Origin of the sequence: Solibacillus sp. R5-41 (assembly GCF_002736105.1) — a bacterium.
Taxonomy (GTDB): Bacteria; Bacillota; Bacilli; order Bacillales_A; family Planococcaceae; genus Solibacillus.
This window is the reverse complement of sequence record NZ_CP024123.1, coordinates 413,015-528,357: the sequence shown is the minus strand read 5'-3', so window position 1 is coordinate 528,357 and position 115,343 is coordinate 413,015. Positions and strand designations below refer to the sequence as shown.

The window sequence follows — 115,343 nt, the reverse complement described above, 5'->3', positions numbered from 1 at the left end:
CCGGCTTTTACTAAAATATCTGCCACAGAGCTATAACGCGTTTGCTTACCATCTGCATGATTCATAATAATTGTATTCCCTGTAAACGTGTCTAGCTTCACTTCTGCGACTTCCCCACTCATTGCAGCTACAACTTCAAACGGTTCACTATTAATCGCAATTGACACACCTGTGGACGTTGTGAATACTTGATTGAATACGAGCAATGCGTTTTCACGTGATGCTTCATCCGCATTCACATCGTAAAAATCTTGAAGGATTGCTACTTCATTCACAAATTCCTCTTTAAACGGATACTTTAATGTTTCTTCACGTGCAGCAGTTTCTACTAACCCAGGCTCTGGTGCCACGTTTTCTTCAACTAATGCCTTTTCCTGTTGACCATCATAAAGTTGGTTAAAGCCAAAAATTACTGCAACAATCATTAATGCCATTCCGCCATAGATAGCTGGCCAAAACCACGCCTGCTGCATAAGCGTCTTTTGAGAAGGCTTTTGTTTATCTTCTCTCATCATCATCACCTCTAGTGGAAGTGTAGACCGATTTTTGAGAATTTAAACATACTTATTCATTGTGATACTTCATAATTTTTTGTCACATGCGTAGAAGGTTTGACCCCCTACTGAAAAGAGTTGAGAAAGCTGGTGTTTCCAGCTTATTGTGTGCTTACTTCTTTACAATAATTCGCTTCTTCAATTTGTGCCCCCGGGTAGTAATTTTTTAAAATCCCCTCTACGGTCGTACCATTCTTCGCCATCGCATTTGCTCCGTGCTGACTCATACCTACACCGTGACCGTATCCTCGTGTTGTGATTTCAAGCCCTTTTTTTGACCACTTCACGGAGAAGTCAGTAGATTTTAGTTGAAGCAGCTCTCGAAATTCTCTACCAGACCAAACAACATTGTCTATCGTTACTTGCTGGATGCGGTTCGTATCATTTCTAGCAAAACTAATTTTGCGATACGCATCTGCGCTTAGCTTTTGTTTCAGCCGTTCATTCAACTCTGCAAATGAAAAGCTAACGGATTCACTTAAAGGCTTCTCAATCGACATAGCCGATCGTAAATAAGGGATTTCCTGTCCACTATAGTTTTTCGCTGATTCGGTTTGTTTGCTAGAAGACGCATGAAACATTGCTGTAATTAATTGGCCATCATACGTTAAAACTTGATTTCCCGTTGCTGCTATTGCTTGTTCTATTTTATTTTCGTATGTGGAAAATACTGCTTTCCATTTTTCCTTTCGTTTTTCTTCTGATTCAAATACTTGATGGGCTGTTGTTGCTTGAATTTCTTTTTTGCCATAATCTGTTTGCCTCAATGCATACGTTCTAGCAGCAATGGCTTGTGCCTTTAATGCCTCAGCATGAAAGCTTGCAGGCATCTCTCCTGCTAACACGCCAACTAAATACTGATTGAGCGCTATTTCTTCATCATTCACTTTCACGTAAATCACGCATTGATTTACTGGTGCTTCTGGTGCTTCTGGTGTTTCTAGCGTTTGTGGTGTGCTTTTTATACCTTTCACAAAATACAATGGAATGCAAAACAACAAGATACAGATTAGCAATTTTTTCATAACACAATGTATGTTCACTAGAGAAAAACATTCATTTGAATTTAATTTTTATAAGATTTGAGAGAACAAAAAAAAGAAACTAGTATTGTTAAACACTAGTTTCTTCTTAATCAGTTATTAGATATTAGTTACGCATTTACGATGTCTGATTCTTTTATTTGTTCGTTTTCGTTCACTTGTTCATCTGATTGTACACGCTCGATATCGGCTCCTAATGCCGCTAATTTTTTGTGGAAGTCGACATAGCCTCGATCTAAATGATGGAGCTTTGTTACGCGTGTAACACCCTCAGAAACTAAACCAGTCAATATTAGTGCTGCTGCTGCGCGTAAGTCGGTTGCAGATACTTCTGCACCTTGTAGTTCCTTGTCACCTTCAATGAAAACGGAACGCCCTTCGATTTTCGCTTCAGCATTCATTCGACGGAATTCTTCAACATGCATGAAACGATTTTCAAATACCGTTTCTGTAATGATGCTTGTTCCTTTCGCTGTTAGCATTAATGCCATCAGCTGAGACTGCATATCTGTTGGGAACCCTGGATGCGGCATCGTCTTAATATCCACTGCTTTTAGTGGATCCTTTGCACGGATGCGTAACCCTTCGCCCTCTTCTGCAATTTCTACACCCATTTCGCGCATTTTCGCAATTAATGCAACCATATGCTCTGGAACCGCATTTTCTATGAAAATATCACCACGTGTAATCGCAGCGGCCACCATAAATGTACCAGCTTCAATACGGTCTGGAATAATCGCATGCTCACAACCCTTTAATACTTTGACCCCTTCAATGCGGATAGTATCTGTACCGGCACCAATTACGCGGCCACCCATACCATTAATAAAATTCGCTAAATCCACAATTTCAGGTTCTTTTGCTGCGTTTTCGATAATTGTGATGCCTTCTGCAAGTGCTGCTGCAGTCATAATATTTTCTGTTGCGCCAACGCTTGGGAAATCTAAATAAATTTCAGCACCCTTTAATTTGTCCGTAACCTTTGCTTCTACATAACCGTGACCAAAGGAAATAGTAGCGCCCATTGCTTCAAAGCCTTTTAAATGCAGTTCAATTGGACGTGAGCCAATTGCACAACCGCCTGGCAAAGCGACACGTGCAAAACCATTACGCGCAAGTAAAGAACCCATTACTAAGATAGATGCGCGCATTTTACTTACAAATTCAAATTGTGCTTCACTTGAAAGCTCTGCGGAAGCATCAATAATCATTTCATTTTGTGCTACATTATATTCTACTTTTGCATTTACGCTTTTTAATACTTCACTGATTGTACTTACATCAGCTAAGTTCGGAACATCTGTAATTCTATTTATATCTTTAGAAGCTAAAAGAGATGCAGCCAGGATAGGTAATACAGAGTTTTTTGCCCCTTCTACTCTCACTGTCCCCTTTAATGTTTGGCCCCCTGTAACAATAATTCTCTCCACAATTCGTCCCTCCGAATTCAATTCTTAAATATTTATAAGCTCACAATTTATTTTAAAATTCATTTGACTTCTATTTTTACACACAAAAGATATGTTACAACTATTAGCGCCTTTATTCAAGCGTCCAAATCACTATTTTAAGCTAAAATTAAGCTATTTGCTATCTTTTATAGTACGCATCTTAAGTAAATATGGTGAATGTGTCGAAATCAACCAAATTTTATCCCTTGATTATGTCCCACGATTGAGCATTCATTATTTCCTAGGAAATCTTTATACCTTGTAGCGAATAATAATTCGTTACTCTTCCCTACAAGGTATAAATTGGTACGTACCTTTTAATTAAAAATATACGTAATCTTTTGGGACCAATTTGTAAAATTAATGAAAAAATCCGCGACTGTTGATCCAATTGTAATACTCATTACAATGTAAAATAGTTGAATTTGAAAGGTTTTGCCTTTTTTAAATAATTGTTCGATTCGAATACCTTGTAATGCATAAAAAGAAATACCAATGAATACAATATATGCTGCTACACTTACTAATGCCTGTTGACCAGCCTGCAAATAAAGATTTTCCATGTATTTCACTTCCTTTCTTACTCAATTACACCTTGACTAACTTTTGTCCAAATTTCGTTAGTACTTGCAAAATACTGCATTCATCTTACCAATATTGTAAGTAGGAACTCTCTGCTGAACAAAGATAAACTGCTTTTACATTCACAAAAAAGCGGACAGATTGCTCTGTCCACTTTAATTTTAATTAGATGTTACCCTGATGAACGTTGATACGATTCAACGCACGTTTTAATGATAAATCAGCACGTTTGAAATCAATGTTGTCTTTTTGCTTTTGAACGCGTTCCTCAGCACGAGCTAAAGATTCCTTAGCACGAGCTAAATCAATTGTTGAAGCCACTTCAGCAGAAGGTGCTAAAATTGAAATTTTGTCAGGACGAACTTCAATAAAACCACCGCTTACAGCAGCTAGTTCAGTAGAACCATCTGCCTTTTTTAACTTCACAGCGCCGATTGCTAAAGGAGCAACCATTGGAATGTGTCCAGCAAGAACACCAATTTCGCCTGAAGTTGTTTTAGCGACTACCATTGATACTTCTGAATCGTATACTGGGCCGTCGGGAGTGACAATGTTGACTGTTACTGTCTTCATATTTTTTCCTCCTCGCCGTTTTTATTAAACTTCAACGCCCATATCTTTAGCTTTTTGTACTACTTCTTCAATGCCACCAACTAAACGGAATGCATCTTCTGGTAAATGGTCATACTTGCCTTCAAGGATTTCCTTGAATGAGCTTACAGTATTTTTAACTGGTACGTATGAACCCTTTTGACCTGTAAATTGCTCCGCTACGTGGAAGTTTTGAGATAAGAAGAATTGAATACGACGAGCACGTTCTACTGTTTGTTTATCTTCGTCAGATAACTCATCCATACCTAAGATGGCGATGATATCTTGTAACTCACGGTAACGTTGGATTGTACGTTGAACTTTTGTTGCTACTTCGTAATGCTCTGGGCCTACGATTTCTGGTGATAAAGCACGAGAAGTCGAAGCTAATGGGTCAACCGCTGGGTAGATACCCATCTCAGATAATTTACGCTCAAGGTTTGTTGTTGCATCTAAGTGAGCGAAAGTTGTAGCCGGAGCCGGGTCAGTATAGTCATCGGCTGGTACATAGATCGCTTGGATAGAAGTTACAGAACCTTTTGTAGTAGATGTAATACGTTCTTGTAATTTACCCATTTCAGTAGCAAGTGTTGGTTGGTAACCTACCGCAGAAGGCATACGACCTAATAGCGCTGATACCTCAGAACCTGCTTGAGTGAAACGGAAAATGTTATCGATGAATAATAGTACGTCTGCACCATCTTCATCACGGAAATATTCTGCCATTGTTAAACCAGTTAAAGCTACACGCATACGTGCACCTGGTGGCTCGTTCATTTGACCGAATACCATCGCTGTTTGTTTGATAACGCCTGAATCAGTCATCTCGAAGAATAAGTCATTACCTTCACGAGTACGCTCACCTACACCTGCGAATACAGAGATACCTGAGTGTTCTTGTGCGATGTTATTGATTAATTCTTGGATTAATACTGTTTTACCTACGCCGGCACCACCGAATAGACCGATTTTACCACCTTTGATGTAAGGTGCTAATAAGTCTACTACTTTGATACCTGTTTCAAGGATTTCAACAGTAGTTGATAATTCAGCAAATGTTGGTGCTTCGCGGTGAATTGAATCACGACGAACATCAGTTGGAATTTCTTCACCTAAGTCAATTACTTCACCAAGTACGTTGAATACACGACCTAATGTTGCTTGACCTACTGGTACTGAAATTGGTTTTCCTGAGTCTGTTACTTCTGCTCCACGTTGTAAGCCATCAGTAGATGACATTGCAATCGTACGAACAGCATCATCGCCTAAGTGTAACGCAACTTCTAATGCAAGAGTTGTTGCAGCTTCGCCTGGACGTTCGATTGTAACTGTTAATGAGTTATTAATTTGTGGTAATTGGCCATTTGCAAACTTAACGTCTACTACTGGACCCATTACTTGAAGAACGTATCCTTTGTTCATTACTGTGTACCCTCCTATCGTATTCTTATACGACGTTGGTGCGGGCTGATCCTATTCTAAGGCTGCAGCTCCACCAACGATTTCTGTAATTTCTTGTGTAATCGCCGCTTGACGTGCACGGTTATATTGCAACGATAGATCCGAAATAAGGTCATTCGCATTGTCGGTTGCATTTTTCATAGCTGTCATACGCGCTGAATGTTCACTTGCTTTTCCGTCTAATATTGCACCATAAATTAGGCTTTCCGCATACTGTGGAAGTAATACTTCAAGAATTGCTTCACCAGATGGCTCGAATTCATAAGAAGCTGTACCTGCAACAGGTGTAATATCAGTTAATGGAAGAACTTTTTTTGCAGTCACTTCGTTAGCGATGGCGCTGACAAAGTGATTGTAGTACATATGAAGTTCATCATAAGTACCATCAATGAACATACCAACAGCATTACGAGCGATTTCTTTAATATCAGCAAAAGTTGGTTGGTCTGGTAGAGCAACAACATTTGCGATAACGTTATGATCACGTTTTACAAAGTAATCACGAACAAGACGACCAACTGCTAAAATAACGTATTCGTCTTTAGACTTATGACGTTGGTTAATTGTACTTTGAACTTCTCGAAGGATACTTGAGTTGTAAGCACCTGCAAGACCACGGTCCGAACCGATTACTAAGTAAGCTGTTTTCTTAACAGGACGAGAGATTAACATTGGATGTCCACTGTCTTTCGTACCTGATGCGATTGCGCCCACTACTTCTTGGATTTTTTCCATGTAAGGTACATATGACTTAGCATTTTGCTCTGCACGACGTAACTTTGAAGAAGAAACCATCTGCATTGCTTTCGTAATTTGTTTCGTTGACTTTGTCGAATTTATACGACCTTTGATTTCGCGTAAGTTTACCACTGGTATTTCACCACCTTATGTTTTTTATCAAGTGCTACTGTTTATTCATTCAAGCAAGGTCTACTAGCATAAACTAGTAGCACGCTTGCTTATTAATGAGTCTTACTCAGATTTTGCGAAAGTTTTTTTGAACTCAGTAAGAGCTGCTACGTACTCTGCGTCTGGAGCAAGTTCTTTTGTAGTACGAACATGATCTAAAACGTTATTGTGGTTTGTTTCTAACCAGCTTAAGAATTCACGCTCAAAGCGAACGATGTCTTGTACTGGAATATCATCTAAGTGACCTTTAGTTAATGCATAAAGGATCGCAACTTGTTTTTCAACTTTAAGTGGTTTGTTTAAGTCTTGTTTTAAAACCTCAACAGTACGTTTCCCACGCTCTAACTTACCTAAAGTAATTTTATCTAAGTCAGAACCGAATTGAGCGAATGACTCTAATTCACGGAATGCTGCTAAGTCAAGACGTAATGTACCAGCTACTTTTTTCATCGCTTTGATTTGAGCAGAACCACCTACACGTGATACTGATAAACCAGCGTTGATTGCTGGACGTACACCAGAGTTGAATAAGTCTGATTGTAAGAAGATTTGTCCATCAGTAATAGAGATAACGTTTGTTGGAATGTAAGCTGCGATATCGCCTGCTTGTGTTTCAACGAACGGTAACGCTGTGATAGAACCGTTTTGGTAAGTTTCATTTAACTTCGCTGCACGCTCTAATAAACGTGAGTGTAAGTAGAATACGTCACCAGGGTAAGCTTCACGACCTGGAGGACGACGTAATAATAATGAAAGTTCACGGTAAGCCGATGCTTGTTTAGATAAGTCATCATACACGATTAAAACGTGTTTACCTTGTAACATGAACTCTTCAGCCATTGATACACCTGCAAAAGGAGCAAGGTATAATAATGGAGCTGGTTGAGAAGCAGATGCTGTAACTACGATTGTGTAGTCTAATGCACCGTGTTTACGGAAAGTTTCAACTACACCACGTACAGTTGACTCTTTTTGACCGATAGCAACGTAGATACAAATCATGTTTTCACCTTGTTGGTTCAAGATTGTATCGATTGCTACAGAAGTTTTACCTACTTGACGGTCACCAATGATTAACTCACGTTGACCACGGCCGATTGGAACTAAAGCGTCAATTGCTTTAATACCTGTTTGTAATGGTTCATGTACTGATTTACGAGCCATTACACCGAAAGCTGGACTTTCGATTGGACGAGATTTTGTTGTGTTGATTGGACCTAAACCGTCAACTGGTTGTCCAAGTGGGTTAACAACACGACCAATTAGTTCTTCACCAACTGGTACTTGCATGATACGACCTGTACGACGAACTTCATCGCCTTCTTTGATGTCTGCGAATGGTCCTAGAATAACGATACCTACGTTACCTTCTTCTAAGTTTTGTGCCATACCCATAACACCAGTTGAGAACTCTAAAAGCTCTCCAGCCATGGCGTTGTCGAGGCCATGAGCACGAGCGATACCGTCACCAACTGTGATTACAGTACCAACTTCGCTTACTTTAAGCTCAGATTCGTAATTTTCGATCTGTTTTTTAATCAGACTGCTGATTTCTTCAGCTTTGATGCCCATGTATGTTCACCTCTCACATTTCATAAAATTAACCAACTAAAATACGTTTTAAACCCTCTAACTTAGATGTTACAGTGCTGTCGTAAATGTAGTTGCCGATTTGAACTCGTACACCACCGATTAGAGATGGGTCGATTTCGTTTGTAATGTTTAATTTCTCTTTGCCCACTAATTTGCCGAATGCTACAGAAATTTCTGCGCGTTCTGCATCAGTTAATGCACGTGTCGAGAATACTTTTGCGTCAGCTGCGCCTTGCGCTTCAGCCGCTAAAAATTGGAATGCTTCTGCTACATCCGTTGCTTCATCAATACGTTTTTTGTCGATTAAAACAGAAATCATATTAATAATAGCTGGTTGTGCACCAGATAAAAGTTCTGCAACAAGTTCTTTTTTGCGAACAACTGAGATTTTAGGTGCTTTTAATAATAGAACGAACTCTTCGTCCGTTTTAATTACTTTTACAAGTTCCTTTAAATCTGAGCTTACTTCTGCAACAGTGTTTTGTTGAGCAGCTAATTCAAATAAAGCTTGGGCATAACGCTTCGCTACAGTCGATTGACTCATTTCGCTTCGCCTGCCTTCGCAATCGTTTCTTTAATTAATGCGCTGTTGTCCTCTTCTGAAATTTCTTTTCCAAGAACTTTAGACGCAGCAAGTACTGATAGTGAAACTACTTCTTCACGTACAGCAGCGATTGCTTTTTCTTTTTCTGCTTCGATATCACGAACAGCAGCTTCTTTTAAACGGTTTGCTTCAGCGCGTGCAGTTGTTACGATCTCTTCGCGTGTTGCTTCGCCTTGCTTTTTAGCACCTTCAATAATTGATTGTGCTTCCGTACGAGCTTCTTTAAGAAGGCTCTTTTGTTGTTCTAATAGTGCTTGCGTTTCTTTTTTAGCTTTTTCAGCTGCATCAATTCCAGATGCAACTAATTCTTCACGTTCTTGCATGATGCCCATTAAAGGACCCCAAGCGAACTTTTTAAGAAGGATCATTAAACCTAAGAAAATTACTAGTGTTGCTAAAACATCACCTAAGTTGATGTTACCAGCACCTGCACCTAGTACAAGATAATCTAAAAACACGATTGTTTCACTCCCTTCAAGAGCTTTGAGTTCATAAATCTATATTGTATACATCTTTAAATTCGAGTTAAAAATTATAAAAAAAGGAAATACCTCTTTTTATACAAAAGGAATGGCGAAGGGTTGCTTAAAACTCTGCTTCGCCACTTGAAAATAATAATCTGTAAAGACTATTTGTTCATTACGATGAATGCTACTACTACTGCGATGATCGGTAATGCTTCTACTAATGCAACCCCGATGAACATTACAGTTTGAAGTGCGCCACGAGCTTCTGGTTGACGAGCGATACCTTCTACTGTTTTTGAAACGATTAAACCGTTACCAATACCTGCACCTAGTGCTGCTAAACCAATTGCGATTGCTGCTGCTAATAAACCTATTGAACCTGTCATTTTAAATATCCTCCTTGGATTATGTGTTTTTTTTGTGGTTCAAATCGCCGCACTACTTTAAATGCGGAAATTTATAATTAATGGTCTGTACTCACTTTGTGAGCCATGTATACCATCGTTAACATAGTGAAAATGAAAGCTTGGATTAACCCGATGAAGATAGAGAATCCTTGCCATGCCATCATCGGTAAAATTGCACCGACAAAGCCTGCCGCACTTGAAACGGCTAAACTTGTGATAAGACCGATTAAAATCTCACCAGCATAAATGTTACCGTAAAGACGTAAGCCGAGTGTAAGCGTATTTGCGAACTCCTCGATAATTTTTAACGGGAACATGAATGACATTGGTTGGAAGAATGTTTTAGCGTAACCACCTGTACCTTGCATTTTCACACCATAGTACTGAGATAAAACTAAAATCATTGCTGCTAATGTCATTGTAACAACTGGGTCAGCTGTTGGTGATTTCCACCATAAGTCATGTCCAACTGTGATACCACCTAATGGTAAACCAATTAAGTTTGAAACGGCTATGAACATGATTAGTGTAATACCCAGAATGTGGAAGCGACCACCTGTTTTCCAGTCCATGTTACTTTTAATAATGCCCTTCACGAAGTCCATTATCCATTCCATGACGTTTTGCATACCTGTTGGTTTTAACGCTAGTCTACGTGTTGAGATAAACGCGATTAAAAATACAATAGTAGCAGATATTAAAAGCATCATTACTGTAGATAAATTGAACGTAAGTGTCATAAAGCCTAATTCCAAATCAAACTCTGGAGCTGTATGATTCATTTCTGCATTCACCTCTCTTTCAAATGCACATTAATGGCTTCTTATATGATGTACAATTCTTTCTATTACTAAAAAGATGTACGGAATCATCAGCCCAATGACCGTGCTTATTAAGTGGAAATATTGTGGCAACGATATTGCGATTGCGACTGCGGCAACACCTGATCCGAAACGTAATGCCGTACCAATAGATGCTACTTTTGTCCCTTCACTAATGGAACGGTCAAATTTTTCCATACGTCGAACTAATATCCAAAAGTTATACGTACCAAAGAACGCACCCAGGGCTATACCGGCAAATATCGACTCATATGGTGAAAATCCCCAGCCTAAAGCACAAACAGCAAGCAAAAAAAAGAACGCTTTCTTCTGCATAGCAAAAACTTGATGCAAATCTAGCATTGGCAATTAATCTCCTGAAACATTTTTCGAGTAATGAAGTGTCCATCGACCATTAAGTGAATTTAAAACGTAGTGAATGTACTACATAAATCAGAGGCATTTATAAGTACTAAATAATTTCAACTATTGATTGCTTCATAGTTACGATTCATTTCATACTTCTAATTGACTCATAATTTCAGTGGACTTTAATCCAGACGCATAAAACGTTGTAAATCGACAAGTTGAGGATTCAACTGTCAATCTAGTAGAAACTTGATATAACAAGTGTTTCAGCGCCATTAGACTTGATGAAACCCTTATCATTCTTACCCTTTGTAAGCATACAATAGGGTGTTTTTGATGTCAATTAGTAATGGTGAAAAACTTAACACTGTTAGATACCTTGTCAAATTGTTGACAAATTTGTGTATGAATATTCACAAATCCCTTTCTTACTTTTCTAACTTCGTAAAAATCCGCTAGTTTATACGTTTTTTTTGTTTCTATTTGTCATTTCAAAGCAAATATTTTTTTTTACACTTGTAGCGAATTTTACGGTTGACTTTTAAAGAAAGTTAATATAAACCAATGTTTTTCTTTCATTTTCACTAATTTATACTTGTATTTCACCTATTCCATAAATTCTAACAATGCTTTTATGATTCGTTGTGAAGCAAATCCATCTCCATATGGATTGGAAGCATGTGCCATTGCCTCGTAAGCTTCTTTGTTCGTCAATAATTCTTTCGCCATTGTGTAAATTACTTCTTCATCTGTACCTGCTAGCTTTAACGTCCCTGCTGCAATTCCTTCTGGGCGCTCGGTCGTATCACGCAATACTAAAACTGGCTTCCCTAATGATGGTGCCTCTTCTTGCACGCCACCTGAATCTGTTAAGATCATAAATGAACGAGCTGCAAAGTTATGGAAGTCAAATACTTCAAGAGGTTCGATTAGATGTACACGTGGATTGTCCCCTAAAATTTCATTGGCAATTTCGCGAACAGCTGGATTCATATGGACTGGATACACAACTTGAATATCATCATGTTCAGCTAATAGGCGCATGATGGCACGGAACATATTGCGCATCGGCTCTCCTAAATTTTCACGACGGTGCGCCGTTAATAGAACCATGCGATCCGTACCCATTTGCTCTAATACGGGATGACTGTAGTTTTCCTGTACTGTTGTTTTTAATGCATCAATTGCTGTATTACCTGTCACGTAAATTGCTTCGGCTGGTTTATTTTCTTTCAGTAAATTGTCGCGTGACTGCTCTGTAGGTGAAAAGTGTAAATCTGCCATCACACCTGTCAGTTGGCGGTTCATCTCTTCTGGATATGGAGAATATTTTTGCCCCGTGCGTAATCCCGCCTCAACATGACCGATCGCAATTTGATTGTAAAAGGCTGCTAAACTGCCTACAAATGTCGTCGCAGTGTCACCATGTACTAATACAATATCCGGTTTTGCTTCTTTCATAACTTTATCTAAACCAATTAAAGCATTTGTCGCTACATCTACTAATGTTTGACGATCTTTCATAATATTTAAATCAAAATCTGGTGTAATTTTAAACGTTTCTAACACTTGGTCTAACATTTGGCGATGTTGCGCTGTGACCGTTACAATTGACTCGATTTTTTCAGGATGTTTTTGTAATTCCAATACAAGTGGTGCCATTTTAATAGCTTCTGGGCGCGTACCAAAAATAGTCATTACTTTTAATTTTTTTGTCATAATGAGTTCCTCCCTGTGATTAGGTTTACATAGTTAAAACGCCCGCTAAAAAAGCACGGACGTTTTTTAATCAATTATGCCTCGGCTAACTTTTGTCCAAATTTTTTTCGAGCTAGTCGAAAACTCATCTAAAAATCTGTGCCATCCGCCGGGGGATGAAGCAAGTTACATTATTTAGTTCCGAATAAACGGTCTCCAGCATCACCTAAGCCTGGAATGATATAACCGTGATCGTTTAATTTTTCATCTAATGCTGCAATATAAATATCTACATCATTATGATACTTTTGAATTTCTTCTACGCCTTCTGGAGCTGCAATTAAGCACATGAATTTAATGCTTTTCGCACCGCGCTTTTTCAGTGAATTGATTGCTTCTACTGCTGATCCACCCGTTGCAAGCATTGGGTCTACAATAATAAAGTCACGCTCTTCCACATCTGCCGGTAACTTTGCATAATACTCGATTGGTTTTAATGTTACTGGGTCACGGTAAAGACCGATATGACCTACTTTTGCAGCTGGGATTAGTTTTAATACACCATCTACCATCCCGATACCTGCGCGTAAAATCGGTACAATGGCCATCTTTTTACCTGATAAAACTTTTGCTTTTGCAGTTGTTACAGGTGTTTCGATTTCGATTTCTTCTAATGGTAACTCACGTGTAATTTCGAATGCCATTAATGTTGCTACTTCGTCAACTAATTCACGGAATTCTTTTGTACCTGTATTTTTATCTCGAATATAAGTTAACTTATGTTGAATTAATGGGTGGTCAAATACGAATACTTTGCTCACTTTGCCATCTCCTAACTGTTTTTAATCTAAATTAGTATAACAGAAAATAACGCTAGCGAAAACTAACACTACATTGTTTTTAAATTGTTCATTTATTGTGCAAATTACTCCCTAAAAAAATCGCCTTACTATCACGAATAATAGTAAGGCGATTTTTCTATGCTTGAATAGATTATGCGTATAATGGATATTTCGCAGTTAATGCATCTACACGTTTACGCGCAGCTGCTTTTACTGCTTCGTCCTCTGGGCTTTTTAGTACTAATGCAATAATTTTACCTACTTCAATTGCATCTTCTTCTGTAAATCCGCGAGAAGTAATTGCTGCTGTACCTACACGAACACCTGAAGTAACGAATGGTTTTTCTGTATCGTAAGGAATTGTGTTTTTGTTTGTCGTAATAGCAACTTCATCAAGTACATGCTCTGCCACTTTACCCGTTAAACCTAAAGATTTTACGTTTAATAATAGTAAGTGGTTATCTGTGCCACCTGATACGATTTCAACGCCTTCATTCATTAAGCTTTGTGCTAATGCTTTTGCGTTTGCTTTAATTTGTTTTGTATACTCTTTGAATTCAGGTTGTAACGCTTCACCAAATGCTACAGCTTTTGCAGCGATTACATGCATTAATGGACCACCTTGAATACCTGGGAATACAGATTTGTTTAATTCTTTTTCCCATTTCGCATCATTTGTTAAGATCATACCACCACGCGGGCCACGTAATGTTTTATGCGTCGTAGTTGTTACAAAATCCGCATATGGGATTGGGGACATATGCTCACCAGTAGCTACTAATCCTGCGATATGCGCCATATCTACCATGAAGTATGCATCCACTTCATCCGCGATTTCACGGAATTTAGCGAAGTCAATTTCACGTGGGTATGCAGAAGCACCTGCAACGATTAATTTTGGTTTAGAAGCTAATGCTTTTTCACGAACGTCGTTATAATCGATTGTTTGCGTGTCTTCAGAAACACCATACTCTACGAAGTTGTAAAGGATACCAGAGAAGTTTACTGGTGAACCGTGTGTTAAGTGACCACCGTGTGAAAGGTTCATCCCTAAAACTGTGTCACCTGGTTGTAAAATCGTGTGGTAAACAGCCATGTTCGCTTGAGCACCTGAGTGAGGTTGTACGTTTACATATGCCGCACCGAATAATTCTTTTGCACGGTCACGCGCGATATCTTCTACTACATCAACATGCTCACAGCCGCCATAATAGCGTTTACCTGGATAGCCTTCAGCATATTTGTTTGTTAAATAAGAACCTTGTGCTTCCATTACTGCTTCTGATACGAAGTTTTCTGAAGCGATTAACTCGATGTTTGTGTTTTGGCGTTTTTTCTCTAATAAGATTGCGTCCAAAATTACTTTGTCTTGTACTGCTAATTTTTCAAATGCCATGTGTATAAATCCCCCTAAATATTGTTCCGAATAATCGGTGTTTCCAATTCAAATAGATTAATCAATTACGCCTCGGCTAACTTTAGTCCAGATTTTTTTCGACCACGCTCGAAAAGCTTCCCTAAAAAATCTGTGACATCCGCAGGTGCTAACTTGATTCAGCCATAGTTTAGACTCTAACTGAAACCAGTACATCTTCAGCATGCATCTCCCATTATAGTAGTGAAGGACTTCTGCTGAAGCAAGTTAATATTGTGCACGTTCTCCGCCAATTAGCTTCGGACGTGTTGTAGCTAACGTAATGACTGCTTCACCCAACATTTTTTCAGATGTTCGAATGGGCACAGCAACTGCTTTCAAATGCATACCAATAAGTGTTTGACCAATATCAATTCCTGCATGTGCCTTTACAGCCTCCACGATAACTGGCTCTTGCATTTGTGTATAAGCATACGCAGACATAGAACCTCCCGCTGATCGTACAGGTACAACTGAAACAGGCTCTAATTGGTATTGCATCGCTGCTGCCGCTTCTATCGTGAGTGCACGATTGATATGCTCACAGCCTTGAAAAACTAAATAAAGATCATGCTTGTACGCAAAACGCGAAAATTCCTCATATAACACTTGCGCAACATCAAGTGCACCAGAAGTTCCAATTTTTTCTCCGATGATTTCAGAGGTAGAACAACCGATGACAAATAATTGCTTTTTATTAAACTTCACTTGTTGCTCGAATTCGTGTAAAACTAACGCTAAATCCTTTTGCAAATGGTGTAAGTTTGTCATGTGCAATTACCCTTCAATTTCAGAAATTTTTTCAACGCGACGAATGTGACGTCCGCCTTCAAACTCTGTATTTAACCAAGTTTCCACGATTTCACGTGCAAGGCCTGGTCCGATTACTCGTTCGCCCATCGCTAATACGTTAGAATCATTGTGGCATCGAGTTGCTTTTGCTGAAAATACATCATGTACTAAAGCACAGCGAATACCTTTAAACTTATTCGCCGCAATGGAAATACCAATTCCTGTTCCACAAATTAGAATGCCGCGATCAAATTCTCCAGCTGCTACTTTTTCTGCAACAGGACGTGCATAATCTGGGTAATCTACTGAATCATTTGTTTTTGGTCCAAAATCTTCATAGCTAATCGACAATTCGTCTAATAGTGCCATAATTTCTTTACGTAAATTATTGCCACCATGATCGGAAGAAATCGCAATTTTCAAGTGGGTTCCCTCTTTTCATTTATATTCAACAACAGTGTACCATTTCTTCTATAAGAATAACATGTTTTTCATTAATAAATTTTCTGATTTCTCCATAAAACACGAATGTTCCAGCTTATAAATACACAATCGTTAGTTTTTTACGGATATTTAACAATTAATCACCTTGAACATTCGTGATTCTCATGTAATTTACATTTTTTTGTAGATACCATTGATAACGCGAGTTCTAATTTGGGCACTAATTAAGTGCGAGCTAGTAGTTTAGGCTGGCTAGGCATATGAGCTACACAGACAATTTTAGCACAAATATGAACGACTCATTTTTGTGCTTTGTGCAAGACTGAGCCAACACGACGTTGGTCACTCAGACGTTGCCACAGGACGTGGCCATTTTAGCCTGAGTTCCTCTGCTTTAGTATGCCATTCTGAAACTTTCCGGATTTGGTACGCCGCTAAAGCGAGAGGCGGCGGATTCTTAGTCAGATTCCCACTTTAATAAATTTTAAACTTTATGGAATTTTGTTTCGACATAATTTTTATAGACAATTTGCATGATTTAATAGACATTCTGGTGTTGAACAAAAAACAACAATGAATCCGAAATGTTAACTTCGGTCATTGTTGTTTCGTTCATTTTTAACATTGAAAGCTTTATTAATTCACACGGTCAAACTTTTGAATGACTTTATATAACTCACTTGATTGATGCTTCAAATCACTAGCTAATGCCTCAACTTGTTCAATTGCATAGGCTTGCTCTGCAGATGCCGAATTTACTTCTTGGGCACTTGCAGATGTTTCTTCTGCAATAGCAGCAACTTCCTGCGATTGATGTGCTGTACGTCTAATATTTTGCATTTGTTGATCGATTAATTGCGAAATCGTCACAACTGCATCAGCCATTTCATAAATGCCTTTTGACATCCCTTCAACTGCAGCTGTTGTTTCAGATACGCGTGATGATTCATTCACTGCAAATGCTACTTGCTCATTCATTTGTTTTACGACGACTGTGACATTTTGCTGCATTGTTTGAATTAATGTTGTAATCCCTTGCACAGCCTTAGCACTTTCATCCGCTAATCCACGTACTTCTTCCGCTACGACAGCAAAGCCTTTTCCGTGCTCCCCTGCTCTTGCTGCTTCAATCGACGCATTCAGTGCAAGTAAGTTCGTCTGACCAGCAATATCTCCCACCAGACCAATAATTCGTTCTATTTGTTCCGCATTTTTTTCAAGCTCATGAATATTGCCTAACGCATTTTTATTATCTGTTGCAATTTTTTGTATACTATTTACAGTGCTTTGTATTGCATCGGTCGTGTTCGACAAGTTTGAAATAATTCGCTTCGAATGATCAGCAGAATGCACCGCTTTATTATTAATTTCCGTTGCCAACTCACGAACTTCCTCAAGCGCCTCTACCGTTTCTTGAATGGCAATTGCTGATGCCTCTGCACCACTTGAAATATGGCCAATATTATGTGTAATTTGCGCTGAGTTTCTAGCGACTGATGAAGTTTGGTCAGATAAATCAACAATAGTAGAATCTGTTTTTTTAAAATTTTCTTCAATACCTTCTACCATTTTACGCAAATTTGTAACCATTAATTGAAATGCTTCTGCTACATTACGGATTTCGTCATTTGTTTTTGGCATTTCAACATCTTTCCCAATCTTACCCTCTGCCACAGAATTTGCGCTCTTCTCTAATTGTTGCAATGGTCGAACAAGGATAATACTAAATACCGCCGCTAACGCACAAGACCAAAAAATTCCTAATGAATATGTAATGACTTGAAATAGACTACTGTTTACAGACTCAAAGAACATTGGTTGAATAAATTCAATAAATACATAGCTTGTTGAATATGTAATCAACGCTAATATCCCTACAAATAACACAAGTTTCCTACGCAAATTAAACACTTTCTTTTGTGAATTCATTCGATTTTTCCTCCCATTACTATTTTTTCTTCTAGCTCATCAATTGCTCGCTTTAATTCTTCAAATGTTTGTTTATATAATGCAATGTCTCCTCCAAATGGGTCAAAAACATCTTGGGTGCTATACGGTGTCGCATATTCTTTTAACGTATAGGTCTTTTCGAAAGCCTCTTCAAAAGTTCGGTTGATTACTTCCTTATGCGCCGCCGTCATTGTTAAAATTAAATCTGCCCACGCCACATCCTTGCTATTAATCTGCCGAGACAAATGTTGATGTTGGATATTTTCTTGATTTAATATAGCACTTGAGTTTTCTGACATTTGATCACCTTCAAGCGCATAAATTCCTGCCGAACGTACATTTACATTTTTTAAATCTTTATTTTTTAATATTGCCTCTGCCATCGGGCTGCGACAAGTGTTTCCTGTACAAATAAAATAAATATTCATTTCCATCGCTTCTTTCATGTTTTCTTACTATCCCAAAAACATAATACTTAGTACAATCAATAGCATTCCAGCAACCATTTTAAAAATATAGCTCTTTAATATGCTCGATTTTTGTGCGAAATGGAGCGCGGCATAAGAAAAGATAAAAGTAGCCACTCCCGCACTTATAACAAAAACTTCCTTCTGTAAGTTTAGCATACCAAAAGATAGACTAACTGAAAAGGTGTCAAAGCTTGCTAATATTGCTACAATAGATAAGGGTATTACTGGAACTTCATTGTTTTTCGCTGATAAAAGTAGTTGTAAACCAACGAAGAATAATAATATAGAAGAAATTCGACCTGTCCATTCAAGAAAAATGCCTGAAAGCAATTCACCGAAATGGAATCCGATTAGCGGAAAAATCGCGTGGAGAGCTCCTGTCCAAAGGGCTAATACTAATTTTGAACGTACTTTTGTCGTCAATAAATAGAGTGCAACGACATCAAAAGACATTATTACTCCTGTAATAATTTCTTGCACTCCCCTCCTCCTCTTACAAAAAAGTTTGTTGTATTTTATGCTAATCTTATCCGAATTATCCTTATTACTTCTCTAAACGAGCATTTTTCGACCCTAAACTCCCCCCGTATACCATATCACCTTAACTGTATGAATTTTTGTGGATATCCATTCAAATGGCTGTTCTATCCATCTGCCCCTTAAATATCACCCATTTTTGGTCGCTTCTAATTACCTGTAGTAAAGCTAATTCCCATTTCAATTAACACAAATTGACAAACGTCCCTCACCACAAAAAAAACACCCTGTAAAAGCTAGATTTTCCATCTAACTATTATAGAGTGTTTCCAAGTCATTATTGTTTTTGTAATTGAAACCAATTTCCACCTGCTGCTTTTTCAAGTCGGTTCATAATGGCTGTTCCGACACCTTCTCTAGTCGTGGACGTTGCTAAAATAATCGTTGCATCGGTTTTATCACATGCGCGTAATACATCATAAAGTGTTGCGCTCATTTTCTCGATGTCACCGGCATCTCCAAATGTAAAAAAATTATCGACTGTCATTTTATTAAAATTTTCTGGTGCGAGTAACGCAACTTGGTGACCTTGTTGTTTCAAATATGCTATTGCCTGCTGCACATTATTTTCATTCGGCTCGATTAAATAAACCGGTGCGTCTGGTGCATAGTGTGTATATTTCATGCCCGGTGCTTTCGGTGTAGCTTCGATTTGTTGCTGTTCAAAGTTCGGTTCTAAAACAGGGCCGATTACTTGTTCCAGCATTTCCTTTGTCACACCACCTGGACGCAAAATTACCGGTGAATCTAACGTGACATCCAGTACAGTTGATTCAACACCAATTCCTGTTAAACCACCATCTAAAATACACGGAATTAGCCCTACCAAATCCTCATACACATGACTCGCCTTTGTAGGGCTTGGTTTACCACTGCGGTTGGCACTAGGCGCAGCTAATGGTTTTTTCAATTGTTGAAGCAGCTTTAATGCGACAGGATGATCCGGCATGCGAATTCCTACCGTTTGCAATCCGGCTGTTACACTTGGTGCTAAAACATCCGGTTTTGCCTTCATTACAATCGTTAAAGGGCCTGGCCAAAAATGTTCCATGCATATTTTAGCAACTTCCGGAATATCATAAGTATAGTATGTCAACTCTTCGATTGTCCCAATGTGAACTATTAACGGATTATCAGATGGCCTTCCTTTTGCAGCGAATATTTTTTTCACTGCCTTCTCATCTGTTGCAACGGCACCTAAACCATAAACAGTTTCTGTCGGGAATGCGACAACTTCACTTTTATTTAATAAATCCACAGCTTGTGCATAATTTTCGGAATTATCCACATTTTCATCCACATGTAATTGTTTCGTCTCCAATTGGCATCCCCCTTTATCGCTCGAATTTTTCGACTTTATCCACATAATGTTGATAACTTTCTGAATTTTGTGGATAATATTAGACTAGTTGTTCACACTTGCAACGTTACTTTTCTTGAACCACTCGTAAATAAAAAATTTATGTTTTTCTTTTTCCACTTCTTTCGGTGGGCTACACACCGTTGGGAATGCTGAGCAAAACCAATTTTCCCCTCGACCACTTCCAATGACAAATGTGACAGAATTGTATACATTTTGTGGATAGAATCTATGAAATTGATATTTTGGTGGTATTAAGTTATCCCCAATATTCATTGCTATTTTCAAATCTGGGAATTCCTTCTGAATAACTGCATAAATTTCCTCATAATTGTGGATATCTTGTGAGTTCATTGTTTTACTTTCAATTAATTCTTGAATGTTTTCCACAATTAATTGCTTTTGCTGTTGATCTTGCACAGAAGAGCTATTCGCAACGACACGTATTTTCAATTGTTCTGCCTGTTCCGCTTGTGTCGTTTGGACATCATAAACGACTGTTGGAATTATCATAATCGCACCATACAGCACGAGTATACTAAAGCATAGTTTTAAGATTGCAATCATTATATGTTTATTCGAATTTGTTTGAATCTCGTAATCATTTAACATTTTAATTCCCCCTTGCTAGCAAGTGTTAGCAAGAAAGATAGATTTTATTCACTTATTTCACAAAAAACCATTCGATCTTTTCCATTTATATCTTTTACTACGGAAACATGCGCTTGTGGAAAACTCACCTTAAACATTTCCGCTACTGCCTGCCCTTGTGAATAACCGATTTCAACACCAATAAGCGCTGGTTTATTCATAAGCGGTGGTAATTGCTCAGCAAGTTTACGATATAAAATGAGTCCATCCTCCTCTGCAAATAAAGCAGAATGTGGCTCATGATCAACTACAACATCTGACATTTCTTCTATTTCACTAAAAGCAATGTATGGCGGATTAGATAGCACTACATCCCATTTTTCATCTGCAATAGGAGCTGTTAAATCCCCTAATTTAAACGTGATATTCACTTGTAACTGCTCAGCGTTTTTTTGAGCTGTTTGAAGGGCAATTTCTGAAAGGTCCGTTGCTGTTACAACCGCTTCTGACCATTCACTTTTCATTGTTATCGCAATAGCACCACTGCCTGTCCCGATATCCGCTAGCTTCAATTCGGTATGCTTTCCGAATAATTTTTCCATACGCGTAATGGCGCCAACAATTAATTCTTCCGTTTCAGGTCGGGGGATTAATACCGACTCATCCACAAAAAAGGTGCGACCATAAAATTCTTCCTCACCTGTAATATACTGAACCGGAACACCCTTTACATGCTGTTCAATAAAATGTGTAAAATTTTGCTGCTGTTCCTCGGTTAACGCATCATGCATTTTCATCATTAAACCTGAATAATTTGTTTGCAAGATGTGCTGTAAAAGTAATCTTGCGGCATTTCCTTCGCGACCATTTTCCATTAAAAAAGAAGAAGCCCCATTTAGGGCCTCTAAAATAGTTTTATGCATTTTCATTTAAGTTTGCAAGACGTGTTGCTTGCTCATCTAAAATAAGTGCATCAATAATTTCATCTAGTTTACCTTCCACAATTTGGTCCAACTTTTGAATTGTTAAACCAATACGGTGATCTGTCACACGATTTTGTGGATAGTTGTAAGTACGAATACGTTCAGAACGGTCGCCTGTTCCTACTGCTGACTTACGGGTAGAATCAATTTCTGCTTGTGCTTCTGCACGGTTCTTTTCAGCTACACGTGCAACTAAAATTTTCATTGCTTTTTCACGGTTTTTAATTTGAGAACGCTCATCTTGCATCGAAACAACAACACCTGTTGGTAAATGAACCATACGTACAGCGGACATCGTTGTATTTACGGATTGACCACCAGCACCGGATGATGCGAATGTGTCTACACGGATATCTTTTTCATGAATTTCAACATCTTCTACATGCATCTCTGGAAGACATGCTACTGTTGCAGTTGATGTGTGAATGCGACCTTGTGATTCAGTCGCTGGTATACGTTGTACGCGGTGCGCTCCATTTTCATATTTGAATTTAGAGTATGCCCCTTGACCATTAATCATTACGATTACTTCTTTGTAACCGCCAGATGGATTCGGTGTAGCTTCCATAATATCGACTTTCCAACCTTGCGTTTCAGCATAACGTGTATACATACGGAAAAGATCGCCCGCGAAAATATTCGCCTCGTCCCCACCAGCAGCTCCTCGTATTTCCATAATTACGTTTTTCGAGTCATTCGGGTCTTTCGGGATTAATAAAATACGTAAGCTTTCTTCCAATGCTGGAATTTGCTTATTTAAATCATTAAATTCCTCTTTCATCATTTCAAACATTTCTGGATCCTTTTCCATATCCATTAATTCACGCGTATCAGCCAATTGCTCTTTTACCAATTGATATTCGCGATATACTTCAACCATTTCTTGAATATCTGACTGCTCTTTTGAGTAATCACGTAACTTTTTTGAATCATTAACGATATCTGGGTCGCTTAATAATTCATTTAATCTTTCGTAACGGTCCTCAACCGCTTGTAAACGATCAAACATTTAGTTCACCTCTATTATTATTTTGCATTAAATTTCACACGTTAAAATCTACCTATATTAGTATAAAGAAATTAATTCACCGATGCTACATTTATACCAAAAGTTTCTTAAATTAATGATAACTTTTCTAATATAGATTCTAATTAAGGTGTGCTCGTTAGGCTAAAGCACATGAACCACACAGCTTTGTGCAATTCCAAATTTGGGTATTTAGCAATTGTTAAATATCTATTTTACTTTATAATGGCGGATTGCTATGGCATCTGCGACAAACCGGGTAATAGCTATCATTACCTCCGATTTGAATTTGATCGCCTGCTCGTACTGGTTTTTTATTTTCATCGACGCGTATATTCATCGTTGCTTTTTTATGACAGAACCAACAAATTGTTTTCATTTCCTCAATTTTATCCGCATAAATAAGCATGTAACGACTGCCTTCAAATAATTCATTTTGGAAATCATTTTTTAAGCCAAATCCCATGACCGGAATATTTAAATCATCGACAATTTGAGTTAACTGGAGAACATGTTCTTTTGATAAAAACTGCACTTCATCAACTAATACACAGTATAATTTTTCGTTGTGATTTTTTACAATTTCATAAATATTCGTTTCTTTAAAAATCGCTGTTGCAGGACGTCGAAGTCCAATTCTACTTGAGACAGTTCCTACTTCATCACGCGTATCAATGCCTGATGTAAAAATTAACACCGGTTTATTTTGTTCTTCATAGTTATGTGCTACTTTTAATATTTCAATCGATTTCCCACTATTCATTGCACCATGTTTATAAAATAGTTGTGCCATTCATAATCCTCATTTCTAACGCTAGTATTTAATAAGTTCCATCCTGATTAAACTAAATGAAGAGATTTTTATATTTTTTATTTAAAAAACCTACTTCCAAATAGGCTTGGAAGTAGGTTTCGATATTACTTGATACCGTATTTTTTGTTGAAACGATCAACACGTCCGTCAGCAGACGCGAATTTTTGACGTCCTGTGTAGAATGGGTGACATTCGTTACAGAACTCGATGCTGATTTTTTCTTTAACTGAACCAGTTTCGAAAGTGTTACCGCAAGAACATACTACAGATGCAGTTTTGTAATCTGGGTGGATACCTTGTTTCATATTCGTTACTCCTCTCGCCCTGAACCATCCGGAACAGAGTATTATTCGAACTGTGCCTTACATAACCCGAATATGTCGGTTACATATGCACACGTTTCATACTTAAGAAAGTATAGCAAGGAAGTTTTATCAATGCAACTGTTTTGTTTAATTTTTAACCTTTTATCTATAATAAGTTGAGCTAAAGAATCCCTTCCGCTAATGTAAGCTTTCTATTAAGGATTGTGATAAATTCTTCTGCGCTTGTTAGACTGACCAAGAACATGAACCACACAGCTTTGTTGCACAAAACTGTACGACTCATCTTTGTGCTTTGCGCAAGGCAAGCCCCTTTATACGTTTGTGCTTCTGAAACTTTTTGATTTAGGCCACCGCTACTGTGGAATGCGGCGAATTCTTAGCTAGAATTCCATTCCAATAATAAGACGGCTTTATATGTTCAATTCATATACTATCTTTTATAGTAACCCCTTACCATTCGTTGCTCTTTTCATATCTGTATCAAGCTTTTCGAAAAACTCTTCATTTGTTTTCGTTGTACGTAATTTACGTAAAAACTTCTCTGAAAAGTCGGTAGAATCACTAAATGTTTTACGAATTGCCCATAATTTCTCAAGCTGATCTTTTGGAATGAGTAATTCTTCTTTACGTGTACCCGAGCGACGAATATCAAGCGCTGGGAAAATACGGCGCTCTGCTAAATGACGGTCTAAATGTAGCTCTAGGTTACCTGTCCCTTTAAATTCCTCATAAATCACTTCATCCATACGGCTTCCTGTATCAACAAGTGCTGTCGCTAAAATCGTTAAGCTGCCCCCTTCTTCAATGTTACGGGCAGAACCGAAGAAACGCTTTGGACGGTGGAATGCAGCTGGGTCAATACCCCCTGAAAGTGTACGTCCACTTGGTGGAATAACTAAGTTATACGCACGGGCAAGTCGCGTAATTGAATCCATTAAAATAATAACATCACGTTTATGCTCTACTAAACGACGCGCGCGCTCTAAAACCATTTCCGCTACTTTTACGTGGTTTTCAGGTACTTCATCAAATGTAGATGACACAACATCTGCATTCACTGAACGTTCGATATCTGTTACCTCTTCCGGACGTTCATCGATTAGCAATACGATTAATTCTGCTTGTGGATGATTCGTCGTAATCGAATTGGCAATTTCTTTTAAAAGCGATGTTTTACCCGCTTTTGGTGGAGCAACGATTAATCCACGTTGTCCAAAGCCAACAGGTGCTACTAAATCCATAATGCGTGTTGATAACTGAGTTGGTGCCGTTTCAAGTTTAATATGGCGATCTGGATAAAGTGGTGTTAATGCTGGGAAATGCACACGTTCTTTTGCAACTTCAGGATCTTCTCCATTGACTGCATCCACTTGTAATAATCCATAGTAACGCTCATTTTCTTTTGGCGGGCGAACTTTACCCGATACTTTGTCACCATTACGTAAACCAAATCGGCGAATTTGAGATGCCGAAATATAAATATCCTCTTTTGATGGTGAATAGTTAATTGGTCGTAAAAAACCAAAGCCTTCTGTCGAAACAATTTCAAGAACGCCTTCCATGAAGAAAAATCCTTCTTGTTCAGAACGTGATTTTAATATGGCAAAAATCAGTTCCTTTTTCGTTAGCTTACTAGCATTCGTTAGCTTATATTGCTTTGCTAAAGCATAAAGTTCTTTTAATGTCATGCTTTCTAATTGCGCAATCGTTAATGCTGTCATGTGATGTCTCCAGTCTATATTTTTTTCAGTTCTCTTTTATTGGGTACTTATTTATCGGTGAATTCGATTGATTCGATTATGTAATCCAGGTGTGAGGGAATTATCGAATGAAGGATCAATTTTCAGTTTCAATTGATTTGAAAGATGCCCGGCAATTATAGCCGGGCATTAATTATATAACGAGATTAACGAAATGGGAATGCATTTTCAATTAATCTTCTGTTATAAAGAAGTTATTTAAAGTCATAATTTGGTTTTTTATCGATGCTGTGACGACCTTCGATAAAACGAACTGTACCTGTTTTTGCACGCATAACTACCGAATGTGTTAATGCATAAGAGCCTTTATATTGAACGCCGCGTAATAACTCTGAATCTGTAACTGCTGTTGCTGCGAAGATTGCATCATCACCTTTTACTAAATCGTTCATCATTAACACTTTATCCACGTCGATACCCATTTTTTTGCATCGCGCTAATTGTTCTTCGTCTTCTGGTACTAATTTCGCTTGGAAATCTCCACCTAAGCATTTTAATGCCACGGCTGAGATTACGCCTTCTGGAGCGCCACCCATACCGAACATAATATCAATACCTGTTTCATCGAATGCTGTATTGATTGCTGCACCAACGTCGCCATCTTGGATGAATTTAATACGTGCACCTGCTTCACGAATTTCATCAACAATATGCTGATGACGTGGACGGTCTAATAAAGTCGCGACTACGTCGGAAATATCTTTGTTTTTTGCTTTTGCTACTTGTAATAAGTTATATGTCACGGAAGCATTAATATCTACTTTGCCCGCTGCTTCTGGACCTACAGCGATTTTATCCATATACATGTCTGGTGCATTTAATAAGTTACCTCGATCTGCAATTGCAAGTACAGTCATTGCGCCATTTGTACCTTTAGCTACAATGTTTGTCCCTTCTAATGGATCAACTGCGATATCAACTTCTGGTCCGCCGTTACGAAGTCCTAGTTCTTCACCAATATAAAGCATTGGTGCTTCATCCATTTCTCCTTCACCAATTACAACTGTTGCATGCATTGGAATAGTGTCGAACATAACGCGCATTGCTGTTGTTGCTGCATCATCTGCCTCATTTTTAAGTCCGCGACCCATCCATTTTGCTGATGCGATAGCTGCTGCTTCCGTTACACGTACTACTTCCATTGATAAACTACGTTCCATTTCCTGTCTGCCTCCTGTGATCGGTTAACGCCGAACTTACTGCATTGAAAGATGTTATTTTTATTCTATATTCAATTATGCCTCGGCATAATTCCGTGACATCCACTGAATAGTAACTTCAAACACGAATTAATCTCAACACCTATTGAAGTGGGTGATGAATGCTGAAAGAAGTTAAATCTATTTGATGAAAATTGATTAGTCACCCGTAATATTGTAGCACATTATTCAGTTTTTTTGATTTATCCGTAATATATTATTATGCTTTTTTATTTGTCTTAATGACAATTGATTCTTTACGAATATCTGCTCCTAGCATGCACAGCTTGTCGATTAAACCACCGTAACCGCGCTCAATATGATAGATATCATGAATTTCTGTCTCACCTTTAGCGAGTAAACCCGCTAATACTAGTGCAGCACCTGCTCGTAAGTCGGTTGCTGTTACCGCTGAACTTTGTAAAACAGATGGGCCTTGAATAATCGCTGTATTCCCCTCTACGCGTGCCTTCGCATTCATTCTTCGAAGCTCGTCGATATGCTTAAAGCGAGCAGAATAAATTGTATCCGTCACGATAGATGTACCTTCTGCTTGTGTCATTAGAACAGATAAAGGCTGCTGTACATCTGTCGGGATCCCAGGATAAACGAGCGTCTTTACATCGACTGCTCGCAATTGACCTTGTTTTGGAATATAAATACTTTCTTCATCTATTTCTATTACGACACCCATTTCACGTAATTTAGCAGTTACAGCCTCTAAATGAAGTGGGATGACATTGTCAATTAACACTCCATCGCCAACTGCTGCCGCCATAATCATAAATGTTGATGCCTCAATACGATCTGGAATAATAGTATGGTTCGTGCCACTTAATTCATCAACGCCGTCAATACGAATAACACTTGTGCCGGCTCCTTTGATTTTAGCGCCCATATTCGTTAAGAGCGTTGCAACATCAATAATTTCAGGCTCTTTTGCAGCATTTTCAATAACCGTTCTTCCTTTTGCTCGAACAGCTGCTAACATAATATTGATCGTTGCCCCAACACTCGCCACGTCTAAATAAATTTTAGCCCCAATTAGTTCGTCAGCACGTAAATAAATCGCACCGTGCTCATTCGTTACCTTTGCACCTAGTGCCTCAAAACCTTTAATATGCTGATCAATTGGACGAGGTCCTAAAAAGCAGCCTCCTGGTAGTCCCACTACTGCTTGCTTAAAGCGACCAAGCATCGCACCCATTAAGTAATAGGAAGCTCTCATTTTTTTTACGTTGCCATTCGGTAATGGCATTGCGACCATCTTAGTTGGATCGATTATCATTTGACCGTTTTCAAATGTCACCTCTCCACCGATTTCCTCAAGCAATGCCTTTAATGCCCATGCATCTGAAATTTCAGGAATTCCTCCAATCGTTACGGAAGAACCCGCTAAAATTGATGCTGGAATTAGGGCGACTGCGCTATTCTTTGCACCATTAATTGTTACTTTTCCTTTAAGACGGCGTTCGCCTCTAATTTTATACACATCCATTTTACTTTCTCCCTCACGTTTGGAAAAATTTTTCCGTTCATTTTAGCATTGGGCAACTTTCCATAAAAAAGTTGCCTTTTACTGTGACTTTACGTTTATTATTTCCCTTCACGTGCCGCCCAATCCGCTAAAAATCCCTCAATTCCTTTGTCTGTTAATGGATGGTTAAACAGTTGTTGTAAAACTTTAAATGGCGTTGTTGCAATATGTGCTCCTGCTAATGCAGCTTGCGTAATATGTTGTGGATGGCGAATAGATGCTGCAATAATTTCTGTTGAGATTTCATGAATGGCAAACATTTCAGCAATTTCACGAATTAATTCAACACCATCTTGACCGATGTCATCTAAACGACCTAAAAACGGCGATACATAAGTTGCACCTGCACGGGCTGCTAATAATGCTTGATTTGTAGAGAAAATTAATGTGACATTTGTTTTAATGCCTTTATCCGAGAAGTGTTTACAAGCCTTTAAGCCTTCAGGAGTCATTGGAAGTTTTACTGTAATATTTGAGTGGATTGCAGCTAATTCTTCACCCTCACGAATCATTCCTTCTGCATCTAACGAAATAACTTCACCTGAAACAGAGCCATTTACTAATTCTGCGATTTCACGTAAACGATCGTGAAAATTAACACCTGATTCTTTCGCTACTAATGATGGATTTGTTGTGACACCTGAAAGAATGCCCCAAGAGTATGCTTCTTTAATGTCCTCAAAATTCGCTGTATCTATAAAAAATTTCATTTTTATTATCCTCCAAACACATGTTGTGATTAATTGTTAGAAAAACACATCTCGCTCATAATTGAACGAGATGTTACCCATTTTATTATGCTTTTTGTGAACTGCCAAACTCGCGCATTTTACCAATTACTGTTTGTTTAATCGCTTCACGAGCTGGGCCTAAGAATTTACGTGGGTCGTAAGTTGTTTTGTCATTATCTAAAAACTCACGGATTACTTTTGAAGCCGCAATTTGATTTTCAGTGTTAACGTTTATTTTTGCTGTTCCTAAAGAAATTGAACGTTGAATATCTTTTGTTGGGATACCTGTACCACCGTGTAATACTAATGGTAAATCAGTTAACTTTGAGATTTCTTCCATTTCAGTAAAGCCTAAGTTTGGCTCACCTTTATATGGTCCGTGAACTGAGCCTAATGCTGGTGCAAGACAATCAATACCCGTTGCTTCTACAAGGTTTTTACATTCTTGTGGGTTTGCATAGATGATACCGCCGATAACGCCATCTTCCTCGCCACCAACTGTACCAAGTTCTGCCTCTACTGAAACATCTTTTGCATGTGCGTAAGCTACTACTTCTTTTGTAATTGCTACGTTTTCATCGAATGAATGGTGAGATGCATCAATCATTACTGATGTAAAGCCAGCATCAATTGCTTCCTTACATTTATCAAAGCTAGAGCCGTGATCTAAATGAATCGCAACTGGAACTGAAATTTTATAGCTTTCCATTAAGCCTTCAACCATTTTCACAACTGTCACAAAGCTACCCATATATTTGCCGGCACCTTCAGAAACACCTAAAATAACAGGTGATTTTTCTTCTTCTGCTGCTTGTAAAATTGCTTGTGTCCACTCCAAGTTATTAATGTTGAATTGACCAACTGCATAACCTTCTGCTTTTGCTTTTGCTAACATTTCTTTCATTGATACTAATGCCATTATAAAAATCCTCCTCGAAGATATAATAATAAGTTACTTTTAGAAAAACACATTTCTGCTAAGAATTTTTGAAATGGTCTTTTTTCTAATACCAATCCAAATCTGTTCATCCATCTTGATTGGATTAAAAACATTCAGATTTATCATAACAAAAACAGACAGTGTTCGCTACTGCCTGCAAACGTGTTCAACTATATTTTTCTTCATAATTTGCTAAAATTTTTTTCACTTCATCACGAACTTCAAATATATTGAATGGTTTTGTGAAATATCGGATTGCGCCTAGTTCCATCGCCTTATCAATAATATCCTGTTCCCCATAAGCGGTCATCATGATTACAGGCAAATTTATTTTTTGTAATTTTAATCGTGTTAAAATTTCTAAACCATCCATGCCCGGGATTTTCATATCTAAAAGGACACAATCAATTCCTTTCGTTTGAACAATATTTAATGCATCGATTCCATTGGCTGCAAGATGTGTGATAAACCCTTCTTTTTTAAATACTTCATTTAACAATAGTCGGATTCCTTGCTGATCATCAACAATTAAAATTTCTTTTAGTTTCAATTTCATTCCCCTTAAGAATTTATAGTGAACTAACTTGTTCAGATTATTTCAGTCATAAACTTAATTCGATTAAATCCGTAAATTCCCTTCTTATTTTAATTATTTCCTATTTTGCTTTTTATTATTTACACTTTTATAATAGGCATGAGGTGGAATTATGTCGAAAATTTTAACAACACAACTTTCGGGACTTCTTCAGCGCATTCAGCAATCTGAAGAGGACATGATTGAAGAAACTGCTAGGCTGCTTGCACAGGCTGCGATTGGACAAGGTACGGTATATTTTGCATGCTTTGGCGAAATGGAAGGCGTTGCACTGAATGCACTTCATGGTGCTGATCCATTTGCCCATTTTGCACCGTATTCAAAGGATGTGAAGCTTTTATCTGCTGATCGTGTCATCATTTTTACGCGTAGTGGCAACGATGCCGATGCGGTTTTACTTGCACAACAATTAAACGAAGCTTTCATTCCTTTTGCAGCTGTTGCGAGTGAGGTAGCTAGCGAAAGTAATGAACTAAGCGAGTTAGCCTACACATATATTTGCTTAAAATTGCGCGGTGGAATTTTGCCACATCCGACAAATCTCGGTGAGCGTATTGTAATGCCCCATTTAATCGCTGCACTTTTCGTTTATGAAGCAATTAAAATGGAATTTGATGAAATGATTTCAGATGACGATGATTTCGATGAATAAAAAATAATCGACATCCTTATGTAAAAAGCAAATCTAATCCATTACGCCTTGGCGTAATTGCGTCCAGATTTTTTTCGAGCTTGCTCGAAAACTCCTCTAAAAATCTGTGACTCCCTCCAGGGGCTTTGGGCCAACACGACGTTGGTCACTTAGGCGTTGCCGCACGACGCGGCGTTCTTAGCCTGAGTTCACCTATTCAGCCTAGGGTTGGGCCCCCACCGAACAAAGGCTATACTTGGCTTCATCCCCCACTTCTGTAAGTGGAAGAATTATGCTGAAGCAAATTAAAAATTACAAAAGCTGGAAAGTTGACTCCACGTCAACTTGCCAGCTTTTCGCTTAAATGAAACTTATTTACGGTTATTAAATGCTGCACCAACAAATTCACGGAATAACGGCTGTGGACGTTGTGGACGTGAAATTAGCTCAGGGTGGAATTGCCCTGCTACGAAGAATTTCTTCTCTGGTAATTCGATAATTTCCACTAATTTATTGTCAGGAGATACACCTGAGAATACCATACCTGCCGCTTCCATTGCTTCACGGAACTCATTGTTGAACTCGTAACGGTGGCGGTGACGCTCGTATACTAACTCTTCACCATTGTAAGCATTGCGTGCTACTGAACCTTCTTTTAATTTACAAGGATATAAGCCTAAACGTAATGTACCACCTAAATCCGTGTCTTCAGATTGATCTGGTAAGAAGTCGATAATTGGATATTTTGTATCTTTATCTAATTCAGTTGAGTGTGCACCTTCTAAGTTCATAACATTGCGGGCAAATTCAACTGTCGCTAGCTGCATACCTAGGCAAATCCCAAAGAATGGCACATCATTTTCACGTGCATAACGGATTGCTTCGACTTTCCCTTCTACTCCGCGGTCACCGAAGCCACCAGGTACTAATATCCCGTCTGCTTGGCCAAGTAATTCAGCAGCATTTTCTGGATTGATTTGCTCAGCATTTACCCAATCAATTTCGATATCTGAATTGTATAAATAGCCTGCGTGTTTTAACGCCTCTACTACAGAAATGTATGCATCTTGTAATTCTACGTATTTCCCTACTAATGCAATACGTGTTTTGTTTTCTAAGTTTTTCACTAAGTGTACTAATTCTTTCCAATCTTCCATATCTGCTTTTGGAGCATTAATACCAAAGTGATCAAGAACGATTTGGTCGAAGCCTTGTGCATGTAGGTTTAGTGGTACTTCATATAGGTGCTCCGCATCACGAGATTCGATAATATCTGATGAGCGAACGTCACAGAATAAAGCGATTTTATCCTTCATATCTTGTGGTACAGGTTGTTCTGTACGTAACACGATAATATTTGGTTGAATTCCTAATGAACGTAATTCTTTAACTGAGTGCTGTGTTGGTTTTGTTTTCATTTCACCAGCAGCTTTAATATAAGGCATTAACGTACAGTGAATATACATTACGTTCTCATGTCCTAAATCACGACGCATTTGACGTATTGCTTCTAAAAATGAAAGTGATTCGAAGTCACCAACTGTACCGCCAATTTCTGTAATGACTACATCAGCTGAAGTTTCACGACCTGCACGTTGTACACGGTCTTTAATTTCATTTGTTACATGAGGAATTACTTGAACAGTGCCTCCGTTATAGTCACCACGACGCTCTTTATTTAATACAGATTGATACACTTTACCTGAAGTTACTGTTGAGTGTTTACCTAAGTTGATGTCGATGAAACGCTCATAGTGACCTAAATCTAAGTCTGCCTCTGCGCCGTCATCTGTTACGAAAACTTCACCGTGTTGGTATGGGCTCATTGTACCTGGATCAATATTTAAATACGGATCAAATTTTTGAATTGTTACTTCTAACCCGCGATTTTTTAATAATCGACCTAATGAAGCAGCTACAATCCCTTTTCCTAGCGAAGAAACTACCCCACCTGTTACGAAAATATATTTTGTCATTATAATTTCCTCCTCAATTGCTTAATTTAGATAAGTGAAATTTCCGTTTATCTTATCCATAAAAATTAGAAAAGCTTATACTTTCGCACTCAAAGCTAAAATACGTGTAGCTAATTTTTTTCTACTGACTCTACTTTGAAAAAATAAAAAACGCTCCTCCTGCATTTAGTGTGCAGGGGGAGCGTATAGCTTATACGGTCAATCTCCTTTTAAAAGGAGCCCAAGTAAAAGATTATACGGAACTGAAAAAGAAGTCAAGAACTTTCAACTCAAAAATGAGTTATTTTAAATCCTCTTCGTCTTCCTCTTCTTCGTCCTCTTCATCTTCGTCGTCATCTTCGCCTTCGATAATGAAGCTTTCTTCTTCATCGATTAATTCTTCATCAAGATCCGTGTCGATATCTTCAATCTCTTCTTCCACGAACTCAATGTCTTCTTCCTCTTCTTCAATGAACTCATCGAAATCTTCATCGAATACTACATCTTCTTCGTCAAGGTCAACTAAATCTTCATCTTCGTCGTCTGTAGCTTTTGATTTTTTCTTGCGTGCTTTAATTGTAGGAGCTGTTTCTTCTTCAATTGTTTCAACTTTATACCATTCACGTAATCCCCAACCATTTTCATTGTTCAAAAGGAAGCGACCTTCTACGTTTAGGTCTGTATAAAATTGTACTAAGCGCGCTTTTAAATCTCCATTAGAAATACCATTTAAAGCTTGGATTTCTTTTAATAAATCATTTAATGGCATCGCCTGTTTTTTATCTTCTAAAATTGCGTATGCTAAGTCGATTAACGACTCTTCTGCTATTTGTTCTTTTGTCATATCACGAAAGTTCAAATCGTGCACGTCCTTTCTTTTTATACATGTCATATTATAAATTACGCCTTGGCGTAATTGTGTCCAGATTTTAAATTGTGCTTACACAATTCAAAATCTGTGACATCCGCCGGAGGCATTATCTTCATTCAGTAGGTATTTGAATACCCTTTGAAAAAAAGACTAAAATCGTTCTCATCCCACCAACTAATGCAGTGGTAATTTCTACTGAATGAGGATAAGCATAATACCCATTATATACAAACATTCTATCACTATGCTAGTTTCATTTCTTGTTTTTTAATTTCGTCGCTTTTTTATACGCAACATAAAACAAAACTAATGATAAAAGAAGGAGCGGTATAGCAGCTAACTGCTTATTGTATAAAAAGAAAGTGCCGATTAAACAAGCTAAAACCAAAATATAATATATATATTGCCCCACTACATCGCCGCCTCCTTTACTAGACAATTTCAGAATTCCCAAAAAAATAATTAACGTAATTTATTTTGTCTAAGGCTAGTATAACGAAGTTTGTGGTCATTCGTCGCGAATTCGTGCGTGATTTCTTTAATTTTTGCAGAAATTACATTTAAAAAGAAAATTATCCCCTTAAAGTAGATACTTTTCGCAAAATCGTTTCGTATCTATATGTTACAAGCCACTGATTTTACATGTTTCTACGGTATTGGCCGCCTACTTCATAAAGGGCGTTTGTAATTTGGCCGAGGCTTGCTACTTTTACGGTTTCCATTAGTTGTTCAAAAATATTGCCACCTGCTTTGGCTACTTCTTTTAATTGCTCAATTGCTGCTTTACTTTCACCTGCATGCGTTTGTTTAAAACTTTCTAAATTGGCGATTTGCAGCTCTTTCTCTTCTTTAGAAGCACGTGCAATTTCCATATTGTTGATTTCATCATCTGATGGTGGATTTGGATTCAAGTAAGTGTTGACCCCAATAATCGGCAATTCACCTGAATGTTTTAAATGTTCATAGTGCATCGATTCTTCTTGGATTTTTCCACGCTGATATTGTGTCTCCATCGCACCGAGTACACCCCCACGATCATTCATGCGGTCAAATTCCTCTAGCACCGCGCGTTCTACAAGCTCTGTTAGTTCTTCAATAATGAATGCACCTTGTAATGGATTTTCATTTTTCGATAAGCCATGCTCTTTCGTAATAATCATTTGAATCGCCATCGCACGGCGAACCGATTCCTCTGTTGGTGTAGTAATTGCTTCATCATAAGCATTTGTATGAAGAGAGTTACAATTATCTTGCAATGCCATTAAAGCTTGAAGAGTCGTGCGAATATCATTGAAATCGATTTCCTGCGCATGCAAGCTACGACCAGATGTTTGAATATGATACTTCAGCTTTTGTGAACGCTCATTTGCCGCATACTTTTCACGCATAACAACTGCCCAAATACGACGCGCTACACGACCAATTACCGTATACTCTGGATCCAGACCATTTGAGAAGAAGAAGCTTAAGTTTGGCGCAAAATCATCAATATGCATGCCGCGACTTAAATAGTACTCCACATAGGTGAAGCCGTTTGCAAGTGTAAAGGCAAGTTGTGAAATCGGATTGGCACCGGCTTCTGCAATATGATAACCCGAAATGGATACCGAATAATAATTACGCACTTTTTGGTCAATGAAATATTGCTGGATATCCCCCATCATGCGAAGAGCGAATTCCGTACTAAATATACATGTATTTTGACCTTGATCTTCTTTTAAAATATCGGCCTGAACCGTCCCACGAACGACTTGCAATGTTTTTTCTCGCGTAGCTGTAAATTCCTCGATAGTCAATGTACGTCCAAGCTCTTGTTCGAGTAGTTTCACTTGTTGGTCGATTGCCGTGTTCATAAACATCGCTAAAATAATCGGTGCAGGGCCATTAATTGTCATCGAAACGGAAGTAGACGGAGCACATAAATCAAAGCCTGCATACAGTTTTTTCATGTCCTCTAATGTACAAATACTTACACCCGATTCCCCTACTTTCCCATAAATATCTGGGCGTACGTGTGGGTCCTCTCCGTACAAAGTTACAGAGTCAAAAGCTGTTGAAAGACGCTTTGCATCATCATCCTTCGATAAATAATGGAAACGTTTATTCGTTCGCTCAGGTGTGCCCTCTCCAGCAAACTGACGCTTCGGATCCTCACCTTCACGTTTGAACGGGAATACGCCTGCTGTGTAAGGGAATTCACCTGGCACATTTTCTGCATACACCCAACGTAATATTTCACCATAATCTTTAAATTTCGGTAAGGCCACTCTAGGGATTTTTAAACCTGATAACGATTGCGTTTTTAAAATTGTTCGGATTTCTTTATCTCGTATTTTTGTGACAAGCTCATCACCTGCATAATCTGCGTTTAGCTTTGCCCAATTGTTTAAAATGCGCTTTGATTCTGCCGACAATTCATTATTTACCGTTTCAATTAACGTTTGAAGGGAAGCAATTAATGCCGTTTCACTTTCTGGTAGCTGATTTCTCGCCCCTTCTAGCTGATACAGTTTCGTCGCGAATGCCGTCTGCTGTTCAGACGTTTTATGATATGTTCGAATTGTTTCTGTAATTTCACGTAAATAATGACGGCGATCATTCGGAATAATGACATTTTGCTTTTGCGTTTTAATAAATTGTTCATACGAAGTTTCCCAATTTGATCCAAACTTCTCGTTTATTTTTTGGATCAGTGCGGCAAATAAAGAATTCGTCCCTTTATCATTAAACTGTGAAGCAATTGTGCCATATACCGGCATTTCATCTAAAGGTGCATCCCATAATTCATGCGAGCGCTGGAACTGCTTTTGTACTTGGCGCATTGCATCCTCTGAACCTTTTCGTTCGAATTTATTAATGGCAATGAGGTCTGCATAGTCAATCATATCAATTTTCTCAAGCTGTGTTGGCGCACCGAATTCACTCGTCATAACATACATTGAAAGGTCGGTATAATTTGTAATTTCGGCATCCCCTTGCCCAATACCACTCGTTTCAACAAGAATTAAATCAAAGCCTGCTGTTTTCACAACATCCAGTACATCACCAATAGATGCCGACAATTCCGTGCGAGAGCCACGTGTTGCCAAACTGCGCATATAGACACGCTTATTAAATATCGCATTCATGCGGATACGGTCTCCAAGCAGTGCCCCACCCGTTTTTTGCTTTGTCGGGTCAACAGATAAAATGGCTAACTTTTTGTCCGGAAACTCTTGTAAAAAACGTCGAATTAATTCATCCGTTAATGATGATTTCCCCGCGCCACCTGTTCCTGTAATCCCAATAATCGGTGTGTTACAGCTTTTATTTCGGGCAAGCTCAAGCATAGCCTCAACATCTGAACTGCCCCCGTTTTCAGCAGCCGTTATTAAATTGGCTAACACTTCTGGACGCTCCGTCGATACTTGTTCAAGCTGCTCCTTATAATTTCCGTGCAACGTCGAAAAATCAGACCCCTCTAACTTTTTATTAATCATACCTTGGAGCCCTAACTGCCGCCCATCCTCTGGCGAGAAGATACCAGCTATTCCATATTCATGCAGTTCTTTAATTTCTCTAGGTAAAATAACACCGCCACCACCACCGAAAATTTTAATATGGGGCGCACCTTTTTCACGTAATAAATCATACATATATTTAAAATATTCCATATGACCGCCTTGATAAGAAGAAATGGCGATTCCTTGCGCATCTTCATGAATCGCGGCATTGACCACTTCTTCAACAGAACGGTTATGTCCTAAATGAATAACCTCTGCTCCGCTCGATTGTAAAATTCGTCGCATAATATTAATCGAGGCATCATGACCATCAAATAAACTAGATGCCGTAACGAATCTCACATGATTTTTTGGACGATACACAACTGCTTTTGTCATTTTGAAAACCCCTTTGTTATTGTGAATTAATAAAAAAATCCCCTATGGTTAAAAAAAATACCATATAAAGCAATCGTTCAAACATTTGCTCTACATGGCATCTCCCTACTTTTCCCCTTGCATAATACCTTGTAAAAACAGTGCTGTTTGCAATTCAATATAACGGTCAATTGTATAGTGTTTTTTTAAGGCCCATCTACGGAATGCCCAGCTTTGCCCTTGAACCACTACATGATTGGCCGCCAAATAAATGGCTTCATCCGGAAGAGAAATGGCGTTAGATTTTTTGCAATTTCGTAAAATCCGTCCAAAAATCGCAACCATCTCTATTTCCTTGTCTAGCACGTAATGCATTGCTTCTTTTGGCAATGATTTCGTCTCTTGATACATAATTGTAAATTCATCCAGCATGCTATCAATTAACATGAAATATTGGCGAATCGCTTCTTTCAAATCGTCAATCGTTCCCGCATTAGCCGGAAACTGTGACAAACGATTCATCACCTCGTCAAATATACTGTCACAAACTAAAAACAAAACATCTTCTTTTGTACGAATATATTCATATAAAGTGCCGATGCTAAATCCTGCTGCTTTTGCAAGTTCACGTGTTGTCGCGCGATGAAATCCTTTTTCTTTAAACAACTTTACCCCCGCATGGATAATTTGTTGTCTGCGCTCAATAATTTTATTTTCATCCTTGATTGATGTTCCGACACGCAATTTATCTACATTTGTCATACATTATTTCGTCAGCATACGCGAAATTACGAGGCGTTGAATTTCCTGTGTGCCCTCATAAATTTGCGTAATTTTCGCATCACGCATATAGCGCTCTACCGGATAGTCTTTCGTATAGCCGTAGCCACCAAAAACTTGCACAGCTTCTGTCGTTACTTTCATCGCTGTATCTCCAGCTAATAATTTTGCCATTGCAGACGCTTTTCCGTATGGTAAATCATTTGATTCCAACCAAGCCGCTTGATATGTCAGTAAACGAGATGCTTCGATTTCTGTTGCCATATCCGCTAATTTAAAGGATACCCCTTGATTCGCAGCAATTGGCTTACCAAATTGTACGCGTTCTTTCGCATAATCAACGGCTGCATCAAGTGCCCCTTGTGCGATACCAACTGCCTGTGCCGCAATGCCGTTACGACCGCCATCTAATGTTTTCATCGCAATGATAAAGCCTTGCCCTTCTTCACCAAGCATATTTTCCTTTGGTACACGGCAATTTTCAAAAATTATTTCTGTAGTTGGCGATGAACGAATGCCTAATTTACGTTCTTTTTTCCCTACTGAGAAGCCTGGGAAATCAGCTTCTACAATAAATGCCGTCGTTCCGTTTTTAGCCTCTGGATCTGTCACAGCAAACACGACATAAATATCCGCTACGCCACCATTAGTAATAAATATTTTCGAGCCATTTAACACATAATCGTCGCCATCTTTCACCGCATATGTTTTCATGCCGCCTGCATCAGAACCCGAGCCTGCCTCTGTTAAACCGTAAGCACCGATTTTTTTCCCTTCAGCCATTGGGCGCAAGAATTTTTGCTTTTGCTCCTCGTTGCCAAACTTGTAAATCGGCCAACCTGCAAGTGATGTATGAGCTGATAACGTTACCCCTGTTGATGCACAAACGCGTGACAGCTCCTCTACTGCGATACAATAAGCCAAATAGTCAAACCCTGCGCCGCCGTACTCTTCCGGCCATGGAATACCTGTTAAGCCTAACTCAGCCATTTTATCGAAAATGCCACGGTCAAATTCCTCATGCTCATCGCGGTGTTCTGCAGATGGTGCTACTTCATTCACTGCGAAATCACGAATCATTTCACGTAATTGTTGATGCTCTTCTGATAATTGAAAGTTCATTTTATATTTCCCCTTTGTTATGAAGTTTTTAATTCATTTCATCCCATTACATGTTTGCTAATAACAATCTTTTGAATTTCACTTGTACCTTCGTAAATTTGCGTAATTTTAGCGTCGCGGAAATAGCGTTCTACTGGGTAGTCCTCGGTGTAGCCGTAGCCACCTAAAATTTGTACCGCTTCAATCGCTGTATCCATCGCGGTTTGTGAGGCAAATAACTTAGCCATTGATGCTTCTTTTCCGCAAGGTAAATTTTGCGAACGTAAATGCGCCGCTCGATATACGAGTAATTTTGCTGCTTCCACGGCAGTTGCCATGTCCGCTAATTTAAAGCCTACCCCCTGCTGCTGTGCAATCGGTTTACCAAATTGCACACGTTCCTTTGCATAAGCTGTCGCTGCATCTAATGCGGCTTCAGCTATCCCCAAGCTTTGCGCGGCAATTCCAATCCGTCCCACATCTAAATTTGCAAGCGCAATTTTATAGCCTTCTCCCTCTTCCCCTAATAACTGAGTAGCCGAAATACGCATATTTTCAAATGTTAACTGAACCGTTCTCGAACCGTGTAAGCCCATTTTCCGTTCATCTTTACCGATAATGAACCCCGCTGTATTTTTCTCAACAATAAATGCCGAAATGCCGCGTGAGCCCGCCTCTGGATCCGTTGAGGCAAAGACGATATACACATCCGCCTCATTGCCATTTGTAATAAATACTTTTGACCCGTTTATTATATAATCATCGCCATCACGGACTGCACGCGTTTTTAATGCACCCGCATCACTTCCTGCATTCGTTTCCGTTAAGCAAAATGCTCCTAAATATTCACCACTTGCAAGCTTCGGTATGTAGTGTTGCTTTTGCTTTTCGTTACCAAAATATAAAATCGGATTCGTCCCAACTGACGTATGCACGGATAAAATAACGCCCATGACCGCACTTACTTTCGATAACTCATTAATCGCGATAATGTAAGAGGTGAAATCCATTGCAGCCCCACCATATTGTTCAGGTGCGGTAATGCCCATAAGGCCGAGCTCACCCATTTTTTGAACAATCTCCCGCGGGAATTCGCCCGCTTCCATTCGTTCAATAAAAGGTTCAATTTCCGTTTTTGCAAAATCACGAACCATATTGCGCATCATAAGCTGTTCATCTGTAAATTGTAGATTCATGATACTCTCCTCCTATTCGTATACGTAAAAGCCTCGACCAGATTTTTTACCGAGCCAACCTGCTGCTACGTATTTTCGAAGGAGTGGGCATGGGCGATATTTACTATCTCCAAGTCCTTCATGTAAGATTTCCATTATGGATAAACAAGTATCCAGTCCGATAAAGTCTGCCAATGTTAATGGCCCCATCGGATGATTCATTCCCATTTTCATGACATCATCAATTGCTTCTTTCGTTGCAACGCCTTCATATAGTGCATAAATAGCCTCATTAATCATTGGTAATAAAATACGATTTGAAATGAATCCTGGGAAATCATTTACTTCAACGCCTGTTTTACCTAACTGCTTTGTCATTGTCGCAACCGTTTCATAAACTTCATCTGCCGTTGCTAAGCCACGAATGATTTCAACGAGTTGCATAACAGGTACAGGATTCATAAAATGCATTCCAATCACTTTTTCAGGTCGATTCGTTACAGCTGCAATTTCTGTAATTGGAAGGCTTGATGTATTCGTCGCTAATATGGCGTGTTCTGGTGCAATGCGGTCCAGCTGTTGGAAAATCGACTGTTTCACTTCCATATTTTCAACAGCTGCCTCGATAATAATATCTACTTTACTTGCATCCTCAATTGATAAAGACATCGTAATTCGTGAAAGAATTTCCTCTTTTTGTTGCGCTGTTTTTCGTCCTTTTTCTACGTCACGCGTTAAGTTTTTCGTGATTGATGCGATCCCGCGCTCAAAAAACTCTTGTTTCATATCGTTTAATACAACGTGATAGCCCGCTTGTGCACAAACTTGCGCAATGCCAGATCCCATTTGCCCTGCACCGATGACCATAACCGTTTGAATATTCATCCTATTTCTCCCCCTTGCCTGGTACTTCAATTAATATCGCATCCCCTTGACCGCCACCTGAACAGATCGCTGCGATTCCAAGTCCACCACCTCGACGCTTTAATTCATAAGCAAGCGTCAAAATAATGCGTGCACCACTTGCGCCAATCGGATGTCCAAGTGCTACTGCACCACCATTGACATTTACTTTTTCTGCATCCAGCGTCGCTAGCTCATTACTTACAAGTGCTACTGCCGCAAACGCTTCATTAATTTCAACTAAATCAATTTCTTCTAGTGATTTCCCTGTTTTTTCAAGTAAAGCATTGATTACAAGTCCCGGTGTTTGAGGGAATTGTTCAGGTGCAACGCCTACTTCTGCATGTGCAAGAATTTTTGCTAATGGTTGACGATTTTCCTTTTGCGCACGTTCTTCACTCATTAATACGAGCGCACAGGCACCATCATTTACGCCTGGTGCATTTCCAGCGGTAATCGTACCATCTTGACTAAACGCTGACTTTAATTTCGAAAGCGCTTCCATTGAAGTCCCTTTACGTGGGGCTTCATCTTGTTCAATGCGGATCGGCTCACCCTTACGTTGCGCTAGCTCCACTACGGCGATCTCCTGCGCAAATTTCCCATCCTCTATTGCAGCAATTGCTCGTTCATGACTGCGTACAGCCCAAGCATCTTGTAACTCACGGCTAATTTGAAATTGCTGTGCTGTTTCATTTCCGTAAACACCCATATGTACTTGCTGTGGGTTAAATGCACATGTTAGTCCATCATGTAATAGCCCATCTACTAAGGTTGCGTCTCCCATTCGCAAGCCAAAGCGTCCTTTTGGCATATAGTACGGCGCATTGGACATCGATTCCATTCCACCCGCTACAATGATTTCCTCATCCCCTGAGCGAATCAATTGATCTGCAAGCGTCACGCTACGCATACCTGATGCACAAACTTTATTGATTGTTTCTGTTTTGACATGCCATGGAATCCCTGCTTTTGTAGCTGCTTGACGAGAAGGAATTTGTCCTTGACCTGCTTGTAAAACGTTCCCAATAATGACTTCCTGTACATCATCTACCGCAACATCGGCCTTTTTTAAAGCTTCTGCAATAGCAATGCCACCTAAATCACTTGCCGATAAAGATCCCAATACCCCACCGAATTTTCCAAAAGCCGTTCGTGCCCCATCTAAAATCACTGTTTTTGACAATCCATACACCCCTTTGTTTGATTGACTGGAAAACGTTTTATCCAAGTTTGCGCTCAATTCATCAGCTGACTGACTGAACGCTCGCTCAATATGATAGTGTAAAAAACGGGAGTAAATTCACTCCCATTTCCATTTTACAAAATCTGAAAATATTAATCAACCGAATTTTTAGAATTTAAAGTTTTTACGTAATATTATTCTTTATTCATCTTTCTTTTCAGATATAGTTGGTAATTCTTCAATTACAGATTCTACACCACTTACAGTTACCGCTTCTTTCACTTGGACTTCTTCTACAATTGGAGTACCTTCTTCAATTGTTTCTACAAGTACTTCTTCCACTGTAGGAGCTACCTTAGTACCAAATACAGCACGCTCTAGTAATTCTGCGATGTCGTAAGTGCTAACCTTGTCTTCCACTTCAATTGCTTTCGTACCATCTGATAGCATCGTTAAACAGTACGGGCAGCCGGATGAAATGACCGATGCCTCTGTTGCAAGCGCTTGTTCTGTACGAGCAACATTAATACGGTTTCCAACATGCTCTTCCATCCACATTAAACCACCACCGGCACCACAGCACATACCTTCTTCACGATTACGTGCCATTTCTACTAGCTTCACGCCTGGAATGCCTTTTAAAATTTCACGTGGTGGATCATACACGTCATTGTAACGACCTAAGTAGCAGGAATCATGGAATACAATCGTTTCATCTACACGGTAATCCATCGTCAAACGACCTTCCTGGATTAAATCGTAAAGTAATTCTGTATGGTGCAATACTTCACCTTTCCAGCCGAAATCTTGGTATTCATTTTTAAAAATATTATAGGCATGCGGGTCAATCGTAACGATTTTCTTCACATCATTTTTTTCAAATTCATCAATATTCGCTGTTGCAAGCTCTTGGAATAAAAACTCATTTCCTAAGCGGCGCGGTGTATCTCCAGAGTTCTTTTCCTTGTTACCTAAAATGGCGAATTTCACACCTGCTTGATTCATCAACTTTGCAAAGGCTAAAGCAATTTTTTGTGAGCGGTTATCAAATGCACCCATAGAACCTACCCAGAATAAATAGTCCATTTCTTCGCCTGATTTTTTCAGTTCTTTAACTGTTGGAATTGAAATCGATGGATCAAGGTCCCGCCAGTTTTCTTTTTCTTTACGGTTTAAGCCCCATGGATTACCTTGACGCTCGATATTTGTCATCGCGCGTTGTGCATCTGGATTAACTTTTCCTTCTGTCATCGTTAAATAACGACGTAGATCAATAATTTTATCCACATGCTCATTCATAACTGGACATTGGTCTTCACAGTTACGGCATGTTGTACAAGCCCAAATTTCTTCCTCTGTTATAACATCACCGATTAAAGATGGGCTATAAATGTTGTCGATGACTGCGCCTTCTGCACCTGCAGCCATAGCAAGCTGATTTCCTTGTGTGTTTTTAAAGAATGAAAATGGTACCCACGGCTTTTGCTTTGTTTCAACCGCGCCTGTAAATGTTAAATGATCGCGCAACTTTACGATTAAATCCATTGGAGATAACATTTTCCCTGTACCCGTTGCAGGACACATATTTGTACAGCGACCACATTCTACACAAGCATATAGATCCAGCATTTGTTTTTGTGTGAAATCATGAATTTTTCCAACACCTAATGGCGGCATATTTTCTTCATCTTCTGCTTCCTCTAATGCTGCAAAGTCAATCGGACGTAATGTGCCCATACGCTCTTGACGGTTGGCAAATACGTTCATAATCGACGTAATTAAGTGGAAGTGCTTTGATTGCGGAATATATACTAGGAACGTTAATAAAAATAGTAAGTGTGCCCACCACATCACATAAAAAATTGCGATTGCTGCTGTCTGTGGTAACCATTGGAACAGCCATGCGATGCCCGATGCAACTGGCTCGGCACCTGTTAAACCATGATCATGCCAAATTAAGCCCATTCCATTTGCTATTAATGTCGAAAGCATTAACCCACCGATGAAAATAAGGACAAGTCCATTTTTAAAGCCTCGTTTTAAACGGACAAGCTTTTCCACATAACGACGGTAAAACGCTGTAAATACGGCTACTAAAATAACAAGTGCCACGATTTCTTGGAAGAATGTAAATACAGGATATAATCCAGCGAGTGGCAAATGTGTACCTGGTATTAACCCTTTCAAAATTAAATCAATCGCACCGAGTTGAACGAGTAAAAATCCGTAGAAGAAGAAAACGTGCGTTAAGCCCATTTTCTTATCCTTCAATAATTTTGACTGTCCAAAAACTTTTTCGACGATATCGCCAATACGTGCCGATAATTTTTGATTGAATTCTTCTTTTCTACCTAATTGAATAAAGTCATAGCGTGTTTTTAATAAATAAACGAATAAACCGAGTGCGTAAAGTAACACCGCTCCAAACGCTATCCAATTGATAATTAATAATGTATTCATAATACTCCCCCTTTAAAACTAATTTCCGAGCCCCTTTTTGATCTGTTTTAATTAAACTGAATTTACATACAAATCTATATTTTCATTTTAATAATGAATGAGCATTCAGTCAACACTATTTTAAATAAATTCTGAAAATTAAATACTCATAAAAAAATGCTAGCTTAACGATTTTTATATCGTTAGCTAGCATTTTACGGTTATTTAAATACATTGGCACTGCGAATATATTCGACATCCGGGATAGATAATCGACTGTTTGCAATGCGCGCAGCGGCAAATAAATAATCTGATAGTCTATTTAAATACTTTTGAACAACGGGTGATACATCTTCTATTTCTTTCATGAGTGTCACGGTTTCGCGTTCTGCACGACGCGCCACTGTGCGTGCAATATGAAGGGTTGCGGCTGCTGGTGATCCACCTGGTAAAATAAATCGTTGCAGTGGTGGGGCTTCTTCTGATAAGGCGTCAATTCGTTGTTCTAAAATAACAATTGGCTCTTCTTTTAGCTTATAGTGACGTTCTTTCATGACATTGGCTAAATCTCCACCACCATCAAAAAGCTCATGCTGGATTGCCGTTAAGTCTGCAATAATATCTGCAAATTTGCCTTTTTCTAATTCGGAAATCGCCTTCCCAATAAAGGAATTCAGCTCATCCATTGTGCCATATGCCTGTACACGTAAATGGTCTTTGTCGACGCGACCTCCGATGATGCTTGTTTTCCCTTTATCTCCTTGCTTCGTATATAATTTCATCCTGTTCACCCTTTCGTGAATAATCCATAACTCAACAAATGGCTGCCTAATTTTTCGCTTGCTTATATTTTTCGATTGCCGCCATTGTCGTTTCGAAAACACCTCGACCAATTAACTTACCGACCTCGGTAATTGGCCCAGCATAGGGCATTTCCTCGCCTTGCTGTGTCGCCGCAATTAATAAGCTATCTGTTGCCGTACCGGTAGCAATCGTTTTCGTTTGTTGATCGACGACTTGCTGCTCTGTAAATGCTTTCGTTTTCGCCTCTGTCGCGGTAATCATCGCTTGGATAAACGCTTCATCGGACAGCTTGCCATTCACAAAAACCCATGTATTTACCGTACCAATATGAAACGGTTCATCACGCAAATAAGCTTTCGTAACATCAATTCCATTGCCAACACCCGCCGTAACCATGACGACAATTTCACAATTCCCTGATGAAAAAGATTGAATTTCCGCGCATTTCGTTGCAACTGCCGTAAGCATCACGACCGTATTTGTCGGAGCAAACTGGTGCTGTTGCAAAAAGGCAACCGTTTCTTCATTCACTTGATTTATATCATAGTATGGAGAAATGGCGCGATTTAAAAAACTTTCGTACCAGCCCATACCCGCATTATGCACCGCTGATGAAACCACTTTTAACGGGGCTTGTGCAGTGTATTCAATATAATCCTTTGTTATGCGAAAATCCCCCACTGCTACCTTCGCGAAATGACGTTGCATTTCCTTCGCAGGTAGCATCGTAATTTGTGGCTTCGGTAACTCAGGATGCGGATATGTAGCAATCCGCGCTTGGTAAACGTCCTCAATTTGCTCCTGTAAAACGACTTCATGAGGTAATCCAAACGAGCGCATTTCACCATTTTCTAATAGCAATAATTCATCACAATAGAGCGAGGCTAAGTTAATGTCATGAAAAATGGAAACGACCGTTAAGCCATTTTGTTCAACTTGTTGCCGAATCATATCTAAAATTTGCTTTTGATGCGCGATATCTAAATGGTTCGTTGGTTCATCTAATAATAGTAACTCCGAATTTTGAGCTAATGCCTGTGCAATAAACACACGCTGCTGCTCACCACCTGATAACAGCTCTAAATACTGCTCTTTATAGCGTGCTACACCCGTTTGTTCCATCGCGGTTTGTACCGCCTGTTCATCTTCTTTCGACCACGAAGAGAAAAAGCCATTTTGATGGGGATAACGCCCTAAAGAAACTGCAGCATAGACAGAATTTGAAAAACTGCTCGCGTGTAATTGAGGAAGAACCGCCATTTTTTTGGCTAGCTGTTTTACGGAATAGCTTTCAATGGCGTGCCCGTCTATAATGATTTGCCCGTCTTGCGGTTTGAGTACACCGCTAATGATCTTTAACAGTGTCGATTTCCCACTACCATTCGGCCCAAGTATTCCAAGGATTTTTCCCTTCCCTACTTGAAATGACACATTTTTGACAACTGGTTTTGCGTGATAGCCACCTGAAATATTTTGCACCGTTAGCATTATGCCCCACCCTTTCTACGTTGCTTAAAGAATATATAAGCAAACACTGGTGCACCGATAAAGGCTGTAATAACACCGATTGGTAGCTCAACTGGCGCAATAATTGTACGTGATACTAAATCACAAATGACAAGTAAACTTGCCCCGTTCAATAAGGAAATCGGTAGTAAATGGCGATGATCTGCTCCGATAATAATACGCACCATATGCGGTATAACAAGGCCGACAAAACCGATTGTTCCTGACACTGCAACGGATGCCCCAGTTAGTATCGAACCACCCGCCAAGATCATAAATTTACTACGCTTCACATTGACCCCTAAATATTGCGCACGCTCTTCGCCATAAATCATCGCATTCAGTTCACGGCGTTGTAACCAAATGATGACAGTTCCTATAATTGCGAAAGGTAAAATCATTTTCACATAAGGCCAGCCACGCATTGAAACGCTCCCTAAAAGCCAGCCAATAATTTCTCTTAGTTCTTCTCCTGTTAAGGCGACCATTAATGAAATACAAGAACCTAAAAAGGAACTAAAAATGACACCTGTTAAAATGAGCGTCTCCATTTTCATAGTACGGTCTACAATTCGGGCAAAGCTTAATACCGCAATCATTGTCAACAGTGCACCAATCATACTAAAAACGGGTAATGTAAAGCTTCCTAAAAACGGGATGGAAATACCTAAGAAAATCGTCATTACCGCACCAACCGAGGCACCTGAAGAAATTCCTAATGTATACGGGTCTGCCAATGGATTTTTGAGCAACCCTTGAAAGGCCGCCCCTGCAATTGCTAAGGAAGCACCGATTATAGCCGCTAAAATGACACGCGGCATTCGAATCTTCCACAAAATACTGTGGGCAACGGGATCGGTCGTACTATCCCATAATGTTGAAACGGGAATACTAACCGAACCTATTGACACACCAAACCATACGCTTAATAGCAGCAATACTATTGAAACTACATAAGCGAATACGTATTTTTTATTCACCGAAAACCTCTGGGTACATTGTTTGTGCAATCGATTGAATGCCATCTACAATACGAGGTCCTTGGCGACTTGTTGTATCAGCATCAATTAAATAAACATTTCCAGACTTTACTGCATCCATTTCTGCATATGCTGGATTCGATAAAATTGCGTCAATATCGTTTTCATACGTTACTAAAATCACATCAGGATTGTCACTTACAAATTGCTCTGCACTATATTGTGGCCAGTCTGGTTGTGTCACACTGTTCTTAATGCCAAGAGTATTAAGCATTTCATTAATAAACGTTCCTGTGCCAACCGCATATAAATCTGGGTTAGTACCTACGACAATAAATGCCGATTTCTCATCTAAACCAGTTGCCTTTGTTTTTATTTCTTCAATATCCTTTTGCATAGAAGCAACCATCTCTTCTGCTTGTGCTACTCGCCCTGTTAATTGGCCCATCTGCTTCATCGTTTCATATGTTTCTTCAAAATTCACTGCATTTTTTACGACAAATACAGGAATACCCATCGCTTCTAACTGTTCCATGCCCTTTTCAAAATTATACATGCCTGATCCATGTGCAAAAATAATGTCCGGTTTAAGTGATGCCATCAGCTCTATATTAAACTCTATGCCTCCTACTTTTTCCTTTGTAGCTGTTTGTTCTGGGAAATTATCATTATCCGAAACGCCAACAATTTCTTCATCTAAACCTAAGCCAAATAATATTTCAGTATTGGAAGGTACCATAGAAATAATGCGTTCTGGTTTCTTCTCTAATGTAATCTCTCTCCCCAATGCATCAGTTATCGTTACAGGGAACTGCGCCGCTGCACTTTCCTCTCCACTTGCTGCTTTATTTTGTTCCGATTCATTTGTTGCAGGCTTTGAATCTCCTGTGCTACAGCCTACTAGTAGTAGCATCGACATTAATAATAACGCTGCTAATTTTTGTATTTTCTTCATCTCTTTTTCCCCCTAGATTTTGTTATATGTAGCCTATTTGTGAGTACGAATGAACACTTCCTTCAACCAAAAGAAAAAAGCCTCCAACTCGGGAGACTTCATTGACGTATGCAAATAATTTCTAAATGATAATTATAAGCCACTCCCGTTCCACGCAGGTTTACTATTGGCAATGTAAAGGCAGGTCTCCTGGCTTATGCATTATAACACTTGTTGACACCTTCCCAAATTTCTTCAGTGGCTTTTTCCAACAAACTCGCATTTACAGTGGCGGGACCGCATCGGAATGTAACCGATTTCCCTTTTAATCCTTATTAGTCAATTTGATAAACCTTTTTTATTGAATACATAAAATATGTTTTTCTAACTCACATATAAGAACCTTCACATTTCTTATTTAATTAATAGGCAATTCTATTGTAGCGGAAAAATGATTGTTTGTATGTAGACAAGCGAGAGTTTTCAGATATATTAATTAAAATCCAGTATTTCTTTTATTTCCATTTCGGTTGGGTGCTATTTTTATGTAAGTTTTCGACTTATAGATTTTTAGAAGTGCTAAAATTTTTAGGTTGGCTAAGTATAAGCGACGCAAAGCTTTATTGGCACAAAACAGCACGACTCAGCTGTGTGCTTTGTGAAAGCCCAACTGCTTCCGAAATTGGTAGTACTAAAGCATTATATATATAGTGCCCCGTTATAATTATTCGGTCTGCCATTTTATTTATATTTAATTTAAACTTTTTAAGTTCCTAGCCCGTCAAATAGTTAGAACGTATTTGCGACATGTTGAAAATTAAAAAAGATGATTATTTAGCTCTATTAAAAATAAAGAAAATGCGTTCAATATTGTACAAAACTCCTTTTAGTTTCACAAGAGATTTGAATAGATTAAACACGATCAAAAACTGCTATATAACTTAGAATCATATGCTTGTGAATTTCATTCGACAAATATAAAGTGGCGCCAGATTACATGGGGGTATGAGGTTTGAAATACCTTTGGATATCCTAAGGTTTATTGGTAAATGGCACATATATTAACTAATCGCATTGCATTTCAAGTAGTAAACACATTCACATATCTACCAAAACTATACAATATATGGAAAAATAAACGTATCTAAACACTCAAAATAACAGTAGGAGGATTTATTAATCATGAAAGCACCACAAAATGAGTATGCCAAAAGAAGAAAAAAAAGAAGATTACGAATTGTATTGATTATACTAGTTATGCTAATCCCTATTTTTTTTACCGGTTTTGTTGTAGGGAAATCGTATGCTGTCAATGAAAAAAATAGCAAGCAAGAGTTGACTGAAAAAGTAGAAGCTTCAATTAGCCAAGGTAAAGAACAAACTAATCTAGAGGATGAATCTTTAAAACACTCTAATTCTGACGCTATCAACAGCACCCAACAAGATTCGACAAAGGAGGTAGAAGCCCCAATTACCCAAGATAATGGACAAACAAAAGAACAAGCAAGTACAGAAGAAAAACCTTTAGGTAAAGTGGTCTACCTAACATTTGATGATGGCCCTAGTAATCTAACAGACCAATTTCTAGATGTCTTGCACGAACAAGATGTCAAAGCAACCTTTTTTATGCAAGGAAGTAACCTGAAAAAAGAGCACCTCCAGGAAAGTGTGAAACGCGCAACAACAGAAGGACATTATATCGGTGCCCATAGCATGACGCATGAATTCAAAACATTATATAAGGAAAAACAGTTTGTGCCTGAGATGAATGAAACGTTAGCACTAATTCATGAGATTACAGGTACAAACCCCCATTTAGTTCGCCCTCCTTATGGTTCCGCACCAGGGTTGAAAAGTGAACAGATTCGCAACCAAATTGTAGACGCAGGCATTAAAGTTTGGGATTGGACAATTGATTCCAATGACTGGACGTTAAAGGATAATCCAGCCCAAATTATTGAAAATATTAAAAGTAGCACAAATTCTGACAGAGAAGTTGTGCTAATGCACGAGAAACCACAAACTTTGGAGGCACTTCCAGGTATAATTGCATTTTACAGAGAACAAGGATATAAGTTTGTCGTATACGATGAAGCTAATCATTTCTCCCTCAACTTTCAGAATGATGTACGTATGTAATTCCCTTAAGAAGACATCTGATTTACTGCTGCACAAGAAAGCTAGCTACGTGCATTGTTCCTAGGATGGGCGCTATTAATACATAGTTTGTATACATCAATAAAGAAGTGGCACTTTGCCCTAAAAATACTGTATGAAATTAAAATTTCTTACAGTATTTTTACAAGTGTACTAAGAGTATGATCCTTCAAGTATTTGATTGATTAATAAAGTGACGGATGTGTTATGAATGACATTGCAAAATACTTAGAGAGTCTCCTATTTGAAGGTTATTGTAATTCGGTTAATATATAACCCCTGTTTTAATAGACAATTTCATCTCGATTAATCAACAATCTAGCCACCTTACAGCAGTTACTGAAACCTGCGGATATTTATCACTACAATAGTAAGATGGGTATAGTTTTCAACATTCCATCTAAAATCTATTCATCGCGAGTGAAAAATCACCCATTATTTTCCTTTATATATGATACGTATAGTCATCCGGCAACACGCGCTGAAGGAAACGTTTTGTACGCTCTTGCTTTGGCTGGACAAAAATTTCATGTGGCGTGCCCTCCTCGACAACATTCCCACCATCCATAAAGATGACGCGGTTTGCTACATCACGTGCGAATGACATTTCATGCGTTACAACTAGCATCGTCGTTCCTTCCCTTGCAATATCCTTCATGACACTTAATACTTCTCCAACAAGCTCAGGATCTAATGCTGATGTAGGTTCATCAAATAATATAATATCTGGATTCAAAGCGAGCGCGCGAGCAATTCCGACCCGTTGCTGCTGCCCACCAGAAAGCTGACTAGGATATGCATCGTATTTTTCAGCTAAACCTACCCGATTCAGTGCTTCTCGGGAAATTTTAAACGCTTCCTCCTTTTTCAAGCCACGCCCGATATGGAGCCCTTCCGCCACATTTTCAAGCGCCGTTTTATTGTTAAATAAATTATAGTTTTGAAAAACAAAGGCTGTCTTTTTACGAATCGCTAAAATGTCCTTTTTCGATGCATTATGCAAATCCACTTGAATCGTATCAAAACTTGCCGTGCCTTCATCTGCACGCTCTAAAAAATTTATACAACGTAAAAGGGTCGTTTTCCCGGAGCCACTCGGGCCTAAAATAACAACAACATCCCCTTTATCAATTGTTAAATCAACACCTTTTAATATTTCATTATTTCCAAAGGTTTTATGCACATTTTTAATTTCTAACATATTGCATCCTCCTTAAATGACAGCCAACTTATACCGACTCAATCTCTTTTCATACCATTTAAATAAATACTCGACGGTGATACAAATAAGTAAATAGACAATGAAAATATCAAGATATGCCTCTAAATAGTTGTATCCGAAATTGGCCTCTACTTTTGCTTTTAGCGTAATTTCTTGTAATGAAATCGCATAACCTAATGACGTTGCCTTAATTAAATTAATTGTTGCCGTACATAAATTTGGCATCGCAGCAACTAGAGCCTGTGGGATGATGATGCGGCGATATGCCTGCTTCGTAGTTAACCCCACTGAATGCGCCGCCTCAATTTGCCCCTTAGGTACCGTTTGTAATGCCGAACGAAAAACTTCGATTAAAACTGCGGTCGTATTGAACGAAAAGATAAAAAACGCATACCATAGCGGATGAATTTCATAAATGGGGTAATCAATTTGATATTTCTCGAACAGCCCACTTAATAACAGCGGAATCGTTGCATACAGGACAAAAATTTGAATAATAATCGGTGTTCCTCGGACGAATGAAATATATAATTTCGCAAATGAATTGAGCACCGGTATTTCATAAATGCGTGACAATGCTAGTAAAAATCCAAACGGAACCGCAACTAGTAACGAAATAATCGTGACGAGAAGCGCCGCTGGAACACCACTTAATGCCACAAAAAATGTATTAATTAAAAATTGCCAATCAATGAATCCCATCAAGTGTGCCTCCTATGTCGCCCGAATTGGTTGCTTCCCTTTTTGAAAGTTTTTTTCAAGCCATGAAAAGAATTTTTCGATTGTAATTGCAAGTAACCAATAAATAACTGCGAGTGCGATGAATATTTCTAATGTATGCGTTCCGTAATTATTCGCAATAATTAAATTCGCCTTCCCAACAATGTCGATAAAACCAATTGTGTAGGCGAGTGCCCCCTCTTGTAAAACCGAGATGAAACCATTCCCGAAATTCGGTAGTGCAATCACAAATGCTTGCGGGAAAATAATTCGTCGATACGCTTGAAATGGAGTTAAACCGACACTTACAGCTGCCTCGTATTGACCTCGGTCAATGGCTAAATACGCTGACCGGATTACTTCGGACATCATCGCCGCAAATTGTAAGCTAAATGTGATAACGACAAAAACACCCGTAGAAACGTTTTGCAAATCAAGTCCGAAAAGATTTTCAGCAAATGCAGGAACACCATAATAAACTAAAAAAAGTAATACAATAGAAGGTGTACAGCGCATAATCGTTGTATACCCTTCCGCTAACACTCGCAGCCATTTCTTTCTACTTAATTTTGCTACCGCTAATCCAAGCCCCATGAGCGAACCACAAATGACTGAAAGCACGGCTATATATATCGTAATCCATAAATAAGGTGCTAATGCAGGTAGTGACGACCAAATATAGGACATATCAAAATACTTTTCCAACTGCTCTCCACCTCCAATCTATTTTTTCAGGAAATTTAGTCTATAGAGAGGAGCTGCAAAGCAAAATTCTCTAAGCAGCTCCACTATTTTAACGTTTAACAGTATCTAAAACTTCAAACAAATCCTTGCCGTAAAACTCAACGCTTAAATTGCGTAACGCATCGGTTTCCTTAATTTCAGCAATCGCTTGATCATAAGCATCTGCAAATTCCTGTTGTTTTTTGTTAAATAACGGCCATGTTTTAATAACGGCAAATTCGTTATAAACGACAGCATCTTTTAAATTGTTATAAGGTGCGCCCTCTTCTAACACTTTTCCTGCAAATGCGCCTTCGATAATGACACCACCATCGACGCGCCCTTCATTTACCCACTGGATGACATCTACGGAAAATTCTTCGCCAGCCTTCAAGTTTACTGGATTATCTGGATTTGCCTCATTGTATTCAGCTATTATTGTATACTGCGCGTTATTTGCAGCAATCGGCGCTAATTCCAAACCGGCAGATGCAAAATCACTTAAATTATTTATATGCTCATTTTCTTTTTTCAAAACAAGCCCGGCACTACTTAACCCTAAAAACTGTTGCGGGAAAATATATTTTTGTGTGCGTTCTTCCGTCCAAAAGGCATTTTTTACACCGACGTCGTATTTCCCTTGCTCCACACCAATTAATAAATCATCGCTCGTTGTGCCTACATATTGGAATTCATAATCTTCTAGTGCTTTATCCACCAGTTTCATAACTTCTACATCATAGCCCGTTGGATTGCCCTTTTCGTCAAGATAAGACATCGGTTTACTCGCCTGATCGTATGCTACTTTGATAACCGTTACGCCTTCTTTTTTCTCTCCTGATGAAGCTGAACCCGAATCTGGGTCATTCCCACAAGCCGCTAAAATGGCTACTGCCGCAAAACCAACAACTGCAAACTTCACTAACTTTTTCACGTTCATAAAATAACCTCTTTCTTTTTTTGATTTTCTTTTATCGCTGTTTCAGCCAATTTTTTAATCGTTATATCGTCCATAGGTGGATTATGGAGCCCTGCACGTACGTCTCGGTAATAACGTTGCAAGGGATTCGTGCGCTGTAAACTTTTCGCGCCAACTAAACGCATCGCTTTATCTACCACTTGCACGGCTGTATTCGTCACCACGTGCTTGGCGATATTCACCTCGTTTGTAATTTTCGATTTCGTCTGGGGGTTGCTGTATAATTGGGCAACCCCGTAAAGCGTGAATCGTGCATTTGCCAACTCTAAATCCATCTCCCCTATTAAATTTTGCACATTGGGCAATTGAGCAATTGTCCCTTGAATACTGTTCGGTGAGTGCTCATTTGCAAAGTTAACTGCATAATCACGAGCTGCCTGTGCAATGCCTAAATAAGTAGCGGGAATTAATAACAACCAACCATTCAATTTAAAACCTGTAGAATAACTCGGAATTTCAACCAAATTAGTCAGCTCCACACGTACATTTTCGAGTACAAGGTCATCACTCCCTGTACCTCGCATCGATATCACATCCCAAGTGTTATCGATGGATACGCCCGCAGCTGTTTTTGGTACGAGGAAAAATCCTAAATGATCACTTTCCTCTATCCATGCTGATACTAAAAAATAGTCTAAATCCGGTGCACCACTCGTATAATTTTTGCGCCCGTTTATAATATAAAACTCACCGTCTTTTTTGGCTGTCGTTGCTGGTTTTCCACCGCGGACTGGACTGCCCATCGCATATTCACTCACGGCCCGGTTAATCGTTGCACCTCGATTAACCTCCTGTGCAAATGCCTCGAGCTTTGTTTGCTCCCAATAACGATACTCAAAAAGTTCACCGACGTTTTGAATCGTCCAGGAAGCAGCTAAACCTGTACTTCCGCAATAGCTCGACAACGTTTCATGCACTAATACCGCGTCATAAACAGTAAAGCCTTCCCCGCCAAATTCTGCTGGTAACGTCGTTTTCATATAGCCTATATCGCGTAGTTTTTTAAATATTTCAAAAGGAAAAACGGATTCCTCATCTACTTGCTGTGCAGTTTGCTTAAATTCCTCTTCAAGCGTTGCAAGCTTCTCCAGCCAGAACCTTTGTTTTTCGGTCTGAATAAATAATTGTTTACTCAAATAAAACGCCACCTTTTTTAACTGATTTAAACTGTTGTACTCTATCATACTTTCAGAATATTCGGGAGTCAATAATTAATACCAAGTTTTTTTATCGGAATAGTAAATTGGTTATTTTGGCATCCCTTTCATATGCAAAAAAGACCAGTCACTTTCTTATTTAAAAGAAAGTGACTGGTCTTCATTTATTTAGGTCTTCAGCCCACTAGTAACTTACATCTTCTCCGGTGCGCTTACACCAATTAATTTTAATGCATTTGCTAATGTTGTTTTTACTGCAGTAATTAATGCTAAACGTGCCTCTGTTAACTCTTTGTTATCAGCATTTAACACTTTTTCTGCATTGTAGAAGCTGTGGAATGCAGCTGCTAATTCTTGAATGTAGTTGGCGATACGGTGCGGTGTGCGGTGCTTCGCAGCATCTGCCACCACTTGTGGGAATGCACCAACTTTTTTCAGAACGTCCTCTTCTTTTTCAGCTGTTAATAACGCTACGTTTTCTAAAGTCGCTGTAAAGTCTTGTTCTTTTGCTGAACGTAAAATTGATGCGATACGAGCATGTGCGTATTGTGCATAGTACACTGGGTTTTCATTCGACTGTGAAACCGCTAAATCTAAATCGAAATCCATATGTGAATCGCCCGCTGTTTTTACGAAGAAATAACGTACTGCATCTAGCCCTACTTCTTCAACAAGCTCACGCATTGTTACCGCATTACCTGTACGTTTAGACATTTTAAATTTCTCGCCGTTTTTGTAAAGTTGTACCATTTGAATCACTTCTACTTCTAACGTCTCACGGTCATAACCAAGTGCCTCGATTGCCGCTTTCATACGTGGAATATAGCCGTGATGATCCGCGCCCCAAATGTTAATTAACTTTTGGAAGCCACGCACAATTTTATCTTCATGGTACGCAATATCCGGTGTTAAATACGTGAATGAGCCGTCATTTTTAATTAATACACGGTCTTTGTCATCACCAAAAGTTGTCGAACGGAACCAAGTCGCGCCCTCTTCTTCAAATACGTGACCATTCGCTTTTAATTTATCTAATGCCACTTCGATTTTTCCGTTTTTATATAACGATGTTTCTGAATACCACACATCGAAATCAACACGGAAATCTTTTAAATCTTTTTTTAGCTTGTCCAATTCTAGCTTTAAGCCATGCTCACGGAAAAATTCGAAACGCTCTTCATCCGTTTTTTCTAAAATCGTTGCACCAAACTCTTTTGATAAGCTTCCTGCAATGTCGATTATGTCTTGACCATGGTATCCATCTTCTGGCATTTCAGCTGTCATGCCTAATGCTTGCTTATAACGCGCTTCTAAAGAGTACGCTAAATTGTTAATTTGATTACCCGCATCATTGATATAGTATTCACGTGACACATCATAGCCAGCAAAATCAAGCACGTTGCATAAAGAATCCCCTACCGAAGCACCACGCGCATGACCTAAATGTAAATCACCTGTTGGGTTGGCTGAAACGAATTCAACCTGTACTTTTTGTGCGCCACCCGCGTTCGAGCGACCATACACTTCACCTTGTTCAAATGCCGCTTTTACTACACCTGCAAGGAAATCTTTACGTACTGTAATATTCATAAAACCAGGACCTGCGATGTCGATTTTTTCGATATCTGTTCCCTCTATTTCAATGCTTTCTAAAATTGCCTCTGCAATTGCACGAGGAGGCTTTTTTGCTAATTTTGTTAATTGCATCGCGATGTTCGTTGCAAAATCGCCGTTTGCTTTATCTTTTGGTGTTTCTAAATGAATGTTTAATTCTGTACCAGCTTCCACTAAGCCTGCTTTTTCTACTGCTGCTACAAGTGCTGCTTTAATGGACTGCTGTAATTGTTCTACTGCGTTCATATTTATACCTCCGAATAATGTATTTCTAATGTATAGTGGCCGACTGAACTCCCGCCAATTATAAGATCATATTGCGTCAAAAAGCGCCCTGATACTTGACTACCTTTTTTAACTTCTAATGATAGTTGATGTGTATTCGTCGTGATAGGAAGTGAACCAATTGGGCTTTCATAATGGCCATCTTCGCGTCGTTCTGGATTCAATGGTAAGCGCATATTCACGCCACCTTTTCGCATAATAACGGAGCGATTTTCCGTTAATTTAACTGTCGTTTGAATTTCCAAATCTTCCTGTACTTCCTCATACCGTAAGTACGAACTTCCACCTTTTTCAATATGGTTACCTTCAAGACACATTTCATATTTTTCAAGCTCGCCATCGGTTGGATTGATGGAGGAAACAATCTTTATTTTAACTGTTTTACCTGTATCTTTCACCACAGTGGTCAGCTCCCTTACTTCGATTTCTATAACCTTTTTATTATAGGATAAATTAACGCCTATAAGCAAGACTCAACTCATCAATTACAATCCGCAGACAATTATGAAAGCCTAGTGAAAGCCTCATCATTGCACAACAAAATGCCAAAGCCTATTTCCCGCAGACGTATTTCCACGCAAATAATTTAAAGAAGAAATAGTAAAAACAGCTCGTGCCATTTTTTGGACGAGCTGTTTTTGATGGTTTTTTAGAGGGAATTTTTTGAATGTATCCTTCCATTGACAAAGTTGAACACTTCACGCCCCATTCAAAATGGAGTTACTTTACCCAACCAAGTATCATTTCACGCAATAATTTAGCCGCAGTATTTACTGTAATATCCGAATGATCATACACTGGTGCAACTTCGACTAAATCACAGCCGACAACATTTACTTCTGAACTTGCTATTTCGTGGATGGCAGCGAGCAATTCTTTTGGTGTAATACCTCCTGCATCAACTGTACCCGTACCCGGTGCATGTGCTGGATCAAGCACGTCAATATCAATCGTTACATAGACATTGCGCCCTTTTAATGTAGGTAATACTTTTTTTAATGGCTCAAAAACTTCAAATAGTGAAATGTGCATTCCGTTTTCCTTTGCCCACTGAAGCTCTTCCTTCAAGCCTGAACGGATGCCGAATGAATACACGTTTTCCGGACCGATTGTATCGGCAATTTTACGTATTGGCGTTGCGTGTGAATAAGGCTCTCCTTCATAATCCGTGCGTAAATCTGTATGTGCATCAAAATGGATTACCGCTAAATCTTGATGCTTTTCATACACTGCCTCCATCACAGGTAATGAAACAAGATGCTCCCCGCCCATACCAACAGGAATTTTGCCATCCGCGAGTACTTGGCGCACAAAATTCTTAATTTCAGCAAGCGATTTTTCTGGATTGCCAAACGGTAATGGAATGTCTCCTGCATCAAAAAATGGTACATCCCCTAGCTCACGATCTAAATAAAAGCTATATTCCTCTAATCCAATCGATACTTCTCGAATACGAGCAGGACCAAAGCGTTGACCAGGACGATAGCTTACTGTCCAGTCCATCGGCATTCCATAAAGTACCGCCTTGCTCTCCTCATAATTTTGATGACTTTTAATAAACATGTTCCCTGCATAAGTTTCATCAAATCGCATCAACAATCACCTACATCTTCCTATTTGTTTTTTTGTTCTATTTTCTTGCGTTTCTTAATTTTACCATACACAATATTTCCTGCTCATGCATATGTATCCTCGAAATTGCCCATACTAAAATCACGAAACGAAACTTTTATTCGCTATTTTCGTATAATTAAAGGAAACTTACATTTGTCGACATAAATCGAAGGACTACGACAAAAATTATAGTTGTTTTGACGAAAAGTGCAAGAATTTTTTAACTTTCTTCAGCAGAAGTCCCCCACTTCTATAAGTGGGGATCCAAACCCCGGCTAAATAAAGTTAAAGTTAATGCCCCGGCGGATGTCACAGATTTTTAGATGAGTTTTCGAGCAAGCACGAAAAAAATTTGGACGCAATTACGCCAAGGCGTAATTGATTAACTTGCCTATTACTTTTTAGAAAATGAGGTGGACTGAATTGAGAAGACAGCAATACTTCAAGCATAAAAAACGTAGAATATTTAGCAAAAAGCTAGGTTTATTTATGATTGGTCTTTTTTGTGCCGTCGCTGTCAGCCTTCTTTCAATACGAATATATGCACAAGTAGCTGGAGCACCTCCGCTCACTGTGCCAAAAGCGTCCATATTTTTAGATAGTCAAAACAATCCAATTGGCGATCGTTTCACGGAAGAACGTCGCTATTGGACGGAACTAAAAGATATTTCTCCATATTTAATAGATGCCACGGTAGCAGTTGAAGATAAAGACTTTTACGAACATGGTGGGTTTGATTATTCACGTATTGCAGGTGCTGTTCTTGCTGATATAAAGGCGGGTAGTAAGGTGCAAGGAGCGAGTACACTTACCCAGCAATATGCGCGAAATTTATATTTGACGCATGAAAAAAGTTGGAATCGAAAGATTAATGAAGCACTTTACGCATACCGTTTAGAGCTGTTTTATTCGAAGGACGAAATTTTAGAGGGCTATTTAAATACCGTTTATTACGGGCATGGTATGTATGGAGTGGAAGCCGCAAGTCGCTATTTTTATGGGAAGTCTGCAAAGGACTTAACTTTGGCTGAAGCTACGATGCTTGCAGGTGTGCCAAAAGGGCCAAGCTATTACTCCCCTTTAAACAATTTAGAAAAAGCAACAAATCGTCAGCAAGTCATTTTACGACTGATGAATGAGCAAGGGATCATTACAGAGGATGAAAAAACACGTGCGATTAAAGAGCCACTTGCTTTTAAAAGTGATGAATGGATCGCTACAAAATCAATTGCTCCTTACTTTTTAGATGTTGTTTGGAATGAGGCAAGTGATATTTTAGAATCGAAAAATTTGCCGATAAGCGGCGGTGGTTGGACAATTCAAACGACGCTCAACCAAGCCCATCAGCGCGCTGCGGAAGATGCTGTGAAAAAAAATATGCCAGATAATGAATTGCAAGTCGGATTTGTCAGTATGGATGCTCACACAGGATTTGTTACGGCACTTGTTGGCGGGCGTGATTATAGTGTGAGTAACTACAACCGTGTCACACTCGGTAAACGTCAGCCCGGTTCCGCGATTAAACCGATTCTTTATGCAGCAGCTCTAGAAAAAGGCTTTAATCCGATGTCGTTTTTAGACGTTAGCGAAACAACCTTTACTTATGATAGCGGTCGCGCAAACTATACACCACAAAATATTAACAAGAAATATGCGGATCATGAGCTATCAATGGCACAGGCGCTCGCGATTTCTGACAATGTTTATGCAGTTAAAACATTAGATAGCATTGGTTATAAGCCTTTCCGCGACATGCAAAAACGGCTTGGCTTAAACTATTCTGAAGACGAAAATCCTTCGATTGCGTTAGGAACGACGGAAAATTCACTATATGACTTAACAAATGCCTATAATATCATTGCCGCTGGCGGGGAAAAGCGAAATGCAACAACGATACTCTCGATTACCGATGCAAAGGGAAATGTCGTTTATAAATACGAAAAACCTAAAGCTGAGCAAGTTCTGAACGAGAAAGATGCGTTTGTTCTAACGCAAATGATGACGGGCATATTCGATCCTGTATACAGTGATTATTCTCCTGCAACAGGCCTTTCATTACGTTCACGTATGACACATACGTATGCCGCAAAATCCGGGACAACGAATAGCGATCAGTGGATGCTCGGCTTTACACCAAGCTTAACTGCTGGGGTTTGGAACGGCTATGATCAAGGCAAAACATTATCCGTTAAAGGCGATATGGCCGCATCTAAGCAGGTGTGGATTGACTTTATGGAGACCGCACTTGAAGGTAAGGCCAACGAAGAGTTTACAATTCCAAATGGAGTGCAGCCTGTTTCCGTTGATATTAACAGCGGCTACTTATCAACAAGCGCGTGCCCTAATCAACGTGTCGTTTATATGAAAAATGAAGATGTGCCGACTAAAAAATGTTCAACTTTTGATTTCTTTGAAAAGGATTCGTGGAGCAATGTGTGGGACATGATCCCTGGCGAAGCGTTTCGTTCATTTTGGGAGTAGTTTTTGAATGACTTGCTTTCTTCTCCAAACAAAAACCAGCACTTCCAACTAAAAAAGCTCTTTCGTCTCCGGTTCAAGTCCGTAAGACGAAAGAGCTTTTCTATTGATGGCTAATGAAGGGTTGAGAATCATGGGGCATTCAGCTTGGGAAAGTTCAAATGCCGCATTGTCCTCAACGCCATCCATTGTCCATGTGTCCTAGCCTACTATTCGCAAGCTTTAAATTCAGTTTACTTTCTTTTGTAAATAGTTTCAACCACGTATTCATGATGTTTTAGAAATGTCACATATTGTTCACTGAATAGAGGCATTTTTCTAAATAAACAATTGACGGAATCAAATTGTAAGGTTGGATTCTTACTGATTCCAGATTTTGTCCTGTAATTTCCGGGAGGCTTCCTTAAGCAAGATCCTCATGCAGTTTTTGCTCGCTTCGATTCCACATATCTTCATTATGTGATTGTAAAAATGTTGCAAGAATTCCTTTTGAACGGGCATCCATATGATCCACAAGAATATTGCGTTTCATCGATTTATCCATTTTATTTACATGATCGGCTAAAATTTTATAGCCACGGCGCTTCTCACGGTTTACGACCATTTCACAAGCTGCAACGCCCGCAAAATAAGCGCCATCTTCTTTATGATCAATTGTTACCCACACAAGCCAATAATCCTTACCGCCAGCTGAGTCCTCACGATTCATCGTAAATTTAATGCCACGTTCTACATCACTTTTCGCATGCATTGCTCCGATTTCGACTGTCGCTGTCTCCTCTGCCACATCAATGATGACTGGTGACACATTTTCAAGTGAAAGTGAACCTATGCCAAAGCCTTTATGCCCATCTGTCGGGTCATTTTTTATAATAGTAAATCCCATTTTTGGTTTTGGTTTTTCTTCATTTGTCATTGTATTTACCTCCAATTGCGCTATTATAAATACTATACACTATATTACTAAATGGAGGCGACTATATGCCAATCGTAACAATTAAAATGCTTGAAGGACGAACAGACGAACAAAAACGTGCCCTTGTCGATGAAGTAACACAAGCAGTTTCAAAAACAGTAAACGCTCCTGTTGAAAATGTATCTATTATTATTGAAGAAATGTCAAAAAGCCATTACGCAACTGCCGGTGTACGATATAGTGATAAATAGGATTCAACTTATATCAGATGGCGCCCAAACATCCGCTGAAATAATTTAATCCTCAGATTAATGTCAAAGAGAGTCTTGTAGATTCTCTTTTTTTGTGGAATCAATTAAACTGGAATAAGTAGATTTGACAGGAGTGATTGCATTGAGAAATAAACTAGTAAACGTTGTCATTGCGCTATGTTTCATCATTGGACTAACGCTCCTATTTATTAATCCAATCCAAAACTTTTTAATCGCACAGACGAGTAAACGCGTTGTCGAAAAACAGGTGACGGTCGCAATGCCTGCAGATGACGTAGCTGTCGAACAGCCCGTGGCAAGCTATGATTTTGAAGAGGTGCAGTCTTTAACGATTTGGGACATTTTAGAAGCTCAAGGAAAAGTAAACGATATCCCTGCAATCGGCAGTATCCATATCCCTACCGTAGACATGACGCTCCCTATTTTAAATGGCGTCGGTAAATATGCGCTGGCAGTAGGCGCTGGTACGATGAAACCAGCACAAAAAATGGGGCAAGGCAATTACGCACTCGCTTCTCATTATATTGAAGGAAAAGATGTGTTATTTGGTCCGCTCTATCATTTAAAAAAGGGTGATTCGATTTTTATATCTGATATGGAATTTGTTTATGAATACAAAACAACCTCGATTAAAGTCATTGAGGCGACTGATGTTCATGTCATTGAAGATCTAAAGGACGACACGCGCCTCACGCTAATTACGTGCGCAGAGGATGGTACACGTCGTTTGTCCGTCGTAGCTGAATTTGTTGGGAAAACAGCTGCAGAGGAAGCGAAACAGCTTGGGTTGAAGTGAATACAATAAGAAAGCCCCTATTCTAGGAAATGAATCCTAAAGATAGGGGCTTTTACGTTCACTATTTTTTAAATCATTCACTACTTGCTAGCGATGCCGAACATTTGAATATCCGGCACAGCGAGCAAGGTAGAATCATTACGCTTTACGGCGACGTGTTACAAATAACCATGCACCTGCAAGTAATAGTGCCGAACCTACTAACATCGTTCCAAATTGAGAAGCACCGTCTGTTTGAGGTAATTTCTTTTGTAAGCTTGCTACTTTTTCAAGCTCATCTAACAGCATTTTTAAACCATTTACATCATAAAGACGTTCAAATTCAGTTTTTTGCTCCGGTGTAAGTGAGTCGTAGTAATCTAATAAGTCTTTCAACCCTTTTACTACATCATCTAATTTTGATGGATCTTTACTATATTCCTCAATCAATTCCGCTAAATCTCCAGGGGTAAGTGGATCCTTTGGAGTCGGAATAATTGATGGTGGAATTGGTTTAATAACTTCCTCTAATCCTGGTAACGTTGGCGGTGGTGTTGTGCCTGGGTTCGTCGGATTAGATGGATCTTCCGGTTTTGGTTTGTTCGGATCTTCTGGTTTTGGTTTGTTTGGATCTTCTGGTTTTGGTTTGTTTGGTTCTTCCGGTTTTGGTTTGTTTGGTTCTTCCGGTTTTGGTTTGTTTGGTTCTTCCGGTTTTGGTTTGTTTGGTTCTTCCGGTTTTGGTTTGTTTGGTTCTTCCGGTTTTGGTTTGTTTGGATCTTCCGGATTTGGTTTGTTTGGATCTTCCGGATTTGGTTTGTTTGGATCTTCCGGATTTGGATCTGTCGGCTCACCTGGACCTGGATCTACTGGTGGGTTCGGTTGAACTTTTGCTTCACACGTATTCCCCACAGTAATTTTACCGATTGTCACACCATTTTCTTTTACCGTATATTTACCTTGTTTAATAAAATTATTTTCAATTAAAATTTGACCGTTCGCATCTGTTGTAAATTCTTTGTTTCCATCAACATCTTCAACAACTTTGCCAGCAGCATCTGTTAGTGTTACTTTCACATTCTGACGCGCCTGACCGTATGCGTTGTTGATAGTTAGAATGAATTGTGGGCAAGATGGACCATTAGCGTCTATATTTACTGTCGCTTCACAATTATTCTTGTCATACGAAATATCAATAGTACCTAAATAAAGTTTTCCATCATATACTTTGTATTTACCTGCTGGAATACGATTTACTTTAGGATCATATTCAAATTTTTCATTTGAACCTTGAGAAACTTCAAATGAAACACTTTCATCTGAATCTTTCTTTATAGCAAGTTTACCAGTAGACTTATTTGAATCAAAGCCTGGAACTTCAATTTCAAACTTCGGACAAGCAGGAAGTGGTTGAACTTCTGCTTTACAGTCTGATTTTGAAGTAAACTCACCTAATCTATTTCCATCGTTGTCATACACATAGTATCTTCCTGGTTCTAAATCAGTAAATTCTACTTCCCCAGCATTACTTGTTTTTCCAATTTTCACATCTGAGGCATCTGCTCTATCCTCAGATTTAATTTTTACATCAAAATTTTCCAGATGTTTTCCATCAACGTCTTTTACAGTTAATGTGAACTTAGGACATGTTGGTGCATAGTCAACTTCTAACTCTGTGCCACATACTACTTTATACGTTACTTTAACTGTTCCTAAGAATTGTTGATTGTCGTAAACGTCATAATTACCTGGCTTTAATCCATTTGCAGGATCCTTAACGTTAGAATCAAACTCGAATTTACCTGTTGCATTTACTGTTGTCTCAGCTACTACTAAATTGCCTTGTTTTAAAGTGATTTTTGAAATATCCGTACGGTTATCTCCGTTTTTATCCTTAATAACAACTGTGAACTGTTCACATGATGGATTTGGTTGGACTTTGGCATTACAGTCAACGTCGTCGTATTTCACATTAACACTATTTAACTCTCCTTCAGTTGAATGCGTTACTTTGTAATCACCTGCTGGGAAGTTTTCAGGTAACGTAACTATTCCTGAAGTGTCTACTGGATGTGAAGTTTTTTCACCTGTTATCGTATTTTTTAATGTAACAATACCATCTTTAATTAAATTGTCATCGATATCTTTTACTTCAATTTTAAAAATTGTACACTTTGGTGCAGGTACATCCGCTAGATTAATCACTTCGTGGTACTTTCCACCATTTTCATTAAAGTTTGTTGTATCTGCAATGCGAATTTCCTGTGCATCAATTTGCTTATAACCAGATACTGCAATCTCTTCTAATTTGTAATAACCGTAGCGAACTTGGTAAAACTCTACAATACCTTCTTTATTCGTTTTACCTCGCTGAAGCTCAACTGTTCCAGCACGGTTGTATAAAATAAACTCTACACCATCAAGATTTTTTCTTTCACCAGTTACTGGATTGTAACCGATTTTTTTGATTTTTAAATCTCCCTTTTTAGCAGAAATTGAACCTTCAGAGTCATTAAAGCTAAACTTGATATTCTCTTGTTTTGCATCACTGTCAACTCCAGTTGTAGCTCCTGCATAACTAATTGATGCTTCATTTGAAAATACATCATCCGGGCCACCTGTGAAGAAGGTCGTATAACGTACTTCCCAACCTTTTTGATTCAAATCTAAATCAATTGTGAAACTATTTTCCAAATCATTGAAGATAGGAGTGGCACCTGTCCAATTTCCATAAGAATGTTTACCATTAGCATCCATCTTAATTTCTCGCACTTCAAATGTATCTTTTAATATCATTTGGTTAGAAGACATTTTATCCGTTAATTTTATTGGGTTTCCTATTGTGGAATGAGATTCGTTCACCTTCACAGTCCAAGTAATCGTTTCTTCATTAGTATTTTGGATTGGTACATCCTTACTAATTAATTTATTCGCATGCTGAACCGTTGCTTTTGCCTCGAACTCAAATTCCTTATTATTAATTGTAACAAATTTAGCAGTGTTATCGTAAGTATCACCGCCACTATATCCAATAATATCGTCTACATCTTCTGTTTGATACTCTACAATATAAGCATCTGTTGTAGGTTTATTAAATGTGACTGTAAAACCTTTTTCAGTTTCATTAATATCACGACCAGTTTTGAGTTCGTCACCTTTTTTACCTTTTTCACCCTGAGTTAAGTCTAATTTATACACTTTGACACTGTCTAAGACTAATTTATGTCCGTCCCCAATCGTATCTGTTAAAACAGCACCTTCAATATCTTGTTTATTAATATTAACTGCCAGATACCAATTAAACTTTTGATTTACATGGTCAAATGTACCTTCTTTATAACCATTTCTTCCAGTTGGACTCGTACCCGGATCGTATTGTGCACTCTTTTCTAAAGAATATGATTTCATGTTCGATGGATCTGTACTCTTCCAATCTAGTTTGGCTGTATTTTTATATACACCATACGTGGCACCATTTGCATCAATATCAAAATTTGTTTTATACGTTATTATGTGTTTGCCTTCAGGAAGTTTATCTAGGTTTAACACAAAACTTTCGATATAGCCGTCAATATCTTTTACTATTTTAGGCGTTACTCCACTTGGTAGACCTGTAAAGCTGTTTTCAATAAGCTTTTGGCGTGTTTTACCATCAATTTCTTCAAAAGTATCCGTAATTACAACGTCTTTCATTGCTTTCTCTGCATTGATTGTTAACGTCCAAGTAATTTCCTTTTTATCATAGTCAATTGAAGTTGAATTTTCTCCACCTGTTTTATGGAAAATATTCTCGGTAATATTAAATCCTTCTTTATCGCTTTCATTGTCATAACTAACTTTATTTTCTACTCTACTTCCATCTTGACCTGTATAAAACTCATCATTAAGTTCTGTTTCATACTCAATAATATAAGCTTCACCGTTTGGAGATGGTAAATTTATTTTTAATGTTTTTTTATCAGTAGAAAGATAAGGCTTAGGCTGAGGAGTATATTCCACACCTTTTGTACCCTTCCCAGTGGCATCTACCGTTACATGATAAACCTTAACAGTTTCCTCTTTAATTATATGCGGGCCTGATACTGTATCTGTAATTTCTTTAGTGTCAAACTTCGACCCAAAGTAGTTGTATTTAATTTCCCACTTTACACCGTACTTATCTGTACCTAAAGCTTCTTTAGATAGCTTCGTACCGTATACATGATTTACCGAAATATCCTTTGTATCTACAGTAGAACCATTATTTTTAAATGTCACTTTATTTTCAAACAGTTCCTCTACCTCTGTAGCCACACGTGTTACTTTTGTTGAATATGTGAGTTTGTATGCATAATAACCATCATCTAATTCAATATTAGATAAATTCTTTGATGTTTCTGTCTTATCAAAAGTAGTTGACAGACCCGTAAAAGTAAATGGATAACGCTCAATCGTAACATCATTCACTAATTCGTGCCCTTTACCGAGAGCATCTTCAATAGTGGCATTATTTAGTAACTGACCACTCTCATTGACCCAAACAACCCAATCAATAAAACGCTCTCCGTTGGTAGTTCTAGCAGCTCCAGATTTCGCTAACGGCGTCTTACTACTGTCAACTTTCGGTTTGAATTTAAAAGGAAGCTTAACTGTGTCTCCTCCGATAACTGGAATGTCCAATTCTTGATCAAAGCCATCCTTTGCTCCTACTTCAGAAAACAAAGCACTGAATTTAAGTTTCCCATTCTCAAGAATATTTCCATCCTCGATTGTTCCCGTAGTTAATGTAAGTGTAACTGTACTCCCTATCGTTTTATAATCAAATTCAATACCCCCACCTTCAAGAGTTACTTTGCCATCTAGTCCACCCTGATTAAAATTTAACAAGGCATTTGGCAAATCAAAACTAAATGTTGAACCCACACCATAATCTTTTTTTGCATTAATCTCAAATTCATAATTTACGTCAACTTCCTGACCAATTGTTGGTGTAACACTAGCTGCCTCAGAAGCGTTTGTGATAGTTTGACCACCTGTAAATAAACTCACGAAATTTAGTATTACATCTTCCTGAATAGATTCTGCAGTACCTTCACTAGGCAATGCCTTATCTTCACCGCCACCAGTAAGTTCGTTATCAGGATTTTTTTCTACTGATTCTTTTCCATCTTCCATGGATTCATTATCATCAGTTGGTGGTAAAGTAGGTTTACTCTCACCTTCGTCTTCCATAGCGCCATCATTCCCTGGCTCTTCCACTACATCACCGCCACCTACATCATTCCCACCATCAGGTTGCTCACTTATTTCAGGTTTTGTTGCATCTGGTTCATTTGCATAAGTAGCGAGTGGTGATAGCAGTGTTTGGAAAACTAATAATACCGTTAACACAGCTATATTCAGCTTCTTCATTTTCCTTTTTCCTCCTTCTATATATTTTGGTTATCGTCCTTCACATTAGCTACAATGCAGCAGAAATTAATTGCTTGTTTCCGCCGTCCATTTAGCCAAATGCTTCGGATAAAATTGCTTCATGCAGTGTAAATCCCGAATTTCCCTTTCTATATAAAACTTCCCCCATAAACGTATCTCTAGTTCATGAAAAACTTACCGAGACTATCAATCTGATTCGAATTTAATAAACATTAACCGACTAAATTTTCCATTTATTTATTAATCAAATACATTTTATAGTTGGATTTCCATTTAGATAGAGAAATTCTGATGCGTGTTCCTCTCTTAACCATTTACCACAGTTTTCCAAGTTTTTTATCTGTAAGAAAAAACCGGCTATATACATAACCGGGTCTTTAAAACTATTTATTAACTTACAAGTAAGTAATTTCTAAAAGGAACACTCTATTTTATAAAGGTTCTCTAGTTATTTGTCAAGATTTTCTAGTAATTCCAGTACATAAATACCTATTTTAAGATTATAGGACTACAATTTTTCATATGAATTAAAAGTCTTTTATCACAATAAATGTATTTCTTTAGGGTAATATACCTTATAATCTGTCTTGATATTGTTGGCGATTGTGGAGACAATATGAGATTGCTCGGCTAACTCGCGAATTTCACCGCTTGGCATTTCCAAATAGATCGGACGCTTCGTCGATGCCACGCCTGGTCGATAAAAATCATACGGCGAATCAGATGTTGAATCTGCATTCACATAATAGTTTGGATCAAATCCAGCAGACTTCACTTGTTCAATAAGCCATGCATACCGCTCTGGCTCTTCCTCGGGATTTAAATCCATATGAACGAATAAATCGCGATTTACAAAGCGGCGGCATAAATCTTGTAAAATGGTATCTTCCTCATGCATCCAAAACTGAAAATAAGCGAGCATGATGCTTTCATCGAGCGCTAAATATTCCTCTAGCGTAACATTGCCTTTAAAAAACGAGTGGAAATGCGTTGGCTCCTGCTTAAACTGGTAATCTTGCTGGCATAGCTGCTTGACGCGCTTTAAAATGTTATGGAGTACGACTTCCGCGCTACGTGACACTGGATGGAAATATATTTGCAAATACATTTGATAGCGCGACATAATATAGTCCTCCACCGCATGCATACCGCTCGATTTTATGATGACACCATATTCTCGTGGGCGCATCACACGCAAAATACGTTCCATATCAAAATGTCCGTAGCTAACCCCAGTGTAATATGCATCCCGCTGTAAATAATCCATGCGATCAGCGTCAATTTGACTGGAAATCAAGCTCACAACTAGCTCATTCGGATACGTTTTTTCAATTACTTGCGCTACTTTTTCAGGGAAGTCTGCGGATACCTTACTTAGCACCTTATTGACTTCTGTATCGCCTAAAAGAATTCGGCGTGTAAAGTATTCATGGTCGGTTTCAAATACATTTTCAAATGCATGAGAAAATGGTCCATGTCCTAAATCATGCAGCAGTGCCGCACATAAAACTAGCAGGCGCTCATCTTCATTCCATTCCGGACGGCCTTTAAATACATCATCGATAATGCGGCGTACAATTTCGTACACACCTAACGAGTGGCTAAAGCGACTATGTTCGGCCCCATGAAACACAAGATACGTTGTTCCGAGCTGCTTAATGCGGCGCAAGCGTTGAAATTCCCTCGTTCCGACTAAATCCCATATGACTTGATCGCGTACGTGGACATATCGGTGAACGGGGTCTTTAAAAACCTTTTCTTCCTGCAATTTTTTTTGTGCATATACATCCATTCCTAACGACCTCCTCATTTGTTTTCTTTCTATTATAATTGACGCGCTTTCAGAACAAAACAAAAACTACCAGGCTGTCTGTGCTCCTAGTAGTTTACGTCGTTACTTTTTTAGTTTGTCTAGTACCTTTACCATTAACTCCTCTTCAGTTAATGCGGCAACTGGTCGGTTATTTACAAATGTAAATGTTTTTTTGCGGCCTGGACCACAATATGAATGACAGCCAATTTCAATCGTTGCTTCTGGATCAATTTCTTGTAGCTTAGGAATTAACGTCTTTAAATTAACGGCCTGACATTCATCGCAAACGTGAAATAAGTTTGCCATAGTGTCAACACCCTTTCTTATGAAATTTGTTCATTAAATTTTTTCTTATCTTATTATTGTAACGTAAATGGTGAACTTCATTCAAGCAATTTCCTATCAATTCCGCCAAAGGTCTGATAGAGCAGTAAAATATAGATTTTCCAATTTTATTGAATAAATATCCTCTCATCTGGACATGATAGATTATGAACAACAAATCTATCAACATGGCAGGAGGTCATTTAAATGACAAAAACTAGACAAGATGCTTGGATGCAAGATAATGACGAATTATTAGCGGAGGCTGTTTTACGTCACGTCAAAGAAGGAAGCACACAATTAAATGCATTTGAAGAAGCAGGAGATGCATTAAATCGTACGGCAGCGGCTTGTGGATTTCGCTGGAACGCGGTTGTACGCCGTATTTATGAAGAGGAATTATCACAGGCAAAAAAAGAGCGCAAAGAAAAAATGCGTGTGTTAAATGCCGCAACGAAACGACGAATCAACCCAATCTATTTATTACCAACTTCTGAGGAGGAGCCGAAATCTATCCCTCTTTCAGCACTATCACTAGATATCGTAATTGCTTATTTAGTAAGATTACAACATTCTCAAACATCTGATCAGGAAGTGTTAAAATGGCGCAAGCTGGCTGGTGTACTAACAGAACAAAAACAAGAGCTTCAACAAGAGCTTGCTATGATTCAAACGGAAAACAAAGCAATTAAGGAAGATTACGAACAGTTCGTTTCGATTATGAACCGCGCCCGTCGCCTTGTAACGTTAGAAACAGAGGATGCACGTGTCGCTCCGACGTTTAAAATGGAGAAGAACGGGAATCTAATTACCCATTTACCTACAAATGAATCGGGCGAAGTACATATGTAGTACTTCCCCCTTACTTAACAATCTATTTTTTTTAACGTAGCATCGATTCATTTCGTTTTAATATTCGTGCTAAATAATAGTTATACAGTTCCATCTCATCTAACTGAATCGGTGTTTCATATAGTTGTCCATTCCATGCCATTAACAGTTGACGCAGGCGTTCATTCACTTGCTGGACTGTGAGCGGTTGTCCGATTAACTGCTGTAAGGAAGCCATGACATGTGGCGTAATTATTGGATATTGGAACTTTGTTTGCTCCCCTTTTAAACTCGTTTCATAAAATTGTTTTATGCGCTCAGCACGTTCACTACCATCGCCCTCAACGCATAAATAAATTTGAATTGCGATACCATTTTTCATACGTCGCTGCGAAATACCAGCAAATTTTTGTCCGTCTATGCTCAAATCATAGGAGCCTGGGCAATACGAGCCTATAATTTCATAGGCTTTGATTTTATGAGCCACTTCTGGAAATAATGCGCGAATTAAGTCTACCATTAATTCAAATGCATCATTAATGCTTAGTGGCTTTTCTTCCCCTAAAATAATCGAAATATTAAGTACACCACTATCAAGTACAACGGCTAAACCACCCGAATTTCGAACAATCGGCTCATATCCATTTTGAATTAGCACATTCATGCCCTCTTCAATATAAGGTAAGCGGTGATCTTGAATGCCTAATACAACCGCATCATGATGCACCCAAGTGCGAATGGTTGCATAGCTTTTTTGCTGTCCAATTATATGACAAAGGGTATCATCCATCGCAAAGGATTCCAATGGTGAACGTTTATTTGCACTAATAGATTGGTCTATAAAACGCCATTTTTTTTTCGATAAAAAATTCATCATCTTTCGTACTCCTCACTTTTTTTCATGCCCTAAGCATACCGCAAATGAAAGTCATGTCAAATTGATGAAATTCACGCATTTTTCGGTTTCAGACGATTTTTCTCATTGCTTTTGTGCTACACTAACTGTGAATCATTTTCAATTATAAGGAGTGTAAAAAACATGAATGAAGCAGCAATTACATTAGATGGTTGGTACGCTTTACATGAATTCCGTTCAATTGATTGGGCGTCATGGAAATTAGTATCACAAGAAGAACGTGAAGCCGCTACAAAAGAATTTATCGAATACTTAGAACACTTAAATACAGCTACAGGATCGAATGCTTTTTACGCGATTATCGGTCAAAAAGCTGACTTTATGTTGATGACATTACGTGAAACACCAGAAGAATTACATGAGGTGGAGACAAAATTTGCGAAGCTAGCTATTGCTGACTTTACCATTCCAACGTATTCCTATGTTTCAGTAGTCGAGCTTTCTAACTACTTAGCTGGACAATCTACAGAAGATCCGTATCAAAACCCACATGTGCGTGCACGTCTGTATCCAGAATTACCAAAGTCGAAACATGTGTGCTTTTATCCAATGGACAAGCGTCGCGAAGGCAATGACAACTGGTATATGCTACCGATGGACGAGCGCCGTCAGTTAATGCATTCTCATGGATTAATCGGACGTAGCTATGCCGGAAAAATCAAGCAAATCATTACAGGATCTGTTGGTTTAGACGATCATGAATGGGGCGTTACATTATTCTCTGATGACATGCTACAATTCAAAAAAATCGTGTACGAAATGCGTTTTGATGAAGTATCAGCGCGTTACGGTGAATTCGGTGAGTTTTTAGTAGGGAATTTATTAGATAACGAAAAGTTAGAAAAATTATTGGCTGTGTGACATTCAATCCGTGGGTTTTATCCCCACGGATTTTTTGTTGTCTAACAATAAAACACGCAAAAAAAGGTGAGCTGCCATATGCACTCACCTTTTTCATGTATTCTCATCCTTCATCTTTAATATGAGGATTACGGTATTAATAAATAGTCCGATGAAAATAATAATAATAAATAAAAACCAATGCACAGGCTGTTCATAAAATATCGCTACGCCAAAAGCCAAAATTGCACTAAATATAATGCCCAGCCATATTTCTAATTGCACCATATTCACCCCTCGAGCTTTACTTCAACACGAGGCAACATTTCTTCATTTATTTATTCCCCATACCCCAAAAATTATCCCACTTTCCCAACTAATTATTATTAGTATATACGAATATTCCATTTTTATGCCGGGCTTTTGAAGCATCATTCTGGGCTTGTTGCATATACTGTACGAAAAGGAGGGTAAGTCATCGTCGACAATTCAGACGATCGATTAATTCACAGCCCTACTTGTACATTGGTACGGGCAATAAAATACTAGTCGCTTTGAGACACATTTCTTTTTTTGCAACTATAATGAATAGCCAGCCGACAGTTTAATTTTCTTTTGGAAAGGATGCGAGTTTGACTTATTATTGGACATCTCCAATGCAACAAATGAATCCATCAACTATTCCGATGCAACCAAGTTACCCAGGAACTACCCTCCCACGTGAGGAATCTTACATTGAAAATATTTTACGATTGAACCGAGGGAAGCCTGGGGTATTTCATTTTTCGTTTAATAATACCGGTGCAGCTGATAATAAAATATCGGTAAGAGGTGTTGTTGAAGCCGCAGGTCGAGATCATGTTATTTTACGCGATTTAAAATCGGATCATCGTTATTTATTCCCGATGATTTATTTTGACTATGCTGAATTTGATGAAGAACTTAATTATTTCCCGCAAACAACATAGGGATTGTGGGATGCGAATAGTTGAGAAAAACGCCACTTCCTGTAAAAGCGAAGTGACGTTTTTCGTTTATCGGACTTTAAACTGTTGAATTTCGTTTTGTAAGTGATGCGCACTTTCACTTAACGTCACTGCTACGCCATTCACTTGTTGCATCGTTGTAACCTGCTCTTCCGTTGCTGCTACAATCATTTCTAAGTTTCGACTTGCATTACCCGAGCCATCCGCAATTTCTGCGACAGAAGCAGTTACTTCCTCCGCGCTTGCAGATATTTGCTCAGAAGTTGCCGAAATTTCTTGAATTTGAGTCGTCATTTGAGTTACCGCCTGCTCAATCGATGCGAACGATTGACCAGCTTCACTAATAATTTTGACGCCATCCTTTACCGACATTAACGATTCTGAAACTGCTCGCTCTACATTTCCTGTATCCGCTTTAATTTCCAACGTTAAATTAACAATTGAATTTGCTGAGTTTTTTGATTCCTCGGCAAGCTTTCGAACTTCATCTGCTACAACCGCAAACCCTTTTCCATGCTCACCCGCACGTGCCGCTTCAATGGCAGCGTTCAATGCTAATAAATTCGTTTGATCTGTAATGTTTGTAATAACTTTAGAAATCGAATTAATTTCTTCTGTTTGCTGTGCTAATTTTTGAACTAATAAATTCACAGAGTTTGTCGTTTCATTAATCGTTTCCATTTGCTTTTTCGCTTCTTCAATAATCGTACCACCTTTATCGGCCGTATTAGATGCCTCGATAGAGTTGGAATGTAATACTTGCGTCGCTTCTGCAATTCGTTGGACACCCTTAGCTGTTTCTTCCATTGCATTTGCACTTTCTTTCGATGCATGGGCCGAAGCTTGTGACGTATCGAAAGTTTGGTTAATGCGTAATGTTACGTCTTCAGAAGTCGCGGACATTTCCTCCGTACTCGCTGACAGTTCTTGTGCAGAAGCCGTTAATTGTCCGGTATTCAGTTGAACATTTTTAATGAGTGAAGCTAAGTTATTTTTCATTAAATTAAATGACCGGCCAAGCTGTCCAATTTCATCTTTTGATTTCGTTTGAATATCTTCGTTCGATAAGTCTCCTGATGCAATAACATTCGCCTCTGATACAACAAATCTTAGTGGGGCAACAATTTTGAAACGGATAAAAATAACTGCAGCTACACTAATAAGGAGACTAACAAACAATGAAAACCAAGCTGTTATTTTAGAATTATTGATGGAAGTCTCTGTTTCTTTATTAATTTCCGCAAGTTTTTCCTCTTGATAGTCTACGATTTTATTCGAAACCTCTAAAATACCGTCGTTTGCTTTTTTTAATGTCGTATTAATATAACCATTCGCTAATCGCGCATCCTCCTTTTTGACCGCCTCTAGTAAACTGATTGTGCCAACATTAAATTGTTCGTTAAAGCTTTCCATTTCTTCAATATAATCAATCATCTCTTGACTTTTTACCATTTCTTTTAAGCCTAAAATTTCTTCATTTAAAGAATTCATATAAAAATCCAATTTTTCTATACTTTCCTCAGAATTATCTAACACCACCGCGCGTGCATATAAACTTTGCATCGCTAAGCCAAACCGAATTTGTTCAGCCGCTCGAATTTGCTCTACGCGATTATTCAATGCCTCCTCCGAGTTCTCCTCAATGTTACTTAAGTTTAAAAAAGTAAATCCAATTGTTAGAATTAACACTGTAACAATCGAGTAAATCGCAATATTTAATTTTGCTCCAACACCCATTTTATCTATACCTTCCTTCTATCACTTGTTGTTTTACAATGATGATTAATTATTTTTTGTTAAATAAGCTACTGTTGCTTCACCTAAAATTTGCGCTGCTATAAGCATGGCACGTTCATCGAAATTAAATCGTCCGTGATGATGTGGATACGCCTGGTCCCAACAAGGATCCTTGGCCCCTGTAAAGAAAAAAGTACCTGGGACATGCTGCATATAATAACCAAAATCCTCACCAATCATAAATGGCGGACATTTTTGGACATTTTTTACCACATCAATTTGCTCCGCTACTTGTGCCACAAATTGTGTATCTTCTGCATGATTAATTACTGGTGGATAGCCATCAAAATATTCGTATTTATAGGTCGCATGCATCCCCGTACATGTCGCTTGTAATAATTGTTCAATTTCCTGCTTGATTTGCTGGCGCACGTTTTCATCAAATGTACGTACAGTCCCTTTTAGCTTCACTGTATCCGCTATAACATTAAAAGGATTGATTGCCTCAAAATGTCCTACCGTTACAACAGCTGAATATAGTGGGGCAATGCGACGCGATACAAGTGTTTGGAGCTGTGTAACAAAATGGGATCCGATGACAATCGCATCAACCGAATGCTGCGGCTCTGCACCATGGCCACCTTTTCCTTGAATTGTAATCTCGAATCGATCAGCAGCAGCCATTATGGCACCTTCTCGAACTAATACATCTCCAAGTGGGGTTGGCGCCCATAAATGCGTGCCATAAATGACATCAACACCTTCTAAGCAGCCATCTTCAATCATTGCTTTTGCCCCACCTGGTGCGAGTTCCTCAGCATGTTGGTGAATGAAAACGACATTCCCTACTAACTCTTCTTGCATTTCTGTTAATACTTTTGCAAGAACTAGCAAAGTCGCGGTATGTCCATCATGACCACAAGCATGCATAATTCCGTCATTTTTTGATTTATACGGGATGTCATTTAATTCATTAATGGCTAAGCCGTCAAAGTCTGCACGTAACGCAACAGTCTTCCCAGGTTTTGCCCCTCTTAATGTCGCGACAACTCCTCTTCCCCCCACCTGTTCACGTACTTCTAGACCAAGCTCACGGTGAAAATTGGCAATATAAATCGGGGTATGTACTTCTTCATGCGATAATTCTGGATATTCATGTAAATAACGTCGAATAATAACCATTTCTTCAAAGCTTTCTTGCAACTTTGTTTTTAATTGATTCATGACATTCCCACCTTAACTATTCTTATTTCTAACTATACTATATTTTGTGATAATTTAGAAAAAAGCAAATTTATATCACACCTGAAATATCGGAACTATCAGAATTTATTGTTTATAGTTCTTTATTTTATTCCATTAAAAGACATATCTCAATCAAAATTATTCTTTTAATAAACATTCTCTGCTGGTGTGGTTCATCCATAAAAAAAATCCCCTTTCAATTTCAAGTCGAAAGGGGATTTTTCCGTATTCAATTAAGCGTTACTTTGTTTGTTTTAATGTTGCGCTTATAATCATAGCCCAGCCGATTAAAAATAGGACGCCGCCAATCGGTGTAATGGCCCCTAATACTTTAATACCTGTAAGAGCTAACACAATTAAACTACCTGTAAAGAAAATGATTCCTGCATTAAAACAAATAACGGCAATTTTTAATTGTTTTACTTCGCCAAAAATTGCTTTTGACATTAAAATACCCGCTAAAACAATCGCTACTGCATGCAGCATTTGATATTGAATCGCCGTATTCCAAATGTCTGTGCTATATGCATCTAATTTGTCTTCTAGTGCATGTGCAGCAAATGCACCTAATGCTACCGCTAAAAAGCCTTGAATGGCACCTGAAATAATAGAACCTTTCATTATAAAAACCCCTTTTTTAATTGATTACTCAATACAAACTTGTTTCTACTTAAAAATCAAAAAGCGATTCGCCATTTGCATCTTCTTCCTCTATTTTTTGAGATGAAGTGACAGGTAGCTGTGAAATCATCATAGAAGATGTTTGGATGTTATGTACGCTTAGTGCGGCTTCGGGTAACTTGGCAACAGACTTTCCTTCGTCTAAAACGACATCACATAGCGCACGAATCGCCGATAATTGCTCGCGTATTTGCTGTTCCCCACGCACCTGCTTTGCTTGACTAGCATGCTTTTCAATTTGTTGAACAATCATTTCGTAGGAAATCATCGCTGTCCCTCCTGTTTTTTAGCTACAAACTTTAGACAATCCATACCTGAAGACTGTTTTACAAGGACGGACGGCAGCTGTTTTGTTTTAAAGCCGTATGCCGAGCAGCCACGTGGGTTATTTTGATCCCATGTGACACGGAAGTATTGACATTTAAAGCAATCAATTTTCATCAGCTGCTCCCTCTCTTTCTATTACACTTTACCATAAAATCAATTACACCTCGGCTAATTTTTGTCCAGATTTTTTCAAGCATGCTCGAAAAAATCCTCTAAAAATTTGTGACATCCGCCGGGGTCTTTGGGTCAAATGATGTTGGTCAATTAGGCGTTGTCACTGGACGTGACGGATTTAGCCTTTTTCCCTACCTTTAGCCTGAGTTCCCCTACTTCTGCTGAAGCAAGTTAATCGGATAAACACCATTGAATCGGCTCGTTCCCCATTGCGATTAATGCCGCATTTGTTTGTGAATAAGGCTTACTCCCAAAAAAACCGCGATATGCACTTAGCGGACTTGGGTGTGGTGCTTCTAGGATAATATGATTTTTATGAAAACGTTCGATTAATGTACGCTTACTTTGTGCAGGCTTACCCCATAGAAGAAAAACAGCGGGCTCTGCACGGTTGGCAATACGTTCAATGATGGCATCTGTAAATTCCTCCCAGCCCTGTCCTTTATGTGCGTTTGCCTCTTTTTCACGTACTGTAAGCACCGTATTTAATAGGAGAACTCCCTGCTCTGCCCATGCTGTTAAATCACCATTTTGCGGAATCGGACAGCCGACATCCTCCTGTAATTCTTTCAACATATTTTTCAAGCTTGGCGGCAGCTTTTGTCCATTCTTTACTGAAAAGCTTAAACCGTGCGCTTGATTAATGCCATGATACGGATCCTGCCCTAAAATAACGACTTTTACAATTGGGAAATCCGTTAATTGTAAAGCATTCAAAATATCCGACTTTTTCGGATAAACCGTTTCTTCACTATATTGCTGTTGTAAAAATTGCTGGAGCTGTTGAAAATAAGGTTGTTGTAATTGTGGAGCTAAAATATCACGCCACGTATTCGTTAAAGTCTCGATCAATGTGCTTTCACCTCTGTCCAAACAGTAATCAATACTGGCTCAAAATTCAAGTATCACCTCACCTGACCTTATAGTTTTTTCGTATTCTGACTATTTCAAGCAGTCAGAAGCAAGTTATAATTAATACTATAAATAACAATTTGTTTTTTAAATAAGGAGATGTTTTTCATGTCATTGAAAAAAACGTTAACAATTGCAGGTTCAGATACATCAGCTGGTGCAGGGATGCAGGCTGACTTAAAGGCTTTCCAAGAGCATGGCACATATGGCATGGTTGCCCTTACTGTTGTCGTAACGATGGACCCAAAAACATGGAGCCACAATGTAACACCGCTCCCTACTGAATTATTACAAAAACAAATTGATACTGCCCTTTCAACAGGTGTAGATGCCGTTAAAACAGGGATGCTGTCAACTGAGGAAATTATTAAAATTGCTTCAGATGCTATTCAAAAATCAGGAACAGACAAAGTTGTCATTGACCCAGTTATGATTTGTAAAGGTGATGATGAAGTTTTAAATCCAGGTAACACAACTGCGATGATTAACTATTTATTACCTTACGCAACTGTTGTTACACCAAATCTTTTTGAAGCGGGACAATTAGCAGGAACTGGTACACCAAAAACAATTGAAGAAATGCAAGTTGCTGCTGCTAAAATCCATGCATTAGGTGCTAAAAACGTTGTCATTAAAGGCGGAAAAGCATTAGCCCATGAAAAAGCAGTAGATTTATTCTTTGATGGTAATGAATTCAAGCTACTTGAAACTGAGAAAATCGCTTCTACGTATAATCATGGTGCAGGCTGTACGTTTGCGGCTAGTGTATGTGCGAACTTAGCAAACGGCTTCACTGTGGAAGAATCGGTTGTTGAAGCAAAAGAATTCGTTTCAGCTGCTATTAAACACGGCTGGGCTTTAAACGATCACGTTGGTCCTGTCATGCACGGTGCAAAACCACGTTTCGGCGCACCACAAGTAACCGTTACAACAATTCCAAGTGTAACAATCGCATAATTCGACCAATCTAAATGAAAGTCACACAAGATGCTTTGTCGCCTTGTGTGACTTTTTTATTGGTAAAAGGAATCTGAAATATGCTCATTTTGACGAAACACGCGCCTTTCTATTTTCTTTTATCGGCTCATTTTACTATACTAAAGTGAGAGTACGATTTAGGGGGATTAAAAGATGAAGGAAGTAAATACGCAAGAACTCCAACAATTACTGAATTCTTTTGCAAATAAAGACGTTTTTATTCATTTAGAAACGACAAATGGCTCTTACGCGGCCCATTACGATGAAAAATTTTTTAATGCAGGTGCGTTTATCCGCAATGTCAAATTACGTTACGAGTTAGGCAAAATTGTTGGGGATGCCCCACACCGTGTTGGTTTAAAAATGGAGCATGGCTGGGTTTATGCGCAGGGCATCACACATTTTAAGTTGGATACAGAAGGTCGCCTATTAATGGCTGGTTTAGATTATACAGGGAAGCTGGCAGTCGCACTTGAAATTAGCGAAAAGCCATTTGCTTATTAAGGGGGAAATACAATGACTTTACAAGAGGAACGCCACGTTTTAGTTATTTACCCTCATCCAGATGATGAAGCGTTTTCAGTTGCTGGTACGGTGCGTATGTATAGTAATATGGGTGTACCCGTTACATACGCTTGTTTAACATTAGGCGAAATGGGCCGAAATTTAGGAAACCCACCTTTTGCGACACGTGAATCTTTACCAGACATTCGCCGCCAAGAGCTCCTTGCTGCATGTGTGGCAATGGGCATTGAAGATTTACGAATGATGGGCTTACGTGATAAAACGGTTGAATTTGAAGATGATGAAAAAATGGTGAAGCTTGTAACGAATTTAATCGAGGAATTAAATCCTTCGATTGTCTACACATTCTTCCCAGGCTTTGCCGTACATCCAGATCATGAAGCAACAGCTCGTGCGGTCGTTGAAGCAGTACGTCGCATGCCAAAAGAATCACGCCCTCGTATTTTAGCGGTTGCATTTGCGAATGATACAATCGAAAAAATTGGTGAAGCGCCAATTGTAATCGACATTCGTAGTGTGAAGGACGATAAAATAAAGGCTTTACAAGCACATGCTTCTCAAACCGCTTGGATGATGGCTGAAACAGCTAAGCGTGTAGACGATGGTGAAACGTTAACAGACAGCTGGTTAAATGTCGAAAAATTTTACCCAATTACATTTGAAGACTAACTGTATAATTATTATTTTAGGCGAGGGATTATTCCTTCGCCTTTTTCATACAATAAAATGTTTTTTTATACAGTTATATAATTTATAAATATGAGGGAAACTCTATATAACAAACTTTTCACAAATACATCCCCCAACTGTTATTCATAATTTTAATCACTCTAAAAAATCTGAAAAATTAATCTTTAACAAAAAGAGTAGACATCTGCATATATTCAGTTTATATTGTATAAATATACAAATCGACAACAAAAGAGGTTAACATATATGACGAAAAAATTTCCTTTCTATACTTGGTTCCTGTTCGTTGTACTTTCGGCATTAGGGGTATTTTTATTCATTACACCGATTAATACCGAAGAAGGCATGAAGGTTCCAATTGCGATTCTTGCCAATATGCTTGCAGGTAAAGTCGAGCCGTTTATCCATTGGTTTGCACTCATTACCTTTACTATTGCAGCAGCTGGGTCAGTCATCATGCAATTTATTCCACAAAAAGGACCACGTACACTGATGGATTCTTTATTCCGTGTCAACTGGTTCTGGACAATTATGCGTGTACTTGCCGTCATTTTTACGACGATGTACTTATTCCAGGTCGGTCCTGAAAGCATTATTAGTGAAAATACTGCGGGTATATTAATTGATCCGGCTTCTGGTCTTGTGACATTTATGTTCGTGCTATTTTTATTTGCAGGGCTATTATTACCTTTATTAACAGACTTTGGTCTACTTGAATTTTTCGGTTCAATGATGGTAAAAGTTATGCGTCCCCTTTTCAAAATTCCTGGGCGCGCTGCAGTTGACTGTTTAGCTTCATGGGTTGGTGATGGAACGATTGGTGTTCTATTAACGAGCAAGCAATATGAAGAAAAAAATTATACAGGACGTGAAGCAGCAACGATTGCCACAACCTTCTCTGTCGTTTCGATTACGTTTTGCTTAGTTGTTATTGAAACGATTGGCATTGCGGATTACTTTTTAGAGTTTTATGCATCAGTCGTTTTTTCTGGTATCGTTTTAGCCTTTATTATGCCGCGTATTTATCCGTTAAAACAAAAGGCCGATACATTAATCGATGGTACAGAAGCTCCTGCGAATCGTGAAGATGTACAAGAAGGCTTTAACGCATTTTCTTTCGGCTTACACAACGCGTTAACGAAAGCTGAATCAAATAAAAACTTAGGTAAAATTATCGCAAGTGGGTTTAAAAACGTGTTAGAAATGTGGTTTGCCGTTACCCCGATTATTATGGCGTTCGGTACAATTGCATTAGTGCTTGCTGAATTTACAAGTGTATTCCGTATTTTAGGGATGCCATTCGAGCCAATTTTAACATTATTACAAATTCCAGAAGCGAGTGAAGCTGCTCAAACGATGATTGTCGGTTTTGCCGATATGCTTTTACCTTCTGTTTTAGGTGCTGGCATTGAATCAGAATTAACGCGTTTCTTCATTGCAACGGTTTCTGTAACACAATTAATTTACTTATCTGAAGTAGGTGGATTAATTTTAGGAACAAAATTACCGTTGAAATTATGGGATCTATTCGCGATTTTCTTAATCCGTACAATTATTTCGATTCCAATCATCGCTGCGATTGCACATATTATATTTTAAGTGAAAAGCCATTTTGATTTATACGTCAAAATGGCTTTTTGTATGATTATGAAAGTAAATTATTGCGGGTAATTAATTTTTCCTGTTTCAACTAGTTGTTTTAAACCTTCAAACATATAGTGCCAACCTTGCTCAGAGCTGACAACATATTCTTTTTCTGCCTTTTCAATGTCATCTTGACTCCAACCTTCTTCATGCGGCACTGTAATTTCTTGTGTAAATGTCATTTCAGAACCGTTTTCCGTATTTTTCAACTCAACTGTAATTATGTCCTCAGTTTCACTAAACTGTGGCATTCTAAATGTTTTACGAATTAAATTTGGTTGGTCCAATGTTAAATACTTACCTATCGCTCGGTAATCTATACCTCCGCGATGATCTACAATTTCCCATGTCCCCCCCTCCACCGGTTCATTTGTAGCCACTTTATTTGTATGTTCCATTGTAAAAAGCCATTTTTTTATCATTTGCGCGCTCAACCATGCATTCATAACACTTTCTGCAGGTACTGCAAATGTTCTTTTCATTGTTAACATTGTTTTTGACGTATTCTGCATTGTCTTTCATCTCCTTATGCTTGTTCTAACTTTAAGATATACGACTTTCATTTCATTAAGCAACTTTTAAATTCATTTCATTTATGAACTCTCTACTCTCCAATAAAGCGTTTTCATTGTGTTTATTTCGTGAAATTTCATAATTAACTGAATTTTAAAACATTAACACTTCTTTTTATGTTAAACTGAATCAATTACGCCTCGGCGTAATTGCGTCCAGATTTTTTTTAGCTTGCTCAAAAAAAATTCCGCTAAAAATCTGTGACATCCGCCAGGGGCTTTAACTTGATTCATCCGGGGATTGAACCCCACTGAATTAAGGTTGTATCTGGCATGCATCCCTCACTTATAGAAGTGGAGGACTTCTGCTGAAGCAAGTTAAACTTTGATCTAAATAACGGAGGTTACATGGGAATGGAAGTTGCACAAATGAAAACAATTGCAGTGGAGCATATTTTGATTGCGCACCATTTTTTAAAGGATGTAGTCGTACATACACCGCTTCAACGTAATGATTATTTATCTGAAAAATATGGGGCAAATATTTATTTTAAACGAGAGGACCTGCAACATGTCCGTTCTTTTAAGTTGCGCGGTGCCTACTATAAAATTAAAAAAATTGAAGAACAGGCACGTGATACGGGTGTTGTTTGTGCGAGTGCAGGCAATCATGCACAAGGCGTTGCTTATGCTTGTGCGAAACTTGAAATTCAAGCGACCATTTTCATGCCAAAAACGACCCCAAAACAGAAAATTGATCAAGTGCGGATGTTCGGTCGCAACTTTATTGAAATTCAGCTATCTGGAGATACATTTGACGATTCTGCTGCGAGTGCCCTTGCTTATTGCGAGGCAGAAGGGCGTGTTTTTATTCATCCTTTTGACGATTTAGATGTCATTGCTGGTCAAGGGACAGTTGCTGTTGAAATTATGAATGATATTGAAGAGCCGATAGACTACGTTTTTGGTAGTATTGGTGGTGGTGGTTTAATGGCTGGCGTATCTGCTTATATTAAAAACCTATCACCGAATAGTAAAGTTATTGGTGTGGAGCCTGCTGGGGCTGCCAGTATGAAATCTGCCTTCGAGCAAGAGGGACCCACTACACTAGATTGGATTGATAAATTTGTAGATGGTGCCGCTGTAAAGTTAGCAGGCAATGAAACGTATCAAGTTTGTAAAACACATTTAGATGATATTATTACTATCCCTGAAGGTAAGGTTTGCACGACCATTCTAGATTTATATAATAAACATGCCATTGTTGCAGAGCCTGCTGGGGCACTTTCTGTTGCAGCACTCGATTTTTACGCGGAAGAAATTCGAGGGAAATCTGTTGTCATCATTATTTCAGGCGGAAACAATGACATCGGCCGAATGCAGGAAATTAAGGAGCGCTCATTAATTTATGAAGGGTTACTGCATTACTTCATCGTCAGCTTCCCACAGCGTTCTGGTGCATTGCGTCAATTTTTAACATCCGTACTTGGGCCAAATGATGATATTACAACGTTTGAATATACGAAAAAGAACAATAAAGAAAGCGGACCTGCACTTGTCGGTATTGAAATCGGCCACCCAGATGATCGAGTCGGTTTATTAGAACGCATGTCCGCAAATGGTTTTGAATATAAAGAAGTGAATAAGGATAGTACGTTATTTGCGCTATTAGTATAACGAAACAAACAAGCCCGCATTCCTCATATGAAGGAATACGGGCTTGTTCTTTCATCCTAGTAATGCGCGGTCTGAATTCATTTTTTCTCCGCGAATTTGTTCAAATTCAGCCATTAAATCTGGAATGGTTAATGCAGACTTTCGTTCCGCACCGACTTCCAAAATAATTTGACCTTTGTCCATCATAATGAGGCGATTTCCTAAATCCAGCGCCTGCTGCATATTGTGCGTTACCATAAGCGTCGTTAAGCTACTTTCCTCAACAAGCACCTTTGTTAGCTTTGTAATGAGCTCTGCACGTGACGGATCAAGGGCTGCTGTATGTTCATCTAATAATAAAATGGCTGGTTTTGTAAACGTCGCCATTAACAAGCTTAACGCTTGGCGCTCACCACCTGATAGTAATCCGACCTTAGCAGTTAAACGGTTTTCCAAATTAAGGTGAAGCTTTTCTAATGATTGCTTGAAAAATTCCCGACGCTTTTTATCTACACCACCACGTAATCCACGTTTTGCATTTCGTGAATACGCGATTGCCAAGTTTTCCTCAATCGTCATAGAGGGTGCCGTACCCGCCATTGGATCCTGGAAAACGCGTCCGATATGCACCGCGCGTTTATGCTCAGGAATACGCGTTAAATCATTGCCATCAATGACAACCGATCCAAAATCCGGGGTCAATGCACCAGAAATCATATTCATCATCGTTGACTTCCCTGCACCATTACTGCCGATAATTGTAACAAAATCACCCGCTGCTAAATACAAATTAATATTGTCTAATGCATTTTTTTCATCCGGTGTACCTTCGTTAAATATTTTGTTGATGCCATCTAGTTTAAGCAAGACCATTTCCCCCTTGCTCTACATTTATCGTCGCCTTTTGAGCTGCTACCCGCGCCGCTAAACGCTTTGCCTTACGTTTCTTCTCTTGTTGCTTATTTAAAACTTGTGGAATAATTAATGCTAAAATGACGATAATTGCGGTAATTAATTTCATATCCCCCGTGTCTAACCAGCCAACACGCAGCGCAAGAGCATAAATTAAACGGTAAATAACCGCACCCGCAATAACTGCAAATGTTGTGCGTACGATTGATTTCGTACCAAAAATGGCTTCACCTATAATAACCGAGGCTAATCCGACAACAATCATCCCTATGCCAAGGCCGATATCCGCAAACTTTGTATACTGGGCAATTAACGCACCAGATAATGCCACCATCCCGTTTGATAAGCCGAGACCTAAAATGATTAAAGAATCTGTGTTGGCAGAAAAGCTTCGAATCATTCGTTTATTGTCCCCTGTCGCTCGAATAGCAAGCCCAATTTCTGTTTTTAAGAATCGATCCATTACGAATTTGATGACAATTGTTACGACCATCATGAAAATTAAAATGCCCCATGACGATGGAAGTGATTTGCCTCCCATTGCTGTTACTGCATTTGAAAGTACATTATCAATTCCTAGTTTTGACCAGAAGTCGTTAAACATCGTGAACACTGTTTCCGTATTTAATAATGGAATATTTGGACGTGTTACCCCTGTGTCAGATGTTATTCCCATAATACGGAGGTTGATGGAATACAAGGCAATCATCATTAAAATCCCAGATAGTAACGGATTGATTTTACCCTTTGTGTGCAATAAACCTGTCATACATCCTGCAATAAATCCAGCAACGGTTGCTACGATTGTCGCTAAAATTGGGTTGTAACCAAGCACAATCATCATTGCTGCTGTACCAGCCCCCGTCACAAAGCTACCATCGACTGTTAAATCCGGAAAATCCAACACTCGGAATGTTAAATACACCCCGAGCGCCATAATTGCATAGATGATCCCTTGCTCAACTGAACCAAACAAAGCTGTAAACATTTTGAACCATCTCCTAACTGTTTTTTATTGTTTAAGTTGTTTTAAAATGAGGATTCGCGCTAAGTAGTAGATCTTAGCGCGAATCGGTATTACTGTGCTTCTGCTTCCCACTCAGGCTTAATTTCTAAACCGATTGTTTCCGCAGTCTTTTCGTTAATTAATAGTTTTAAATTAGCTGGGTATGCCGCTGGAATTTCAGCTGGTGTTTTACCTTCTAATAAGATTTGTGCCGCCATTTGACCTGCTTCATAACCAATATCAAAGTATTCAAATCCGTACGCTGCTAAACCGCCACGCGCTACTGAATCAAGCTCGCCTACGATTAATGGCAATTTGTTTGCGTTTGCAACACCGATTACTGATTCTAAAGCCGATACTACCGTGTTATCTGTAATAATATAAAACGCCTCTACTTTACCAAGTAAAGATTCCGCAGCTTGTTGCACTTCTGCCGGAGTAGATGCAGGCGCTTCAACAATTGTTAAGCCCTCTTTCGCTGCTAATTCTTTTACTGTCGTAATTTGCGCTACTGAGTTTTGCTCCCCTGCGTTGTAAACCATACCGATATTTTTTACACCTAATTCTTTTAAGAATGCAATTGTTTTTGGCATAGTTTCTGGATGTAAATCAATTGTACCTGTCACGTTGCCACCTGGTGCTTCCATTGAATCAATTAATTCTGCGCCAACCGCGTCTGTTACAGATGTGAACAGAATTGGAATTTCAGTCGTTACACTTTTTACGGCTTGGGCTGATGGTGTTGAGTTGGCAAAAATTAAATCTACATTTTCACTTACTAGCTGTTGCGCAATCGTTAAATTGGCCGTGTTATCGTTGCTTGCAGATTTATCGATATACTCTGCTTTAATACCAGCATCTTCAATTGCTTTTTTGAATCCTGCTTTTGCTGCATCTAATGATGGATGTTCAACAATTTGAGTTGTCCCAATTTTAAATGTTTTCCCGTCCTCTGTTTTGGCTGCATTGGCTGATCCAATATTATCCGCATTTTTAGATGTTGAATCTTGTTCTTCCCCTCCACATGCTGCCAATAATAAAAGAAGCCCAAATACTAAAAACGAAAGCCTCATTAACTTTTTAGTCATTAACAATAATCCCCCTATTTCTTTCTCTATTTTATGTGTCACACTTCATCTGGATGAAGTGTGAATTAAAGCTATATTACCTCTACGTTTTCAGATAGTCAATAACATTTAGAATTTTCTGACATATTTTCACGCCTATATTTTTAACTATTTTCATTAATTTGGCGCTTTAAACCGCTAAACTACTGTATTCTTTGAATTTGTGACAATATATAAAAATAATTGTGAAATTTGACGAAAGTCCCGTCATTATATTAAAATATTACCTTATGCAAAAAGCATCGTGGTTCGTAACCATCCCACGTAAAAAAACTAGGAGGAATTGAATTATGAAAGTAAAATTTTTAGCTATGAGTGCCATTATTGCTGCTCTTTACATTGCAGTAACGATGCTTGTTGCTCCAATTAGTTTCGGTCAAGTACAGTTTCGTATCGCCGAAATGTTTAACCATTTAATCGCTTTTAACCCACGCTATATGGTTGGTGTGGTATTGGGCGTATTTATTTCTAACTTCTTGATGTCCTCAGTTGGACCAATGGATTTAATTTTTGGTGTTGGCCACACGATTATTACATTAGGTATTTTCATTGTCATTTGTAAGTTCGTGAAAAATATTTGGGCACGCCTAATTATTAATACATTGTTATTTACATTTACAATGTTTATTATCGCGGCGCAATTAAATCTTGTGTTGGACTTACCATTCTGGGAAACATGGGCTTTTGTCGCATTCGGTGAGTTCGTTGTCCTTGCTGTAGGTGCACCGATTATGTACGCACTGAATAAACGATTAAACTTCAAAAAATTAATCTAAATGGTTTCAACCAACTAGCAATTGTTAGTTGGTTTTTTTATTTTCATTTTTACCTCTCGGAATTATTTGACTTTTCTTTCTAATAATGAGTACAATGTTTCTATTCTAATTTGTTCGTGTACATGGTAGCAGGTTGCGATAGCGTGACCACCATACTAGCAAAGTTTAGATGAGTTTAGCTGAGTTGAGTCAAATTGATGAATAAGAAGAGTAGCATTTTTTGGTGGATAGAAAAAGGAACTTTCTTATCTACCTCAGTAAGGACATGACAGTGCATTATTTAGTGCAAGGTGAAGTTCTTCTGATTTTGCTTAGAGAGCGCATGGCTGGTGAAAATGCGTCAAAATAAAAATGTGAATGGGCCTTATGAAAGCTACTAGCGTTAGTTAGTGGACGGTTTCCCTGCCGTTATCAGGAATGAGTGGAAGTAGTAGTTTTGCTTCAATCGAGGTGGCAACGCGGTATTTATCGCCCTCAACAAAAGGATTTTTCCTTTTGTTGAGGGCTTTTTTTTTATCTTCGTTCAGTAGAGGACTCCCATCTATAAATGTTGAGGTGAATGCATTGTTCGTCATTATTAGTGTATGGTCAAATGCACACTGAACGAAGATAAAGCGCCGGCGGATGTCATAGATTCTAAAACTAAAGGAGTGTTCAATATGACATTAAAGCAAAAATTTCGTACATCTATGAAAAAGGTGAATGGCGATTTATTAACCCCTATTTCTATTTTTTTGCGACTACAAGGAAAGCGGAAATTTTTACTTGAGAGTTCCACAAAAAATGAAGGCAATGGGCGCTATTCCTTTATTGGCGTCGATCCTCGTAAAACCTATAGCGGAAATGATACACATTTACAGGATTTCTCGCATTTAACCAATAAACACTATCACTATGAAGGTGAACTCATTTCGTTATTGAAACAAGTGATGCCACGTGTTACAAGCCAAACGGAATATCCATTAACGGGCGGTGGCATTGGTTATATTCATGCCCTTCCTGCAACATTACAGTCAACAGTGCCGACGCTCCAGTTTCATGTGTATGACACGCTCATTATTTTTGACCATTTGACTGATGAAATTGCTGTTTTCCATACAAATATTGAAGCCGAACAAGTGGAACCAAATATTGATCAACTAATCGATGAACTGTTCACCGACTCCACTTTAGGTGACACGTATTATACACTTCATTCATTACAGCAAGAATCCCAGAAACTAGCAACCGCACAATTTTCTGGTGATGTGTTTGCCTTATACCGAAATTTACGTGTACAGGAGGCGGCCGCTTATATGTATTACATCGAATTTGATGAATGCACGGTCATTGGGACTTCTCCAAAAAGCTTTTTACAAATTCGAGATGGCGTGCTTTCTACGACGAATGAAGAGGCAAATCTCGACACATTATGTCAAACCAATTCCATAAAGAAACAAAACGCATTGCAGACGGGGTTACTCTCCCCCGCTTTTCACGCCATTGATGCTGTCAAGCAGCTGATTCCACAAGATGGGCTAATTGGTTATATCGGATTTAATGGTCAGGTCGATTTTACAACACCTGTAAAAACTTTGACGATTATTGACGACAAAGCGTATATCCAAACGACAAATGATGCGTCTGACCTTACGTTTCACGCACTTATGAAAGGATGAGGAATATGTCATTACAGCCGTTTATTAACCAACTTAAACGATCTGAACATCTCGTTTTTGAAGAAATGGTGCAGGCCGCACACTATATTTTTAATGAGCAAACTGCGAAACAAGAAATCGCCGACTTTCTTATTGCAATGAGTAACAAAGGAGAAACGGTCCATGAAGTGGCGGGGTTGGCATCAGTTATGCAATCCCATGCAGTCAAAATGAATGCGCCTGAAGGAATTTATATGGATAACTGCGGGACGGGTGGCGACGGCTTGCATAGCTTCAATATTAGTACAACAGCAGCTTTTGTACTCGCGGGCGGTGGCATTTTAGTCGCGAAGCATGGCAACCGGAAAGTATCTAGTTCATCAGGTAGCTCGGATGTTCTAGAGGCACTTGGAATTAAACTCATTCCCGATACAGCGCAAACAACCGATTTACTGAAGGAATACGGCATTGCCTTTTTACATGCACCGAATATGCACCCTAAGCTGAAACGAATCGGGGAAATTCGACAGGCAATCGGCAAGCCAACCATTTTTAACTTAGTAGGACCACTAACGAATCCAGTACCATTAAAAACTCAATTTGTTGGCATTAATCGCCCTAATTTCACAACTGATTATGCAGAAGTTCTTCATATGCTTGGACGCGAACGGGCTGTTGTTGTTTCGGGTGCGCAAGGGATGGATGAGGCCTCATTGGACGGTGAAAATACATTTGTTTTACTCGATTATGGAGATGTTATTCCATTCAAATTGCGAGCTGAGGATGTCGAATTAACCGCGCAACCATTATCGGCCATTCGCGGAGGCAGTCCACAGGAAAATGCGCACATTATGCGCGAGCTATTAGCGGGCAAGCAAAGTGTATATTTCGACACGGTTATTTTAAATGCGGGCATCGGATTTTTTGCTTACGGATTAGCTGAAACGATGAAAGAAGGGATTGAAATGGCGAAGGATAGCATTTTTTCAGGACGCGCACTGCAAAAGCTGCACAATGTCATTGCTTATAGTGAGCAGGTCGAAAAGGAGGGAGCATCAAAATGACAATTTTAACGAAAATTATTAACCAAAAAAAAATGGAATTACCTGCTTTACTTGCAAAAGAGCCCAGCTTCCAAACAGTTCAAAAACAGCGCCCCTCTTTATACGAAACATTGCAGTACACAAAAACAGTACAAATTATCGCTGAAATGAAGCGCGCCTCCCCTTCTAAAGGGGATATCGCGACACATATTGATCCTGTTACACAGGCACTGCAGTATGAAGAAGCTGGCGCGGCATGTATTTCCGTTTTAACAGAGCAAGCATTTTTTAAAGGTTCATTCGAGGATTTAAACGCGGTTGCGAACGCCGTTAATGTTCCGGTATTATGCAAGGATTTTATGATTGATACGGTCCAAATTGATTACGCAAAAGCTGCGGGGGCATCCGTTATTTTACTAATTGTGGCTGCGCTAACTGATGACCAATTACACTCGTTACATGCTTATGCCACTGCCCAAAATTTAGAGGTGCTTGTAGAGGTACATAATGTGGAAGAACTGCAGCGCGCACTTAAAATTGGGGCGAAAATTGTCGGTGTAAATAACCGCAATTTAAATACTTTTGAAGTCAATTTACTGCATACAAAGGAAATCGCCGAGCAACTCCCCCACTCCGATATTGCCTTCATAAGTGAAAGCGGCATTTGGGATGTGGAAGATGCACAATTCGTGGCGAAAGCTGGTGCAAGAGGTGTTTTAGTTGGGGAATCATTAATGCGCAGCGGTGACGTCAAAAAATCACTTCAATCGCTACAAATCGACATAATGACAAAGGATGGCGAAAATCGATGACAAAAGTAAAAATTTGCGGATTAAAAAAGACCAAACATGTAGATGCGGCAATACAGGCAGGCGCTGATTTTATCGGATTCATGTTTGCGCCTAGTAAAAGACGTATATCGGTAGAGGAAACAATCAATTTAGCCGCAATGATCCCGGAAGAGGTAAAAAAAGTGGGAGTGTTTGTTAATGAAGCGCCTGAAATAATTGCACGAATCGCTCGAAATGTGGGCCTTGATTATATTCAATATCACGGAGATGAAACGCCTGAAATGATAGCAGCAATCGGACTGCCATCCATAAAGGCATTTTCCATTCGTTCAAAAGAGGATGTAGTACAAGCGGCAAAATATGATGTGGATTTCTATCTATTTGATGCACCTAGTACGGATTACCGAGGAGGAAGCGGTCATTCATTTGACTGGACGTTATTGGATGATGTAAAAATCCCGCTGGAAAAAGTGATTTTAGCTGGTGGTTTAAATGCAGAAAATGTTGCGCTTGCGATTACACTTGTCGAGCCCTTTGCAGTGGATGTTTCAAGTGGAGTTGAAGTGGATGGACAAAAAAATATCGACGCCATTAAGACATTTATTGAAAAAGCGAAAGGAGAATTAATTTTATGACAACAACAAAAGGACGTTTCGGACAATTTGGGGGGCAATTCGTTCCTGAAACATTGATGACACCATTACAGGAATTAGAGGACGCATATGAGGAAGCAAAACAAGATCCTGATTTTCAGAAGGAGCTTGCTTATTATTTAAAGCAATATGTCGGACGCGAAACACCACTTTATTTTGCTGAACGCTTAACAAAAAAAATGGGTGGTGCGAAAATTTATTTAAAGCGTGAAGATTTAAATCATACGGGCGCCCATAAAATTAATAACGCCATTGGGCAAGCACTTCTCGCTAAACGTATGGGAAAAAAGAAAATTGTTGCAGAAACTGGCGCTGGTCAGCATGGAGTTGCAACGGCTACTGCGTGTTCCCTGCTCGATATGGAATGCATCGTCTATATGGGCGCTGAAGATGTTCGTCGCCAGCAGCTCAATGTTTTCCGTATGGAGTTGCTCGGCACAAAAGTAGTTGCTGTGGAAAAAGGTTCTGCTACATTAAAAGATGCGGTGAATGAAGCATTGCGTCACTGGGTTACACATATCGAGGATACACATTATATTTTAGGCTCTGCACTCGGCCCGCATCCCTTCCCTACAATCGTTCGAGATTTCCAACGTATTATTGGAGATGAAACGCGCGTGCAAATAATTGAGCAGGAAAACCGTTTACCAGATGCAGTATTTGCATGTATTGGTGGAGGAAGTAACGCAATCGGCATGTTTTATCCATTTATTGAAGATACGGATGTTGCCCTTTATGGCATTGAGGCAGCTGGCGAGGGCGTTGACACGAATCAGCATGCGGCAGCCATTCATGTTGGCAAAACCGGCGTACTACACGGGGCATTTATGTATTTATTACAGGATGAAAATGGCTTCATTCAAGAGGCGCATTCCATTTCTGCTGGGCTCGATTATCCAGGTGTTGGACCAGAGCATTGCTATTTACATGAAATCGATCGTGCTAAGTATCCTTCTGTCACAGATGAACAGGCATTACGAGGTGTAAGGCTCCTTTGTGAAACGGAAGGAATTTTACCCGCGATTGAAAGTGCCCATGCCATTTATTATGCGGCTGAATTTGCGAAAGTACGACCAGTAGACGAAATTATTGTCGTTTGCTTATCAGGTCGAGGGGATAAAGATGTGCACACATTAATGGAAAAGTTAGGAGACGTTGAGCAATGATTTTACAGCAAACAATTGAGCAAATACTTGCACGCGGAGATAAGGCATTCATTCCATATATAATGGCTGGTGATGGTGGACTTGAAACGTTAAAGCCAACGATTTTAAAATTGCAGCAGCTTGGCGTTTCCGCGATTGAAATTGGCATTCCTTTTACCGATCCTGTTGCAGACGGACCAACGATTGAAAAAGCTGGAGAACGCGCCCTTGCTCACGGGGTAACGTTACGCAATGTACTAGCGGAACTTTCTCGCTTTGCAGATGACATTTCGGTGCCACTCGTTGCGATGACGTACTTAAATCCAATATTAGCTTATGGCATTGAAGCTTTTGCACGCGATGCTTATGCTGCTGGAATTCGCGGTTTGATTGTTCCTGATATGCCCTTAGAGGAAAGTGCACTCCTACATCCAGCATTAAAAACGCATGGCATCGCATTAGTACAACTTGTTTCATTAACGAGCCCTCTTGAGCGTGTAAAAAAATTAGCAGCGGCGAGTGAAGGCTTTATTTATGCGGTTACAGTAAACGGAACAACAGGGATTCGAGCGGAGTTTGCAGAAAATTTACAAGCTCATTTTAAAGTATTGAAGCAACATAGTGCGGTTCCTATATTGGCCGGGTTTGGCATTTCTACTCCAGAACATGTCAAAAATTTTAGTGCTATTGCAGATGGGGTCATTGTTGGCAGTCAAATTGTCGCCGCTTTGGAGCAGCAGGATTGGACGACGATTGAATCCCTTGTTCATGCGTCAAAAAAAGTAACCGTTCTTTAATCTATCTCCTCTTCCCATCATATGGTAAAGTGAAATAAACTTATACGAGGGGGATTGCGTATGAAAAAGAAGGATTTTTTTGCTGGACTCTTTTTTCTTTTTATCGCGGGATATTTTACGTATGAACTTGTACAAGACATGCCACAGCTTTTCATTGAAAGTACGACAATGTGGCAATACTTTATCGCTTTTTTCCGTGTAGCGTTAATTATTTTCGTTTTCAACTTAGGGCTGACGCTTATTAAACGATTTTTTGTGAGTCGAAAAGCAGCTTAACAGTGAAAACCACCATTTTGACTGTAATGAGGTCAAGATGGTGGTTTTTTATTTTGAATTATAAAATGATTTTCTTTTCTAAACGCAAATGTAATTTTTCAAGCATATCGATCGTCATTTTTTCTAAATTATACTGCGCTTTAAAGCCCCACTCATTAATTGCTGCAGTTGAGTCGATAGCATTTGGCCAGCTGTCTGCAATAGCTTGGCGAACTGGGTCGACTTCATAGCTCATGTCAAACGTTGGTATATGCTTTTTAATTTCCGCGGCAATTTGTGACGGCTCAAAGCTCATTGCCGAAATATTAAAGGCGTTGCGGTGGATAAGCTTTGTTGGATCTGCTTCCATTAAATCAACAATTGCTTGTAGAGCATCAGGCATATACATCATATCCATGTAAGTACCTTCCGCAATATATGATGTGTAACGACCTTCTAAAATCGCTTTATAATAAATGTCGACCGCGTAATCTGTCGTTCCCCCTCCTGGAGGCGTTGCATATGAAATTAAACCAGGGAATCGTACACCGCGCGTATCTAAACCAAAGCGTGTGTAGTAATAATCGCAAAGTAATTCTCCTGCCACCTTGTTTACCCCATACATTGTTGTTGGGCGCTGTAATGTATCTTGAGGTGTATTGTCCTTTGGTGTCGATGGACCAAATGCACCGATTGAGCTTGGTGTAAAAAATTGCATATTTAATTCACGAGCTACTTCCAACGCATTCATTAAGCCACCCATATTTAAATTCCACGCGAATACTGGATTTTTTTCGGCAGTCGCAGATAACAGAGCGGCCATGTGAATCATAGTGTCCGCACCAAAATCATGAGCTAACTCGTGCATACGCTTGCCATCCGTTACGTCTAACACTTCAAATGGACCTTGATCGCTTTCTATTTTACGAATGTCTGTTGCCATAATATTATCAACACCGTACGTATTACGTAATTTCTCTACTAATTCAGAACCAATTTGACCTAAAGCACCGGTCACAATAATCTTCTTCACAATGATACCTCCTCTGTCACAAAACAATTGTCCTCTGTAAAAATACACAAAAACACGTGTAAACCTTATTGCGAACAACTTTCGTTGAGGGTTATTATACGGTGTTCTTTTATATAATACAATATTTAATTAATTTTCTTTTCTAGCAATACAATTGTGCGTGTGAAATAGTCGTTTCATTTTAACTTGATTTATCCGGGGTTTGACCCCCGGATGAATCAAGTTAAAGCCCCCGGCGGATGTCACAGATTTTTAAGGGGGCTTTTCGAGCATGCTCGAAAAAATCTGGACGCAATTACGCCAAAGCGTAATTGATTGACCCATAACTGCACGCAGATGTTCTATCATATGTAGATTTCCCTAAAATCGCAACATTATTAGTCAAACAAAAAGCGCACCGATTACCGATGCGCTTCGTTTTTTCATATCATTATTTAACAACAGCCTCATATAAACTTGGGCGACGATCTTCGTACACCGGGATGCGCCCTCGCACTTCATCCACTAATGAAAAATCAACTTCAATAATCGCTAATTCCTCATCCTCTGCACCTGTCCATAACACTTCACCCCATGGACCGATAATCATCGATTGGCCGTTGAAATTTTCCACTTTGCGTGCAATGCGGTTGACCGCTACAACAAAGCATTGATTTTCAATGGCGCGCGCCTGTAATAATGTTTTCCAGTGATCAATGCGCGGTGTTGGCCATTGCGCAGGAATAAACAACACCTTTGCTCCATTTAATGCATGTGCTCTTAGCCATTCAGGAAAACGAATATCATAGCAAATAACGCCACCTGCTTCAATTTCCCCTAGTGCAAAACGATTCATCGTATCGCCAGACTCTAAATACAAATGCTCGTCCATTAAGCGGAATAAATGCACTTTGCTATATTCACCAACTAATTTACCATCACGATTGTATGTGTACATCGTATTATAAAACTTATCATTATGCTTTACGGCAACTGAGCCACCTACAATATGTACCGTCAACTCTTTTGCTAATGCGCTTAAAAATACTTTCGTACGTTCACCATTTACATCTGCTAATTCCTCAAGCTTTTCTAACGCATAGCCCGTGTTCCACATTTCTGGAAGGACTACGATTTCTGCGCCACCTACTACCGCTTCACGAATTAACTTTTCCGCACGTTCGTAATTTTCATCAACTTTACCAAACCCAACATTCAATTGAATACACCCGATTTTCATAACCGACACCGCCCTTATTAATTTTACTTCTTTCTTCATTTTAACATGTTTTTTTTATCAATTACGCTCATTTTATCACTACGAACAAAGCTATCATAATTTTCACTTTACTTAAATCTATAAAAAGCATACGATTATTCCACTAATATGAAGAAAAGGTGATTGTACATGGAATTTTCGAAAAAACTTCAGCAGCTCCCTCCACAATTTTTCGCCGCATTAGTCAATAAAGTGAATCAAGCCTTAGCAGAGGGTCGTGATGTTATTAACTTGGGACAGGGCAATCCTGATCAGCCGACGCCAAACCATATTATTGAAGCGCTACAACTCGCTGTATCAAACCCTCAAACGCATAAATATTCACCTTTTCGTGGAATTGCAGAGCTTCGTCAAGCAGCAGCAAATTTTTACAAGCGAGAATATGATGTCGACATCGATCCAAATACGGAAGTGGCTATTTTAGGTGGAACAAAAATAGGACTCGTTGAACTGCCACTTGCCCTATTAAATGCTGATGATTATATGCTTTTACCAGACCCAGGCTACCCCGATTATTTATCTGGTGTCGCGCTTGCGGATGTAAACTTTGATACGATGCCATTGACGGCTGAAAATCAATTTTTACCCAATTACGAAGCTTTAAGCCCTGAAATTTGTAAACGTGCAAAACTCATGTATTTAAACTATCCAAACAATCCAACAGGTAGTACAGCAACGGCTGCCTTTTTTGAGCAAACGGTTCAATTTGCAAAGGAACACCATATCGCAGTTGCCCATGATTTTGCCTATGGTTCTATTGGTTTTGATGGAGAGCGTTCACCAAGTTTCCTACAAGTAAAGGATGCAAAAGAAATCGGAATCGAGCTTTATACATTATCAAAATCCTATAATATGGCTGGTTGGCGTATTGGCTTTGCCGTTGGAAATGCAAAAATGATTGAAGCGATTAACATCATTCAAGATCATTTATTTTGTAGTCAATTCCCTGCTATTCAACACGCTGCCGCAACGGCATTAAATGATGAGCAGGCATGCGTTGAACAGTTGCGTTCTATGTATGAAACACGCCGAAATGTTCTTGTTGAAGAAGCGCATAAAATCGGTTGGAAAATAACCGCGCCAAAAGGTTCATTCTTTGCATGGCTCCCTGTACCATCCGGCTATACGAGCGAATCATTTGCCAATTTATTGCTGGATAAAGCAGATATTGCGGTCGCTGCAGGCAATGGATTTGGTCAATACGGAGAAGGTTACATCCGCGTTGGGTTATTAGTAGATGAAGAACGCTTACGTGAAGCAATACGACGTGTTGAGAAATTGGGGATTTTCGCCAATCGCAACTCGGTAATGCCCTATATTAAAGAAAAAAGCTAGAAACAAATTTCGTTTCTAGCTTTATATATCGTTATTTAATTACGCCTAACTCACGACCTACTTTTTCATATATAACAAGTGCGTCATCTAGCATTTCTTTTGTATGGGCTGCAGTTGGCATGTTGCGTACGCGACCTGTGCCTTTTGCAACTGTTGGGAAAACGATTGATTTTGCATAAACGCCCTCTTCAGATAGACGTTTTGAGAATGTTTGTGTTAAGTTTTCATCCCCAATAATACACGGTGTAATCGGTGTTTCAGATGCCCCAATATTGAAACCTAATTTGGCAAGACCCGCTTTTAAATAATGACCGTTTTCCCAAAGCTGATCATGTAACTCTGTAGATTCCATAATTATTTCTACCGCACGCGTAATCGCTGCAACATCGCCTGGTGGTAACGCTGTTGAGAATAAAAATGGACGAGAGCGAACTTTTAACCAGTCAATCAAATTTTTCTTACCCGCTACATAGCCCCCAACAACACCAATTGCTTTTGACAACGTGCCGATTTGGAAATCAATTTCGTTTTGAAGCCCAAAATGCTTCACTGTTCCGGCGCCTTTACCTGTTACACCCGAACCATGTGCATCATCTACATACGTAATTAAATCAAATTCTTTTGCGATTTCTACAATTTCCGGCAGTTTCGCAATATCGCCATCCATTGAAAAGACGCCATCTGTAATGACCATTACTTTATTGTAAAGACCTGATTCCTTTGCTGCCTTTGCTTTTGCGCGTAGATCATCCATATCCGCATGGGCAAAAGGAATAATCTTTGCTTTTGATAAACGGCAGCCGTCAATAATTGAAGCGTGGTTTAATTCATCCGATAAAATCGCATCATTTTTATCCATTACCGCAGAAATTGCCGCCATATTGCAGTTGAAGCCTGATTGATAACTAATAGCTGCTTCTGTACCTTTAAATTTCGCTAATGTTTCTTCAAGCTTTACATGTAAATCAAGTGTCCCGTTAATTGTACGAACCGCACCTGCACCGACACCATATGTATCGATTGTTTTTTTGGCAATTTGCTTTAGCTCATCACTTGTTGCTAAGCCTAAATAGTTATTTGATGATAAATTGATTAGTTGCTGACCGCGCACTTGAATGATAGGACCATTTGCACCTTCAACAGGATCGATTTCATTGTATAAACCTTGCGAGCGTAATACATTTAAATTTTCATCTAAAAATGTCGTTAATACGTTTGACATGCTTGATCATCCTTTCTGTTCTAACATCAGTTTCATTTTATCATAATCTGATAATTTTAACTTCTTTCAGCAGAAGTCTCCCACCTCTATATGAGTGGTTCCCCAATAATTTGTTCGAGCTTCTGTTTAAAATAAATTAATGCGGGCTGAATAATATAGCCTGTACCTAATGCTAAAATAACAGTTCCAAATCCTACTGGACCACCGAGCAACAAACCGCAACTTGCTGCAATGACTTCCATAATGGTGCGTCCTGTTTTAACCGAAAATCCTTTGCTCGCGATAATCATCATGACCGTATCGCGTGGACCAGCACCCAGACTTGCAGCAATATATAGCCCACAGCCTATGCTCATTACAAAAAATCCAGTAATAAAATACAGTAATTCAAATCCAAACATTGTTGTTGATGGCAATAACCAGTTAAAAAAATCAATAAACGAACCGATTAAAATCATATTTAAAAGCGTCGCTAATTTTGGGAATTGCTTTAAATAAAGGGAAGTGACACAAATGATAAATAGTCCTGTTAAAATCGACCACAAACCAATTGTTAAGCCGAATTGTTTAAATAAACCAATATGTAAGACATCCCACGGACTTGTTCCAATTGCCTTTCCTTTGATGGTCATTGTAATACCAAGCGACATGACCATCAATCCAACAAAGAAGCATCCCCATTGCCATTTTAATTTCTTTGACACATAAATCCTTCTCTCTCTAGTTATAAACGTTTCTATCTTTATACATTATTTAAATCGGGCGTGCAATGGGAACAGCTTAGACGTTCTATCTACTCACTGACAATAATTGAAGCAAACTTGGCTTTCGTTGCATTTGCTAAATCGGCTGGCGCGAGCTTTAACTGCATGCCAATTTTCCCTGCACTTACGATGAAATAATCGAGTGACTCGGCTGTTTCGTCGATATATGTTGGGAACAGCTTTTTCATCCCAATAGGTGAGCAGCCACCACGTATATAGCCCGTTAAACTAAGTAGCTCTTTCGTGGCCAACATTTCAATTTTTTTCTCCCCAACCGCTTTTGCTGCAGCCTTTAAATTAAGCTCAGTTGCTACCGGAATGACAAATACAAAAAAATGACCTTTTCCAGCAGTTGCAATTAACGTTTTGTAAACACGTTCGACGGGTTGACCGATTTTATTGGCAGCAGTTACACCATCAACAGCCTCCCCATCTTCTGTCGTATACTCAAATACTTCATGCGGAATCTTTTGCTGTTCAATCAATCGAATCGCATTTGTTTTCACATTTTTCTTTGCCATCCTATACACCCTTTGCTTTTTCATTCTTTAATTAGTATAACAAACCAAAATAACTTTTCGTTACACAAAAAAGCTCACCCGATATTAGTTGGGCAAGCCTTGTTCCATTATGCTGATTGTGAAAAGGTAGGCTCAATTAAAGGGTTGTATCCCAATTTCACCATCGTAATATGCGATGAATACTTTTCTACTGCTTTATTATACGTGCGCTGGAATAAAAGATTTTCTAACTCTTTTCCGAAAACCGTCCGTTCCTGTGGATCACGTGTAAAATCGCTTCGGAAACGCTCTGGAACTACATATGCAAAGTCTTCCTCTGCAAATGGAGCTACCCTTTCCTCCTCAAAAGCATCGCCATTTTGCTCTGCACGTACTTGCTGAATTTGCGTGGAAGCACTTGCTGCAACACGTAAATCCTGCACGGACGGCTCAGCAGGTGCAAGGGCCGCTTGACGCACCTTTTCAAGCAGAGAAATCGTACTATCTGATTCACCCGTACTTGGCAAGTGAATGGAAACTTCGCTACCTGTAATGTGACGTTGATTATCTGGACCGGTTGCGTGGGAGTAACTAATACCACCTGTCACATTCGCGCCAGCTGCTTTATGCGCACTTTCATGAGCAACAACTTCTCTTTCCATTAGCTTTAACTGATCGATTTCATTTTTTCCTTCAGGTTGTACAATTGCTTCAACAACGGATTGCGAAGTTTCTTTGCGAGCAGCTGCATCTGCCTTATGCAAGTCTTTTTCCGTCTTACCTGATAGTAAATTTTCAAGCGCTTGAAGAATTGGTTTTTTGCTTGCATCCGTATATTTAGCATGCTTTTTATAAGCATCTCCAACGATTTTACGCTGGATGGGGCGTTTTCTTTCCTCTAAATCAGGATTGAAACCATGCAATAAGCTCGAAATTTTCATAGTATACACCTACCTTTTCAGTGTCTAGTAATCCGAACGGGTTTACTTTAAATGTATATTATTTTATCAGACTTTTCAGCAAAAAGTTCATTATTTATACATATTTGAACCATATATACTATAAAAATAATCTTATATACCCTCTACATTCCCTTGCGTTTATTAATTATTTATTTTTTGTGTTACTCATTACTATTGTAAGGGTGATTCATCATCTTTTATGTTTTTAGACATAAGCGGGGAATGATAGTGTAACAAATTAATAATCCGCCTCGCCATTTCTGTTGGTTTTGCATCATAACTACTTCGAATCCATTCTAAAATAAATCCATATATCCCATATGAGCGATAATGAATAAAGTACTGTGCGTTAATTTCAGTAGCTTGATCCCCTAAAAAATACATGCGATTTTGAAATATTCCTTGTAGTTCTGTTAATAAAGTTTGATTAATATTTGGTAGCGTATTTTCAAGCACAAGTAAATCATAAAAGCTTCGATTCTTTTTAATATAATGAAATACGTCCGTCCCTGAAGCGTCCATTTTACGTAAATCTAATATTGGATTATCTCGAACTGGTTTACAAAATTCATATAAAAAATCTTTCATTTCGAGAGCAATAATTTCTGCAGCTAGCTCATCCTTGCCATCGTAATGCACATAAAATGTCGTCCGGTTATAGTTAGCCGTTTCCACAATGTCCTTTACACGTACATTCGTATAACCGTTCTTTACCACAAGTGTTTTCAATGTTTGCCTAAGTTGATCCTTAGTCCTTTCAATGCGACGGTCTTCTTTCTTTTCCATCAACCTTCCCTCCAAAATAGACATTTTTAAAATAATGTTGAATACCAATACATCTTACAATTAGTTGATGGAAACCTATACAAAATTATTTTTTTAATGATTGAATACAAATTTTCCGCTACCTATAATTAATCTATCTTTGAGCGGGTAATACTATCATAACCACTGTATCTTATTCGTTTCAACTTCTAGGAGGTATTCACATGAAAATTCAAGCAATGGTAACAACTGATGGTATTGATTTCGAGCAACAAACTTTGGTTTTAGATGAGCCTAAATCTGATCAAGTATTAGTGAAAATAGTTGCAACAGGTGTTTGTCATACGGATGCAACTGTTTTAGATAAATCTACACCTGTTCCTTACCCAGCCGTTCTTGGCCACGAGGGTGCTGGGATTGTAGAAAAAGTTGGGGCAAACGTAACAACAGTTCAACCAGGGGACCATGTTGTACTTGGTTTCACTTACTGCGGTCACTGCGATAATTGCCTAGATGGTAATGCTGGTGGCTGTGAGAACATGCTTCCTCTAAACTTCGGTGGTAAAAATAAACATGGTGAAACACCACTTCACACAGAAAACGATCAAGATGTATCTCAATTCTTCGGACAATCTTCATTCGCTACTTATGCAACAGTTGATGAAGGTAATGTCGTTAAAGTTGATAAAGAAATCGACCTACGCTATCTTGGACCTTTGGGCTGCGGTATCATGACTGGTAGTGGAACAGTATTAAATTCACTAGCACCGGAACCAGGATCAAGCTTTGTTATATTCGGTACTGGTGCTGTAGGCTTAGCAGGTATGATGGCAGCAAAAATTGCTGGATGCTACCCAATCATTGCTGTAGACATTCATGACAGTCGTCTTGAATTAGCAAAAGAGCTAGGTGCAACACACACAATTAACAGTAAGCAAGGAGACGTAACAACACGTATTATTGAAATTACTGAAAAAGGTGCCCACTATGCATTAGAAACTACTGGTGTTCCAGAAGTAACATTAGCTGGCATTCGCTCATTACGTGTAAAAGGTGAAATTGCTTCTGTAGCTGTTGGTAAACGTGACTTAACATTAAACGTGTTCACAGACATCGTTGGTCCTGCAAAAACATTAAAAGGTGTTATTGAAGGCGACGCAGTACCACAATTAATCATTCCAAAATTAGTTCAATTCTTTAAAAATGGCCAATTTCCGGTAGATAAACTGGTGAAATTTTATGAATTTAATCAAATTGAACAAGCATTTGCTGATTCTAAAAACGGTTCAACTATTAAACCTATTTTAGTTTTAGACAAAACTTATAATGTTTAAATATTTTTCTATTAATTGAGTTAATTTCATAATTCCAATCCCTTCGGTAATATACGTTTACAGCACGTGGCACTGAACTGTGGAAAAATCTATACAAAGAACGAACAGCCGTTGAGCGAATAAACGCTTATTTAAAACAGTATTTTCAATTAAAAAATGTCCGTCATCGAACAGGGAGAAAGGCAAAACTACATTTCGACCTTGTGACGTTTATTTATAATGCCTGCAAATTAGCAGCAGACCGAATCAATGCCATCGTACAAAATCAAAAGCAAACAGCCTGAATTTTAAACTGGAAGTATCTTTAATTTATTATTTGGAGGAATTTTTATGAATCAATATTTTTCATTAAACAAAAGTTATATTAATGGTGAATGGGTAGCAGGGGAAACTGATCGTGTATATAACGATTTAAACCCATTTGACGATACTGTATTAGCCAATATTTCAATAGCTTCGAAAGCGCAATTGGATTCAGCATTCGAATCAGCAAATACAGCACAAAAAGAATGGGCAAAAAATGCTGAACTTCGTAAAACTGTTATTGAGAAGGCAATTGCCTATTTTAAAGAACATCAACAAGAAATTGTAGATGTATTAGTTACAGAATCTGGTAGTAGTGTGCTTAAAGGTAATGTAGAAGTTAGCTTTGTTATTGCTGATTTAGAAGAATCTTTAAAAATGATTGACAAAGTTGGCACAGTAAAAACAGTAGAATCTGCAATTCCTGACAAATTGAATAAAGTTTATCGCTTACCACTTGGTGTCATTGCATCTATTTCACCTTTTAATTTCCCGCTATATTTATCTATGCGTACTATTGCGCCAGCATTAGCATTAGGGAACACAGTTGTGCATAAAGCAGATCTTCAAACAGGTATTTCAGGCGGTTCTGTTATTGCAAAAGCGTTTGAAGAAGCGGGCATTCCAGCAGGTGTATTCAGTTCAATTCTTACAGATATACCTGAAATCGGAGATACAATGATTACGCATCCGCATTCAAAATTAATTAGCTTCACAGGTTCAACTGGTGTTGGTAAACATATTGGTAAAGTTGCAGGTGAAATGTTGAAACGTACTGCACTAGAACTAGGTGGTAATAACCCATTCGTTGTCTTGAAAGATGCAGATATTGAACAGGCAGTAAAAGCAGCAATCATGGGTAAATTCTTACACCAAGGTCAAATTTGTATGAGTATTAACCGTATTATCGTGCATGAAGATCTATATGAAGAATTCGCTAGCAAGTTTGTAGAACGTGCAAAACAAATTCCATATGGTAATCCAAAAGATCCATCAACAATTATTGGTCCACTGATTAACCATGCACAAATCGATAAAGTATTAGGCTATATTGAAGAGGCAAAAGCGGAAGGCAATGAATTATTATTAGAGGGTCAACGTGTAGGTAATATTTTAACACCATTCATCTTTGATAATGTCGATAATGCTAGTAGTTTAGCACGAAGAGAATTCTTTTCTCCGGTTGTGTCACTTATTAAAGCATCCACTGATGAAGAAGCGATTGAAATTGCTAATGACACGGAGTATGGTTTAACTTCTTCTGTTTTCACAAGTGATTTAGCAATCGGTGAAGAAATGGCAGTGTTAATTGAAGCTGGTATGACACACGTGAATGACCAAACGGTTAACTGCTTATCCAATATTCCGTTTGGCGGTATGAAAGGCAGCGGAATGGGTCGTTTCGGTAACCCATGGATTATTGATGAATTTACACAAGCAAAATGGGTATCTGTTCAAGTAAAACCAATGAACTATCCATTCTAAGTTGCCGATCACAATCTTTAAACTTAATGTCAGTTATAGACAATAGAGGCGGTTTTAATGGGGCATCTCTTTAAAAAATATCGCATTTAGATATAACAAAGAGAACCATATCAAAAAGGAACATGCGCTAGTTTGAAAAAACAGGTGCGTGTTTCTTTTTGATATGGGATTAACTTATTTTTTTAATCTTAATTCGTCCACTGCAGTGTACTCTACTTGAATAGCACCTTCCATAAAATTGGTGAATTAAAGAGCTACTTCACAAATATTGACAACAACATTTTCATGAGATGTTCTTCAATTTTCAGGTGCATCCTCCTGTTATTTCGATGAATCCACAACCGAAACACCAGGTACACTTGAATAAATAACCCCATGAATTGGCTGTTTATCTTGCCAAAACTTTTGAGAGTACAGCCATGTTATTTTAATAATATCGCCATCCACATTGCTTGGAAGTGCTTGCATAAAGTGCTTAAGTAAGTTGAAGGTGTAACTACGGAATTTACCATTAACCCTAACTCATTTCTTAAAGTGAAAAATTTATATCAACTTTCTCTATTATCATTTTAACCTGTAATAAAATCAGATACTTGCGTTATAGTTCCATGAAACGAATGGAAATTTGCTCTAAAATATCTCCAAAATTAAAGGATTGAGGATTAAATTATTTTGAAACTAGTAAATTAAAAAAAGGATTCTTTAATTCCTTTATGTAATGATACTTTAGCATAAATTATTTGTAACTAATCAGTTAAGCTCAGAGTCTGTAAGCATCTTTTGCAACGTAATCAAGAAGTACTTTCGAAAATATGTCTTCTAAACCATAGTTCAGAAACTATAATAGCTCTTTAGTTTGTTTAACCGCTAATTTTAATATTGCGGATACTGAGTAATATAAGTAATTTGTTGGTTTTGCGGAGTATATTGCGGCCATTGATATTGTGGATATACATACTGTTGAGGAGTGTATACCGTTCCATTGTTACAATTTGTATATGGACCTATATATGTGGATGGTTGAACTGGTGCAACAGCTTGTTTCCATAGATTTTCATCCATGCAATAAGTATGAGCCATGATATTTGCGGGAGTAAATTTTAAAATGTCAGAGCCCAATATTACTTCAGGAGTTGGCGCATCAAAAATTGCTAAAAGATGCGTATTATCAACTGTAGCTACTTCATAATGCCACCAGCCTTGTGGAATATTTGCCACTTGTCCGGGTGTAATTGGGTAATTGAGAAGTTGTTTTGTGAATGGATTCAGTATTGAAACAGTAGCAGCACCAGAAATACAATAAACTAACTCTGCTGCATTTTGGTGATAGTGCGGTTCTACGACATTATTAGCACTTAGGAAAATATCTAGCAAAGATACATTTTCCAATGTATTCAACTGTTGTACACCTAATACGTTAATAAAGTTGTTATTATCTTTTTTGAACAGGAGACTTTTATTTACATCAAAAGTGAATTGAGTTGATGGGGATGTGTAATCCAAATTTGAAGCCAAAAATTTTCACCTCTTTACATTGACTATAAAAACAAATCTTCAAGGTATGTTATGCACTTACATTTGGTTTGGTGTGCGTAGTCTTTCAACACTATTTAGCAATTTACTTTAATTAATAGTTATGGGTCTTTATCTATACTGTACCCTATAATTTACTGATGATAAGTGAAATCCGTGCAATGTTTTAAAGTGAAATTGCCGCCTCCATCACCCTACCAGCGATCCATATCACACCCCTCATTGATCCAATCGTCAGTTATAGCTCTGTGATTAGGAAGAAATCATGCTCTTGCCACTGAATTCTTCACCATATCAACAATTTCATTTTATATATTATCCTTCATTTTGGAAAAGCTATGTTATTAATATAATTAAAATAGTTTTTAAAATGGCTGGTGAATATTTCATTTACCAGTCAGTTTTCTATTAATCAAATTTCATATCTTTTAACAAATATGAAATTGCATTGTTAATTGGCTTTACTTCTTTTTCTTGCTACTTTCATATACTTCTGTATACTACGTTTATCAACCTTGCCTCCCCCTTTTTTCCGACGAGCTTTAAATGCAGATAGTTTTTCTCGATAACCAAACTTACATACGAAAATTTGATCATCACCTTCACCATGAAGTTCAAGCTTCTTCTATTTCTAACGGCTCAATAATCATTAAAATGCTCCTGTATTGTTTATTATATTTTTTAATTCCCCAAAAAAGGTCTTTATACCTAAATTCTCTACTTAACACTATTAATTATTTTGTATTCTTAAATATTTTACGTATTGTTAAATAATTTAATTATTTCTTTACAATATTCACATATAAAAATAATAATGCGACGCTAAAATAGAATTTACTAATGGAAAGAATGGGTGTAATCGAATGAAATTTTCAACGACTATTGAAGCAAAAATGTGGAACTCTCCTAAATATTATATGAAATCACTGTTTTTAAAAAATAAATCTATATTGCATTTAGCGCGCTTATTTTCTCTAAAGAATATTATTACCAAGCAAAAAATGACGACTTTTTTCCAACCAATATTGGATGTGCAAAGCAATGAAACATTTGCTTTTGAAGCACTTAATCGCCCTTTTCGTACAAACCTTTTTAAAAATCCAGATATCTTTTACGAATTTGTAGGTCAAACGAATCGTGTTTTTTCATTTGAATGCCTTTGCCGAAATTTATCATTGCTTCGATACCATGAAAGACTTCACCAAACATTCCCCGAAGAAAATTTCACGTTGTTTATAAATATCCATCCAAACATATTACTCGATAAAAATTACCAGAGTGGTGAAACATTGACACTGTTAAATTCTTTAAACATCGAGCCGGAACAAGTGGTGTTTGAGCTAACGGAGCGCAGTGCGGTGACGGATTTTGAAGAGTTTTCACGTGTCCTCTCGCATTATCGTTCGCAAGGCTTTCGAATTGCTGTTGATGATGTCGGCTCTGGCTATAACAGTTTAAAAACGCTTATTTACTTAAAGCCAGAATTTATTAAGCTCGATCGTTCACTTATTCAAAATATTAATGAGCATCCTGCACAGCAACAGCTGTTAATGGTCATTTTAAACTATGCGATTCAGTCTGGAACAAAGGTCATAGCGGAAGGAATTGAAACGAAGGAAGAGTACGAATTTATTCAATCTGCAGGCGTGCATTATGCACAAGGCTATGCAATTGGTCGCCCAGCAGAAAAACTTGCGCACGCAAAAAGCCCACTTATCCAGAGTTAACCTGGAATATGGGCTTCCCGATGCACACTACCGAAATTGAATTTTCGCCATTACTTATAATCATGCACACTTAACATATCGTTTTCTCTGCTACTATATCGAATCCAACCTTACGATAAAATTGAATATTCCCTTCCTCACTGCTTCGAACTTTGCATGTAACATAGCGCTTCCCTTCCATTTTTGCTTGCATTTCAATAAAGCGAACAAACTGCTTTGCAAATCCTTTTCCTTGCATAGTTGGAAAACTGAAAGACGAGAAAAATGAAGTGCATCTGCTTGAGTTACAATTTTTACAATAGCGACTAGCTGTTCATTTATTCGTCCACCCCAAACGCGAATCCCCTTTTGCAATTCCTTTTCAATTGTTTGTGGCGTTTCCACTAACGTACTCGATGGAATTGGATCTTCCTTATAACGTTCAAAGGCGAGATGTATTACTTGGCAAATATCCTCTGTATTTTCACACGGCACAATAATCATCAATATCCCCTTTTGTATAATTAATCATTAACATTTGTAATAATACATTAAATTCCAAACAACAATATGTCATCCGTAGTATTATTGCACTTACATTTAAGAAAAAAACATCCCTTTTACATAGGATAATGACTAGTTAAGCTACTAAGTAGTGGGCACGAAGCCATTCCACACTAGCACTTGTGGTATATTAAACAGTAAATAAGGTAATAAAGGAGTTAATATTTATGGCAAAAAGTGTAGTTATTGCGGAAAAACCGTCAGTAGCACGTGATATAGCAAATGTATTGAAATGTACGAAAAAAGGAAATGGCTTTTTAGAAGGCGACAAATATATTGTGACATGGGCGCTCGGACATTTAGTGACATTAGCCGATCCCGAAACGTATGATGTGAAATATAAAACGTGGAATTTAGAAGATCTTCCAATGTTACCTGAACGCATGAAATTAGTCGTAATGAAGCAAACGGGAAAACAATACAATGCCGTGAAAGCTCAGTTAACACGTAATGATGTTAATGAAATTATTGTGGCAACCGATGCAGGACGTGAAGGTGAACTCGTTGCACGTTGGATTATTGAAAAAGCCAATGTAAAAAAACCGATTAAACGTTTATGGATTTCATCCGTAACAGACAAAGCAATTAAAGACGGTTTCGCGAACTTGAAACCCGGTAAAAATTACGAAAATCTATATGCCGCAGCAGTTGCGCGTTCAGAAGCAGACTGGTATATAGGCTTAAATGCCACACGTGCATTAACGACACGTCACAATGCCCAGCTGAACTGTGGCCGTGTACAAACACCGACCGTTGCGATTATTGCAACACGTGAAGATGAAATTAAACATTTCAAAGCCCAAACCTATTACGGCATTGAAGCGCAAACATCTGATCAATTAAAGCTTACTTGGCAAGATGCGAAAGGCAATTCACGTAGTTTTGATAAAGAAAAAGTGGATGCTATCGTCAAAAAATTAGGCAATGGCAACGCAACAGTTATTGACATAGAAAAGAAACCGAAAAAAACATTCGCACCTGGTCTTTATGATTTAACCGAATTACAGCGTGATGCCAATAAAATCTTTGGCTACTCTGCAAAAGAAACATTAAATTATATGCAAAAACTGTATGAACAACACAAAGTTTTAACATACCCTCGTACAGACTCGCGTTTCATTTCATCCGACATTGTAGGCACACTATCTGAGCGCTTAAAAGCATGTGCGGTAGGTGAATATCGTACTTTGGCGAATAAAATCTTAAACAAACCAATCAAAACGTCTAAATCATTCGTCGATGACAGTAAGGTAAGTGATCACCATGCCATAATTCCGACTGAAGGCTATGTCAACTTTTCTGCGATGACGGACAAAGAACGCAAAATCTATGATTTAGTTGTTAAGCGCTTTTTAGCCGTGCTTTTCCCTGCTTTTGAATATGAGCAATTAACATTACGTGCCAAAATCGGTGATGAACAATTTGTCGCGAAAGGCAAAACAATTTTAGCAAGTGGTTGGAAAGAAGTGTATGAAAATCGCTTTGATGATGACGATTCAACCGAAGATGTGAAGGAGCAATTATTGCCGCGCATTGATAAAGGAAATACGTTAAACGTCAAATTAATCGCGCAAACATCAGGTCAAACAAAGCCACCCGCGCGCTTTAATGAGGCCACATTACTTTCTGCAATGGAAAATCCAACGAAATATATGGAAACGCAAAATAAGCAGCTAGCTGATACATTAAAATCAACTGGTGGACTTGGTACCGTTGCGACACGTGCAGATATTATTGATAAACTGTTCAATTCATTCTTAATTGAAAAACGTGGAAAAGATATTCATATTACATCAAAAGGTCGTCAGCTACTCGACCTTGTACCAGATGAATTAAAATCACCTACCACAACAGCCGAATGGGAAATGAAACTGGAGCAAATTGCATCTGGTAAGTTGAAAAAAGAAGCATTCATTAACGAAATGAAGCAGCACACAAAAACGATTGTTGCAGAGATCAAATCGAACGACAAAAAATATAAACACGACAATATCTCAACAAAGTCTTGTCCTGATTGCGGCAAGCCAATGCTTGAAGTGAACGGTAAAAAAGGCAAAATGCTCGTTTGCCAAGACCGTGAATGTGGTCACCGAAAAAATGTGGCACGCGTCACAAACGCACGCTGCCCACAATGTAAGAAAAAACTAGAGCTACATGGCGAAGGTGATGGTCAAATTTTCGTATGTAAATGCGGTCATCGCGAGAAACTATCTGCATTCGAAGCCCGTCGTAAAAAAGAAGGCGGCGGTAAAGTAGACAAACGCGCTGTTCAAAACTATATGAAGCAGCAACAAAAAGAGGACGAACCAATTAATAATGCGTTTGCAGATTTATTAAAAGGTTTTAAAGTAGACAAATAAAGTGGAAGAACTAGAGGAATTCTATCCTTTAGTTCTTCTTTTATTTCTTCTTAACTATTGTGATTTTTTTAAAGGAATATTAGCAATTATGAGTGTAAATTGGTTTATTTCCTAATAATTATTTCACACAAACTGCCCCTCACATTATCTTGAAATGGTAGGGAAATTTCATTATTCATGACAAATCCTATTATTACAGTATTTTCAATTACTTTGTCACTACATTTATACGAAAAAACAAAAATTCCCTCGTTTTCACCATAAATTATACTAGACAGTTGGATAATGTTGTTATACAATAAGGGTAATTAAATTGCTTAGCATGTAGACAATGAATTCACATATTAAAAAAGTGAACGTGTTCGCTCGCTTTTTTAATATGTGAATTTTTTTAATACACTAACAGTTTGATTAATTTAATTTTTTTGGAGGTTTTCTCTCATGCAACAAGGTACAGTAAAATGGTTTAACTCAGAAAAAGGTTTCGGTTTCATCGAAGTTGAAGGCGGAAACGACGTATTCGTACACTTCTCTGCTATCCAAGGCGAAGGATTCAAATCTTTAGACGAAGGTCAAAAAGTTGAATTCGAAGTTGAAGAAGGCAACCGTGGCCCACAAGCTACTAACGTAACAAAACTTTAATTTTCACTAATTAATAGTTCATATAGTTAGTTGCAAAAAAGGTACTCCACCCGTGGAGTACCTTTTTGTTTTGTCAGTAGCACAACGCAAGAAGATCAAAAAATCCGCTCAATAGATATACCCTTTGAGCGGATGTTTCTTCACCTTAATTATTCATCTTTTGTTCGCTTTTTAAAGAGCACAACTGAAATAATAATCGCAACTACCGACCAAACGAACATGACAAGAATCGGTGTTATTAAATCCATTGTAGGCACTTGCTCATAAATTTGAATTGCTAATATTAAGAGCTGCGAACTCGGTAACCATTGGACGATTTTATAAACAATATGCGTT

At 38.6% G+C, this 115,343-nt stretch carries 109 protein-coding genes, 2 pseudogenes, 2 riboswitches and 1 other annotated feature (2 of these 114 running past the window's edge); of the genes and pseudogenes, 28 read left to right on the top strand and 83 right to left on the bottom strand.

Annotated features, from left to right (window positions below; translation table 11 throughout):
• From CSE16_RS02505 to CSE16_RS02345, 33 genes are all read right to left on the bottom strand, one after another.
• Positions 1 to 512, bottom strand: the 5' portion of a protein-coding gene (locus tag CSE16_RS02505; RefSeq protein ID WP_099422414.1) for a M23 family metallopeptidase. Its footprint begins 136 nt before the window's first position; only the first 512 of its 648 coding nucleotides appear in the window; it begins with the start codon at positions 510 to 512; the stop codon falls past the left edge of the window.
• Positions 513 to 655: 143 nt separating this feature from the next.
• Positions 656 to 1,528: a stage II sporulation protein D gene (gene spoIID / locus CSE16_RS02500; protein WP_253896232.1), complete on the bottom strand. Its 873-nt coding sequence runs from the start codon at positions 1,526 to 1,528 to the stop codon at positions 656 to 658.
• A 179-nt stretch (positions 1,529 to 1,707) separates the two neighbouring features.
• Positions 1,708 to 3,027: a UDP-N-acetylglucosamine 1-carboxyvinyltransferase gene (gene murA / locus CSE16_RS02495; protein WP_099422412.1), complete on the bottom strand. Its 1,320-nt coding sequence runs from the start codon at positions 3,025 to 3,027 to the stop codon at positions 1,708 to 1,710.
• 338 nt (positions 3,028 to 3,365) lie between these two features.
• The gene (locus tag CSE16_RS02490; protein ID WP_099422411.1) at positions 3,366 to 3,611 is read right to left on the bottom strand and encodes a DUF1146 family protein; all 246 of its coding nucleotides are present in this window, start codon (positions 3,609 to 3,611) and stop codon (positions 3,366 to 3,368) included.
• Between the two features lie 184 nt (positions 3,612 to 3,795).
• Entirely contained in the window at positions 3,796 to 4,203 is a 408-nt protein-coding gene (locus CSE16_RS02485; protein ID WP_099422410.1) for a F0F1 ATP synthase subunit epsilon, read from the bottom strand.
• 24 nt (positions 4,204 to 4,227) lie between these two features.
• A complete protein-coding gene (gene atpD / locus CSE16_RS02480) occupies positions 4,228 to 5,643 on the bottom strand; it encodes a F0F1 ATP synthase subunit beta (protein ID WP_099422409.1) in 1,416 nt (471 codons plus the stop codon).
• Between the two features lie 51 nt (positions 5,644 to 5,694).
• Positions 5,695 to 6,552 carry an ATP synthase F1 subunit gamma gene (gene atpG, locus CSE16_RS02475; RefSeq protein ID WP_099422408.1) on the bottom strand — a complete coding sequence of 286 codons (858 nt, stop codon included), beginning with the start codon at positions 6,550 to 6,552 and terminating at the stop codon, positions 5,695 to 5,697.
• A gap of 102 nt (positions 6,553 to 6,654) precedes the next feature.
• A complete protein-coding gene (gene atpA / locus CSE16_RS02470; RefSeq protein ID WP_099422407.1) occupies positions 6,655 to 8,163 on the bottom strand; it encodes a F0F1 ATP synthase subunit alpha in 1,509 nt (502 codons plus the stop codon).
• A gap of 28 nt (positions 8,164 to 8,191) precedes the next feature.
• Entirely contained in the window at positions 8,192 to 8,728 is a 537-nt protein-coding gene (locus CSE16_RS02465; RefSeq protein ID WP_099422406.1) for a F0F1 ATP synthase subunit delta, read from the bottom strand.
• Positions 8,725 to 9,246 (bottom strand): F0F1 ATP synthase subunit B, encoded by a 522-nt coding sequence (gene atpF / locus CSE16_RS02460; protein ID WP_099422405.1) that lies wholly within the window; start codon positions 9,244 to 9,246, stop codon positions 8,725 to 8,727. Before atpF ends, CSE16_RS02465 begins: the two co-directional genes overlap by 4 nt.
• A 170-nt stretch (positions 9,247 to 9,416) precedes the next feature.
• A complete protein-coding gene (gene atpE / locus CSE16_RS02455; protein ID WP_099422404.1) occupies positions 9,417 to 9,641 on the bottom strand; it encodes a F0F1 ATP synthase subunit C in 225 nt (74 codons plus the stop codon).
• A gap of 77 nt (positions 9,642 to 9,718) precedes the next feature.
• Positions 9,719 to 10,444 (bottom strand): F0F1 ATP synthase subunit A, encoded by a 726-nt coding sequence (gene atpB, locus CSE16_RS02450; protein ID WP_099422403.1) that lies wholly within the window; start codon positions 10,442 to 10,444, stop codon positions 9,719 to 9,721.
• Positions 10,445 to 10,474: 30 nt separating this feature from the next.
• Complete coding sequence (locus CSE16_RS02445) at positions 10,475 to 10,846, bottom strand: ATP synthase subunit I (protein ID WP_099422402.1); 372 nt, start codon at positions 10,844 to 10,846, stop codon at positions 10,475 to 10,477.
• 612 nt (positions 10,847 to 11,458) lie between these two features.
• Positions 11,459 to 12,571, bottom strand: coding sequence for a non-hydrolyzing UDP-N-acetylglucosamine 2-epimerase (gene wecB, locus CSE16_RS02440; protein WP_099422401.1), 1,113 nt, complete (start codon positions 12,569 to 12,571; stop codon positions 11,459 to 11,461).
• Positions 12,572 to 12,741: 170 nt separating this feature from the next.
• Positions 12,742 to 13,371: a uracil phosphoribosyltransferase gene (gene upp / locus CSE16_RS02435; protein ID WP_099422400.1), complete on the bottom strand. Its 630-nt coding sequence runs from the start codon at positions 13,369 to 13,371 to the stop codon at positions 12,742 to 12,744.
• Between the two features lie 172 nt (positions 13,372 to 13,543).
• Positions 13,544 to 14,788, bottom strand: a complete 1,245-nt coding sequence (gene glyA / locus CSE16_RS02430; protein WP_099422399.1) for a serine hydroxymethyltransferase — start codon at positions 14,786 to 14,788, stop codon at positions 13,544 to 13,546.
• 246 nt (positions 14,789 to 15,034) lie between these two features.
• The gene (locus tag CSE16_RS02425; protein ID WP_099422398.1) at positions 15,035 to 15,577 is read right to left on the bottom strand and encodes a TIGR01440 family protein; all 543 of its coding nucleotides are present in this window, start codon (positions 15,575 to 15,577) and stop codon (positions 15,035 to 15,037) included.
• A gap of 6 nt (positions 15,578 to 15,583) precedes the next feature.
• Positions 15,584 to 16,021 (bottom strand): ribose 5-phosphate isomerase B, encoded by a 438-nt coding sequence (rpiB, locus tag CSE16_RS02420; protein WP_099422397.1) that lies wholly within the window; start codon positions 16,019 to 16,021, stop codon positions 15,584 to 15,586.
• Positions 16,022 to 16,678: 657 nt separating this feature from the next.
• The gene (locus tag CSE16_RS02415; RefSeq protein ID WP_099422396.1) at positions 16,679 to 17,971 is read right to left on the bottom strand and encodes a methyl-accepting chemotaxis protein; all 1,293 of its coding nucleotides are present in this window, start codon (positions 17,969 to 17,971) and stop codon (positions 16,679 to 16,681) included.
• Positions 17,968 to 18,420, bottom strand: a complete 453-nt coding sequence (locus CSE16_RS02410) for a low molecular weight protein arginine phosphatase (protein WP_099425731.1) — start codon at positions 18,418 to 18,420, stop codon at positions 17,968 to 17,970. The genes CSE16_RS02415 and CSE16_RS02410 overlap by 4 nt, the downstream gene beginning before the upstream one ends.
• A gap of 27 nt (positions 18,421 to 18,447) precedes the next feature.
• Positions 18,448 to 18,942 carry a manganese efflux pump gene (locus tag CSE16_RS02405; protein WP_099422395.1) on the bottom strand — a complete coding sequence of 165 codons (495 nt, stop codon included), beginning with the start codon at positions 18,940 to 18,942 and terminating at the stop codon, positions 18,448 to 18,450.
• Positions 18,943 to 19,276: 334 nt separating this feature from the next.
• Positions 19,277 to 20,320 (bottom strand): L-threonylcarbamoyladenylate synthase, encoded by a 1,044-nt coding sequence (locus tag CSE16_RS02400; RefSeq protein ID WP_099422394.1) that lies wholly within the window; start codon positions 20,318 to 20,320, stop codon positions 19,277 to 19,279.
• Between the two features lie 84 nt (positions 20,321 to 20,404).
• Positions 20,405 to 20,971: a stage II sporulation protein R gene (locus CSE16_RS02395; protein ID WP_099422393.1), complete on the bottom strand. Its 567-nt coding sequence runs from the start codon at positions 20,969 to 20,971 to the stop codon at positions 20,405 to 20,407.
• A gap of 44 nt (positions 20,972 to 21,015) precedes the next feature.
• Positions 21,016 to 21,879 carry a peptide chain release factor N(5)-glutamine methyltransferase gene (gene prmC, locus CSE16_RS02390; protein ID WP_099422392.1) on the bottom strand — a complete coding sequence of 288 codons (864 nt, stop codon included), beginning with the start codon at positions 21,877 to 21,879 and terminating at the stop codon, positions 21,016 to 21,018.
• A complete protein-coding gene (gene prfA, locus CSE16_RS02385; protein WP_099422391.1) occupies positions 21,866 to 22,942 on the bottom strand; it encodes a peptide chain release factor 1 in 1,077 nt (358 codons plus the stop codon). The genes prmC and prfA overlap by 14 nt, the downstream gene beginning before the upstream one ends.
• A gap of 238 nt (positions 22,943 to 23,180) precedes the next feature.
• Entirely contained in the window at positions 23,181 to 23,753 is a 573-nt protein-coding gene (locus CSE16_RS02380) for a thymidine kinase (RefSeq protein ID WP_099422390.1), read from the bottom strand.
• A 125-nt stretch (positions 23,754 to 23,878) separates the two neighbouring features.
• The gene (gene rpmE / locus CSE16_RS02375; protein ID WP_099422389.1) at positions 23,879 to 24,079 is read right to left on the bottom strand and encodes a 50S ribosomal protein L31; all 201 of its coding nucleotides are present in this window, start codon (positions 24,077 to 24,079) and stop codon (positions 23,879 to 23,881) included.
• A 458-nt stretch (positions 24,080 to 24,537) separates the two neighbouring features.
• Positions 24,538 to 25,821 carry a transcription termination factor Rho gene (gene rho / locus CSE16_RS02370; RefSeq protein ID WP_099422388.1) on the bottom strand — a complete coding sequence of 428 codons (1,284 nt, stop codon included), beginning with the start codon at positions 25,819 to 25,821 and terminating at the stop codon, positions 24,538 to 24,540.
• Between the two features lie 233 nt (positions 25,822 to 26,054).
• Positions 26,055 to 27,020 carry a class II fructose-bisphosphatase gene (gene glpX / locus CSE16_RS02365; RefSeq protein WP_057986715.1) on the bottom strand — a complete coding sequence of 322 codons (966 nt, stop codon included), beginning with the start codon at positions 27,018 to 27,020 and terminating at the stop codon, positions 26,055 to 26,057.
• A 259-nt stretch (positions 27,021 to 27,279) separates the two neighbouring features.
• Positions 27,280 to 28,557, bottom strand: a complete 1,278-nt coding sequence (locus tag CSE16_RS02360; RefSeq protein WP_099422387.1) for a UDP-N-acetylglucosamine 1-carboxyvinyltransferase — start codon at positions 28,555 to 28,557, stop codon at positions 27,280 to 27,282.
• Between the two features lie 98 nt (positions 28,558 to 28,655).
• On the bottom strand, positions 28,656 to 29,306 hold the full coding sequence (gene fsa / locus CSE16_RS02355; protein ID WP_099422386.1) for a fructose-6-phosphate aldolase: 651 nt from the start codon (positions 29,304 to 29,306) through the stop codon (positions 28,656 to 28,658).
• A gap of 85 nt (positions 29,307 to 29,391) precedes the next feature.
• Complete coding sequence (locus CSE16_RS02350; RefSeq protein ID WP_099422385.1) at positions 29,392 to 30,246, bottom strand: class II fructose-bisphosphate aldolase; 855 nt, start codon at positions 30,244 to 30,246, stop codon at positions 29,392 to 29,394.
• Between the two features lie 187 nt (positions 30,247 to 30,433).
• Positions 30,434 to 30,823: a response regulator gene (locus CSE16_RS02345; protein WP_099422384.1), complete on the bottom strand. Its 390-nt coding sequence runs from the start codon at positions 30,821 to 30,823 to the stop codon at positions 30,434 to 30,436.
• Between the two features lie 151 nt (positions 30,824 to 30,974).
• Here CSE16_RS02345 and CSE16_RS02340 point away from each other — a divergent pair, with 151 nt between their 5' ends.
• The gene (locus CSE16_RS02340; RefSeq protein ID WP_099422383.1) at positions 30,975 to 31,514 is read left to right on the top strand and encodes a DUF2529 family protein; all 540 of its coding nucleotides are present in this window, start codon (positions 30,975 to 30,977) and stop codon (positions 31,512 to 31,514) included.
• Positions 31,515 to 31,864: 350 nt separating this feature from the next.
• Here the strand turns inward: CSE16_RS02340 and CSE16_RS02335 are convergent, their stop codons facing one another.
• The 14 genes from CSE16_RS02335 to CSE16_RS02275 form a co-directional block, all read right to left on the bottom strand.
• A complete protein-coding gene (locus CSE16_RS02335; protein ID WP_099422382.1) occupies positions 31,865 to 33,469 on the bottom strand; it encodes a CTP synthase in 1,605 nt (534 codons plus the stop codon).
• 280 nt (positions 33,470 to 33,749) lie between these two features.
• Positions 33,750 to 34,316 carry a DNA-directed RNA polymerase subunit delta gene (gene rpoE / locus CSE16_RS02330; protein ID WP_099425730.1) on the bottom strand — a complete coding sequence of 189 codons (567 nt, stop codon included), beginning with the start codon at positions 34,314 to 34,316 and terminating at the stop codon, positions 33,750 to 33,752.
• A 256-nt stretch (positions 34,317 to 34,572) separates the two neighbouring features.
• Positions 34,573 to 34,731 (bottom strand): hypothetical protein, encoded by a 159-nt coding sequence (locus CSE16_RS21520; protein WP_172954346.1) that lies wholly within the window; start codon positions 34,729 to 34,731, stop codon positions 34,573 to 34,575.
• A 226-nt stretch (positions 34,732 to 34,957) separates the two neighbouring features.
• Positions 34,958 to 38,200, bottom strand: a complete 3,243-nt coding sequence (icmF, locus tag CSE16_RS02325) for a fused isobutyryl-CoA mutase/GTPase IcmF (protein ID WP_099422381.1) — start codon at positions 38,198 to 38,200, stop codon at positions 34,958 to 34,960.
• Between the two features lie 105 nt (positions 38,201 to 38,305).
• Positions 38,306 to 38,941: a TetR/AcrR family transcriptional regulator gene (locus tag CSE16_RS02320; RefSeq protein WP_099422380.1), complete on the bottom strand. Its 636-nt coding sequence runs from the start codon at positions 38,939 to 38,941 to the stop codon at positions 38,306 to 38,308.
• A gap of 3 nt (positions 38,942 to 38,944) precedes the next feature.
• On the bottom strand, positions 38,945 to 40,081 hold the full coding sequence (locus CSE16_RS02315; protein ID WP_099422379.1) for an acyl-CoA dehydrogenase: 1,137 nt from the start codon (positions 40,079 to 40,081) through the stop codon (positions 38,945 to 38,947).
• A 38-nt stretch (positions 40,082 to 40,119) separates the two neighbouring features.
• Positions 40,120 to 41,256, bottom strand: coding sequence for an acyl-CoA dehydrogenase (locus tag CSE16_RS02310; protein ID WP_099422378.1), 1,137 nt, complete (start codon positions 41,254 to 41,256; stop codon positions 40,120 to 40,122).
• A 12-nt stretch (positions 41,257 to 41,268) separates the two neighbouring features.
• Positions 41,269 to 42,120: a 3-hydroxybutyryl-CoA dehydrogenase gene (locus CSE16_RS02305; protein ID WP_099422377.1), complete on the bottom strand. Its 852-nt coding sequence runs from the start codon at positions 42,118 to 42,120 to the stop codon at positions 41,269 to 41,271.
• Position 42,121: 1 nt separating this feature from the next.
• Entirely contained in the window at positions 42,122 to 43,324 is a 1,203-nt protein-coding gene (locus CSE16_RS02300; RefSeq protein ID WP_099422376.1) for an acetyl-CoA C-acetyltransferase, read from the bottom strand.
• A 201-nt stretch (positions 43,325 to 43,525) separates the two neighbouring features.
• Positions 43,526 to 45,784: a (Fe-S)-binding protein gene (locus CSE16_RS02295; RefSeq protein WP_099422375.1), complete on the bottom strand. Its 2,259-nt coding sequence runs from the start codon at positions 45,782 to 45,784 to the stop codon at positions 43,526 to 43,528.
• A gap of 200 nt (positions 45,785 to 45,984) precedes the next feature.
• Positions 45,985 to 46,545, bottom strand: a complete 561-nt coding sequence (locus CSE16_RS02290; RefSeq protein ID WP_099422374.1) for a cob(I)yrinic acid a,c-diamide adenosyltransferase — start codon at positions 46,543 to 46,545, stop codon at positions 45,985 to 45,987.
• Between the two features lie 46 nt (positions 46,546 to 46,591).
• Positions 46,592 to 48,055, bottom strand: a complete 1,464-nt coding sequence (locus tag CSE16_RS02285) for an adenosylcobinamide amidohydrolase (RefSeq protein WP_099422373.1) — start codon at positions 48,053 to 48,055, stop codon at positions 46,592 to 46,594.
• Complete coding sequence (locus tag CSE16_RS02280; protein WP_099422372.1) at positions 48,055 to 49,053, bottom strand: FecCD family ABC transporter permease; 999 nt, start codon at positions 49,051 to 49,053, stop codon at positions 48,055 to 48,057. Before CSE16_RS02280 ends, CSE16_RS02285 begins: the two co-directional genes overlap by 1 nt.
• Positions 49,046 to 50,008: an ABC transporter substrate-binding protein gene (locus tag CSE16_RS02275; RefSeq protein WP_099422371.1), complete on the bottom strand. Its 963-nt coding sequence runs from the start codon at positions 50,006 to 50,008 to the stop codon at positions 49,046 to 49,048. The genes CSE16_RS02280 and CSE16_RS02275 overlap by 8 nt, the downstream gene beginning before the upstream one ends.
• A gap of 161 nt (positions 50,009 to 50,169) precedes the next feature.
• A riboswitch (cobalamin riboswitch) is annotated at positions 50,170 to 50,359 on the bottom strand.
• 1,098 nt (positions 50,360 to 51,457) lie between these two features.
• Here CSE16_RS02275 and CSE16_RS02270 point away from each other — a divergent pair.
• Complete coding sequence (locus CSE16_RS02270; RefSeq protein ID WP_371514630.1) at positions 51,458 to 52,126, top strand: polysaccharide deacetylase family protein; 669 nt, start codon at positions 51,458 to 51,460, stop codon at positions 52,124 to 52,126.
• 463 nt (positions 52,127 to 52,589) lie between these two features.
• On the opposite strand, the gene CSE16_RS02265 is transcribed toward CSE16_RS02270, so the two are convergent.
• From CSE16_RS02265 to speB, 8 genes are all read right to left on the bottom strand, one after another.
• Positions 52,590 to 53,345 (bottom strand): amino acid ABC transporter ATP-binding protein, encoded by a 756-nt coding sequence (locus CSE16_RS02265; RefSeq protein WP_099422370.1) that lies wholly within the window; start codon positions 53,343 to 53,345, stop codon positions 52,590 to 52,592.
• 12 nt (positions 53,346 to 53,357) lie between these two features.
• Entirely contained in the window at positions 53,358 to 54,068 is a 711-nt protein-coding gene (locus CSE16_RS02260) for an amino acid ABC transporter permease (protein ID WP_253896151.1), read from the bottom strand.
• A gap of 12 nt (positions 54,069 to 54,080) precedes the next feature.
• Positions 54,081 to 54,791: an amino acid ABC transporter permease gene (locus CSE16_RS02255; protein ID WP_099422369.1), complete on the bottom strand. Its 711-nt coding sequence runs from the start codon at positions 54,789 to 54,791 to the stop codon at positions 54,081 to 54,083.
• An 88-nt stretch (positions 54,792 to 54,879) separates the two neighbouring features.
• On the bottom strand, positions 54,880 to 55,749 hold the full coding sequence (locus CSE16_RS02250) for a transporter substrate-binding domain-containing protein (protein WP_099422368.1): 870 nt from the start codon (positions 55,747 to 55,749) through the stop codon (positions 54,880 to 54,882).
• Positions 55,746 to 56,924 carry an acyl-CoA dehydrogenase family protein gene (locus CSE16_RS02245; RefSeq protein ID WP_099422367.1) on the bottom strand — a complete coding sequence of 393 codons (1,179 nt, stop codon included), beginning with the start codon at positions 56,922 to 56,924 and terminating at the stop codon, positions 55,746 to 55,748. The genes CSE16_RS02250 and CSE16_RS02245 overlap by 4 nt, the downstream gene beginning before the upstream one ends.
• A gap of 213 nt (positions 56,925 to 57,137) precedes the next feature.
• Positions 57,138 to 58,805, bottom strand: coding sequence for an arginine--tRNA ligase (gene argS / locus CSE16_RS02240; protein WP_099422366.1), 1,668 nt, complete (start codon positions 58,803 to 58,805; stop codon positions 57,138 to 57,140).
• 2 nt (positions 58,806 to 58,807) lie between these two features.
• On the bottom strand, positions 58,808 to 59,245 hold the full coding sequence (locus CSE16_RS02235) for a YwiB family protein (protein ID WP_099422365.1): 438 nt from the start codon (positions 59,243 to 59,245) through the stop codon (positions 58,808 to 58,810).
• 319 nt (positions 59,246 to 59,564) lie between these two features.
• Positions 59,565 to 60,437: an agmatinase gene (gene speB / locus CSE16_RS02230; RefSeq protein ID WP_099422364.1), complete on the bottom strand. Its 873-nt coding sequence runs from the start codon at positions 60,435 to 60,437 to the stop codon at positions 59,565 to 59,567.
• A gap of 444 nt (positions 60,438 to 60,881) precedes the next feature.
• Here speB and CSE16_RS02225 point away from each other — a divergent pair, with 444 nt between their 5' ends.
• Positions 60,882 to 62,939 (top strand): transglycosylase domain-containing protein, encoded by a 2,058-nt coding sequence (locus CSE16_RS02225; protein WP_099422363.1) that lies wholly within the window; start codon positions 60,882 to 60,884, stop codon positions 62,937 to 62,939.
• Between the two features lie 48 nt (positions 62,940 to 62,987).
• On the opposite strand, the gene CSE16_RS21515 is transcribed toward CSE16_RS02225, so the two are convergent.
• Positions 62,988 to 63,125, bottom strand: coding sequence for a hypothetical protein (locus CSE16_RS21515; protein ID WP_172954338.1), 138 nt, complete (start codon positions 63,123 to 63,125; stop codon positions 62,988 to 62,990).
• 214 nt (positions 63,126 to 63,339) lie between these two features.
• Positions 63,340 to 63,852: a YwhD family protein gene (locus CSE16_RS02220; RefSeq protein WP_099422362.1), complete on the bottom strand. Its 513-nt coding sequence runs from the start codon at positions 63,850 to 63,852 to the stop codon at positions 63,340 to 63,342.
• Positions 63,853 to 63,917: 65 nt separating this feature from the next.
• Here CSE16_RS02220 and CSE16_RS02215 point away from each other — a divergent pair, with 65 nt between their 5' ends.
• Both CSE16_RS02215 and CSE16_RS02210 read left to right on the top strand, forming a co-directional pair.
• Positions 63,918 to 64,103 (top strand): 2-hydroxymuconate tautomerase, encoded by a 186-nt coding sequence (locus tag CSE16_RS02215; protein WP_099422361.1) that lies wholly within the window; start codon positions 63,918 to 63,920, stop codon positions 64,101 to 64,103.
• 142 nt (positions 64,104 to 64,245) lie between these two features.
• The gene (locus tag CSE16_RS02210) at positions 64,246 to 64,920 is read left to right on the top strand and encodes a class A sortase (RefSeq protein ID WP_253896150.1); all 675 of its coding nucleotides are present in this window, start codon (positions 64,246 to 64,248) and stop codon (positions 64,918 to 64,920) included.
• A 138-nt stretch (positions 64,921 to 65,058) separates the two neighbouring features.
• Here CSE16_RS02210 and CSE16_RS02205 read toward each other — a convergent pair whose 3' ends face one another.
• The 3 genes from CSE16_RS02205 to CSE16_RS02195 all read right to left on the bottom strand — a co-directional run bounded on the left by CSE16_RS02205 (position 65,059) and on the right by CSE16_RS02195 (position 72,427).
• Complete coding sequence (locus CSE16_RS02205; RefSeq protein ID WP_099422360.1) at positions 65,059 to 70,287, bottom strand: LPXTG cell wall anchor domain-containing protein; 5,229 nt, start codon at positions 70,285 to 70,287, stop codon at positions 65,059 to 65,061.
• A gap of 562 nt (positions 70,288 to 70,849) precedes the next feature.
• On the bottom strand, positions 70,850 to 72,100 hold the full coding sequence (locus CSE16_RS02200) for an HD domain-containing protein (protein WP_099422359.1): 1,251 nt from the start codon (positions 72,098 to 72,100) through the stop codon (positions 70,850 to 70,852).
• Positions 72,101 to 72,202: 102 nt separating this feature from the next.
• Positions 72,203 to 72,427, bottom strand: coding sequence for a YuzB family protein (locus tag CSE16_RS02195; RefSeq protein ID WP_099422358.1), 225 nt, complete (start codon positions 72,425 to 72,427; stop codon positions 72,203 to 72,205).
• Between the two features lie 225 nt (positions 72,428 to 72,652).
• On the opposite strand from CSE16_RS02195, the gene CSE16_RS02190 reads away from it, so the two are divergent.
• On the top strand, positions 72,653 to 73,297 hold the full coding sequence (locus CSE16_RS02190) for an RsfA family transcriptional regulator (RefSeq protein WP_099422357.1): 645 nt from the start codon (positions 72,653 to 72,655) through the stop codon (positions 73,295 to 73,297).
• A 31-nt stretch (positions 73,298 to 73,328) separates the two neighbouring features.
• On the opposite strand, the gene CSE16_RS02185 is transcribed toward CSE16_RS02190, so the two are convergent.
• Positions 73,329 to 74,153 (bottom strand): octanoyl-[GcvH]:protein N-octanoyltransferase, encoded by an 825-nt coding sequence (locus CSE16_RS02185; RefSeq protein ID WP_099422356.1) that lies wholly within the window; start codon positions 74,151 to 74,153, stop codon positions 73,329 to 73,331.
• Positions 74,154 to 74,315: 162 nt separating this feature from the next.
• Between CSE16_RS02185 and hemQ the strand changes: the two genes are divergently transcribed.
• Positions 74,316 to 75,053 carry a hydrogen peroxide-dependent heme synthase gene (gene hemQ / locus CSE16_RS02180; protein ID WP_099422355.1) on the top strand — a complete coding sequence of 246 codons (738 nt, stop codon included), beginning with the start codon at positions 74,316 to 74,318 and terminating at the stop codon, positions 75,051 to 75,053.
• 93 nt (positions 75,054 to 75,146) lie between these two features.
• Here the strand turns inward: hemQ and CSE16_RS21510 are convergent, their stop codons facing one another.
• The gene (locus tag CSE16_RS21510) at positions 75,147 to 75,317 is read right to left on the bottom strand and encodes a hypothetical protein (RefSeq protein ID WP_172954344.1); all 171 of its coding nucleotides are present in this window, start codon (positions 75,315 to 75,317) and stop codon (positions 75,147 to 75,149) included.
• A gap of 371 nt (positions 75,318 to 75,688) precedes the next feature.
• On the opposite strand from CSE16_RS21510, the gene gerQ reads away from it, so the two are divergent.
• On the top strand, positions 75,689 to 76,000 hold the full coding sequence (gene gerQ, locus CSE16_RS02175; RefSeq protein WP_099425726.1) for a spore coat protein GerQ: 312 nt from the start codon (positions 75,689 to 75,691) through the stop codon (positions 75,998 to 76,000).
• A gap of 66 nt (positions 76,001 to 76,066) precedes the next feature.
• On the opposite strand, the gene CSE16_RS02170 is transcribed toward gerQ, so the two are convergent.
• From CSE16_RS02170 to CSE16_RS02145, 6 genes are all read right to left on the bottom strand, one after another.
• Positions 76,067 to 77,755: a methyl-accepting chemotaxis protein gene (locus CSE16_RS02170; RefSeq protein WP_099422354.1), complete on the bottom strand. Its 1,689-nt coding sequence runs from the start codon at positions 77,753 to 77,755 to the stop codon at positions 76,067 to 76,069.
• A 45-nt stretch (positions 77,756 to 77,800) separates the two neighbouring features.
• A complete protein-coding gene (locus tag CSE16_RS02165) occupies positions 77,801 to 78,979 on the bottom strand; it encodes a M20 family metallopeptidase (protein ID WP_099422353.1) in 1,179 nt (392 codons plus the stop codon).
• Positions 78,980 to 79,240: 261 nt separating this feature from the next.
• Positions 79,241 to 79,621, bottom strand: coding sequence for a DUF423 domain-containing protein (locus tag CSE16_RS02160; protein ID WP_099422352.1), 381 nt, complete (start codon positions 79,619 to 79,621; stop codon positions 79,241 to 79,243).
• Positions 79,622 to 79,670: 49 nt separating this feature from the next.
• Positions 79,671 to 79,949: a YwdI family protein gene (locus CSE16_RS02155; RefSeq protein ID WP_099422351.1), complete on the bottom strand. Its 279-nt coding sequence runs from the start codon at positions 79,947 to 79,949 to the stop codon at positions 79,671 to 79,673.
• Positions 79,946 to 80,122, bottom strand: coding sequence for a uracil-DNA glycosylase (locus CSE16_RS02150; protein WP_099422350.1), 177 nt, complete (start codon positions 80,120 to 80,122; stop codon positions 79,946 to 79,948). The genes CSE16_RS02155 and CSE16_RS02150 overlap by 4 nt, the downstream gene beginning before the upstream one ends.
• A 231-nt stretch (positions 80,123 to 80,353) precedes the next feature.
• Positions 80,354 to 81,034, bottom strand: a complete 681-nt coding sequence (locus tag CSE16_RS02145; RefSeq protein WP_371514517.1) for a uracil-DNA glycosylase — start codon at positions 81,032 to 81,034, stop codon at positions 80,354 to 80,356.
• Positions 81,035 to 81,202: 168 nt separating this feature from the next.
• Here CSE16_RS02145 and thiD point away from each other — a divergent pair, with 168 nt between their 5' ends.
• The 4 genes from thiD (at position 81,203) to CSE16_RS02125 (ending at position 84,886) form a co-directional block, all read left to right on the top strand.
• The gene (thiD, locus tag CSE16_RS02140; RefSeq protein WP_099422349.1) at positions 81,203 to 82,051 is read left to right on the top strand and encodes a bifunctional hydroxymethylpyrimidine kinase/phosphomethylpyrimidine kinase; all 849 of its coding nucleotides are present in this window, start codon (positions 81,203 to 81,205) and stop codon (positions 82,049 to 82,051) included.
• 174 nt (positions 82,052 to 82,225) lie between these two features.
• A complete protein-coding gene (locus CSE16_RS02135) occupies positions 82,226 to 82,576 on the top strand; it encodes a YojF family protein (protein ID WP_099422348.1) in 351 nt (116 codons plus the stop codon).
• Between the two features lie 12 nt (positions 82,577 to 82,588).
• Positions 82,589 to 83,266 (top strand): bacillithiol biosynthesis deacetylase BshB2, encoded by a 678-nt coding sequence (bshB2, locus tag CSE16_RS02130; RefSeq protein ID WP_099422347.1) that lies wholly within the window; start codon positions 82,589 to 82,591, stop codon positions 83,264 to 83,266.
• Between the two features lie 267 nt (positions 83,267 to 83,533).
• The gene (locus CSE16_RS02125; protein WP_099422346.1) at positions 83,534 to 84,886 is read left to right on the top strand and encodes a YjiH family protein; all 1,353 of its coding nucleotides are present in this window, start codon (positions 83,534 to 83,536) and stop codon (positions 84,884 to 84,886) included.
• Positions 84,887 to 84,945: 59 nt separating this feature from the next.
• Here the strand turns inward: CSE16_RS02125 and CSE16_RS02120 are convergent, their stop codons facing one another.
• The gene (locus CSE16_RS02120; protein WP_099422345.1) at positions 84,946 to 85,443 is read right to left on the bottom strand and encodes an SRPBCC family protein; all 498 of its coding nucleotides are present in this window, start codon (positions 85,441 to 85,443) and stop codon (positions 84,946 to 84,948) included.
• A gap of 414 nt (positions 85,444 to 85,857) precedes the next feature.
• Here CSE16_RS02120 and ilvA point away from each other — a divergent pair, with 414 nt between their 5' ends.
• Positions 85,858 to 87,120, top strand: coding sequence for a threonine ammonia-lyase IlvA (ilvA, locus tag CSE16_RS02115; protein ID WP_099422344.1), 1,263 nt, complete (start codon positions 85,858 to 85,860; stop codon positions 87,118 to 87,120).
• A 51-nt stretch (positions 87,121 to 87,171) separates the two neighbouring features.
• Here ilvA and CSE16_RS02110 read toward each other — a convergent pair whose 3' ends face one another.
• From CSE16_RS02110 to CSE16_RS02100, 3 genes are all read right to left on the bottom strand, one after another.
• Positions 87,172 to 87,966, bottom strand: a complete 795-nt coding sequence (locus CSE16_RS02110; protein WP_099422343.1) for an ABC transporter ATP-binding protein — start codon at positions 87,964 to 87,966, stop codon at positions 87,172 to 87,174.
• Complete coding sequence (locus tag CSE16_RS02105) at positions 87,959 to 88,999, bottom strand: ABC transporter permease (protein WP_099422342.1); 1,041 nt, start codon at positions 88,997 to 88,999, stop codon at positions 87,959 to 87,961. The genes CSE16_RS02110 and CSE16_RS02105 overlap by 8 nt, the downstream gene beginning before the upstream one ends.
• An 89-nt stretch (positions 89,000 to 89,088) precedes the next feature.
• Positions 89,089 to 90,105: an ABC transporter substrate-binding protein gene (locus tag CSE16_RS02100; protein ID WP_099422341.1), complete on the bottom strand. Its 1,017-nt coding sequence runs from the start codon at positions 90,103 to 90,105 to the stop codon at positions 89,089 to 89,091.
• A gap of 277 nt (positions 90,106 to 90,382) precedes the next feature.
• Positions 90,383 to 90,427, top strand: a riboswitch (PreQ1 riboswitch).
• A 7-nt stretch (positions 90,428 to 90,434) separates the two neighbouring features.
• Between CSE16_RS02100 and CSE16_RS02095 the strand changes: the two genes are divergently transcribed.
• The 8 genes from CSE16_RS02095 (at position 90,435) to CSE16_RS02060 (ending at position 97,262) form a co-directional block, all read left to right on the top strand.
• Positions 90,435 to 90,920 carry a QueT transporter family protein gene (locus CSE16_RS02095; RefSeq protein ID WP_099422340.1) on the top strand — a complete coding sequence of 162 codons (486 nt, stop codon included), beginning with the start codon at positions 90,435 to 90,437 and terminating at the stop codon, positions 90,918 to 90,920.
• A 188-nt stretch (positions 90,921 to 91,108) separates the two neighbouring features.
• Positions 91,109 to 91,399 (top strand) — a binding site (T-box leader).
• Between the two features lie 180 nt (positions 91,400 to 91,579).
• On the top strand, positions 91,580 to 92,578 hold the full coding sequence (locus tag CSE16_RS02090) for a chorismate-binding protein (protein WP_099422339.1): 999 nt from the start codon (positions 91,580 to 91,582) through the stop codon (positions 92,576 to 92,578).
• Positions 92,579 to 92,583: 5 nt separating this feature from the next.
• Positions 92,584 to 93,621, top strand: a complete 1,038-nt coding sequence (gene trpD / locus CSE16_RS02085; protein WP_099422338.1) for an anthranilate phosphoribosyltransferase — start codon at positions 92,584 to 92,586, stop codon at positions 93,619 to 93,621.
• Positions 93,618 to 94,412 carry an indole-3-glycerol phosphate synthase TrpC gene (gene trpC, locus CSE16_RS02080; RefSeq protein ID WP_099422337.1) on the top strand — a complete coding sequence of 265 codons (795 nt, stop codon included), beginning with the start codon at positions 93,618 to 93,620 and terminating at the stop codon, positions 94,410 to 94,412. Before trpD ends, trpC begins: the two co-directional genes overlap by 4 nt.
• Complete coding sequence (locus tag CSE16_RS02075) at positions 94,409 to 95,026, top strand: phosphoribosylanthranilate isomerase (RefSeq protein ID WP_099422336.1); 618 nt, start codon at positions 94,409 to 94,411, stop codon at positions 95,024 to 95,026. Before trpC ends, CSE16_RS02075 begins: the two co-directional genes overlap by 4 nt.
• Positions 95,023 to 96,210, top strand: a complete 1,188-nt coding sequence (gene trpB / locus CSE16_RS02070) for a tryptophan synthase subunit beta (RefSeq protein ID WP_099422335.1) — start codon at positions 95,023 to 95,025, stop codon at positions 96,208 to 96,210. Before CSE16_RS02075 ends, trpB begins: the two co-directional genes overlap by 4 nt.
• Positions 96,207 to 96,986 carry a tryptophan synthase subunit alpha gene (trpA, locus tag CSE16_RS02065; RefSeq protein WP_099422334.1) on the top strand — a complete coding sequence of 260 codons (780 nt, stop codon included), beginning with the start codon at positions 96,207 to 96,209 and terminating at the stop codon, positions 96,984 to 96,986. Before trpB ends, trpA begins: the two co-directional genes overlap by 4 nt.
• Positions 96,987 to 97,046: 60 nt before the next feature.
• Positions 97,047 to 97,262 (top strand): sulfate permease, encoded by a 216-nt coding sequence (locus CSE16_RS02060; RefSeq protein WP_099422333.1) that lies wholly within the window; start codon positions 97,047 to 97,049, stop codon positions 97,260 to 97,262.
• Between the two features lie 58 nt (positions 97,263 to 97,320).
• On the opposite strand, the gene CSE16_RS02055 is transcribed toward CSE16_RS02060, so the two are convergent.
• Both CSE16_RS02055 and CSE16_RS02050 read right to left on the bottom strand, forming a co-directional pair.
• Positions 97,321 to 98,274, bottom strand: a complete 954-nt coding sequence (locus tag CSE16_RS02055) for an L-threonine 3-dehydrogenase (RefSeq protein ID WP_099422332.1) — start codon at positions 98,272 to 98,274, stop codon at positions 97,321 to 97,323.
• A 430-nt stretch (positions 98,275 to 98,704) separates the two neighbouring features.
• Positions 98,705 to 99,493 (bottom strand): carbon-nitrogen family hydrolase, encoded by a 789-nt coding sequence (locus CSE16_RS02050; RefSeq protein ID WP_099422331.1) that lies wholly within the window; start codon positions 99,491 to 99,493, stop codon positions 98,705 to 98,707.
• Between the two features lie 168 nt (positions 99,494 to 99,661).
• Between CSE16_RS02050 and CSE16_RS02045 the strand changes: the two genes are divergently transcribed.
• Complete coding sequence (locus tag CSE16_RS02045) at positions 99,662 to 100,867, top strand: pyridoxal phosphate-dependent aminotransferase (protein ID WP_099422330.1); 1,206 nt, start codon at positions 99,662 to 99,664, stop codon at positions 100,865 to 100,867.
• A 31-nt stretch (positions 100,868 to 100,898) separates the two neighbouring features.
• Here CSE16_RS02045 and CSE16_RS02040 read toward each other — a convergent pair whose 3' ends face one another.
• The 5 genes from CSE16_RS02040 to CSE16_RS02020 all read right to left on the bottom strand — a co-directional run bounded on the left by CSE16_RS02040 (position 100,899) and on the right by CSE16_RS02020 (position 105,101).
• Complete coding sequence (locus CSE16_RS02040; protein ID WP_099422329.1) at positions 100,899 to 102,089, bottom strand: glycine C-acetyltransferase; 1,191 nt, start codon at positions 102,087 to 102,089, stop codon at positions 100,899 to 100,901.
• Between the two features lie 86 nt (positions 102,090 to 102,175).
• A complete protein-coding gene (locus CSE16_RS02035) occupies positions 102,176 to 102,793 on the bottom strand; it encodes a YczE/YyaS/YitT family protein (RefSeq protein ID WP_099422328.1) in 618 nt (205 codons plus the stop codon).
• A gap of 89 nt (positions 102,794 to 102,882) precedes the next feature.
• Positions 102,883 to 103,374: a Cys-tRNA(Pro) deacylase gene (ybaK, locus tag CSE16_RS02030; protein ID WP_099422327.1), complete on the bottom strand. Its 492-nt coding sequence runs from the start codon at positions 103,372 to 103,374 to the stop codon at positions 102,883 to 102,885.
• A gap of 107 nt (positions 103,375 to 103,481) precedes the next feature.
• Complete coding sequence (locus CSE16_RS02025; protein WP_099422326.1) at positions 103,482 to 104,294, bottom strand: putative metalloprotease CJM1_0395 family protein; 813 nt, start codon at positions 104,292 to 104,294, stop codon at positions 103,482 to 103,484.
• A gap of 192 nt (positions 104,295 to 104,486) precedes the next feature.
• Complete coding sequence (locus tag CSE16_RS02020) at positions 104,487 to 105,101, bottom strand: TetR/AcrR family transcriptional regulator (RefSeq protein ID WP_099422325.1); 615 nt, start codon at positions 105,099 to 105,101, stop codon at positions 104,487 to 104,489.
• 203 nt (positions 105,102 to 105,304) lie between these two features.
• Between CSE16_RS02020 and CSE16_RS02015 the strand changes: the two genes are divergently transcribed.
• From CSE16_RS02015 to CSE16_RS02005, 3 genes and pseudogenes are all read left to right on the top strand, one after another.
• On the top strand, positions 105,305 to 106,414 hold the full coding sequence (locus CSE16_RS02015; RefSeq protein ID WP_099422324.1) for an NAD(P)-dependent alcohol dehydrogenase: 1,110 nt from the start codon (positions 105,305 to 105,307) through the stop codon (positions 106,412 to 106,414).
• 50 nt (positions 106,415 to 106,464) lie between these two features.
• Positions 106,465 to 106,698: pseudogene (locus CSE16_RS02010) on the top strand (transposase); the annotation flags it as partial.
• A 46-nt stretch (positions 106,699 to 106,744) separates the two neighbouring features.
• A complete protein-coding gene (locus CSE16_RS02005) occupies positions 106,745 to 108,202 on the top strand; it encodes an aldehyde dehydrogenase family protein (RefSeq protein ID WP_099422322.1) in 1,458 nt (485 codons plus the stop codon).
• 873 nt (positions 108,203 to 109,075) lie between these two features.
• On the opposite strand, the gene CSE16_RS02000 is transcribed toward CSE16_RS02005, so the two are convergent.
• Together CSE16_RS02000 and CSE16_RS21700 are read right to left on the bottom strand one after the other, a co-directional pair.
• Positions 109,076 to 109,717 (bottom strand): cupin domain-containing protein, encoded by a 642-nt coding sequence (locus CSE16_RS02000; RefSeq protein WP_099422321.1) that lies wholly within the window; start codon positions 109,715 to 109,717, stop codon positions 109,076 to 109,078.
• 426 nt (positions 109,718 to 110,143) lie between these two features.
• A pseudogene (locus CSE16_RS21700) lies at positions 110,144 to 110,360 on the bottom strand (hypothetical protein); the annotation flags it as partial.
• A 238-nt stretch (positions 110,361 to 110,598) separates the two neighbouring features.
• Here CSE16_RS21700 and CSE16_RS01990 point away from each other — a divergent pair.
• Entirely contained in the window at positions 110,599 to 111,462 is an 864-nt protein-coding gene (locus CSE16_RS01990) for an EAL domain-containing protein (protein ID WP_172954343.1), read from the top strand.
• Between the two features lie 70 nt (positions 111,463 to 111,532).
• On the opposite strand, the gene CSE16_RS22140 is transcribed toward CSE16_RS01990, so the two are convergent.
• Positions 111,533 to 111,655, bottom strand: a complete 123-nt coding sequence (locus CSE16_RS22140) for an N-acetyltransferase (protein WP_371514629.1) — start codon at positions 111,653 to 111,655, stop codon at positions 111,533 to 111,535.
• A 517-nt stretch (positions 111,656 to 112,172) separates the two neighbouring features.
• Here CSE16_RS22140 and CSE16_RS01980 point away from each other — a divergent pair.
• Entirely contained in the window at positions 112,173 to 114,365 is a 2,193-nt protein-coding gene (locus tag CSE16_RS01980; RefSeq protein WP_099422319.1) for a DNA topoisomerase III, read from the top strand.
• A gap of 441 nt (positions 114,366 to 114,806) precedes the next feature.
• Complete coding sequence (locus CSE16_RS01975) at positions 114,807 to 115,007, top strand: cold-shock protein (RefSeq protein ID WP_099422318.1); 201 nt, start codon at positions 114,807 to 114,809, stop codon at positions 115,005 to 115,007.
• A 149-nt stretch (positions 115,008 to 115,156) separates the two neighbouring features.
• On the opposite strand, the gene CSE16_RS01970 is transcribed toward CSE16_RS01975, so the two are convergent.
• Positions 115,157 to 115,343, bottom strand: the 3' portion of a protein-coding gene (locus tag CSE16_RS01970) for an ABC transporter permease (protein WP_099422317.1). The gene runs 524 nt beyond the window's last position; only the last 187 of its 711 coding nucleotides appear in the window; the start codon falls outside the window, past its right edge — the gene reads right to left on this strand; its stop codon occupies positions 115,157 to 115,159.

What these genes read in the sequence shown, in the direction of transcription:
- rho (WP_099422388.1), bottom strand. Translation starts at nt 25,821, where the DNA reads ATGACAGCATTAACGATTGCGCAATTAGAAAGCATGACATTAAAAGAA.
- wecB (WP_099422401.1), bottom strand. Translation starts at nt 12,571, where the DNA reads ATGACAAAAAAATTAAAAGTAATGACTATTTTTGGTACGCGCCCAGAA.
- CSE16_RS02165 (WP_099422353.1), bottom strand. Translation starts at nt 78,979, where the DNA reads ATGAATCAATTAAAAACAAAGTTGCAAGAAAGCTTTGAAGAAATGGTT.
- CSE16_RS01990 (WP_172954343.1), top strand. Translation starts at nt 110,599, where the DNA reads ATGAAATTTTCAACGACTATTGAAGCAAAAATGTGGAACTCTCCTAAA.
- CSE16_RS02100 (WP_099422341.1), bottom strand. Translation starts at nt 90,105, where the DNA reads ATGACTAAAAAGTTAATGAGGCTTTCGTTTTTAGTATTTGGGCTTCTT.
- CSE16_RS02250 (WP_099422368.1), bottom strand. Translation starts at nt 55,749, where the DNA reads ATGAACGTGAAAAAGTTAGTGAAGTTTGCAGTTGTTGGTTTTGCGGCA.
- CSE16_RS02090 (WP_099422339.1), top strand. Translation starts at nt 91,580, where the DNA reads ATGACATTAAAGCAAAAATTTCGTACATCTATGAAAAAGGTGAATGGC.
- CSE16_RS02485 (WP_099422410.1), bottom strand. Translation starts at nt 4,203, where the DNA reads ATGAAGACAGTAACAGTCAACATTGTCACTCCCGACGGCCCAGTATAC.
- gerQ (WP_099425726.1), top strand. Translation starts at nt 75,689, where the DNA reads ATGCAACAAATGAATCCATCAACTATTCCGATGCAACCAAGTTACCCA.
- CSE16_RS02285 (WP_099422373.1), bottom strand. Translation starts at nt 48,055, where the DNA reads ATGCTAACGGTGCAAAATATTTCAGGTGGCTATCACGCAAAACCAGTT.
- CSE16_RS02415 (WP_099422396.1), bottom strand. Translation starts at nt 17,971, where the DNA reads ATGAATTCACAAAAGAAAGTGTTTAATTTGCGTAGGAAACTTGTGTTA.
- CSE16_RS02025 (WP_099422326.1), bottom strand. Translation starts at nt 104,294, where the DNA reads ATGAAAATTTCGAGCTTATTGCATGGTTTCAATCCTGATTTAGAGGAA.
- CSE16_RS01975 (WP_099422318.1), top strand. Translation starts at nt 114,807, where the DNA reads ATGCAACAAGGTACAGTAAAATGGTTTAACTCAGAAAAAGGTTTCGGT.
- CSE16_RS02205 (WP_099422360.1), bottom strand. Translation starts at nt 70,287, where the DNA reads ATGAAGAAGCTGAATATAGCTGTGTTAACGGTATTATTAGTTTTCCAA.
- CSE16_RS02190 (WP_099422357.1), top strand. Translation starts at nt 72,653, where the DNA reads ATGACAAAAACTAGACAAGATGCTTGGATGCAAGATAATGACGAATTA.
- CSE16_RS02465 (WP_099422406.1), bottom strand. Translation starts at nt 8,728, where the DNA reads ATGAGTCAATCGACTGTAGCGAAGCGTTATGCCCAAGCTTTATTTGAA.
- CSE16_RS02050 (WP_099422331.1), bottom strand. Translation starts at nt 99,493, where the DNA reads ATGAAAATCGGGTGTATTCAATTGAATGTTGGGTTTGGTAAAGTTGAT.
- CSE16_RS02310 (WP_099422378.1), bottom strand. Translation starts at nt 41,256, where the DNA reads ATGAATCTACAATTTACAGATGAACAGCTTATGATGCGCAATATGGTT.
- CSE16_RS02295 (WP_099422375.1), bottom strand. Translation starts at nt 45,784, where the DNA reads ATGAATACATTATTAATTATCAATTGGATAGCGTTTGGAGCGGTGTTA.
- thiD (WP_099422349.1), top strand. Translation starts at nt 81,203, where the DNA reads ATGTCATTGAAAAAAACGTTAACAATTGCAGGTTCAGATACATCAGCT.
- CSE16_RS21515 (WP_172954338.1), bottom strand. Translation starts at nt 63,125, where the DNA reads ATGGATGGCGTTGAGGACAATGCGGCATTTGAACTTTCCCAAGCTGAA.
- CSE16_RS02045 (WP_099422330.1), top strand. Translation starts at nt 99,662, where the DNA reads ATGGAATTTTCGAAAAAACTTCAGCAGCTCCCTCCACAATTTTTCGCC.
- CSE16_RS02410 (WP_099425731.1), bottom strand. Translation starts at nt 18,420, where the DNA reads ATGAATATTTATTTTATTTGTACAGGAAACACTTGTCGCAGCCCGATG.
- trpC (WP_099422337.1), top strand. Translation starts at nt 93,618, where the DNA reads ATGACAATTTTAACGAAAATTATTAACCAAAAAAAAATGGAATTACCT.
- CSE16_RS02170 (WP_099422354.1), bottom strand. Translation starts at nt 77,755, where the DNA reads ATGGGTGTTGGAGCAAAATTAAATATTGCGATTTACTCGATTGTTACA.
- atpD (WP_099422409.1), bottom strand. Translation starts at nt 5,643, where the DNA reads ATGAACAAAGGATACGTTCTTCAAGTAATGGGTCCAGTAGTAGACGTT.
- CSE16_RS02350 (WP_099422385.1), bottom strand. Translation starts at nt 30,246, where the DNA reads ATGGCATTAGTATCAATGAAAGAAATGTTAGCAAAAGCAAAAGCAGAA.
- ilvA (WP_099422344.1), top strand. Translation starts at nt 85,858, where the DNA reads ATGGAAGTTGCACAAATGAAAACAATTGCAGTGGAGCATATTTTGATT.
- CSE16_RS02335 (WP_099422382.1), bottom strand. Translation starts at nt 33,469, where the DNA reads ATGACAAAATATATTTTCGTAACAGGTGGGGTAGTTTCTTCGCTAGGA.
- CSE16_RS02020 (WP_099422325.1), bottom strand. Translation starts at nt 105,101, where the DNA reads ATGGAAAAGAAAGAAGACCGTCGCATTGAAAGGACTAAGGATCAACTT.
- trpA (WP_099422334.1), top strand. Translation starts at nt 96,207, where the DNA reads ATGATTTTACAGCAAACAATTGAGCAAATACTTGCACGCGGAGATAAG.
- CSE16_RS02040 (WP_099422329.1), bottom strand. Translation starts at nt 102,089, where the DNA reads ATGTCAAACGTATTAACGACATTTTTAGATGAAAATTTAAATGTATTA.
- CSE16_RS02185 (WP_099422356.1), bottom strand. Translation starts at nt 74,153, where the DNA reads ATGATGAATTTTTTATCGAAAAAAAAATGGCGTTTTATAGACCAATCT.
- CSE16_RS02125 (WP_099422346.1), top strand. Translation starts at nt 83,534, where the DNA reads ATGACGAAAAAATTTCCTTTCTATACTTGGTTCCTGTTCGTTGTACTT.
- argS (WP_099422366.1), bottom strand. Translation starts at nt 58,805, where the DNA reads ATGAACGCAGTAGAACAATTACAGCAGTCCATTAAAGCAGCACTTGTA.
- CSE16_RS02160 (WP_099422352.1), bottom strand. Translation starts at nt 79,621, where the DNA reads ATGAAAGGTTCTATTATTTCAGGTGCCATTCAAGGCTTTTTAGCGGTA.
- CSE16_RS02005 (WP_099422322.1), top strand. Translation starts at nt 106,745, where the DNA reads ATGAATCAATATTTTTCATTAAACAAAAGTTATATTAATGGTGAATGG.
- CSE16_RS02395 (WP_099422393.1), bottom strand. Translation starts at nt 20,971, where the DNA reads ATGTTAAATGATTACGAGATTCAAACAAATTCGAATAAACATATAATG.
- CSE16_RS02075 (WP_099422336.1), top strand. Translation starts at nt 94,409, where the DNA reads ATGACAAAAGTAAAAATTTGCGGATTAAAAAAGACCAAACATGTAGAT.
- CSE16_RS02305 (WP_099422377.1), bottom strand. Translation starts at nt 42,120, where the DNA reads ATGAATATTCAAACGGTTATGGTCATCGGTGCAGGGCAAATGGGATCT.
- glyA (WP_099422399.1), bottom strand. Translation starts at nt 14,788, where the DNA reads ATGGCATTTGAAAAATTAGCAGTACAAGACAAAGTAATTTTGGACGCA.
- CSE16_RS22140 (WP_371514629.1), bottom strand. Translation starts at nt 111,655, where the DNA reads ATGCAAGCAAAAATGGAAGGGAAGCGCTATGTTACATGCAAAGTTCGA.
- CSE16_RS02095 (WP_099422340.1), top strand. Translation starts at nt 90,435, where the DNA reads ATGAAAGTAAAATTTTTAGCTATGAGTGCCATTATTGCTGCTCTTTAC.
- CSE16_RS02155 (WP_099422351.1), bottom strand. Translation starts at nt 79,949, where the DNA reads ATGATTTCCTACGAAATGATTGTTCAACAAATTGAAAAGCATGCTAGT.
- prfA (WP_099422391.1), bottom strand. Translation starts at nt 22,942, where the DNA reads ATGTTTGATCGTTTACAAGCGGTTGAGGACCGTTACGAAAGATTAAAT.
- CSE16_RS02150 (WP_099422350.1), bottom strand. Translation starts at nt 80,122, where the DNA reads ATGAAAATTGATTGCTTTAAATGTCAATACTTCCGTGTCACATGGGAT.
- atpB (WP_099422403.1), bottom strand. Translation starts at nt 10,444, where the DNA reads ATGAATCATACAGCTCCAGAGTTTGATTTGGAATTAGGCTTTATGACA.
- trpD (WP_099422338.1), top strand. Translation starts at nt 92,584, where the DNA reads ATGTCATTACAGCCGTTTATTAACCAACTTAAACGATCTGAACATCTC.
- atpE (WP_099422404.1), bottom strand. Translation starts at nt 9,641, where the DNA reads ATGACAGGTTCAATAGGTTTATTAGCAGCAGCAATCGCAATTGGTTTA.
- CSE16_RS02220 (WP_099422362.1), bottom strand. Translation starts at nt 63,852, where the DNA reads ATGACAAATGAAGAAAAACCAAAACCAAAAATGGGATTTACTATTATA.
- glpX (WP_057986715.1), bottom strand. Translation starts at nt 27,020, where the DNA reads ATGGAACGTAGTTTATCAATGGAAGTAGTACGTGTAACGGAAGCAGCA.
- atpA (WP_099422407.1), bottom strand. Translation starts at nt 8,163, where the DNA reads ATGGGCATCAAAGCTGAAGAAATCAGCAGTCTGATTAAAAAACAGATC.
- CSE16_RS02215 (WP_099422361.1), top strand. Translation starts at nt 63,918, where the DNA reads ATGCCAATCGTAACAATTAAAATGCTTGAAGGACGAACAGACGAACAA.
- CSE16_RS02320 (WP_099422380.1), bottom strand. Translation starts at nt 38,941, where the DNA reads ATGACAAATGTAGATAAATTGCGTGTCGGAACATCAATCAAGGATGAA.
- CSE16_RS02120 (WP_099422345.1), bottom strand. Translation starts at nt 85,443, where the DNA reads ATGCAGAATACGTCAAAAACAATGTTAACAATGAAAAGAACATTTGCA.
- CSE16_RS02260 (WP_253896151.1), bottom strand. Translation starts at nt 54,068, where the DNA reads ATGGGATTCATTGATTGGCAATTTTTAATTAATACATTTTTTGTGGCA.
- CSE16_RS02360 (WP_099422387.1), bottom strand. Translation starts at nt 28,557, where the DNA reads ATGGATGTGTATAAAATTAGAGGCGAACGCCGTCTTAAAGGAAAAGTA.
- rpmE (WP_099422389.1), bottom strand. Translation starts at nt 24,079, where the DNA reads ATGAAACAAGGTATCCACCCAGATTACAAAACTGCATCTGTAGTATGT.
- speB (WP_099422364.1), bottom strand. Translation starts at nt 60,437, where the DNA reads ATGCGATTTGATGAAACTTATGCAGGGAACATGTTTATTAAAAGTCAT.
- CSE16_RS02135 (WP_099422348.1), top strand. Translation starts at nt 82,226, where the DNA reads ATGAAGGAAGTAAATACGCAAGAACTCCAACAATTACTGAATTCTTTT.
- CSE16_RS02490 (WP_099422411.1), bottom strand. Translation starts at nt 3,611, where the DNA reads ATGGAAAATCTTTATTTGCAGGCTGGTCAACAGGCATTAGTAAGTGTA.
- CSE16_RS01980 (WP_099422319.1), top strand. Translation starts at nt 112,173, where the DNA reads ATGGCAAAAAGTGTAGTTATTGCGGAAAAACCGTCAGTAGCACGTGAT.
- CSE16_RS02345 (WP_099422384.1), bottom strand. Translation starts at nt 30,823, where the DNA reads ATGAAATTGAAACTAAAAGAAATTTTAATTGTTGATGATCAGCAAGGA.
- CSE16_RS02015 (WP_099422324.1), top strand. Translation starts at nt 105,305, where the DNA reads ATGAAAATTCAAGCAATGGTAACAACTGATGGTATTGATTTCGAGCAA.
- CSE16_RS02200 (WP_099422359.1), bottom strand. Translation starts at nt 72,100, where the DNA reads ATGGATGTATATGCACAAAAAAAATTGCAGGAAGAAAAGGTTTTTAAA.
- CSE16_RS02340 (WP_099422383.1), top strand. Translation starts at nt 30,975, where the DNA reads ATGTCGAAAATTTTAACAACACAACTTTCGGGACTTCTTCAGCGCATT.
- prmC (WP_099422392.1), bottom strand. Translation starts at nt 21,879, where the DNA reads ATGAAAATGCATAAAACTATTTTAGAGGCCCTAAATGGGGCTTCTTCT.
- CSE16_RS02105 (WP_099422342.1), bottom strand. Translation starts at nt 88,999, where the DNA reads ATGTTTACAGCTTTGTTTGGTTCAGTTGAGCAAGGGATCATCTATGCA.
- CSE16_RS02380 (WP_099422390.1), bottom strand. Translation starts at nt 23,753, where the DNA reads ATGGCACAACTATTTTATAAACATGGTGCAATGAATAGTGGGAAATCG.
- CSE16_RS02275 (WP_099422371.1), bottom strand. Translation starts at nt 50,008, where the DNA reads ATGAAGAAAATACAAAAATTAGCAGCGTTATTATTAATGTCGATGCTA.
- hemQ (WP_099422355.1), top strand. Translation starts at nt 74,316, where the DNA reads ATGAATGAAGCAGCAATTACATTAGATGGTTGGTACGCTTTACATGAA.
- CSE16_RS02315 (WP_099422379.1), bottom strand. Translation starts at nt 40,081, where the DNA reads ATGAACTTTCAATTATCAGAAGAGCATCAACAATTACGTGAAATGATT.
- trpB (WP_099422335.1), top strand. Translation starts at nt 95,023, where the DNA reads ATGACAACAACAAAAGGACGTTTCGGACAATTTGGGGGGCAATTCGTT.
- icmF (WP_099422381.1), bottom strand. Translation starts at nt 38,200, where the DNA reads ATGACAAAAGCAGTTGTGTATCGTCCAAAAAATCATGTGAGATTCGTT.
- CSE16_RS02445 (WP_099422402.1), bottom strand. Translation starts at nt 10,846, where the DNA reads ATGCTAGATTTGCATCAAGTTTTTGCTATGCAGAAGAAAGCGTTCTTT.
- CSE16_RS02265 (WP_099422370.1), bottom strand. Translation starts at nt 53,345, where the DNA reads ATGTTAGAAATTAAAAATGTGCATAAAACCTTTGGAAATAATGAAATA.
- fsa (WP_099422386.1), bottom strand. Translation starts at nt 29,306, where the DNA reads ATGAAATTTTTTATAGATACAGCGAATTTTGAGGACATTAAAGAAGCA.
- ybaK (WP_099422327.1), bottom strand. Translation starts at nt 103,374, where the DNA reads ATGGCAAAGAAAAATGTGAAAACAAATGCGATTCGATTGATTGAACAG.
- CSE16_RS02060 (WP_099422333.1), top strand. Translation starts at nt 97,047, where the DNA reads ATGAAAAAGAAGGATTTTTTTGCTGGACTCTTTTTTCTTTTTATCGCG.
- bshB2 (WP_099422347.1), top strand. Translation starts at nt 82,589, where the DNA reads ATGACTTTACAAGAGGAACGCCACGTTTTAGTTATTTACCCTCATCCA.
- CSE16_RS02290 (WP_099422374.1), bottom strand. Translation starts at nt 46,545, where the DNA reads ATGAAATTATATACGAAGCAAGGAGATAAAGGGAAAACAAGCATCATC.
- CSE16_RS02425 (WP_099422398.1), bottom strand. Translation starts at nt 15,577, where the DNA reads ATGACAAACTTACACCATTTGCAAAAGGATTTAGCGTTAGTTTTACAC.
- CSE16_RS02195 (WP_099422358.1), bottom strand. Translation starts at nt 72,427, where the DNA reads ATGGCAAACTTATTTCACGTTTGCGATGAATGTCAGGCCGTTAATTTA.